Source organism: Streptomyces sp. NPDC028289 (assembly GCF_055565975.1).
In genome coordinates, this window is record NZ_JBVHTI010000006.1 from 394,768 (window position 1) to 504,978 (window position 110,211).

106 protein-coding genes, 15 pseudogenes and 1 riboswitch (2 of these 122 cut by a window edge) are annotated in these 110,211 nt (G+C 71.3%); of the genes and pseudogenes, 70 read left to right on the plus strand and 51 right to left on the minus strand.

Translation table 11 applies throughout. From position 1 onward, the window contains the following. Together ACZ4UV_RS30960 and ACZ4UV_RS30965 are read right to left on the minus strand one after the other, a co-directional pair. Window positions 1–519: the 5' portion of a maleylpyruvate isomerase family mycothiol-dependent enzyme gene (locus ACZ4UV_RS30960; RefSeq protein WP_451018232.1), read on the minus strand. Its footprint begins 306 nt before the window's first position; 519 of the gene's 825 nt are visible here — the first part of the coding sequence; its start codon is at window positions 517–519; its stop codon lies beyond the left edge, outside the window. Between the two features lie 69 nt (window positions 520–588). Then, window positions 589–1,077 (minus strand): TetR/AcrR family transcriptional regulator, encoded by a 489-nt coding sequence (locus ACZ4UV_RS30965; protein WP_467842901.1) that lies wholly within the window; start codon window positions 1,075–1,077, stop codon window positions 589–591. A 186-nt stretch (window positions 1,078–1,263) separates the two neighbouring features. Between ACZ4UV_RS30965 and ACZ4UV_RS30970 the strand changes: the two are divergent. Both ACZ4UV_RS30970 and ACZ4UV_RS30975 read left to right on the plus strand, forming a co-directional pair. Continuing rightward, window positions 1,264–1,536: pseudogene (locus tag ACZ4UV_RS30970) on the plus strand (aldehyde dehydrogenase family protein); the annotation flags it as partial. Between the two features lie 31 nt (window positions 1,537–1,567). Then, a complete protein-coding gene (locus ACZ4UV_RS30975) occupies window positions 1,568–1,756 on the plus strand; it encodes an MmyB family transcriptional regulator (protein ID WP_451018230.1) in 189 nt (62 codons plus the stop codon). Between the two features lie 56 nt (window positions 1,757–1,812). Here ACZ4UV_RS30975 and ACZ4UV_RS30980 read toward each other — a convergent pair whose 3' ends face one another. Beyond that, window positions 1,813–2,700, minus strand: coding sequence for a helix-turn-helix transcriptional regulator (locus ACZ4UV_RS30980; protein ID WP_467842295.1), 888 nt, complete (start codon window positions 2,698–2,700; stop codon window positions 1,813–1,815). 236 nt (window positions 2,701–2,936) lie between these two features. Here ACZ4UV_RS30980 and ACZ4UV_RS30985 point away from each other — a divergent pair, with 236 nt between their 5' ends. The 9 genes and pseudogenes from ACZ4UV_RS30985 to ACZ4UV_RS31025 all read left to right on the plus strand — a co-directional run bounded on the left by ACZ4UV_RS30985 (window position 2,937) and on the right by ACZ4UV_RS31025 (window position 9,241). Beyond that, complete coding sequence (locus tag ACZ4UV_RS30985) at window positions 2,937–3,953, plus strand: zinc-dependent alcohol dehydrogenase family protein (RefSeq protein WP_467842298.1); 1,017 nt, start codon at window positions 2,937–2,939, stop codon at window positions 3,951–3,953. Between the two features lie 18 nt (window positions 3,954–3,971). Then, the gene (locus ACZ4UV_RS30990; protein WP_467842301.1) at window positions 3,972–4,292 is read left to right on the plus strand and encodes a carboxymuconolactone decarboxylase family protein; all 321 of its coding nucleotides are present in this window, start codon (window positions 3,972–3,974) and stop codon (window positions 4,290–4,292) included. A gap of 47 nt (window positions 4,293–4,339) precedes the next feature. Continuing rightward, a complete protein-coding gene (locus ACZ4UV_RS30995; RefSeq protein ID WP_451023320.1) occupies window positions 4,340–4,753 on the plus strand; it encodes a (R)-mandelonitrile lyase in 414 nt (137 codons plus the stop codon). Between the two features lie 299 nt (window positions 4,754–5,052). Continuing rightward, window positions 5,053–6,036 (plus strand): helix-turn-helix transcriptional regulator, encoded by a 984-nt coding sequence (locus tag ACZ4UV_RS31000; protein WP_451023220.1) that lies wholly within the window; start codon window positions 5,053–5,055, stop codon window positions 6,034–6,036. A 175-nt stretch (window positions 6,037–6,211) separates the two neighbouring features. Then, the gene (locus ACZ4UV_RS31005; RefSeq protein WP_467842306.1) at window positions 6,212–6,709 is read left to right on the plus strand and encodes an EVE domain-containing protein; all 498 of its coding nucleotides are present in this window, start codon (window positions 6,212–6,214) and stop codon (window positions 6,707–6,709) included. 176 nt (window positions 6,710–6,885) lie between these two features. Continuing rightward, a pseudogene (locus ACZ4UV_RS31010) lies at window positions 6,886–7,431 on the plus strand (excinuclease ABC subunit UvrA); the annotation flags it as partial. A gap of 309 nt (window positions 7,432–7,740) precedes the next feature. Beyond that, window positions 7,741–7,917: pseudogene (locus ACZ4UV_RS31015) on the plus strand (sigma-70 factor domain-containing protein); the annotation flags it as partial. Beyond that, a pseudogene (locus ACZ4UV_RS31020) lies at window positions 7,918–8,103 on the plus strand (sigma factor-like helix-turn-helix DNA-binding protein); the annotation flags it as partial. A gap of 133 nt (window positions 8,104–8,236) precedes the next feature. Further along, window positions 8,237–9,241 (plus strand): 2-dehydropantoate 2-reductase, encoded by a 1,005-nt coding sequence (locus ACZ4UV_RS31025; RefSeq protein WP_451023025.1) that lies wholly within the window; start codon window positions 8,237–8,239, stop codon window positions 9,239–9,241. Between the two features lie 30 nt (window positions 9,242–9,271). On the opposite strand, the pseudogene ACZ4UV_RS31030 reads toward ACZ4UV_RS31025, so the two are convergent. Beyond that, a pseudogene (locus ACZ4UV_RS31030) lies at window positions 9,272–9,483 on the minus strand (WGR domain-containing protein); the annotation flags it as partial. A gap of 215 nt (window positions 9,484–9,698) precedes the next feature. Here ACZ4UV_RS31030 and ACZ4UV_RS31035 point away from each other — a divergent pair. The 4 genes from ACZ4UV_RS31035 to ACZ4UV_RS31050 all read left to right on the plus strand — a co-directional run bounded on the left by ACZ4UV_RS31035 (window position 9,699) and on the right by ACZ4UV_RS31050 (window position 13,859). Beyond that, window positions 9,699–10,865 (plus strand): sensor histidine kinase, encoded by a 1,167-nt coding sequence (locus tag ACZ4UV_RS31035; RefSeq protein WP_467842310.1) that lies wholly within the window; start codon window positions 9,699–9,701, stop codon window positions 10,863–10,865. Continuing rightward, window positions 10,865–11,524, plus strand: coding sequence for a response regulator (locus ACZ4UV_RS31040; protein ID WP_451023023.1), 660 nt, complete (start codon window positions 10,865–10,867; stop codon window positions 11,522–11,524). The genes ACZ4UV_RS31035 and ACZ4UV_RS31040 overlap by 1 nt, the downstream gene beginning before the upstream one ends. Before the next feature lie 123 nt (window positions 11,525–11,647). Continuing rightward, window positions 11,648–12,286: a GPP34 family phosphoprotein gene (locus ACZ4UV_RS31045; protein WP_451017258.1), complete on the plus strand. Its 639-nt coding sequence runs from the start codon at window positions 11,648–11,650 to the stop codon at window positions 12,284–12,286. Window positions 12,287–12,302: 16 nt separating this feature from the next. Further along, complete coding sequence (locus tag ACZ4UV_RS31050) at window positions 12,303–13,859, plus strand: carboxylesterase/lipase family protein (RefSeq protein WP_467842314.1); 1,557 nt, start codon at window positions 12,303–12,305, stop codon at window positions 13,857–13,859. A gap of 79 nt (window positions 13,860–13,938) precedes the next feature. Here the strand turns inward: ACZ4UV_RS31050 and ACZ4UV_RS31055 are convergent, their stop codons facing one another. The 5 genes from ACZ4UV_RS31055 to ACZ4UV_RS31075 form a co-directional block, all read right to left on the minus strand. Next, window positions 13,939–15,147, minus strand: coding sequence for an ABC transporter substrate-binding protein (locus tag ACZ4UV_RS31055; protein WP_467842317.1), 1,209 nt, complete (start codon window positions 15,145–15,147; stop codon window positions 13,939–13,941). Between the two features lie 88 nt (window positions 15,148–15,235). Further along, entirely contained in the window at window positions 15,236–17,815 is a 2,580-nt protein-coding gene (locus ACZ4UV_RS31060) for an ATP-binding cassette domain-containing protein (RefSeq protein WP_467842320.1), read from the minus strand. A 12-nt stretch (window positions 17,816–17,827) separates the two neighbouring features. Continuing rightward, window positions 17,828–18,697 (minus strand): branched-chain amino acid ABC transporter permease, encoded by an 870-nt coding sequence (locus ACZ4UV_RS31065; protein WP_351502770.1) that lies wholly within the window; start codon window positions 18,695–18,697, stop codon window positions 17,828–17,830. 165 nt (window positions 18,698–18,862) lie between these two features. After that, complete coding sequence (locus tag ACZ4UV_RS31070; RefSeq protein ID WP_451017262.1) at window positions 18,863–20,233, minus strand: FAD-dependent oxidoreductase; 1,371 nt, start codon at window positions 20,231–20,233, stop codon at window positions 18,863–18,865. 155 nt (window positions 20,234–20,388) lie between these two features. Then, entirely contained in the window at window positions 20,389–21,456 is a 1,068-nt protein-coding gene (locus tag ACZ4UV_RS31075; RefSeq protein ID WP_451017263.1) for an NAD(P)-dependent alcohol dehydrogenase, read from the minus strand. 69 nt (window positions 21,457–21,525) lie between these two features. Between ACZ4UV_RS31075 and ACZ4UV_RS31080 the strand changes: the two genes are divergently transcribed. The 17 genes from ACZ4UV_RS31080 (at window position 21,526) to ACZ4UV_RS31160 (ending at window position 36,301) form a co-directional block, all read left to right on the plus strand. Then, window positions 21,526–22,332: an SDR family NAD(P)-dependent oxidoreductase gene (locus ACZ4UV_RS31080; protein ID WP_451017264.1), complete on the plus strand. Its 807-nt coding sequence runs from the start codon at window positions 21,526–21,528 to the stop codon at window positions 22,330–22,332. Window positions 22,333–22,343: 11 nt separating this feature from the next. Further along, on the plus strand, window positions 22,344–23,477 hold the full coding sequence (locus ACZ4UV_RS31085) for an acyl-CoA dehydrogenase family protein (protein ID WP_451017265.1): 1,134 nt from the start codon (window positions 22,344–22,346) through the stop codon (window positions 23,475–23,477). Window positions 23,478–23,568: 91 nt separating this feature from the next. After that, window positions 23,569–24,357: an enoyl-CoA hydratase/isomerase family protein gene (locus tag ACZ4UV_RS31090; protein WP_451017266.1), complete on the plus strand. Its 789-nt coding sequence runs from the start codon at window positions 23,569–23,571 to the stop codon at window positions 24,355–24,357. Further along, entirely contained in the window at window positions 24,342–24,713 is a 372-nt protein-coding gene (locus ACZ4UV_RS31095) for a Zn-ribbon domain-containing OB-fold protein (protein WP_451017267.1), read from the plus strand. Before ACZ4UV_RS31090 ends, ACZ4UV_RS31095 begins: the two co-directional genes overlap by 16 nt. Then, window positions 24,710–25,858: a thiolase family protein gene (locus ACZ4UV_RS31100; protein ID WP_451017268.1), complete on the plus strand. Its 1,149-nt coding sequence runs from the start codon at window positions 24,710–24,712 to the stop codon at window positions 25,856–25,858. The genes ACZ4UV_RS31095 and ACZ4UV_RS31100 overlap by 4 nt, the downstream gene beginning before the upstream one ends. A 31-nt stretch (window positions 25,859–25,889) precedes the next feature. Continuing rightward, complete coding sequence (locus ACZ4UV_RS31105; RefSeq protein ID WP_451017269.1) at window positions 25,890–27,101, plus strand: acyl-CoA dehydrogenase family protein; 1,212 nt, start codon at window positions 25,890–25,892, stop codon at window positions 27,099–27,101. Then, window positions 27,098–28,087 (plus strand): phosphotransferase family protein, encoded by a 990-nt coding sequence (locus ACZ4UV_RS31110; protein WP_451017270.1) that lies wholly within the window; start codon window positions 27,098–27,100, stop codon window positions 28,085–28,087. The genes ACZ4UV_RS31105 and ACZ4UV_RS31110 overlap by 4 nt, the downstream gene beginning before the upstream one ends. 12 nt (window positions 28,088–28,099) lie before the next feature. Continuing rightward, window positions 28,100–29,314, plus strand: coding sequence for an acyl-CoA dehydrogenase family protein (locus tag ACZ4UV_RS31115; protein ID WP_451017271.1), 1,215 nt, complete (start codon window positions 28,100–28,102; stop codon window positions 29,312–29,314). Beyond that, complete coding sequence (locus ACZ4UV_RS31120) at window positions 29,311–30,132, plus strand: SDR family oxidoreductase (RefSeq protein WP_451017272.1); 822 nt, start codon at window positions 29,311–29,313, stop codon at window positions 30,130–30,132. Before ACZ4UV_RS31115 ends, ACZ4UV_RS31120 begins: the two co-directional genes overlap by 4 nt. After that, window positions 30,129–30,899, plus strand: a complete 771-nt coding sequence (locus tag ACZ4UV_RS31125; protein ID WP_451017273.1) for an SDR family NAD(P)-dependent oxidoreductase — start codon at window positions 30,129–30,131, stop codon at window positions 30,897–30,899. Before ACZ4UV_RS31120 ends, ACZ4UV_RS31125 begins: the two co-directional genes overlap by 4 nt. Then, the gene (locus ACZ4UV_RS31130; protein ID WP_467842335.1) at window positions 30,896–31,684 is read left to right on the plus strand and encodes an enoyl-CoA hydratase/isomerase family protein; all 789 of its coding nucleotides are present in this window, start codon (window positions 30,896–30,898) and stop codon (window positions 31,682–31,684) included. Before ACZ4UV_RS31125 ends, ACZ4UV_RS31130 begins: the two co-directional genes overlap by 4 nt. A 116-nt stretch (window positions 31,685–31,800) precedes the next feature. Continuing rightward, entirely contained in the window at window positions 31,801–32,427 is a 627-nt protein-coding gene (locus tag ACZ4UV_RS31135; RefSeq protein ID WP_351492711.1) for a TetR/AcrR family transcriptional regulator, read from the plus strand. A gap of 114 nt (window positions 32,428–32,541) precedes the next feature. Beyond that, window positions 32,542–32,892, plus strand: a complete 351-nt coding sequence (locus tag ACZ4UV_RS31140; protein ID WP_451017275.1) for a nuclear transport factor 2 family protein — start codon at window positions 32,542–32,544, stop codon at window positions 32,890–32,892. Continuing rightward, window positions 32,889–33,272 carry a hypothetical protein gene (locus ACZ4UV_RS31145; RefSeq protein WP_451017276.1) on the plus strand — a complete coding sequence of 128 codons (384 nt, stop codon included), beginning with the start codon at window positions 32,889–32,891 and terminating at the stop codon, window positions 33,270–33,272. Before ACZ4UV_RS31140 ends, ACZ4UV_RS31145 begins: the two co-directional genes overlap by 4 nt. An 18-nt stretch (window positions 33,273–33,290) precedes the next feature. Then, window positions 33,291–33,611, plus strand: a complete 321-nt coding sequence (locus tag ACZ4UV_RS31150) for an EthD family reductase (protein WP_467842340.1) — start codon at window positions 33,291–33,293, stop codon at window positions 33,609–33,611. 63 nt (window positions 33,612–33,674) lie between these two features. Then, the gene (locus ACZ4UV_RS31155; RefSeq protein WP_467842343.1) at window positions 33,675–35,225 is read left to right on the plus strand and encodes a class I adenylate-forming enzyme family protein; all 1,551 of its coding nucleotides are present in this window, start codon (window positions 33,675–33,677) and stop codon (window positions 35,223–35,225) included. Beyond that, window positions 35,222–36,301, plus strand: coding sequence for an MBL fold metallo-hydrolase (locus ACZ4UV_RS31160; RefSeq protein WP_467842346.1), 1,080 nt, complete (start codon window positions 35,222–35,224; stop codon window positions 36,299–36,301). Before ACZ4UV_RS31155 ends, ACZ4UV_RS31160 begins: the two co-directional genes overlap by 4 nt. 109 nt (window positions 36,302–36,410) lie before the next feature. Here the strand turns inward: ACZ4UV_RS31160 and ACZ4UV_RS31165 are convergent, their stop codons facing one another. From ACZ4UV_RS31165 to ACZ4UV_RS31205, 9 genes are all read right to left on the minus strand, one after another. Further along, complete coding sequence (locus ACZ4UV_RS31165; protein WP_451017280.1) at window positions 36,411–37,160, minus strand: SDR family NAD(P)-dependent oxidoreductase; 750 nt, start codon at window positions 37,158–37,160, stop codon at window positions 36,411–36,413. Between the two features lie 16 nt (window positions 37,161–37,176). Next, window positions 37,177–37,980, minus strand: a complete 804-nt coding sequence (locus ACZ4UV_RS31170; protein ID WP_451017281.1) for an SDR family NAD(P)-dependent oxidoreductase — start codon at window positions 37,978–37,980, stop codon at window positions 37,177–37,179. A gap of 113 nt (window positions 37,981–38,093) precedes the next feature. Continuing rightward, entirely contained in the window at window positions 38,094–38,873 is a 780-nt protein-coding gene (locus ACZ4UV_RS31175) for a polysaccharide deacetylase family protein (protein WP_390035755.1), read from the minus strand. Between the two features lie 30 nt (window positions 38,874–38,903). Continuing rightward, on the minus strand, window positions 38,904–40,040 hold the full coding sequence (locus ACZ4UV_RS31180; protein ID WP_451017282.1) for an acyltransferase family protein: 1,137 nt from the start codon (window positions 40,038–40,040) through the stop codon (window positions 38,904–38,906). Between the two features lie 200 nt (window positions 40,041–40,240). After that, the gene (locus ACZ4UV_RS31185) at window positions 40,241–41,197 is read right to left on the minus strand and encodes a transporter (protein ID WP_451017283.1); all 957 of its coding nucleotides are present in this window, start codon (window positions 41,195–41,197) and stop codon (window positions 40,241–40,243) included. Further along, complete coding sequence (locus tag ACZ4UV_RS31190) at window positions 41,194–42,108, minus strand: ATP-binding cassette domain-containing protein (RefSeq protein ID WP_451017284.1); 915 nt, start codon at window positions 42,106–42,108, stop codon at window positions 41,194–41,196. The genes ACZ4UV_RS31185 and ACZ4UV_RS31190 overlap by 4 nt, the downstream gene beginning before the upstream one ends. Beyond that, entirely contained in the window at window positions 42,105–42,536 is a 432-nt protein-coding gene (locus tag ACZ4UV_RS31195) for a GntR family transcriptional regulator (RefSeq protein ID WP_351492735.1), read from the minus strand. The genes ACZ4UV_RS31190 and ACZ4UV_RS31195 overlap by 4 nt, the downstream gene beginning before the upstream one ends. A 147-nt stretch (window positions 42,537–42,683) precedes the next feature. Next, complete coding sequence (locus tag ACZ4UV_RS31200; protein ID WP_451017285.1) at window positions 42,684–43,292, minus strand: flavin reductase family protein; 609 nt, start codon at window positions 43,290–43,292, stop codon at window positions 42,684–42,686. A 62-nt stretch (window positions 43,293–43,354) separates the two neighbouring features. After that, window positions 43,355–43,831 (minus strand): MarR family winged helix-turn-helix transcriptional regulator, encoded by a 477-nt coding sequence (locus ACZ4UV_RS31205; RefSeq protein ID WP_451017286.1) that lies wholly within the window; start codon window positions 43,829–43,831, stop codon window positions 43,355–43,357. 62 nt (window positions 43,832–43,893) lie between these two features. On the opposite strand from ACZ4UV_RS31205, the gene ACZ4UV_RS31210 reads away from it, so the two are divergent. The 4 genes from ACZ4UV_RS31210 to ACZ4UV_RS31225 all read left to right on the plus strand — a co-directional run bounded on the left by ACZ4UV_RS31210 (window position 43,894) and on the right by ACZ4UV_RS31225 (window position 48,300). Then, window positions 43,894–44,997, plus strand: a complete 1,104-nt coding sequence (locus ACZ4UV_RS31210; protein ID WP_451017287.1) for an ABC-2 transporter permease — start codon at window positions 43,894–43,896, stop codon at window positions 44,995–44,997. A 67-nt stretch (window positions 44,998–45,064) separates the two neighbouring features. Beyond that, the gene (locus ACZ4UV_RS31215) at window positions 45,065–46,420 is read left to right on the plus strand and encodes an NAD(P)/FAD-dependent oxidoreductase (protein WP_467842356.1); all 1,356 of its coding nucleotides are present in this window, start codon (window positions 45,065–45,067) and stop codon (window positions 46,418–46,420) included. A 14-nt stretch (window positions 46,421–46,434) separates the two neighbouring features. Further along, window positions 46,435–46,776, plus strand: a complete 342-nt coding sequence (locus tag ACZ4UV_RS31220; protein WP_351492745.1) for a hypothetical protein — start codon at window positions 46,435–46,437, stop codon at window positions 46,774–46,776. A 597-nt stretch (window positions 46,777–47,373) separates the two neighbouring features. Beyond that, window positions 47,374–48,300, plus strand: a complete 927-nt coding sequence (locus ACZ4UV_RS31225) for a sigma-70 family RNA polymerase sigma factor (RefSeq protein ID WP_467842359.1) — start codon at window positions 47,374–47,376, stop codon at window positions 48,298–48,300. 220 nt (window positions 48,301–48,520) lie between these two features. Here the strand turns inward: ACZ4UV_RS31225 and ACZ4UV_RS31230 are convergent. Further along, window positions 48,521–49,162: pseudogene (locus ACZ4UV_RS31230) on the minus strand (PP2C family protein-serine/threonine phosphatase); the annotation flags it as partial. Window positions 49,163–49,500: 338 nt separating this feature from the next. Further along, window positions 49,501–50,217, minus strand: a complete 717-nt coding sequence (locus ACZ4UV_RS31235; RefSeq protein WP_451021726.1) for a GAF domain-containing protein — start codon at window positions 50,215–50,217, stop codon at window positions 49,501–49,503. Window positions 50,218–50,519: 302 nt separating this feature from the next. Between ACZ4UV_RS31235 and ACZ4UV_RS31240 the strand changes: the two are divergent. From ACZ4UV_RS31240 to ACZ4UV_RS31270, 7 genes and pseudogenes are all read left to right on the plus strand, one after another. Continuing rightward, a pseudogene (locus ACZ4UV_RS31240) lies at window positions 50,520–51,977 on the plus strand (SpoIIE family protein phosphatase); the annotation flags it as partial. Between the two features lie 100 nt (window positions 51,978–52,077). Then, a pseudogene (locus ACZ4UV_RS31245) lies at window positions 52,078–52,281 on the plus strand (SpoIIE family protein phosphatase); the annotation flags it as partial. A gap of 162 nt (window positions 52,282–52,443) precedes the next feature. Beyond that, window positions 52,444–52,872 carry an ATP-binding protein gene (locus tag ACZ4UV_RS31250; RefSeq protein ID WP_467842363.1) on the plus strand — a complete coding sequence of 143 codons (429 nt, stop codon included), beginning with the start codon at window positions 52,444–52,446 and terminating at the stop codon, window positions 52,870–52,872. 182 nt (window positions 52,873–53,054) lie between these two features. After that, window positions 53,055–53,426: a cupin domain-containing protein gene (locus ACZ4UV_RS31255; protein ID WP_451021729.1), complete on the plus strand. Its 372-nt coding sequence runs from the start codon at window positions 53,055–53,057 to the stop codon at window positions 53,424–53,426. Between the two features lie 85 nt (window positions 53,427–53,511). After that, a pseudogene (locus ACZ4UV_RS31260) lies at window positions 53,512–54,003 on the plus strand (ATP-binding protein); the annotation flags it as partial. A gap of 313 nt (window positions 54,004–54,316) precedes the next feature. Next, on the plus strand, window positions 54,317–55,291 hold the full coding sequence (locus ACZ4UV_RS31265; RefSeq protein ID WP_467842366.1) for a hypothetical protein: 975 nt from the start codon (window positions 54,317–54,319) through the stop codon (window positions 55,289–55,291). Between the two features lie 322 nt (window positions 55,292–55,613). Continuing rightward, window positions 55,614–56,357: a helix-turn-helix transcriptional regulator gene (locus ACZ4UV_RS31270; protein ID WP_467842368.1), complete on the plus strand. Its 744-nt coding sequence runs from the start codon at window positions 55,614–55,616 to the stop codon at window positions 56,355–56,357. A 49-nt stretch (window positions 56,358–56,406) separates the two neighbouring features. On the opposite strand, the gene ACZ4UV_RS31275 is transcribed toward ACZ4UV_RS31270, so the two are convergent. The 9 genes from ACZ4UV_RS31275 to ACZ4UV_RS31315 form a co-directional block, all read right to left on the minus strand. Further along, window positions 56,407–57,612 carry an acyl-CoA dehydrogenase family protein gene (locus tag ACZ4UV_RS31275; protein WP_451020675.1) on the minus strand — a complete coding sequence of 402 codons (1,206 nt, stop codon included), beginning with the start codon at window positions 57,610–57,612 and terminating at the stop codon, window positions 56,407–56,409. 29 nt (window positions 57,613–57,641) lie between these two features. Then, on the minus strand, window positions 57,642–58,265 hold the full coding sequence (locus ACZ4UV_RS31280; RefSeq protein WP_467842372.1) for a DUF5134 domain-containing protein: 624 nt from the start codon (window positions 58,263–58,265) through the stop codon (window positions 57,642–57,644). Window positions 58,266–58,335: 70 nt separating this feature from the next. Continuing rightward, on the minus strand, window positions 58,336–58,746 hold the full coding sequence (locus ACZ4UV_RS31285) for a cupin domain-containing protein (RefSeq protein WP_390035719.1): 411 nt from the start codon (window positions 58,744–58,746) through the stop codon (window positions 58,336–58,338). 178 nt (window positions 58,747–58,924) lie between these two features. Further along, window positions 58,925–59,575 (minus strand): HAD family hydrolase, encoded by a 651-nt coding sequence (locus ACZ4UV_RS31290; protein WP_467842375.1) that lies wholly within the window; start codon window positions 59,573–59,575, stop codon window positions 58,925–58,927. Window positions 59,576–59,627: 52 nt separating this feature from the next. After that, window positions 59,628–61,253: a cytochrome bc1 complex cytochrome b subunit gene (gene qcrB / locus ACZ4UV_RS31295; RefSeq protein WP_451020678.1), complete on the minus strand. Its 1,626-nt coding sequence runs from the start codon at window positions 61,251–61,253 to the stop codon at window positions 59,628–59,630. A gap of 160 nt (window positions 61,254–61,413) precedes the next feature. Then, window positions 61,414–61,743, minus strand: coding sequence for a WhiB family transcriptional regulator (locus tag ACZ4UV_RS31300; RefSeq protein ID WP_390035713.1), 330 nt, complete (start codon window positions 61,741–61,743; stop codon window positions 61,414–61,416). Between the two features lie 77 nt (window positions 61,744–61,820). Further along, a complete protein-coding gene (locus ACZ4UV_RS31305) occupies window positions 61,821–63,524 on the minus strand; it encodes an FAD-binding oxidoreductase (protein WP_467842379.1) in 1,704 nt (567 codons plus the stop codon). Beyond that, complete coding sequence (locus tag ACZ4UV_RS31310; RefSeq protein ID WP_451020681.1) at window positions 63,521–64,258, minus strand: lysophospholipid acyltransferase family protein; 738 nt, start codon at window positions 64,256–64,258, stop codon at window positions 63,521–63,523. Before ACZ4UV_RS31310 ends, ACZ4UV_RS31305 begins: the two co-directional genes overlap by 4 nt. 39 nt (window positions 64,259–64,297) lie before the next feature. Continuing rightward, window positions 64,298–65,089, minus strand: a complete 792-nt coding sequence (locus ACZ4UV_RS31315) for an SDR family NAD(P)-dependent oxidoreductase (RefSeq protein WP_467842382.1) — start codon at window positions 65,087–65,089, stop codon at window positions 64,298–64,300. A gap of 315 nt (window positions 65,090–65,404) precedes the next feature. On the opposite strand from ACZ4UV_RS31315, the gene ACZ4UV_RS31320 reads away from it, so the two are divergent. From ACZ4UV_RS31320 to ACZ4UV_RS31330, 3 genes are read left to right on the plus strand one after another with little or no spacing between them, the layout of a single operon-like run. Then, complete coding sequence (locus ACZ4UV_RS31320) at window positions 65,405–66,232, plus strand: hypothetical protein (protein ID WP_451020683.1); 828 nt, start codon at window positions 65,405–65,407, stop codon at window positions 66,230–66,232. Continuing rightward, on the plus strand, window positions 66,229–68,544 hold the full coding sequence (locus tag ACZ4UV_RS31325; RefSeq protein WP_467842384.1) for an HAD-IB family phosphatase: 2,316 nt from the start codon (window positions 66,229–66,231) through the stop codon (window positions 68,542–68,544). The genes ACZ4UV_RS31320 and ACZ4UV_RS31325 overlap by 4 nt, the downstream gene beginning before the upstream one ends. Further along, complete coding sequence (locus ACZ4UV_RS31330; RefSeq protein WP_388908299.1) at window positions 68,544–69,338, plus strand: ferritin-like domain-containing protein; 795 nt, start codon at window positions 68,544–68,546, stop codon at window positions 69,336–69,338. The genes ACZ4UV_RS31325 and ACZ4UV_RS31330 overlap by 1 nt, the downstream gene beginning before the upstream one ends. A gap of 37 nt (window positions 69,339–69,375) precedes the next feature. Here ACZ4UV_RS31330 and ACZ4UV_RS31335 read toward each other — a convergent pair whose 3' ends face one another. From ACZ4UV_RS31335 to ACZ4UV_RS31345, 3 genes are all read right to left on the minus strand, one after another. Continuing rightward, complete coding sequence (locus ACZ4UV_RS31335; protein ID WP_450896692.1) at window positions 69,376–70,041, minus strand: nitroreductase; 666 nt, start codon at window positions 70,039–70,041, stop codon at window positions 69,376–69,378. A gap of 142 nt (window positions 70,042–70,183) precedes the next feature. Continuing rightward, a complete protein-coding gene (locus ACZ4UV_RS31340; RefSeq protein WP_388908301.1) occupies window positions 70,184–70,582 on the minus strand; it encodes a winged helix-turn-helix transcriptional regulator in 399 nt (132 codons plus the stop codon). A gap of 275 nt (window positions 70,583–70,857) precedes the next feature. Further along, complete coding sequence (locus ACZ4UV_RS31345) at window positions 70,858–72,063, minus strand: ABC transporter permease (RefSeq protein ID WP_451018103.1); 1,206 nt, start codon at window positions 72,061–72,063, stop codon at window positions 70,858–70,860. Window positions 72,064–72,184: 121 nt separating this feature from the next. On the opposite strand from ACZ4UV_RS31345, the gene ACZ4UV_RS31350 reads away from it, so the two are divergent. After that, entirely contained in the window at window positions 72,185–72,790 is a 606-nt protein-coding gene (locus ACZ4UV_RS31350) for a TetR/AcrR family transcriptional regulator (protein WP_390035695.1), read from the plus strand. Between the two features lie 120 nt (window positions 72,791–72,910). Here the strand turns inward: ACZ4UV_RS31350 and ACZ4UV_RS31355 are convergent, their stop codons facing one another. From ACZ4UV_RS31355 to ACZ4UV_RS31370, 4 genes and pseudogenes are all read right to left on the minus strand, one after another. Next, window positions 72,911–73,294, minus strand: a complete 384-nt coding sequence (locus ACZ4UV_RS31355) for an alpha/beta fold hydrolase (protein ID WP_451018102.1) — start codon at window positions 73,292–73,294, stop codon at window positions 72,911–72,913. A 229-nt stretch (window positions 73,295–73,523) separates the two neighbouring features. Continuing rightward, window positions 73,524–73,901, minus strand: a pseudogene (locus ACZ4UV_RS31360) (YceI family protein); the annotation flags it as partial. A gap of 152 nt (window positions 73,902–74,053) precedes the next feature. After that, window positions 74,054–74,800: an SDR family oxidoreductase gene (locus ACZ4UV_RS31365; protein ID WP_467842389.1), complete on the minus strand. Its 747-nt coding sequence runs from the start codon at window positions 74,798–74,800 to the stop codon at window positions 74,054–74,056. A gap of 77 nt (window positions 74,801–74,877) precedes the next feature. Beyond that, window positions 74,878–76,606: pseudogene (locus tag ACZ4UV_RS31370) on the minus strand (L-aspartate oxidase). A gap of 247 nt (window positions 76,607–76,853) precedes the next feature. Between ACZ4UV_RS31370 and ACZ4UV_RS31375 the strand changes: the two are divergent. Beyond that, window positions 76,854–77,384, plus strand: a complete 531-nt coding sequence (locus tag ACZ4UV_RS31375; protein WP_467842392.1) for a DUF1003 domain-containing protein — start codon at window positions 76,854–76,856, stop codon at window positions 77,382–77,384. 138 nt (window positions 77,385–77,522) lie between these two features. Here the strand turns inward: ACZ4UV_RS31375 and ACZ4UV_RS31380 are convergent, their stop codons facing one another. Next, complete coding sequence (locus ACZ4UV_RS31380) at window positions 77,523–78,002, minus strand: Ohr family peroxiredoxin (RefSeq protein WP_451018111.1); 480 nt, start codon at window positions 78,000–78,002, stop codon at window positions 77,523–77,525. Window positions 78,003–78,422: 420 nt separating this feature from the next. Here ACZ4UV_RS31380 and ACZ4UV_RS31385 point away from each other — a divergent pair, with 420 nt between their 5' ends. Next, window positions 78,423–79,151 (plus strand): SDR family oxidoreductase, encoded by a 729-nt coding sequence (locus ACZ4UV_RS31385; protein ID WP_390035683.1) that lies wholly within the window; start codon window positions 78,423–78,425, stop codon window positions 79,149–79,151. A 175-nt stretch (window positions 79,152–79,326) separates the two neighbouring features. Here ACZ4UV_RS31385 and ACZ4UV_RS31390 read toward each other — a convergent pair whose 3' ends face one another. After that, window positions 79,327–79,737: a cupin domain-containing protein gene (locus ACZ4UV_RS31390; RefSeq protein ID WP_390035681.1), complete on the minus strand. Its 411-nt coding sequence runs from the start codon at window positions 79,735–79,737 to the stop codon at window positions 79,327–79,329. 371 nt (window positions 79,738–80,108) lie between these two features. Continuing rightward, window positions 80,109–80,582 carry a carboxymuconolactone decarboxylase family protein gene (locus ACZ4UV_RS31395; protein ID WP_451021714.1) on the minus strand — a complete coding sequence of 158 codons (474 nt, stop codon included), beginning with the start codon at window positions 80,580–80,582 and terminating at the stop codon, window positions 80,109–80,111. A 276-nt stretch (window positions 80,583–80,858) separates the two neighbouring features. Between ACZ4UV_RS31395 and ACZ4UV_RS31400 the strand changes: the two are divergent. Together ACZ4UV_RS31400 and ACZ4UV_RS31405 are read left to right on the plus strand one after the other, a co-directional pair. Further along, window positions 80,859–81,164 (plus strand): annotated as a pseudogene (locus ACZ4UV_RS31400) (pyruvate dehydrogenase (acetyl-transferring), homodimeric type); the annotation flags it as partial. A 145-nt stretch (window positions 81,165–81,309) separates the two neighbouring features. Beyond that, a complete protein-coding gene (locus ACZ4UV_RS31405; RefSeq protein WP_390035677.1) occupies window positions 81,310–81,798 on the plus strand; it encodes a MarR family winged helix-turn-helix transcriptional regulator in 489 nt (162 codons plus the stop codon). A gap of 60 nt (window positions 81,799–81,858) precedes the next feature. Here ACZ4UV_RS31405 and ACZ4UV_RS31410 read toward each other — a convergent pair whose 3' ends face one another. Beyond that, complete coding sequence (locus tag ACZ4UV_RS31410; protein WP_451023302.1) at window positions 81,859–82,161, minus strand: DUF5133 domain-containing protein; 303 nt, start codon at window positions 82,159–82,161, stop codon at window positions 81,859–81,861. A 222-nt stretch (window positions 82,162–82,383) separates the two neighbouring features. Between ACZ4UV_RS31410 and ACZ4UV_RS31415 the strand changes: the two genes are divergently transcribed. Continuing rightward, window positions 82,384–82,641: a sigma factor gene (locus tag ACZ4UV_RS31415; RefSeq protein ID WP_467842398.1), complete on the plus strand. Its 258-nt coding sequence runs from the start codon at window positions 82,384–82,386 to the stop codon at window positions 82,639–82,641. After that, entirely contained in the window at window positions 82,625–83,320 is a 696-nt protein-coding gene (locus tag ACZ4UV_RS31420; RefSeq protein WP_467842401.1) for a sigma factor-like helix-turn-helix DNA-binding protein, read from the plus strand. Before ACZ4UV_RS31415 ends, ACZ4UV_RS31420 begins: the two co-directional genes overlap by 17 nt. A gap of 17 nt (window positions 83,321–83,337) precedes the next feature. On the opposite strand, the gene ACZ4UV_RS31425 is transcribed toward ACZ4UV_RS31420, so the two are convergent. Continuing rightward, on the minus strand, window positions 83,338–84,006 hold the full coding sequence (locus ACZ4UV_RS31425; protein ID WP_451023299.1) for a nitroreductase: 669 nt from the start codon (window positions 84,004–84,006) through the stop codon (window positions 83,338–83,340). Between the two features lie 114 nt (window positions 84,007–84,120). Then, window positions 84,121–84,618, minus strand: coding sequence for a MarR family winged helix-turn-helix transcriptional regulator (locus tag ACZ4UV_RS31430; protein WP_467842406.1), 498 nt, complete (start codon window positions 84,616–84,618; stop codon window positions 84,121–84,123). Between the two features lie 231 nt (window positions 84,619–84,849). Between ACZ4UV_RS31430 and ACZ4UV_RS31435 the strand changes: the two genes are divergently transcribed. The 3 genes and pseudogenes from ACZ4UV_RS31435 to ACZ4UV_RS31445 all read left to right on the plus strand — a co-directional run. Next, a complete protein-coding gene (locus ACZ4UV_RS31435) occupies window positions 84,850–85,344 on the plus strand; it encodes an SsgA family sporulation/cell division regulator (protein WP_451018098.1) in 495 nt (164 codons plus the stop codon). Between the two features lie 16 nt (window positions 85,345–85,360). Then, window positions 85,361–85,546 (plus strand): annotated as a pseudogene (locus ACZ4UV_RS31440) (helix-turn-helix domain-containing protein); the annotation flags it as partial. 212 nt (window positions 85,547–85,758) lie between these two features. Then, window positions 85,759–86,178, plus strand: a pseudogene (locus ACZ4UV_RS31445) (cupin domain-containing protein); the annotation flags it as partial. On the opposite strand, the gene ACZ4UV_RS31450 reads toward ACZ4UV_RS31445, so the two are convergent. The 6 genes from ACZ4UV_RS31450 to ACZ4UV_RS31475 form a co-directional block, all read right to left on the minus strand. After that, a complete protein-coding gene (locus tag ACZ4UV_RS31450) occupies window positions 86,135–87,223 on the minus strand; it encodes an LLM class flavin-dependent oxidoreductase (RefSeq protein WP_467842410.1) in 1,089 nt (362 codons plus the stop codon). The pseudogene ACZ4UV_RS31445 and the gene ACZ4UV_RS31450 sit on opposite strands and share 44 nt — an antisense overlap. Next, a complete protein-coding gene (locus ACZ4UV_RS31455) occupies window positions 87,220–88,950 on the minus strand; it encodes a dipeptide ABC transporter ATP-binding protein (RefSeq protein WP_451018095.1) in 1,731 nt (576 codons plus the stop codon). Before ACZ4UV_RS31455 ends, ACZ4UV_RS31450 begins: the two co-directional genes overlap by 4 nt. Then, window positions 88,947–89,870: an ABC transporter permease gene (locus ACZ4UV_RS31460; RefSeq protein ID WP_451018094.1), complete on the minus strand. Its 924-nt coding sequence runs from the start codon at window positions 89,868–89,870 to the stop codon at window positions 88,947–88,949. Before ACZ4UV_RS31460 ends, ACZ4UV_RS31455 begins: the two co-directional genes overlap by 4 nt. Further along, a complete protein-coding gene (locus ACZ4UV_RS31465; protein WP_451018093.1) occupies window positions 89,867–90,826 on the minus strand; it encodes an ABC transporter permease in 960 nt (319 codons plus the stop codon). The genes ACZ4UV_RS31460 and ACZ4UV_RS31465 overlap by 4 nt, the downstream gene beginning before the upstream one ends. 3 nt (window positions 90,827–90,829) lie before the next feature. Beyond that, window positions 90,830–92,449 carry an ABC transporter substrate-binding protein gene (locus ACZ4UV_RS31470; RefSeq protein ID WP_451018092.1) on the minus strand — a complete coding sequence of 540 codons (1,620 nt, stop codon included), beginning with the start codon at window positions 92,447–92,449 and terminating at the stop codon, window positions 90,830–90,832. Window positions 92,450–92,669: 220 nt separating this feature from the next. Beyond that, window positions 92,670–92,786, minus strand: coding sequence for a putative leader peptide (locus tag ACZ4UV_RS31475; protein ID WP_390035654.1), 117 nt, complete (start codon window positions 92,784–92,786; stop codon window positions 92,670–92,672). Between the two features lie 34 nt (window positions 92,787–92,820). Further along, a riboswitch (SAM riboswitch) is annotated at window positions 92,821–92,934 on the minus strand. A gap of 337 nt (window positions 92,935–93,271) precedes the next feature. Here ACZ4UV_RS31475 and ACZ4UV_RS31480 point away from each other — a divergent pair. From ACZ4UV_RS31480 to ACZ4UV_RS31525, 10 genes and pseudogenes are all read left to right on the plus strand, one after another. Then, window positions 93,272–94,285: an MFS transporter gene (locus ACZ4UV_RS31480; RefSeq protein WP_451018091.1), complete on the plus strand. Its 1,014-nt coding sequence runs from the start codon at window positions 93,272–93,274 to the stop codon at window positions 94,283–94,285. After that, window positions 94,278–94,997 (plus strand): annotated as a pseudogene (locus ACZ4UV_RS31485) (LLM class flavin-dependent oxidoreductase); the annotation flags it as partial. The gene ACZ4UV_RS31480 and the pseudogene ACZ4UV_RS31485, both read left to right, overlap by 8 nt. 285 nt (window positions 94,998–95,282) lie before the next feature. Then, window positions 95,283–96,086 (plus strand): DUF427 domain-containing protein, encoded by an 804-nt coding sequence (locus ACZ4UV_RS31490; RefSeq protein WP_451018100.1) that lies wholly within the window; start codon window positions 95,283–95,285, stop codon window positions 96,084–96,086. A gap of 647 nt (window positions 96,087–96,733) precedes the next feature. Continuing rightward, a complete protein-coding gene (locus ACZ4UV_RS31495; RefSeq protein WP_451018090.1) occupies window positions 96,734–97,630 on the plus strand; it encodes a TauD/TfdA dioxygenase family protein in 897 nt (298 codons plus the stop codon). After that, the gene (locus ACZ4UV_RS31500; RefSeq protein WP_467842417.1) at window positions 97,627–98,517 is read left to right on the plus strand and encodes an ABC transporter permease; all 891 of its coding nucleotides are present in this window, start codon (window positions 97,627–97,629) and stop codon (window positions 98,515–98,517) included. Before ACZ4UV_RS31495 ends, ACZ4UV_RS31500 begins: the two co-directional genes overlap by 4 nt. Next, window positions 98,514–99,245, plus strand: coding sequence for an ABC transporter ATP-binding protein (locus ACZ4UV_RS31505; RefSeq protein WP_451018088.1), 732 nt, complete (start codon window positions 98,514–98,516; stop codon window positions 99,243–99,245). Before ACZ4UV_RS31500 ends, ACZ4UV_RS31505 begins: the two co-directional genes overlap by 4 nt. 70 nt (window positions 99,246–99,315) lie before the next feature. Then, window positions 99,316–100,371 carry an ABC transporter substrate-binding protein gene (locus ACZ4UV_RS31510; protein ID WP_451018087.1) on the plus strand — a complete coding sequence of 352 codons (1,056 nt, stop codon included), beginning with the start codon at window positions 99,316–99,318 and terminating at the stop codon, window positions 100,369–100,371. Next, window positions 100,368–101,738, plus strand: coding sequence for an LLM class flavin-dependent oxidoreductase (locus ACZ4UV_RS31515; RefSeq protein ID WP_467842422.1), 1,371 nt, complete (start codon window positions 100,368–100,370; stop codon window positions 101,736–101,738). The genes ACZ4UV_RS31510 and ACZ4UV_RS31515 overlap by 4 nt, the downstream gene beginning before the upstream one ends. Further along, entirely contained in the window at window positions 101,731–102,477 is a 747-nt protein-coding gene (locus ACZ4UV_RS31520) for an ABC transporter ATP-binding protein (protein ID WP_451018085.1), read from the plus strand. The genes ACZ4UV_RS31515 and ACZ4UV_RS31520 overlap by 8 nt, the downstream gene beginning before the upstream one ends. Next, complete coding sequence (locus ACZ4UV_RS31525) at window positions 102,474–103,292, plus strand: ABC transporter permease (protein ID WP_467842426.1); 819 nt, start codon at window positions 102,474–102,476, stop codon at window positions 103,290–103,292. The genes ACZ4UV_RS31520 and ACZ4UV_RS31525 overlap by 4 nt, the downstream gene beginning before the upstream one ends. A 237-nt stretch (window positions 103,293–103,529) precedes the next feature. On the opposite strand, the gene ACZ4UV_RS31530 is transcribed toward ACZ4UV_RS31525, so the two are convergent. Next, window positions 103,530–103,901 (minus strand): MerR family transcriptional regulator, encoded by a 372-nt coding sequence (locus ACZ4UV_RS31530; RefSeq protein ID WP_451018083.1) that lies wholly within the window; start codon window positions 103,899–103,901, stop codon window positions 103,530–103,532. A gap of 49 nt (window positions 103,902–103,950) precedes the next feature. Next, window positions 103,951–104,985 carry an MDR family NADP-dependent oxidoreductase gene (locus ACZ4UV_RS31535; protein WP_467842430.1) on the minus strand — a complete coding sequence of 345 codons (1,035 nt, stop codon included), beginning with the start codon at window positions 104,983–104,985 and terminating at the stop codon, window positions 103,951–103,953. Between the two features lie 470 nt (window positions 104,986–105,455). Here ACZ4UV_RS31535 and ACZ4UV_RS31540 point away from each other — a divergent pair, with 470 nt between their 5' ends. Then, window positions 105,456–106,730 carry a sulfite oxidase gene (locus ACZ4UV_RS31540; protein WP_451018081.1) on the plus strand — a complete coding sequence of 425 codons (1,275 nt, stop codon included), beginning with the start codon at window positions 105,456–105,458 and terminating at the stop codon, window positions 106,728–106,730. Window positions 106,731–106,780: 50 nt separating this feature from the next. On the opposite strand, the gene ACZ4UV_RS31545 is transcribed toward ACZ4UV_RS31540, so the two are convergent. Continuing rightward, window positions 106,781–107,269 carry a beta-class carbonic anhydrase gene (locus ACZ4UV_RS31545; RefSeq protein ID WP_451018080.1) on the minus strand — a complete coding sequence of 163 codons (489 nt, stop codon included), beginning with the start codon at window positions 107,267–107,269 and terminating at the stop codon, window positions 106,781–106,783. Window positions 107,270–107,636: 367 nt separating this feature from the next. Between ACZ4UV_RS31545 and thiM the strand changes: the two genes are divergently transcribed. The 3 genes in view from thiM to ACZ4UV_RS31560 are tightly spaced (at most 49 nt apart) and all read left to right on the plus strand, a layout consistent with a single transcriptional unit that may run on beyond the window. Then, entirely contained in the window at window positions 107,637–108,416 is a 780-nt protein-coding gene (gene thiM, locus ACZ4UV_RS31550) for a hydroxyethylthiazole kinase (protein ID WP_451018079.1), read from the plus strand. A 49-nt stretch (window positions 108,417–108,465) separates the two neighbouring features. Then, window positions 108,466–109,857, plus strand: coding sequence for an LLM class flavin-dependent oxidoreductase (locus tag ACZ4UV_RS31555; protein WP_451018078.1), 1,392 nt, complete (start codon window positions 108,466–108,468; stop codon window positions 109,855–109,857). Then, window positions 109,854–110,211 carry the 5' portion of a sulfurtransferase gene (locus ACZ4UV_RS31560; RefSeq protein WP_451018077.1) on the plus strand. It continues 530 nt past the right edge of the window, so 358 of the gene's 888 nt are visible here — the first part of the coding sequence; it begins with the start codon at window positions 109,854–109,856; its stop codon lies beyond the right edge, outside the window. Before ACZ4UV_RS31555 ends, ACZ4UV_RS31560 begins: the two co-directional genes overlap by 4 nt.

Consider the following 110,211-nt stretch of genomic DNA (forward strand, 5'->3'; position numbering starts at 1 on the left):
GAACGGCACGCACCACGCGACCCGTTCGGCGTCGATCATGTGCGGCCGGCGCACCGCACGGGCGAGGTCGTAGCCGTGGCCGAGCATGTGGGTGAGCAGATAGGAGGCGAGTACGGACCGGTCCATCGGGCCGAGCGGGGTCACCGGCGCCGGACCGTCGGCCGCCGCGGCCAGCGCGTCGGCGCATCGCTCCGCCTGCTCGGTGATCATGGCCGCGAGCGGCGCCGCCCGGCGCTCCCCGAACACGGCCAGCGACTCGGAGTTGGCCGCCGCCAGGCTCTGCGCCGTGCCGTCCCCGTACGGCCGTTCCCGCCCCACGGCGAGGTCGGCCATCAGCTCGTTGGCGAGCGCGAGGTGGGCCGCCGCCTCGCCGACCGTCCACAGCGATCCCGGTACGGCGGTATCCATGTCGGCGACGCCGTCGAGGACGGCCGTGATGTCGGCGGCGGTCTGCCGTATCGCCTGCCCGAGCCCCGCGGGCAGCGCCCCATGGACGTCCTGCCGTGCCGCCTGATCCACGCCGGTCACCCCTGTTCTGTCGCGCGGTACCCAATCAGACGCACGGGCGCGCCACAACCCCCGCGGCGATCACCGTGCCCCGAGCCCTCGCAGGAAGGTGTCGACGACCGTGTCGGCGGCCTGGGCCGCGCCGAGTCCGGGCAGCTGCTGCGACGCCAGGTGCATGAGCTGCGGCAGCAGTGAACTCGCCCAGGCGGGCGGCAGGTCGTCGCGGAGCAGCCCCTCCTCGGTGGCCCGCCGCAGGAAGTCGTCCACCTCCCGGACCAGGGCGTCGCGCCGCTCCCGGATCGCGTCGTCGGCCTTCAGCCGGGTGAGCTCCACGGGCCACTTGCGATTGACGGCGATGATCTCCTCGACGTACCGGTGCAGCGCCACGGCGACCGGGGCCTCGCGCAGCCTGGCGTGCTCGACGGCCCGCTCGACCGCGTCGTACCGAGCCTCGTAGATGGCCGCCAGCAGCTCCTCGCGGGACGCGAACCGCCGGTAGACGGTGCGCCGGTCGACACCGGCCTCGGCGGCGATCGCGGCGATGCTCGCGCCCGGATCGGCGGCGAGCATACGGGCCCCGGTGGTCAGAACGGCTTCCAGATTGCGTGCTGCGTCGGCTCTCACGGGCCAGAGCATATCCGGAACTGTGGAACCTGCCCCACCTTTCGCCACTCACATGAGGCCTTAGTGACGATAAATGCTACATTGAAATGACAGATAACCGGGTAGGTTCTTCGAATCCTCCGGAGAGAGCACATGATCATTTACGACCGTCTCTACGTCGCGGGCTCGTGGACGGCGCCCAGCGACCCGGCGCTCCTCGACATCCGTTCGCCGCACGACCAAGAGGTCATCGGCCGTGCCGCCCAGGCCCGGCCCGCCGACGTCGACCGCGCTCATCCCGCGCTGCTGGCCGGCAACACCGTCGTGCTGAAGGTGTCCCCGGAGAACTCGCTGAGCATGGGGCTGCTCGCCGAACTGCTGGAGCGGGCCGGGCTGCCGGAAGGCGTGATCAGCGTCCTCCCCGCCACGCCACGACGTGAAGTTCCACCGCTCGGGTGTGAAGTACCTGCACCATCCGCTGGTCGGCGATCTCGCCCTTCCCTACGAGGCGATGGACCTGCCCTCCGACCCCGGCCTCCGCCTCAACTTCTACACGCCCGAACCGGACTCCCGGGAGCGGGAGGCACTCGCCCTCCTCGCCGGCTGGGTGGGCACCGGGACCGGCGTCCCCTCCCGGAACGACTGACCACCAAGAGGCGCCGCAGCCATCCGGGACCGCGGGTGCGCCGCGGGGGAGGGAGCTCAGTTCTCCCGCGGCCGCCCGGCGAGGGCTTCCCGTGTCGCGGCCCAGGAGGCGAGCAGGCGCAGGCCCTCTTCGGAGGGCGAGCCGGGTTCGGCGGTGTAGACGGTGACGGTGAGGCCGGGTTCGGCCGTCATCTCCATGCCCTCGTAGGCGAGGGTGATGTCTCCGACGGCCTCGTGGTGGAAGTTCTTGGTGCCGGTGCCGTGGTGGCGGACGTTGTGGGCGCCCCAGCGGGTCCGGAAGTCGTCACTGCGGGTGGAGAGCTCCCCGACGAGGTCGTGCAGCTCCTTGTCGTGGGGGTTGCGGCCGGCCTCGGTGCGCAGGATCGCGACGGTGATGTCGGCGGCGGGGCCCCAGTCGGGGTAGAAACGGCGGGCAGCGGGGTCCAGGAAGGCGAAGCGCGCGAGGTTCGCCTGGTTGTGGGGGTTCGCGTAGACGTCGCTGTAGAACGCGCGGGCGAGCGTGTTGGTGCCGAGGATGTCCATGCGGCCGTTGCGGACGAAGGCGGGGCCCGCGGTGATCGCGTCGAGTGTCCACTGCAGGCTCGGGTGCGGGGTCCACTGCCGGGCCGGGCGTCGGCGTCGGGGGCGGGTGAGCGCGTCGGAGCCGTCGGCGGCCTGGGCCAGATGGACGAGATGGGCGCGTTCGGCGTCGTCGAGGCGAAGGGCACGGGCGACGGATTCCAGGACGGTGGGGGAGACACCGGCGAGACTGCCGCGTTCGAGCTTGGCGTAGTACTCCACGCTCATGTCGGCGAGGGCCGCGACCTCGCTGCGGCGCAGCCCGGGGACGCGGCGCCGGGTCCCGGACGGCAGTCCGGCCTGCTCGGGGGTGATCTTGGCGCGCCGCGAGGTGAGGAACTCGCGGACCTCCTGTTGGTTGTCCACCCTTCGACCGTACGTGCAGCGGGCCGCAGGAGGGATGTACTGCCGGTACACCCATCGACGGTGACTGGCCGGCCGCCACCGGGGGCGGTTACCTGGAGGACGTGGCGCTGTCCCCGGCCGTCCGTCGGCGGGGACGGGGCCGCCCGCCCCCGGCGCGCGGACACCTCGCGGCCCAGGGCCGGGCCTACGCGGACCGCCCTCAGCGGTCCCCGTTCCACGTGAGCAAAGGAACCCTCATGCGCGGCGCAGTGATCCATGCCCCCGGCGACGTCCGCTTCGAGACGCTGGACGACCCGAAGATCCTCCACCCCACCGACGCGGTCATCCGCACGGCCGTCACCTGTGTGTGCGGCTCCGACCTGTGGCCCTGGCGCGGCCTGGAGCCGATCGGCGGCGCCCACCCGATGGGCCACGAGTACGTCGGCTTCGTCGAGGAGGTCGGCTCCGAGGTCACGGCCGTGAAGCCGGGCCAGTTCGTCGTCGGCTCGTTCGCCACCTCCGACAACACCTGCGCCAACTGCCGCAACGGCTTCCCGTCGAACTGCCTGCACCGCGAGTTCATGAGCACCTGCCAGGCCGACTACGTCCGTATCCCCAACGCCCAGGGCACCCTGGTCGCCACGGACGAGGTGCCGGGCGAGGAGCTCTGGCCCGGTCTGCTGGCCGTCTCCGACGTCATGGGCACCGGCTGGTGGGCCGCCGAAGCCGCCGAGGTGAAGCCCGGCTCCACCGCCGTGGTCGTGGGCGACGGCGCGGTCGGACTGTGCGCGGTGATCGCCGCCAAGGAGATGGGCGCCGAGCGGATCATCGCCATGAGCCGCCACGAGTCCCGGCAGAGACTGGCCCGCGAGTTCGGCGCCACCGACATCGTCACCGAGCGCGGCGACGAGGGCATCGCCCGGATCAAGGACCTCACCGGCGGCATCGGCGCCGACAGCGTCCTGGAGTGCGTGGGCACCGCCGAGGCCATGCAGCAGGCGCTGCGCTCCACCCGCCCCGGCGGCAACGTCGGCTTCGTCGGCGTTCCGCACGACGTCGCCGTCGACGGGCAGGAGCTCTTCTTCTCCCACGTCGGCCTGCGCGGCGGCCCCGCCCCCGTGCGCCGCTACCTGCCCGACCTCATCGAACGCGTCGTGACCGGCCGGATCGACCCGGGCAGGGTCTTCGACCTCACCCTGCCCCTCGACCAGGTCGCCGAGGGCTACCGGGCCATGGACGAGCGCCGAGCCGTCAAGGCACTCCTCAAGCCCTGACGACGAAGGAGCGACAGCATGCCCAAGCAGTCCGCACCCAAGGAGCTGGAGGCGATCGCGCCCAAGCTCGTCGAGGTCACCGACGAGGTGCTCTTCGGTGACGTATGGGAGCGCCCCGGTCTCTCACCACGCGATCGCAGCCTGGTGACCGTCAGTGTCCTCGCCGCGCTCTACCGCGGCGAACAGCTGCCCTACCACCTGGGCGTGGCACTGGAGAACGGCCTGAGCGTCGAGGAGCTCTCCGAGGCCATCACCCACCTGGCCTTCTACGCCGGCTGGCCCAACGCCATGACCGCGATCAGCAGGCTCAAGGCGCTCACCGAAGAGCGCGACGCCTGACCCTCGCACACCACTTCCCCGCAACCGCACAGCAAGGAACGCCCTCCGTGGAACTCGTCACGCAGACCCCGACCGCCAAGGCCCCGGCCGAGCGCTTCACCGGCGACGTCTACCTCAACATGATCGAGACCCCCGCCGAGCCGGCCCGGCTGGCGACCGCCCTGGTCCGCTTCACCCCCGGTGCCCGCACCCACTGGCACTCCCACGCCAACGGCCAGATCCTCTACATCACCGACGGCGTCGGCCTCGTCGGCACCCGCGACGGCGACGTCGTACGCGTCAGCGCCGGCCAGACCGTCAAGTGCCCGCCCGGTGAGGAGCACTGGCACGGCGGCACCGACACCACCCTCGTGGCGCACATCGCCATGGTGGTCGGCGAGGCCGGCGGTGACGGCACCACCTGGCTGGAACCGGTGACCGACGAGCAGTACGCCGAAGCGCTCGCCACCGTCACCCGCTGAGGGCCGCTGGCCTGATGCGGTGCCAGGAGGCGTTGCAGGCGGACGGTCATCGCGTCCCGGGCGCCGAGCCACACGGCCGTGCCGAGTTCGGCCGGTGGCCGGGCGACAGCCCGGCCGACGCCCTTGTCGGCGGTTGCCTTACTCGGTGGGGGTGTTCAGGCGGCACCAGGAGGTGGTCCGGCAATCACCAGGCTTCCGTGCGATACATGTCACGCGTCGTCATGTATTGAAGGTCACATCCGACCTGGACGGGGCTATACATGTCAGCACGTGGCAGGTATTCCGAGGATCCTGGAAGCATGAAGTCCGACCGCCTGCTGGCCTTCCTCCTGCTGCTCCAGACGCACGGCCGACTGCCGGCCCCCGATCTGGCCGGTCGCCTGGAGGTCTCGGTCCGCACCGTGTTCCGTGACGTGGAGGCCCTCTCCGCGGCCGGTGTACCCGTGTACGCGGAGCGCGGGCGCAACGGCGGCATCGCGCTCGTGCCCGGCTACCGCACCGACGTCACCGGACTCACCGCCGACGAGGCCCGCGCCCTTTTCGTCCTGCTGGCCGACCGCACCCACGCCGACCTGGGCCTGAGGCAGGCCATCGGCTCGGCTCTGCGGAAGGTCATGGCCGCCTTGCCGGAGGCGCACCGTGGCGCTGCCGAACTCGTCAGCAGGCGCATCCTGGTCGATCCCGTACGGTGGCGCACCGGCCCGGCCCCGGCGGTCGACCTCGGCGGCATGCAGGCGGCGGTCTTCGACGACCGGCGGCTGCGACTGCGGTACCGGAGTGGCGAGGACGGCCGGGTCCGGACGTACACGCTCGATCCGTACGGCCTGGTCGACAAGGCCGGCGTCTGGTACCTGGTGGCCGACCATCGGGGCGTGCCGAGGTTGTTCCGCGCCGACCGCGTCCTCTCCGCGCAGGTGACCGACGAGCCCGTCCGGCGGCGCAAGGGGGTGGAGCTGGCCGACGTCTGGGACGAACTCCGCCGTCAGATCGACGAGGCGCCCGCGGACGTGCGCGCGGTGGTGCGGGTCCGCCGCGCCGTCCTGGGCCGGTTCCTGCGCCTGCATCAGGCGGACCTGGCGGGCCTGCCGCCGGCCTTCGGTGCCGCCGAAGCCGAATCCGACGCCGGGGAGTGGACGGAACTGGAGCTGCGCTTCCGTGCGCTGGGGGCGGCCCGGCCACTGCTGGCCTTCGGCACCGACGTCGAAGTCCTCTCACCGCCGCAACTGCGCGCGGAACTCGCCCGGGTCGCCGCGGACATCGCCGGCCTCTACCGAGGCGGGTGACACAGCGGGCAGGCCTGACCGGAACACATCGCCGGCACCTGGCGCGGTGCTCGGACGCGCTGCGACGACGAGTCTGCGGGGTGTCGGGGATCCGTCCCGAATACATGACGCCGGATGACATGTATGGCACTGCAAGATGGGCATCACAGTGGTGGTCCGCGATTTCGGAGGGCTTATGAAAGGCCAGCTTTCCTTCATTTCCTCAGCGAATGAAGGAACGGAGGAAAAGCCGTCCGGCCGGCCTCGACGGGCCTGGCTCGGAGTGGTGTCGGCCGAGCATGCCCGGTACGCCGTCCGGTACGGCTGGATCCAGCTCAACCACGGCTACCGCCGCAATCTCGCCCGGCTGGGCCGCGGCGACGGGTTCGTCATCTACTCGCCCACCGAGCGCCTGGGGGAGAAGGCGAAACTCCGCGCATTCACGGCGCTGGGAGTCGTCGCCGACGACGAGCCGTACCTCGCGGACGAGGTCATGGACATGGGTGCCAGGGGCACGTTTCGGCCCTGGCGCCGGGTGGTCGACTTCGCGCCGGTGCACGCCGTCGAGCTGGGCGCCGTCGCCCCCGACCTGATCCTCACCCAGCAGCCGAACTGGGGCTACGGACTGCGCTTCGGCCTGGTGCCGCTGGCCGTCGAGGACTTCGAACTGCTCCGCGACGCGATGGCGCGCTGAGAACACGGCGCGGCGCTGTGGAGCAGCGCTGATTGTCCCGATCATTCCGGGCATTCGGCCGCGGGCCGTTCTTTGCTCACATCGCGGGAATGCCTGTCAAGCGCGAGGTTCATCACACGAGAAAAGGGCTTTCGGGCGGCCTTATCCGGCGGTTTCACGGTGGTAGCCTCGAATGAGTGAGCAATCGACTCGTCGTCAAAGGCGGCCGTCAGCACAGTCTCCGTGACGTGTCCGTGGAATTTCCGAGGGGCTCGCTCGTCGTCTTCACGGGTGTTTCCTGTTCCGGTAAGTCGAGCCTGGTGTTCGACACCATATTCGCGGAAGGGCGGCGACGTGATGTGGAATCGCTGTCCGCGTACGCGCGGCAATTCCTGGGGCAGCTGGGCAAGCCCGATGCCGACGCCGTCGAGGGACTGTCCCCCGCGATCGCCGTCGACCAGAGGACGACCGGACACAACCCGCGCTCCACGGTCGGCACCCTCACCGAGGTGTACGACCACCTGCGCCTGCTCTACGCCCGGATCGGCCGCCCGCACCGCCCCGAGTGCGGTGAGCCGGTCAGCCGCCAGACCCCGCGGCGCATCGTCGACCAGCTGCTGAGCACCTCGGAGGGCACCCGTTTCCGGCTCCTCGCCCCCGTCGTCCGTGACCGTGAAGGCGAACACGCCGAGGTGTTCCGGCAGTTGAGCTCGGACGGGTTCAGCCGCGTGCGCGTCGACGGCATCGTGTTCGCCGGCCCCTAGGGCCTGTCTGACAATTCCCGCCTGCCTCGCGACGCCATGCACGCACTCTCGCCGCGCCGGGCCCTGACCCAAGTACGTCCAGTACGTGGATCAGGGCCCGGCACACCGAGAGCACGCACCTGACGCCGCGAGGCCGCCCTCCGGGCGACGACGGGAACTGTCAGACAGGCCCTAGGGCGGCCGGCGCGGTGGACAGGCGATCGCCGAGGGCACCCCGGAGCAGATCGCGGCCCACCCCGGGTCGCACACGGGCAGGTTCCTCGGCCCATTGCTGAAGGAGGCGGTCGCATGAGTGCCGTACTGCGGAGCGCGCCGGACCTCCTGCCGTCCGACGACGAAGCCGACGGCCCCGAGCCGCTGTTGCCGGCCGCGGGCGGCAGCACCGACCCCGTGAAGGACTACCTGCGCCTCATCGCCCGCGTCCGGCTGCTCACCGCCGAACAGGAAGTGGACATCGCCAGGCGCATCGAGGCCGGCATCGTCTCCCTGCGCTACGGACTCACCGACGGCCGCCCCCGGACCCTGGAGGAGATCGGACACGTCTACGGCGTCACCCGGGAACGCACCCGCCAGATCGAGGCCAAGACCATGACCAAGCTCCGTCACCCGTCCCGCTCACAGGTACTGCTGGACTACCTCGACGGCTCCTGAGTCCGCCGGCCCCGGGGCCGGATCTGATGTGCTGTCGCCTGTGACAACATCGAGCAGGGAGCGTGTCTGACCAGCAGGACTCGGACAACCCGGCCCCCACCCCGGCCCACCGCCGATTCACCGGAGGTCACCCGTGTCGCAGCCCCGTTTCGCCGTCCTCGGCGCCGGCAGCATCGGCTGCCATCTCGGCGGCCACCTCGTCGCCGCCGGGTACGAGGTGGTGTTCATCGGCCGGCCGTCCGGCATGCGGGTACTGCGGGAACGAGGGCTCACACTCACCGGCTCAACCCGTCCGCCCGTCCACCTCACGCCCGACCGGCTGACCCTCGCCACCGGGACCGAGGCCGCTGCCGACGCCGACTACGTACTGGTCACCGTGAAGACCGCGGGAACCGGTGCCGCCGCCAGGGACCTCGCCGCCCACCTCGCCCCCGGCGCCGTCGTGGTCAGCTTCCAGAACGGACTGCACAACCCCGCCACCCTGCGCCCCGCCCTGCCGGCACACACCGTGCTCGCCGGCATGGTGCCCTACAACGTGGTCCAGTCCGAACCCGGCACCGTCCACCAGGGCATGCCGGGCACGCTCATGACCGAGCCCGACGACATCCTTCACGCGGCCCTGCGCAGCGCGAACCTGGCGGTCGAGGCTCGCAGCGACATGACCGCCGTACAGCACGCCAAACTGCTGATGAACCTGAACAACGCGATCAACGCCCTGTCCGGGCTGCCGCTGCGCGACCAACTCGGCCAACGCGCCTACCGCCGCTGCCTGGCCCTGTGCCAGCGCGAAGCCCTCGCCGCCTACCGCGCCGTCGGAATCACCCCCGCCCGTCTCGGGCCGACCTCGCCGCGCCTGACCCCGTACATACTCGAACTGCCCGACGCCGCGTTCCGCCGGGTGGCCGCGGCTTCCCTCCGGATCGACGCCCACGCGCGCTCCTCGATGTGGGAGGACCTGCAGCGCGGCCGCCCGACAGAGATCGATTCACTGCAGGGCGAGATCGTCGCCGTCGCCCGCAGCCACGGACACAGGGCCGCCGCCAACGCCCGGCTCGCGGCCCTGGTGCACGAGGCGGAGACCACCCCGCGCACATGGACCGGAGCGGAGCTGTACGCCGAGCTTCGTGCCGCGACCTGAACCCCCGCTCCCCAGGGTGTTGTCTCCGGCTCAGACGAGTCGCCGGATGTCACCGCGCACCCGGTAGAAGCCGCCGGCCCCCGTATGGAGGGAGTCCACGACAATCGCCCCGGTGGGCGCCTGCGCGACGGTGGTCACCGCACCCACGGTCGTGGCCGGCGCGTAGGCCGGCATCGCGCGGCCGGCTTGACGTCCCGCGCCACCGGCACCGAGCCCTGCTGGGCCGCCGGAGCGCGGGCTTGCCGTCGCCGGGATCACGCCGGTCTGGGCGCGGTGTTCAACTGGTCCGCCAGGTCACTGAGTGTGGTCGGCACCGTGGGCTGTCCGGGCGGAACCGGTGCCGTGATCCGGCCACGGAGCGCCCCGGACGGGCGGCCGGCACGACAGGCGTCGCAACGCTCGTGCGGGTGGCGGTCTTCGGAGTGGCTCTGTCCGCGCCCCTGGATAGGGTCGAGACGTGGACCGCAGCAGCAGGCAGCCGGACGACGTACTCGTCGGGGAAGCGGGGGACGAGCCGTCGCCCCGGGCGGCCCGGGCCCTGTGGTGGGGGTCGGCCGGTCTGGTGCTCACCGTCCTCGGCACCTCGGTGGTGGTCGCCGGCGCGGAACACGCCGGCCGGCTGTCCGCGGCCGTGGCGCTGGTCCTCGTACAGGTCGGCGCCCTGAGGTGGGTGGTGCGGGCCCCGGTCGCCGTGCTGGCCGCGACCGCGGCGGCGGGGCTCGCGGTGTGGGCGCTGTTGCCGACGGTGACCTTGACCGGGGCCCTGCTCGCGGCGCAGGTCGCCTTGTGCGTGCTGTCGGCGGTCAGGCCGCGGCGGGTGTCGGTGTCGGTACTCGTGGCGATGTGCCTGGCGACGCCGCTGGCCTTCGGCGCGGGCGGTCCCGCGGGCCTGGCGGTCCTTCTGCTGACAGTGGTCCTGGCGTGGACCGCGGGACAGTGGCGCAGGGCGCAGCGGGCCCGGACGAGGTCGGAGTCGCGCCGGGCCGTGGTGGAGGAGCGGGCGCGGATCGCGCGCGAGGTGCACGACGTCGTGGCGCACACCCTGTCGGTGATGGTCGTCCAGGCGGGTGCCGCCGACGACGTGTTCACCCGGCAGCCCGAACGGGCTCGTGAGGCGTTGCGGGCCATCGAGTCCGGCGCCCGGTCGGCGCTCGGCGAACTGCGCCTGCTGCTCCGGGCGTTCGGGACCGAAGCGGCTGAGGAGGGGACGGGGGAGCCGCGGCAGCCGGGGCCCTCGCTGGCGCGTCTGGACGAACTGGCCGACAGCGTGCGGGCGACCGGGATGACCGTGCACGTGGACCGCGACGGCACCACCGAGGGGGTGCCGGCCACGGTGGACCTGGCGGCGTACCGGATCGTGCAGGAATCCCTGACCAACACCCTGCGCCACGCGGCGGGCGCCGACGAGGTGCGCGTGCGGGTGCGGGTGGAAAGGAAGTGTGTGGAGATCACCGTGGTCGACAACGGCCGTACGGCACAAGACCGTTCGGGCATGGCGGGATCGGGGCGCGGGCTCGTGGGGATGCGGGAGCGGGCGCGGCTCCTGGGCGGCAGTCTCCGTGCGGGCCCGCTGCCCGGCGGCGGGTTCGAGGTGGCGGCGCGGCTGCCGGTGGAGCGTGTGTGATGACGTTGCGTGTGGTCCTGGCCGACGACCAGGCCCTGGTCCGTACCGGATTCCGCATGATCATCGACGCTCGGGACGACCTGCAGGTGGTCGGTGAGGCGGCCGACGGCGGCGAAGCGGTGCGGCTGACCCGGGAACTGGCGCCCGACGTGGTGCTGATGGACGTACGCATGCCCGTCGTGGACGGCATCGAGGCGACCCGGCGGATCGTGGCGGACGGCAGCCGGGCCCGGGTGCTCGTGCTGACCACCTGGGACGTGGACGCGCACGTGGTCGCCGCGCTGCGGGCCGGAGCCAGCGGTTTCCTGCTGAAGGACATCCGTGCCCCCGACCTCGTCGACGCGATCCGTGTCACCGCGCGCGGTGACGCACTGCTGGCGCCCACCGTGCTGAGCCGCGTCCTCGACCGGTTCCTGCGCACCACGCCCGACCCGGCGCCCCCGCCCTCGCTGCGGGACCTCTCCGGCCGCGAGCTGGAGGTGCTCACCCTGATCGGGCAGGCCCTGTCGAACGCGGAGATCGCCGAGCGGCTGCGACTGTCGGAGGCCACCGTCAAGAACCACGTCACCGCGGTGCTGCGCAAACTGGGCCTGCGCGACCGCGTCCAGGCCGTCGTCGCCGCCTACGACCACGGCCTCGTACGACCGCGCCGCCCCTGACGGCACCGGCACCGGGCCCTCCTCCTCAGGGAGGAGACCGGGCCGCGGTCCTCCCGTGCTCCCAGCGGCGCTCCGTCCCCGTGGCCGATCCGCGGCCCGGATGACCGGTCCTAGCGTCGACATGTGACCGATGACCTGGCCTGCCTCATGTACCTGCTCGCCCACGACGACGCGGCCGACGGCCCGTACGACCGCTCCCGGACCGAACTCCTGGTCCGTGCCGCCGCCCTCGCCGACCTCGCACTGCGCGGCCGGCTGGGGGAGGACCGCGGCACGGTCACCGTGTCCGGCACGGAACCGACCGGCGACCCCGTCCTGGACGGAGTGCTGCGCGACGCCGTCGGCGGGCACGGCTGGAAACAGCTCGTGCGCCGGCATCGCAGGCGGACCCTGACGGAGGTCGAGGACAGGCTCGCCACGGCGGGACTCCTCACCCTGCGGGCGCCCCGCCTCCGCCTCGGCACCCGCCGGTCGACCGTGACGGACCACGCACGGTCCGCGGCACTCCGCGCCAGGGTGTCCGCGGCGCTGCACGGGCACGGCCCCGTGCGGGAGGTCCCCGCCGCCGACGCCGTGCTGCTGGCACTGGCCGCGGCGGGCCGGGTCCGCGCGGTCGTGTCACGACAGGACCAGAAGATTCACCGGGCCCGTATCGACGCCTGCACAGGGCGCCTCGGCGACCTCGCGCCCGGCCTGGAGCACGCCGTACGCGCGCTGCCGACGACCATGATCGCCGCGCAGGGCGGCATGGGCGGCAGCTGACCACAAGGGGGAGACGATGACCAAGCACCGCACCTCGATCGCCCTGGCCTGCGCCCTGACCGCCCTGCTCGCGACGGCACGGTCGCCGGCGCCACCCACCGGGCCCGCCGTCGCCACCACGGTGCACACCCGCGAAGGGCTGGTGCGGGGAGCCGCACACGACGGGTACCGCACCTTCGAGGGCATCCCCTACGCGGCACCGCCGGTCGGCCCGCTGCGCTGGGCGGCGCCGCGCCGCCCGGCCGCCTGGACCGGCGTACGGGACGCGACCCGGCCCGCGAGCGCCTGCCCGCAGCCGGCCGGCGAGGTGCCCGGCGGCAGCACCGACGAGGACTGCCTCCGTCTGAACGTCACGACACCCGACGGCGCGGCACCGGCGCGCCCCCGGCCGGTGGTCGTGTGGCTGCACGGCGGCGGTTTCACCACCGGCGCGGGCAGCTCGTACGACGCCCACCGCATGGCCACCCGGGGCGACGTCGTGGTCGTCACCGTCAACTACCGCCTGGGCGCGCTCGGTTTCCTCGCGCACGCGGGGCTGCCCGGCTCGGGTACCTTCGGTCTGGCCGACCAGCAGGCGGCGCTGCGCTGGGTCCGCACCGGCATCCGTGCCTTCGGCGGCGACCCGCACAACGTGACGCTGGCCGGCGAGTCGGCGGGCGGTTACAGCGTCTGTGCCCAACTCGCGTCGCCCGCGGCCGCCGGGCTCTTCGATCGCGCGATCATCGAGAGCGGCCCCTGCACCGGCGGCCCCGACCGTCCCTTCGCACCGTCCGCCGTCCCGCTGTCCACGGCACGTGGCGCGGGCGCGGACCTCGCGGCGAAGGTCGGCTGCGGCTCCTCGCGTGACGTCCTCGCCTGTCTGCGGCGCGTGCGCGTCTCCCGGTTGCTGGCCGCCCAGGGCACGGACCGACAGCCCGCCTACGGCACCCCGTTGCTGCCCGGTGATCCCGCGGCGGCGATCACCGGCGGCCGCTTCCACCATGTCCCCGTGCTCATCGGGAACAACCACGACGAGGGCAACGGCTGGGCCGCCGGCATCATCCAGGCCGGCAACCCCGTCACCCCCGCCACCTGGCCCGACGTCGTGGCCGCCTTCTTCCCCTCCCCGGGGCAGGCGAAGGCGATCGTCGACGAGTACCCCGTGCACGGCGCCGACGGCGGCCCGGTGTTCGGCGCGGTCATCGGCGACGCGAACTTCGCCTGCCCGACGGCGCGCACCGGCGGCCTCCTCGCGGCCCGGATGCCGGTCTGGCGTTACGAGTTCGCCGACGAGCACGCGCCACCCCTCACCCCGGGCACCCCGCCGTTCCCGCTCGGCGCACCGCACGCGAGTGAACTTCCCTACCTGTTCGACTTGGGCGGCCGCCCCCGCGAGCTGACCGCGGCCCAGCACCGGCTGGCCGACACGATGATCGACTACTGGGCCCGCTTCGCCCGCACCGCCGACCCGAACGGCCTGTCGTCGCCGCGGTGGTCCCGGCGGACGGTGCTGTCCCTGGCTCCGGACCGCATCGTCCCCACGCGCACGGCGCAGTCCCGCCACCACTGCGCGTTCTGGAACGCGCTCGAGTAGCCGGGGCGAAGGCCATCGCGCGGTCCGCCCGCCCGGACGGCCGGCCCACGGCACGGGGGTGTGGGCCGGCCCTCGTCGGTCAGTCGCGTGCCGGGGGAGTGTAGAAGTCGCCCACGGACGTCCAGACGCCGTTCTTGACCTCCACCTTCTGCACGCTGCGCGTACCCAGGTGGTTGTTCGCGCCGAAGCTCATGACCGGCGACACCCCCGGGTCCACCTTGGCCGCCTTCTGGTAGGCGGCGGTGAGGGACTGGGCCGTGACGGGCCCCTTGACGGTCTTCGCGATCTCGGCGAACACCTTGGCGTTGCTCCAGCCCCACAGGGCGAGGAATCCCGCGGTCTGGCCGGGCTCGTACTTGGCCATCGCGGTCCGGAACTCCTTCACCGCGGGGTCGTCGTCCGAGGGCGCCTTGACCAGCTGGACGGCCTTGAGACCCTCGGCGGCGTCCTTGGCCAGGGCGATCGTCGACTCGGCCGCCACCGGGGCGTAGGCGTACGTGGGCAGCGAAAGGCCCTGCAGCTTGGCCTCCTTGAGGAAGGCCGCCGCCTCGGGGGAGGTGAGGATCAGGATGACCGCCTGCGGCTTCGCCGACTTCACCTTGCTGATGACCGGTGTGTAGTCGGTGGTCTGGTACTTGACCGGCAGCCGCTCGACGTCGACCGAGGGGTCCAGCTTCTTCGCGACGGGCGCCACCTGCGCGGCCACGTTCACGAACGCGGCCGGGTCGCTGTGCACGACGAGGATCTTCTTCGCGCCGTCCTGCACCGCCCACGCGGCGACCGCCGCGGCCTGGTCCTCGTAGAGGGTCTGGGTGCCGAACAGACCGGCGCGCGGCGGCTTGTACCAGTTCTCGGCGCCGCCCACCTCGTTGAGGACCGGCACCTTGGACTGGGTGAGGACGAACGGGAAGGCGGCCTCCGCCTGGGAGGTGCCGTTCGCGTTGACGATGGCCACGACCTTGTCCTGGCCGACCAGTTCACGTGCGATCTGCACGGTCTGCTGCGGATCGGCCGCGTTGTCCTTGACGGTCCACTCGACCTTGCGGCCGTTGACGCCGCCCTGGGCGTTGAGCATCTTGAAGTACGCGTCGCCGCCCGCCTTCTCGGCCACGCCGTACGTGGCGGTGGGGCCCGTGAGGGGCAGCCACGCGCCGATGTGGATCTCGGAGGAGCTGCTGCCCGCCGACGCCGAGTCCTGACCGGCGCATGCGCTTGCGGTCAGTGCCAGCACGGCGAGAACGGCGGTCGCTCCCGCCGCACGGCGGGATCTGCTGATTGTCCGGAACACGGTCCACCTCGTTCACAACGATCACAACGGTTACTACGGGCGCAGGGGGCGCAAAGGGCGCGAGGGGTGCAAGGGGTGCAACGGGACGTCACTGCACCGGGGAGGTCCGGGCGGTGGCCGCCGCGGTCGTGGCGGGCCCAGGGCCGCCGCTGAAGTACGCCGATTCCGCCAGGGCGGCGAACTCCGCCTCGCCCGGCCGTCCTCGGGCGGCGACGACGCCCTCGTGCAGGACGGCCACCTCGTGGCAGACGGACATGGCCCGGCTGAGCGACTGCTCCAGCAGCACCACCGTCAGGCCGTCGTGAGTCAGCCCGACCAGCCGGTCGTAGACCTCGTCCACCAGGGCGGGGGCCAGTCCCAGGGCCGGTTCGTCGACGATCAGGACGTCCGGCCGGGCGATCAGCGCGCGGGCGATGGCGAGCATCTGCTGCTCGCCGCCGGACAACCCGGCGGCCGGGGCGGACATCCGGTCACGCAGCCGTGCCGGCAGCCACTGGACGGTATCCGCCAGCCGCTCGCGCAGCTCCGAGCCGGTGATGCCGGAGGCGTACGCCGCGACCTCCAGGTTCTCGCGCAGCGACAGTGTCCTGAACAGCCCGCGGCCCTCGGGAGCCAGGCTCGTGCGTACGGAGCCGCCCGACTCCCGTACGCCATCGGTAGGTCGGAGCGAGCCGTGCAGGATGCCGGCGAGGGTGCTCTTGCCCGCGCCGTTGGCCCCCGCGACACCGAGCACGCTTCCTTCGCGGACGTCGAGGTCGACGTCCCGGAGGGCGGCCACACCGCCGTACGAGTGACCTGTCCCGCGCAGCCGGATCAGGCTCCGTTCTCCCACGGAGTCCGGCAGTTGGGCCCGGTTGCCGACGGTGCCCAGGTAGGACGACCGCACCTTCGGATCCTGGAGCACGGTGTCCGGGGTGCCGTCGCCGATGGTGCGGCCGAAGTCGAAGGCGAGCACCCGGTGGGCGACGGAGAAGAGGTCGTCGAGGACGTGGTCGATGACGACCACGGCGGTGCCCTCGGCGTTGAGCCGCCTGATGTGCTGGGCCAGCAAGGCCCGTTCGCCGGTGTCGAGACCGCCGAAGGGCTCGTCCAGGATCAGCAGCCGAGGCCTCTCGGCCATCGCCCGCGCCAGGTCGAGACGCTTCTGCAGGCCGAAGGGCAGCTCCGTGGGGCGACGGTCCGCCACGTCCGCGAGGCCCACGGAGTGCAGCAGTTGGGCGACGGCGTCCCGGTCGCGGGCCGTGACCCGGCGGCGGGTGCACAACACGTTCTCGGCGACGGTGAGTTCGGAGAACACCTCCGCGTGCTGGAAGGTACGGCCGATCCCCAGCCGGCGGCGCGCGGTCGCCCTGGCCGTCAGCAGCGGCCGTCCCGCGAAGTCGGCCGTGCCGCTGACGCGTCCGTTGCCGGTCAGCCCGGACAGCACGTTCAACAGGGTTGTCTTTCCGGCCCCGTTGGGTCCGATGACGGCCAGGATCTCGTCCTGCCGCACGGACAGGGAGGCGTCCTCCAGGGCCTTGAGCCCGCCGTACGCGACGGACACGTGCTCCAGGTGGAGGAGGGCGGGGGCCTCGCCGCCCGTCCCCGACGAGCGACCGGCGGGCGGGGGTGGTGCGGAGGACTCGGCGGACGGCGCCGGCCCGGTCTCCGGCCGTCCGGCGGAAGGCCCGGGGGACGGCGGTCGCCCGGTGGCCGGCCGTCGCCGTACGCGCCGCAGGACGCCTCGCGCGGGCGCGGCGAGGGACGGTACGACTCCCGCGGGCAGGAAGAGGAGGATCGCGATGAGGACGACACCCTGCACCACCGGCTGGGGCATCCCCACGGTGGACGAGAGCGAGGGGCTCCAGGTCAGATAGATGCCGCCGGCCACCGCGCCGAGGACCGAGCCGACCCCGCCGAGCACGCACGCCGCGATCAGTGAGATGCCGAAGGCGAGTGAGAACGGGTCCGGGCTGACGAACCCGGTGATCAGGCCGAGCAGCACGCCCGCGAAGCTCGTGCACGCTCCGCTCACCGCGAACGACAGCGACGACTGGGCCTCCGGCGCGATACCGACCGTATGGGCGGCCATCGGATGCGACTTGGCCGCCACCAGGCGCATCCGCAGCGCCGAGGCGCGGGCGGGCACGGCCAGGGCGAGGACCACGGCCGCCGCGCCCACCGCGAGGTACTGGGCCTGGGTGCCACCGCCCGGAAACGTGCCGAGGCCCAGGGCGCTGCGCAACTGGAGCACCGGTACGCCCTGGTCGCCCCCGGTGACGCTGCTCCACCTGTTGACCAGTTCCAGGGTCACGGTGGTGAAGGCGAGGGTCAGCAGGGCGATGTAGAGCACCGAGAACCGGGCGCCCGCGTATCCGAGAAAGGCGCCCAGGGCGGCACCGACGGCGACCGCCCCCAGCACCACCGCCTCCAGGGCCCAGCCGTGCGCGCTGCCGTACGCCGCGAAGTAGGCGCCGATGGCGAAGAACGCGGGGTGGCCGACCGACCAGATGCCGGACCAGCCGGCGAGCAGGCCGACCGACAGGACGACGATCGTGTACACGGCCGCCAGCGCCACCGAGTACATCTGGTACGCCGGGATCGCACCGGCCGCCATGAACACCATGAGCACCGCACCGGCGGCCGGTCCCAGGGCGGCCCTCGCCAGGACCGAACGGTTGAAGACCATGGATGCGACCCCTCAGACGCGCTGGAAGGTGCGGGTGCCGAACAGGCCCTGGGGGCGGATCAGCAGCACCAGCACGGTGAACGAGAACACGAACGTGTCGCGGAAGCTGGCGGAGACGTAGTTCGCCGCCAGGTTGTCCAGGACACCGATGGCCAGCCCGCCGACGACGGCGCCGTACATGCTGGTCAGGCCGCCCAGGAAGATCCCGGCGAAGGCCCGGAACAGCGGTGCGGTGAGCGCCGTGGTGGCAAGGCCCGAGCGCGGCGCGTACAGGCACGCGGCCAGCGCGGCGAGGCCGAGGCCCAGGGCCCAGGAGATGCGGGCGAGTCGCTGGGCGCCGAGGCCGACGACCCGGGCCGTCTCGGCCGACTCGGCCACGGCACGCATGGCCGAGCCGAGTGTGGTGCGGGAGAACAGAAAGCCCACCAGAGCCATCGCCACCGCGGCGACCCCGATGGTCACCAGACTCTGCACCGGCAGCGCCGCGCCCGACCAGCGCACGGTGCCGTCCACCAGGTTGGGGAAGGCCCTGGGCTGCTCGCCCCAGACCGACCCGGCCAGGTTCTCGGCGATCAGTGAGACCCCCATGGTCACGACGAGCGCGGAGAACAGCTGTCCCTGGCCCAGTGGCCGGATCACGGTCTCGCGCACCAGCAGGCCCGCCGCGACCGTGACCGCGACGGCGGCGAGGAGACCGAGCACCGTCGCCACGCCGCGGTCGTGGAGCGAGACCGCCACGTACAGGCCCAGGGTCGCGAGCGACGCCATCGCGAAGTTCACGACGTCCGTGGCCCGGTAGATGATGACCAGCCCGAGGCCCATGAGGCCGTACACGGCTCCACTCGCCACACCGCTGACCAGGACAAGCAGGAACTGACTCACAGTCCCTCCCTCGGGGAAGAGTGCGTTTCACGCCACGTGTGCGGGACGTACCGGCACCGCGGCCGTCGCCAAATCAAAGTGAACTCACTTCAGTAAGCTAGGCACTGCGGTGCCGGGCGGGCAAGACTCGTGCACGGGATTTGTGCGGGCCGCCTGGGGGCGGTCTCAGTGGTCGTCGGCCGTGGGCTGCCCGGCGAGCGCGGTACGGGCCGCCGCCAGCCCGAAGACCAGGGCGGGGGCGAGGCCGCCCGCGTAGGCACGCCGGTACAGCCCGCCCGCGTCCGCGCCGGCCGCGAGCAGCCCGGGGACCGGCCGGCATCCGTCGGCGCCCGCGCTGCCGGGCCCGGACAGGACGCGGGCCGCCGGGTCGATCGGCAGGCCGCCGAAGGTGAACGTGACCGCGGGGGCGGCCTCGATGACGTAGAAGGGGGGTTCGTCCAGGGGACGGGAGTCCAGCAGGCGCCCGGGCACCGGGGACCCGCCCGATGCCGCGGCGGCGTTGAACTCCCTGACGCGGTCGCGGATCACGGCGCCGGGATAGCCCCACTCCTCGGGCATCGACGCGAAGTCCGCCAGATCCTCCGCCACCGCGCAGCGGGCCCCCGCGCGATGGCACAGCTGGAACTTGTCGACGCCCGGGATGCCCTGGACGTACGAGGCGCTGATCCACTCCCGGTGCACGCGCGCGTCGGCGACCAGCAGGCCGCGGGCCTGCGGCCGGTCGAGCAGGGCCATGGCGGTGAGATGGTCGCCGGCCGTCTCGTCGGCGAAGCGCTCACCCGTGGTGTCGAACAGCAGGGCGTGCTCGCTGTAGTAGAGCGCGAGGTCGACGAAGCGCGCGGGGTCGGCGAGGGAGACGCCCGCCGGCATCAGATGGCCGTAGAAACCGGCGTCCTTCGCGCCGAACCCTGCTCCCGCGGCCCGGCCGAGCGCGAGTCCGTCGCCGCGGCTGTGCGGGTTGGCCCGCAGCGCGACGTCCGCGGCCTGCGGGTGGAGGTGCTGGGCGCGCAGCTCGGGGTCGCCCTGGAAGCCGCCGGTCGCGAGCAGGGTCCAGGTGGCCTCGATACGGCGTGCCGAGCCGTCCGGCAGGAGGCACTCGGCCCCCGTCACCCGGCCGTTCTCCGTCAGGAGGGCGCGGGTCCAGGTGCCGGTCAGCACCTCCTGGCCCCGGTCCCGGACGAGTCGTTCGCAGGTGTCGAGGTAGTGGTTGGTGTCGACCTGGTGCCCGCGGCCGAAGCCGAGAACGGGCACCGGCGGCCTGCATTCCACGCCGAGCGACCGCACCCAGGCCACTCCGTCGGCGAATCCGTCGACCAGGGCCGCGGCCAGCTCCGGATCGCCGTCCGGATTGACCCGGCGCAACTCCTCGACCGTCGGGGCGGTCCAGACGAAGCCGGCGAAGCGGGCGGAACCGCCCACGCGTTCCGCCTTCTCCACCAGCACCACCGAGCCGCCCCCGGCCGCCACCCGGGCGGCGGCCGAAAGCCCCGCCATGCCGCCCCCGATCACCAGCAGATCCACCGTGTCCGCGCCCATGGGCAGTCCTCCGCCTCCGTGTCACCGAGTGGGACATGACGCTAATTGAACTCACTTCTGTAGTCGATAGGTCGGTGCCGGTGCGCTGCGGCGGTGCTGTTGCGGCCGGGGTCGGTGCCGCGGCCGGGAGCTCGGCCCGGGAGTCGGCCGTCGGCTCAGTCGGGAACGACGACGGCGCGCCCCCGGACCGCGCCCGCGCGCAGCCTTTCGAACGCTTCCGGGGCGCTGGACAGCGGGTACCGCTCGACCTCCACGTGCAGGGCGCCCTCGCGGGCCAGGGCGACCACCCGTTCGAGCTCGGGCACGGTTCCCCAGAAGGGCAGCGAGATCCGCGTTCCGGGAGGGAGTGCGCCGGGCTTGCGGACCGTCAGTTCACCGCCCCCGCTGCCGACGACGACCAGCTCCCCGCCGGCCCGCAGTACGGCGACGGCGAGTTCCAGGCTGGAGCGGCTGCCGACGAAGTCGAGCACGGCAGCCGCGCCGGTCCCGCTCGTCCGGTCCCGCAGGATCCGGGCGGTGTCGGGCCGCAACAGCGTCGCGAAGTGCGCGCCGCAGGCGTCGGCCAGGGCCAGCGCCTCCTCCCGTACGTCCACGGCCAGCACCTGTGCGGTCGTCGTGGCCCGCAGGATCTGGACCGCGAGGTGGCCCAGCCCGCCGACGCCGAGAACGACCACGCTCGCGCCGTCGGTGAGGGGGTGCCCTGCGGCGGTGACGGCGTGGTACGCGGTGAGCCCGGCGTCGGTCAGCGGCGCCGCCTGGACCGCGTCCAGCTCGCCCACCGGGACCAGTAGCCGCCCGGACGGCACGAGCACCGTGTCGGCCATCCCTCCGTCGCGGCCCAGACCCGCCCCGGTGCCGGCCAGCTCCCGGTCGAGCTCCGGTCGCCGGTCGCAGTAGTTCTCCGCGCCCGTGACGCAGTTCGCGCACCGCCCGCAGCCCCACGGCCCGTACACGACGACGCGCTCGCCGACGGCCGGACCCACGGCCCGCGGGCCCCGCTCCAGTACCCGGCCGGCGACCTCGTGACCGAGGGTGAACGGAATCCGGTAGGGGAGGCCGCCCGGAGTCGCGTCGACGACATGAAGGTCCGACCGGCACAGCCCGGCCGCCTCGACCCGCACCAGCACTTCCTCGCCCGCGGGCGTCGGCCGCGCCAGTTCGGTGAGGACGGGTGGCCCGCCCCAGTGCGTCAGCCGGACCGCTCTTGTTCTGCCTGTTGACATGGCCGAGACAGTAACAAAAATGAAGTCAGTTCAGTAGGGTCGAAGAGGGTGGAGGGAGAGGTGGCCGCCATGGGTGACGAACGCGGTGACGGGAGGGCGGGCCGTTTCGGCGGACGCGTCGCTCTGGTCACCGGTGCGGGTTCCGGTATCGGAGCGGCGGTCGCCCGGCGACTCGCGCACCAGGGCGCGGAGGTCTTCGTCGCCGACCTCGACGGCGCCGCCGTCGCGGCCGTGGCCGGAGCACTGCCCGGCGCCCACGCGCTGACCATGGACGTCGCGGACTCCGCACAGGTCGACCGGGCGTTCGCGGACGCGACCGCGGCGCACGGGGGCCTGGACGTGGTGGTGCACGCGGCCGGTGTGGACGACCCCGCCGTCAAGGAGTGGATCGCCGAGGCGCTGCTCGACGACCGGCCGCCCGAGGTGACCACGCGGCTGGGCGACGACGCGTGGCGGCGCGTGCTGAGGGTCAACCTCGACGGCACCTTCCACGTGCTGCGCGCCGCACTGCGCGTCATGGTGCCCCGCAGGTCCGGTGCGGTCGTCACCGTCGGTTCCTCCTCGGCCTTCGACACCTTGGCCGGCTATCCGCACTACGCGGCGTCGAAGGCCGGCGCGCACGCGCTGAGCCAGGCCGCCGCCAAGGAGGCGATCGCGTTCGGCGTCCGCGTCAACACGGTGGCGCCGGGGCCGACGGAGACGGGCATGGCGGCGCGCACGCCCGCGGCGCTTCGGCAAGGCTTCGCCGATCCACGGGTCCGGCCCTACGCCACGCCCGAGGAGATCGCCGATATCGCCCTGTTCCTGGCGAGTGAGGACGCGGCGAATCTCGTGGGCGCGGTCCTGCTGGCCAACGGCGGACGGTTCACGGTGTGAAGGAGGTTCGGATGGTCCGGCTCGATGCCGATCCCGCGCTGCTGCTGGAGACCGAGGAGCGGCGTCAACTACGCATGGTGCTACGGGATGTGCTCACCGATTCCTGCGGACCCGGGCAGGTGCGCGAACAGGCCGCGAGCCCGCGCGGATTCGACCGGGCGCTGTGGGACAGGCTCGCCGGCGAGATCGGCGTGCACGGCCTCGCCGTTCCCGAGGCGTACGGCGGCGCCGGCTACACCCACGCCGAACTCGCCGTCGCCCTGGAGGAGACGGGGCGCGTGCTGTGCCCCGCGCCGCTGCTGCCGACCGTCGTGCTGGCCGGGGAGGCCCTGCTGGCCGGCGGGGACCCGAGGGCCTGCGAACGCTGGCTGCCGGGCATCGCCTCGGGAGCCCGCACGGCCACCGTCGCAGGAATCCTGCACCCGGCTGACGTCACGGCCGAGCGCGGCCCCGACGGCTGGGTGCTGCGGGGCGAGGCGGACTTCGTGCCCGACGGCGAGGGCGCCGATCTGCTGCTGGTCGCCGCCCGCGCCCCGGACGGGGAGCGGCTGTTCGCCTGCGCACCCGACGCCGCGACCTGCCGTCGTACGGCGCGCCGCGTCCTCGACCCCACCCGGCGCCAGGCACAGGTCCGCTTCACGGGAGCCGCGGCCGATCCGGTCGGCGAGCCGGGGCAGGTTCCGGTGATCGCCGCCGTGGTGCTGGACGCCGGACGGGTGGCACTGGCCGCCGAGCATGTGGGAGGCAGCGCCCACGCGCTGGACGCGACCCTGGACTACGTGTCCCACCGAACTCAGTTCGGTCGGGCCGTCGGATCCTTCCAGGCGGTCAAGCACCGGCTGGCCGACCTCCTCGTCGCGGTCGAGGGTGCCCGCTCGGTGTCGTCGTACGCGAGTGCCTGCCTGGCCGCGCGGCGGCCGGACCTACCCGTGGCCGCGGCTGCCGCGGCGGTCGCCTGCACCCGTGCCTATCGCCTGGCCACCACCGAATACGTCCAGCTCCACGGCGGAATCGGCTTCACCTGGGAGCATCCGGCCCACCTCTACGTGCGCCGCGCCAGAGCCGACGAGGCACTGTTCGGCACGGGTGACGACCATGGCCTGCGCCTGGCCGGGCTGCTCGGCCTCGCCGGCCGGGGCGACTGACCACTCGTCGGCCGCCGATCTTCCGGACCATTGACAGGGGCATCTGCCGCCCCCAGAATCGAACCCAATTCAGTTCAGTTTGGAGGGGCTCATGGCAGTCGAAGACGAGATCCAGTTCGAGCGGGACGGGCAGGTGGCGCGGGTCTGGCTGAACCGCCCGCACAAGAAGAACTGCGTGACCGTGCCGATCCTCAACCGCCTCGACGAGATCATCACCGAGGTCGACGCGGACCCGGAACTGCGGGTGCTGGTGCTGCGCGGGCGCGGCAACACCTTCTGCTCCGGGTTCGACCTGGACAGCCTCAAGGCCGACTTCGTCGGCAGGTCCAACGCGATCGACGTCGCCGTACTGTCGGCCAAGGTCTGCGACCGGCTGTACTCGATGAAGACCCCGTCGATCGCCGTCCTCGAAGGGCATGTCACCGCCGGCGGCTTCGAGCTGATGATCTCCTGCGACTTCGCGATCGCCGCGGACGACGCCCTGATCGGCGACTTCCACATCCGCCGCGCCCTGTTCGGCGGAGCGGGGCCGATCTACCGGGTGCCCCGCATGATCGGCGTCCGCAAGACCAAGGAGCTCATGCTCACCGGCAAGCTGCTCACCGGGGTCGAGGCCGCGGAGTTCGGTCTCATCAATTCCTCGGCGCCCGCCGACAAACTCGACGCCACCGTCGATGAGTTCGCCGACCAGCTTGTCGACAAGAGCCCGTTCACCATGTGGATCACCAAGATGACCATCGACCGGAGTCTCGACGCGGACATCCAGTCCCTGATGGTCATGGAACACCTCGCCGTCGGCGTGATGCTCAACTCCGAGGACGCGGCGGAGGGCGTGGCGGCCTTCCTGGAGAAGCGGGAACCGCAGTGGAAGGGCCGCTGAGCGCCCCGGCGGGGACCGGGAGCCGGCTGCGCGGCTCCCGGTGCGCCGACTGCGCGGTGGCCGCCTACCCGGCCCGCCCCGGGTGCCCCCACTGCGGGGGCCCCGCCGAGCCGGTGGTGCTCTCCGCCACCGGCACGCTGTGGACCTGGACCGTGCAGCGGTACGCGCCCAAGTCGCCGCCGTACGTCCCGCCCGCCGCCGGGTTCACGCCGTTCACCGTCGGATACGTCGAACTCCCGGAGGGCGTGAGGGTGCTGGCCACCCTGGACATCCGGCCCGAGGACGCGGAGATCGGCATGCCGGTCACCGTCACCGCGGGGGACGGTGTGCCGAGGGCCACGGGAGCCGTCGTATGACCGCCGAGGACGTGCTCGTCTGCGGCGCCGGGATCACCTCCTTCGCCCGGACGGAGGCGAGCGGCCGGGAACTGGCCGTGCAGGCCGTACGTGCCGCTCTCCAGGACGCCGGACTTCCGTGGTCGCGGGTGCGGGCCGCGTACGGCGGCAGCGACGCCGCCGGCAACGCCGACACGCTGGTCTCCGAACTCGGCCTGACCGGCGTGCCGTTCACCAACGTCCGCAACGGCTGCGCCACCGGCGGCAGCGCGCTGGTGTCGGCGGTCAACGCGATCCGCTCGGGGGCGGCGGACGTCGCCCTCGCGGTCGGCTTCGACAAGCACCCGCGCGGCGCCTTCGACCCACGGCCCGCCGACTGGGGGCTGGACGAGGCCTACGGCCGCGACGGGCTGATGGTCACCACGCAGTTCTTCGCGATGAAGATCCAGCGGTACATGCACGACCACGGCATCAGCCCCCGCACCCTCGCACTGGTCGCCGAGAAGGCGTACGCGAACGGCGCGCTCAACCCGCTCGCCTGGCGGCGCAAGCCGCTCGACGCCGACGAGATCCTCGCGTCCGGCATGGTCAACGACCCGCTCACCCGGTACATGTTCTGCTCGCCCGGCCAGGGCGCGGTCGCGCTGGTCCTGTGCAGCCGCGCCGTGGCCCGTGAGCTCGGCGGTACCCCGGTCACGCTGCGGGCGGCCGTCGTACGGACCCGCCGGTTCGGCTCCTTCGAGGTGTTCAGCCCCTGGGCACCGCCCGGGACCCCGACCAGCGTGAGCGCGGACGCCGCGCAACACGCCTTCGAGGAGGCCGGGCTGGGCCCCGGGGACGTCGACGTGTGCCAGCTCCAGGACACCGAGAGCGGCGCCGAGGTGATGCACCTGGCCGAGTGCGGCTTCTGCGCACACGGCGAACAGGAGTCGCTCATCCCCTTCGGGGCGACCGGGATCGGCGGCTCGCTGCCCGTCAACACCGACGGCGGCTGCATCGCCAACGGAGAACCCATAGGAGCCTCCGGGCTGCGCCAAGTACACGAGGTCGTCCAGCAGTTGCGCGGCCGGGCGGGCGAGCGTCAGGTGCCCGGTGCTCCGATGGCCGGCTTCACCCACGTGTACGGGGCGCCGGGCGTCAGCGCCTGCACCGTGCTGACCCGCTGAGCGCATCGAGAAGAAGGGAGGTCGGAGGACCATGAGCGGCATTCCCGAGCCGGCGGAGTTCCGCGCCGAGGCCCGGAACTGGCTGGCCGGCGTGGCGAAAGAGCGCGTCGCACACCAGGACTGGGGGCACGGCGACGACTCGGTGGCGGTCTTCGAGAACCGGACCGAGGCGGAAGAGCGTGCCCACACCGACCTGATACGGCGGTGGGAGCGCACCCGGTACGACCAGGGCTGGGGTGCCCTCGACTGGCCGACGGAGTACGGAGGCCGCGAACTTCCCTCGTACTACGAACAGTTGTACCGAGCCGAGGAAGCGGCGTTCGACCTGCCGCGGCGCACCGAAATCTTCCCGGTCACCCGGCAACTCGTCGCGCCTGCCATCCGTATCTGGGGCACGGACGAACAGCAGCGGCGCTGGCTGCGCCCCATGCTCCGCACCGACGAACTCGCCTGCCAGCTCTTCTCGGAGACCGAGGCCGGTTCCGACCTGGCCGGCGTCCGTACCCGGGCCGTGCGGGAGGGCGACGGCTGGGTGGTGCGCGGACACAAGGTCTGGACGTCCGGCGCCCGGGTCGCCACCTGGGGCGTCGCCGTCTGCCGCACCGACCCCGACGCCCCCAAGCACGCGGGCATCACGGTCCTCCTGGTCAGGATGGACGCGCCGGGCGTGACCGTACGGCCGATCCGGCAGATGACCGGCGGCTCCAGCTTCAACGAGGTCTACCTGGACGACGTCTTCGTGCCCGACACCGACCGGCTCGGCCCGGTCGGCGAGGGCTGGCGGGTCACCCTCACCGTGCTCGCCGCCGAACGCCTCGACTCCGGCGGCCTCGGCCTGGACAACGCCGAGCGCGCCCTGGCCCTCGCCCGGCGGCTGTCCCGCCCGCTCACCGGCGGCGAACAGCTGCAGGCGGCCGACCTCTACGTCCGCACGCTCGTCCAGCGGCTCACCGGACTGCGGGTGACGGCCGCTCTGGCCGCCGGCAGGGAACCGGGCGCCGAGGCATCGGTAGGCAAGCTGCACGCCACCGCGACCATGCGCGCCACCACCGACCTCGTCCAGCAGCTCCTCGGACCACGGCTGGCCGCCGACACGGGGGAGTGGGGCACCTTCGCCTGGACCGAGCACCTGCTCGGCGCCCCCGGCTACCGCATCGCCGGCGGCAGCGACGAGATCCAGCGCAACATCCTGGCCGAGCGCGTGCTCCGGCTGCCCAAAGAGCCGAAGGGGACCAGCAGGTGAGTACGACGACCGAAGTTGCCGAACTCGGACGGCGGGTCCGCGCAGGGCTCTCCGCCCGGCACCCGCACGAGCCGCCGGGTCACCTGCAGACCCTGCCCGGAGGGCACTCGGGCCTCACCTACTCCGTCACGGCGGGAGAGGTGTCGTACGTCGTGAAGGCGGTGCCACCGGGACAGCGCGCCGTCGGCCGCAACGACGTACTGCGGCAGGCCCGGATCCTGCGCGCGCTCGCCGGGTCGCCGGTCCCCGTCCCGGCCGTCGTGGCCGTGGACGAGACCGAACCGGCCTGGTTCGCCATGGAGTTCGTGGACGGCGAGGCCGTCGAACCGGTCCTCGACGAGCACCGCCTGGATCCCGGACTGTGCCGGACCCGCATGCTCGCCCTGGCCGGCGTGCTCAGGGACCTGCACGGGACGCCGTGTCCCGAGGTTGCCGAACCCCTCGACGCGGCAGGAGAGTTGGAGCGGTGGAGCCGCACCATGCGAGCGGTTCCGGACGGACTCCGCCCCGGCTCCGAGGAAGTCCTGGGCGCACTGGCCGCGGGCATCCCCGACAGCACGGCCCCCACCCTCACCCACGGCGACTTCCGTCTCGGCAACGTCCTGTGCCGGGGCGAACGGCCGGCGGCCGTCGTCGACTGGGAGATCTGGGGGTACGGCGATCCGCGCATCGACCTCGCGTGGTTCCTGCTCTTCACCGACCACCGCAACTTCCCCCGCCTCGGCCGCGCGGTCCCCGGTCTGCCCACCGAGGAAGAACTGCTCACCGCCTACCTCGACGGCCGTCCCGAACCACCCGCCCTCGACTGGTTCCGGGCCCTGGCCCGCACCAAGATGGCGGCGATCATGGGGCACAACCTGCGCAGGCACCGCGAGGGCAAGCATCACGACCCGGACCAGGAGCGGCTGCCCCCGACCATCGCGGCGATGATCCGCACGGCCGCCGACCTGCTCGCCGGAACCACCCGGCGAACCCGACGGCCCTGAAGGAGCCACCCCATGGATTTCGGACTCTCGCCCAGGGCCGACGAACTCCGTTCCCGCATGGCCGCGTTCATGGCGGAGTACGTCCTGCCCGCCGAACCCGTCCACGACCGTCAGCTCGCCGAGACGGACGACCCGCACCGGCTCCCGCCGATCATGCGGGAGTTGCAGGAGAAGGCGCGCGCCGAGGGGCTGTGGAACCTCTTCCTCGCCCACGGCGACTGGGGTGCGGGCCTCACCAACCTCGAATACGCCCCGCTCGCCGAACTGGCCGGACGCTCCGTCATCGGACCCGAGGTGTTCAACTGCTCGGCCCCCGACACCGGCAACATGGAACTGCTCGCTCTGTACGGCACCCCCGAACAGCAGGAACGCTGGCTGCGACCGCTGCTGGCCGCCCGGATCCGTTCCTGCTTCGCCATGACCGAGCCCGAGGTGGCCAGCTCCGACGCACGCAACATCCGCACCCGGATCACCCGGGACGGCGACGAGTACGTCGTCAACGGCCACAAGTGGTACACCTCCGGGATCCTGGACCCGGACTGCCGGCTGATCGTCCTGATGGGGGTCACCGATCCGGACGCACCCACCTACCGGCAGCAGAGCATGCTGCTGATCCCGCGCGACACCCCGGGCATCACCGTCCTGCGCGATCTGCCCATGTTCGGCTACACCGACCGCTGCGGCCACGGAGACGTGCTCTTCGAGGACGTACGGGTGCCGGTGTCCGCGCTGCTCGGCGGCGAGGGCGAGGGATTCGCGCTGGCCCAGGGGCGGCTGGGGCCCGGCCGTATGCACTACGCCATGCGGGCGGTCGGATTCGCCGAACGCGCCCTGGAGCTGATGTGCCGCCGGACCCTGACCCGTACCGCCTTCGGCGGTCCGCTCGCCGAACAGGGTGTCGTACGTGAGTGGATCGCGCGCAGCCGGATCGAGATCGAGCAACTGCGCCTGCTGGTCCTGAAGTCGGCCTGGCTGATGGACACCTCGGGCAACGCGGCCGCCCGCACCGAGGTCGCCGCGATCAAGGTGGCCGCGCTGGAGGTGGCCCACCGGGTGGTCGACCGGGCGGTCCAGGCGCACGGGGCGGCCGGGGTCAGCGACGACACCGTGCTGGCCCGGTTGTACGCCATCACGCGGGCACTGCGGATCGCGGACGGCCCGGACGAGGTGCACCTGCGCACCGTCGCACGCCGCGAACTGGCCCGCTATCCCGAGGAGTCGGCATGAACCCACAGGCACTGAAGCCACAGGCACTCAACGCACAGGCACTCAACGCGCAGGCACTGGACGGACGGGTGGCCGTGATCACCGGCGGCTCCCGGGGGATCGGGCTCGGCATCGCGAAGGCGTACCGGGAGGCGGGCGCCCATGTGGTGATCGCCGCCCGCAAGCCGGACGGACTGGCGGCCGCCCGCGAGGAGTTGCTGCGGGTCAAGGGCGACGGCGAGGTGCACGAGGTCGTCGCCCACGCGGGCCGGCCGGAGGACGCCGAGCGGTGCGTCGAGGAGACCACGGGCCGGTTCGGCCGGCTCGACATCCTGGTCAACAACGCGGCCACCAACCCCTACATGGGCCCCCTCCTCGATCTCGACCCACCGCGCGCGCAGAAGACCGTGGAGGTCAACCAGTACGGCATGGTCGTCTGGACCCGGCACGCCTGGCAGGCCTGGATGCGCGAGCACGGGGGAGCCGTCGTCAACATCGCCTCCGTCGGCGGACTGGTCGTCGATCCGCACATCGGCTGGTACAACGCCACCAAGGCGGCGATGCTCCACCTGACCCGGCAGCTCGCCTACGAACTCGGGCCGTACGCCAGGGTCAACGCGATCGCGCCCGGCCTGATCAAGACCGAACTGGCGCGGGCCGTATGGGAGCCGAGGGAGCCGATCCTCACCGCGAAGCTGCCCCTGCGCAGGCTGGGAACGGTCGAGGACGTGGCGAACGCCGCGGTGTTCCTCGCGTCCGGGGCCTCGTCCTGGATGACCGGCCAGACGCTCGTCCTGGACGGCGGGGCGACCGCACTGCCGATCGGGGTGGAAGGGTGACCGGCGCGGGCGTGGACCTGTTCTCGCTGGAAGGCCGGACGGCCGTGGTCACCGGGGCCTCGTCGGGGCTGGGCGCGCGCTTCGCCACGGTGCTGGCCGCCGCCGGGGCCACGGTGTTCGCGGCGGCCAGGCGGCCGGACCGGCTGAAGGAACTGGCCGACGGCGACCCGCGCATCCACCCGGTCGTCTGCGACGTGGCGAGCGAGGCGGACCGCGTCAGGCTGGCGGAGACCGCCTTCGAGCACGGCGGCCGGCTCGACGTCCTGGTCAACAACGCGGGCGCACCCGGCGCCGTTCGCGCCGAGGACGAGAGCCCCGGCGATTTCGCGGACGTCCTGGCCGTCAACCTCGTGGCACCGTTCCACCTCGCCCGGCTGCTCGCCGAGGCACGGAGAGATCATGACCGTACGGGATCGGTCGTCAACGTCTCCTCCGTCCTCGGGCTGGTGGCCGGTGCCCCGCTCGGCGGGGCCGCCTACGCCGCCTCCAAGGCGGGGCTCCTCGGGCTGACGCGCGAACTGGCCGGGCAGTGGGGACAGGCGGGGGTGCGGGTGAACGCCCTCGCACCCGGATGGTTCCGCTCCGAGATGACCGACGGACTCTTCGCCGACGAACGCTCCCGGCGCTGGGTCGAGCGCGGCACGATGCTCGGGCGTGGCGGCGCAGCGGGCGAGCTGGACGGAGCGCTGCTGTACCTGGCCTCGGACGCGTCCTCGTACTGCACGGGCCAGGTGCTCACCGTGGACGGCGGGTGGACGGCGCGATGAGGGTCACCGTCGAGGTCGACGACGCCGGGGTGGCGCACGTCGAGATGCGCCGGGGTTCGGGCAACGCGATCGACCTCGCGATGGCCCGGGGACTGCTGGAGGCGGCACAGGAGTGCGAGGCGGCCCGGGTGCGGGCGGTGCTGCTCACCGGGCGGGGGTCCTCTTTCTGTGTGGGCGGCGACCTGAAGGAGTTCGCCGCCGTGTCCGGGGAGGGGCTGGCCGGGCACCTCACCGACGTCACCGGCGCACTGCACGGGGCGCTGCGGATCTTCGCCGGCCTCGACGCTCCGCTGGTGGCGGCCGTGCAGGGGGCGGTCGCCGGGGCCGGTCTCGGGCTGGCCATGGCCGCCGACCTCGGGTTCGCCGCCGCGGACGCCCACTTCACGGCGGCGTACACCGCGGTCGGGTTCTCGCCGGACGCCGGGGTGAGCTGGCTGCTGCCCCGGCTCGTCGGCCCCAAGCGGGCGCTGGACCTCCTGCTGACCAACCGGAGGGTGTCCGCCGCGGAGGCCCTGGAGATCGGGCTCGTGAGCAGGGTGGTCGCGCCGGAGCGGCTCCGGCAGGAAGCCGAGGGTGCCGCGAGGACACTGGCGCGCGGGGCCACCGAGGCCTACGGCGTGACCCGGCGGCTGGTCGCCGGCGCGTTCTCGGCCGGGCTGGACGAACAGCTCGACGCGGAGGCCCGGCGGCTGGCCGCGGCCGCCGTGTCCGGGGAGGGGCGGGAGGGCATGGCCGCGTTCCTCGGCCGGCGGCGGCCGGACTTCACGCGTGCGGCAGCGCGGTGACGGGCGGGGCCGCCCGCACCCTTGCGTCCCGTCGATTCGAAGCCAACCTGAACTTGGGTCTACTCTCGGACGACCGGACGGTGATCGGAACCGGCCGTGGAGCAGAGGGAGAGACGATGGCAAGGGCGCGGATCGTGGATCCGGAGGAGGGGCCCAGGTCGAAGCGGGCGGCCATCCTGGTGGCCGCCGTGGAGCGGTTCGGGGAGGACGGCTACGAGAGCACCAAGTGGTCCGAGGTCGCCGACCGGGTCGGCATCGGGCAGACGGCGCTCTACCACTACTTCGAGTCGAAGGCCCACTGCCTGCTCACCATCATGCGCCTGGAGCTCCAGCGCTCCCACGACCAGTTCGTCGAGGCCACGAAGGACGTGACGGAGCCGGTCGAGGAGGTGCGCGCGGCGGTGCGCTCCGCCTTCGCGGTCACCGAACAGGAGATCCGCCAGATGCGCATCCTGCAGGCGAACATGTCCCTGCTGGCCAACCCGCGCAAGTCCAAGCGGGAGGAGACCGAGCGGGTCGCGGCCCGCCAGCTCGTGCAGATGGTCGAGCGGGACTGGACCAACCTGCTGATGCGGGGCATGTCCAAGGGGGCCTTCCCGCTGCGTGACGCCCACACCCTCGGCCTGGCCGTGCTCGGCATGATCGTCAGCGTCTGGCGCTGGTACCGCCCGACCGGGGCGATCCCGCTCTCCGAGATCAGCGAGCTGATCGAGGGATGCGTGGTGCGCATGGTCGCGGAATAACCTCCGGGTCCGTCCCGCCTCTTGCCGGGGCGGCCGTCCTGGGATCAAACTGAACTGAACTCAAGTTGCTGCAGGATTTCGGTAGCGAGATGTCCGTAGGGAGAGCGATCGGCAATGGTGCTTCGCGAATACATGGCCCGAATGGACGGCCAGGATCCGGAGAAGGCCCTGGAGCTGGTGGAGCCCGGATTCCGCTTCCTCATCGCCCTGCCCGGAGGTGAGCGCAGCGGAACCTCGCGCGAGGAGTTCGCCGTGTACATAGCCGGGCGCCGGGCCGTGGAACGTACCCATGAGATCAAGAGGTACTCGGTGGACGGCGACGTCGAGACCGCGTACGGCTTCGTCGTCGAGAAGGGCGTGACCACGGGGGCGTTCCTCTCCGCCGCGCAGGTCTCGCCCGCCGGGCTGATGGCGCGCTACCAGTCCTTCTTCACCACCGAGTTCGACCTGGTGGACCGGCCGTGACCGCCCCGGCCGCGCAGTCCGCCGCAGCGTTTCTGACCCGTTGGTTCGCCATCCTCGACAGTGCGGACGCGGACCGCATCCTGGATCTGATCAGCGACGACTTCTCGTTCTCCATCCTCTTCTCGACCGGTGACGGCGGCGCGACCGACTTCCACGGCGGCCGGGCCGAGCTGACCGGCTACCTCGCCCAGCGCGAGGTGGGCGTCCGCACCCATCACCTGCTCACGGCGGGCACCGTCGGCCGGGACGAGCTGTTCCTCGGCGAGGTGCGGCGCTCCGGAGTGCCGGAGGCGACCTTCGTGGCCGGCGCGCGGCTGGACGAGACCGGCCGGCTGCGGCGGCTGATGATCGGGCGCTCGCCCGAGGTGCTGTTCACCTGAGAAGCCCGAGGAGGCGCGATGTACAACCTGGTCCTGCTGGCCGCCCGGCCGCCCGAGTGGACGCACGAGCGGTTCATCGCCTGGTGGCGCGGCGAACACGCCGAACTCGCCCTTACCCTGCCGGGTCTGCGGTCCTGGCGGCACACCGACATCGACACGGCCCTCGAACCGCGCTCCGAGGGCTGGGACGGGGTATCCGTCCTGGGCTTCGACACCGCCGAGGACGCGCGCAAGGCACTGGACAGCCCCCAGTGGGCGACCGCGGTCGCCCAGGTCGGGGACATGCGGGGCCGGAGGATCGCCGTCATGGGCGGCGAAATGGAGAGGTACCCGGGCTGAGCACGCCCGTCGGAGCCGGACAGCCACCACCACCTTTCGCGCGAAGAGGCGAGGAAGCAGCGGATGCGACAGACAGTGCGGGAGTTCCAGCGACGCGCGGAGAAGGCCGACTTCACAGCCGTCGTCGACGACACGGGCCGGCACGGCGCGCACGACCTGCTGGCGCGCGCGGCCGAACTGGCCGGCGTCATGGCACCGGGCGGCTCGCCCGGCGGGACCGTCCTGCTCCAGGCGGACAACTCCTGGCGCACCGTCGCCGCCACCCTCGCCGTGGGGATGGCCGGTGGCGTCCTGGCCCTGGTCAACCGCCACACGACCCGGTCCGAGTTCGCGGCGGCCCTGGAGGACATCCGTCCCGACACCGTCGTCGCCGAGCCGTCCGCGGCCGAGGGATGGCAGGCGCGGGAGGGCATGACGGGTGCGCGGACGGCCGAGGCCCTCGACGGCTGGCAGGCCCTCGTCGGACACGGCCCGCGCGATGTCTCCCGCTGGTCCGGCGGCGCGCTCATCGGCCTCACCTCCGGCTCCACCGGACGGCCCAAGGGAGTGGTCCAGTCCGAGAGCGCCCTGCGCTACGCGTGCGCCCGCACCGCGGAGATCAACGGGCTGCGCGACGGCGACGCGGTGGCCGCCCTCGTGCCCCTCTCCTCCACCGCCGCGTACTGCTTCGGGGTGGGCATGGCGCTGATGCTCGGCGGCCCGCTGGTCCTGAGCGGCCGTTGGGACCGCGAGGAGGCACTGGCGCGGATGTCCGCGAACGACGTCCGGTGGACCATGTGCGTGCCGACCATGGCACTGCAGATGGGCTCGGCGGCCGCCGGATCGCGGGTCCTCGAAGGCGTCCGCTCCATCACCGTCGGCGGTGGCCCCATGGACCGCGGCGCCCTCGCCCGTGCCGAACGCTCGCTCGGCACCCGGATCCTGCGCGTCTTCGGCATGTCCGAATGCCTGGGGCACACCTCCCCTCGTCCCGACGACCCCGAGGAGATCCGGCTGGGCCGGGACGGACGCCCCTTCCCCGGTACCGAGTTGCGCGCGGTCGCCGCCGACGGCACCGTCCTCGGCCCGGGAACGACCGGCCGGGCCGAGGTCCGCGGCCCCTCGCTGTTCCTGGGGTACGCCCGCGACGGCAAGGTGGAGCCGCCCGCCCTCACCCCGGACGGCTTCTTCCCCACCGGGGACCTGCTGGTGACCGGTGACGACGGGACGGTCACCGTCATGGGCCGGGAGAAGGACGTCATCATCCGGGGCGGCCGCAACCTCGACATCACCGAGATCGAACGCGCCGTCGCCGCCCACCCGGGTGTCGCCCGGGCGTGCGTGGTGCCGGTGCCGGACCCGCTGCTCGGCGAACGCGCGGCCGTGCTCGTGGTCACGGAGGACGGCCATGACGACCTCGACCTCGGCGACCTCACCGCACACCTCGACCGCACCGGCCTGTCCAAGGCCAAGTGGCCCGAGTTCGCCTTCACCGTGGCGGAGTTGCCGCAGACCACGGTGGGCAAGCTCGACCGCCCCGGAGCCCGCAGGCTCGCACACGACCTGCACACCCGGCTCGTCCCCGAGCCGGCCCCGCACCCCCACCGCCCGTCGCACCGGCAAGGAGACGCATGACCTCCCCCACGACCCGCACCCCTCGCTTCGACCGCGGCCGGTGGGCGGAAGCGGGCGCCGAGACCGTACGGCCCGGCGTCCACCGCATCCCGCTGCCGCTGCCGGACGACGGGCTGCGCGCGGTCAACGTGTACGCGCTGGAAGGCCTGGCGGAGGGGCTGGTCCTGATCGACGGAGGCTGGTCGGTCCCCGAGTCCCACAAGGCGCTGGAGGACGCGCTCGCCGCCCTCGGCCACGACCTCGGCGACATCAGCCACATCCTGGTCACCCACATCCACCGCGACCACTACACCCAGGCCGTCGCGCTGCGCCGGCTGCTCGGCTCCCGGGTCTACCTGGGCGCCGGCGAACGCCCGGGCCTGGAGCTGCTCGGAGCACTCCGTACGACGCAGCCGGCCGGTTCGCTGGAGACGCTGACGCGGTCCGGTGCGGGCGAACTCGCCGAGCAGGTGGCCGCGATGGACCACGGCGACTTCGACCCGGACGTGTGGGAGGCCCCCGACCGCTGGCTGGAGGCGGAGGAGCTCCGGTTCGGCGACGCGAGGCTGCAGGTCGTCCCGACCCCGGGCCACACCCGGGGGCACGTCGTCTACCTCGACCACGCCCGCGGCCTGCTGTTCTCCGGTGACCACGTCCTGCCTCACATCACCCCCTCCATCGGCTTCGAACTCGGCCCGGCAGGGCTGCCGTTGGGGGACTACCTCGACTCGCTGCGCAGGATGACGACGCTCGCGGACGCCCGGCTGCTGCCCGCGCACGGCCCGGTGGGCGACAGCGTGCACGCCCGGGTCGGCGAGTTGCTTGCCCATCATGACGACCGGCTCGCGCAGACCCTGGCGGTCCTCGCCGACCGTACGCTCAACGCCCACGACGTGGCGGGGGAGTTGGGGTGGACGCGGCGCAAGGTCGCCTTCGCCGAGCTGAACGCCTTCAACCAGATGCTCGCGGTCAACGAGACCGCGGCCCACCTCGACGTGCTGGCGGCCCGCGGTCACGTCCGGCGCACCCGGTCCGGCGACGGCGTCGACCACTACACCGCGCCCCCTCGCATCAACGCCGAAAAACAGGCCGGGTGAAGTCAACTGCGGTTCGGCGGCGCCGCAGCGGGGCGCGGGAAACTGCGCGACCAGCCGCTACGGCGCCGCGGACGCCGGACGACCCGATGAGGCACTGCCGGCGGAGCGGCTAGCGCGCCGTCCAGCCTCCGTCGACGTACAGCTCCGAGCCGGTCATGAAGCTCGCGTCGTCGGAGGCCAGGAACGCCACGGCCGCCGCGACCTCCTCGGGCGTGCCGAGCCGGCCGAGGGGCGTGCCGTCGAGCATCGCGGCCAACCGCGATGTGCCCCGCCACAGTTCACGGGACCGCGACGTCTCGATGAAACCGGGATGCAGGGAGTTGACCCGGACGCCGCGCCGCGCCCAGTGCAGCGCGGCGTTCTTCGTCATGAGTCGTACGGCGCCCTTGGCCGCGTGGTACGAGAACTGGGAGCCGAAGCCGCCGACCGTACCGAAGATCGACGCGACGTTGACGACCGAGCCGCCGCCCGACCGTTCGATGGCCGCGCCGGCGTGCTTCATGCCCAGCCAGACACCGGTCTGGGTGACCGCGATCACCTGGTCCCAGGACTCCAGGGTCTCCGTCTCGACGGTGCGCATCGCCGCGATCCCCGCGTTGTTCACCAGCACGGACAGGGAGCCGAGCCGGCCGGTCACCCGGTCCACGACGGCCTCCCAGGCCGACTCGTCGGTCACGTCCAGCGCGAGTCCGACGGCACCGCCCCCGACCTCCTCGGCGAGCTTCTCGCAGCACTCCGCGTCGACGTCCGTCACCACCACGGTGGCGCCTTCGGCCGCGAACCGCCGTACGACGGCGTCGCCGATGCCGCCGGTCGCGCCGGTCACCAGGGCCACCCGGCCGCCCAGCCTCGTCTCCATCACGCCCGTCCCTCCCTCAGTCCTTGACACCGCGCCAGGCCAGCGCGCCGCCGTCGATCACATAGGCGGCGCCCGTGATGAACGCCGCGCTCTCCGAGGCCAGGAAGCAGGCGAGCCGGGCCACTTCCTCCGGCCGCCCCAGCCGGTCCACCAACTGCGGGGCCAGCAGCGCCCGTTCCGTCGCCTCGCGATCCCCGGCGGCGGCGAAGTGGTCCTGTGTCAGCCGTGTGTCGATGACGCCGGGACAGAGGCAGTTGCAGCGCACCGGGGCCAGATCGACCGCGGTGACCTTGGTCAGGTGGATGACACCGGCCTTGGTGACGCCGTAGGCGGGGCAGTTGGGGAAGCCGACGAGGCCCGAGACGGAGGCGGTGTTGACGATGGCCGGGCCGCGCGCGGACCGCCGCAGATGGGGTGCCGCGAACTTGGTCGTCAGCCAGACGGCCTTGAGATTGACCTCGTAGACGACGTCCCAGACCTCCTCGGGGAGCGAGGCGACACCGTGGTCCCGGCCGGTCGTGAACGCGGTGTCGATCACTCCGGCGTTGTTGACCAGCACGTCGAGGCCCCCGAAGCGCTCGGCACACCGCGCCACCATGGCCTCGATGTCGTCGCGCACCCGCAGATCGCACACGATCGTCTCGGCCTTCGCCCCCTCGCCACGCACCATCGCGGCAGTCTCGCCGGCGGCCGTCTCGTCGATGTCGGCGACGGCCACGGCCGACGCGCCCTGCCGGGCCAGCTCCACCGCGACGGCCCGGCCGATGCCCTGGCCCGCACCGGTGACGAGAGCGACCCTGTCCAAGAGGGCACCATCCATCGTCCGCTCCCTTCCGCCCGCGGCGGATCCTGGACTGAACCAACTTCAGTTCACTCCGAGTCTAGGTTCCTGCGGGGGAGAGCGACAAGGGGTGGGACCGCCGTCGAGGTGCCTCAGGGCCGGTAGACCATCCCGGGCTCGGGCTTGGCGGGGGCGAGCAGTTGCGAGACCGTGACGACGGTGTAGCCCCGCTCCTTGAGTGCGTTGAGAATCCCGGGGACGGCGGGCACGGTCCCCTTGTGCAGGTCGTGCAGCAGGATGATGCCGTCGCGGTGGGTCTGGTCGAGCACCCGCTGGGTGATCAGGGCGGAGTCGGTCGTCTCGTAGTCCTTGGCGGTGACGCTCCACAGCACCTGAGCAAGGCCCAGCTCCCGGCAGATCTTGGCCACCTTGCGGTTGGTGCGGCCCTCCGGCGGACGCATCAGGACGGGCCTGGTGCCGGTGATCTTCTCGATGGCGTCCTGGGTCCGGGTCAGCTCCGCACGGGCGTCGGCCTCGTCGAGATCCGTCAGCCTGGGGTGAGTCCAGGTGTGGTTGCCGATTTCGTCCCCCTCCTGCGCGATCCGCCGCAGGATGTCGGGGTACTTCGAGATGTGGCCCCTGCCCTGCACGAAGAACGTGGCGTGCAGATGGCGCTGCTTGAGGATGTCCAGCAGCTTGGGAGTCGTCGGGCTGGGGCCGCCGTCGAAGCTGAGGGCCACGCACTTCGCCTTGCGGCAGTCGACGTCTCCGGCCACCGATCCCGATGCCTTGGCCCGGGCGGCGCGCGGCGAGGTGTGGTCGTAGGTCGTCACCGTCAGAGCCAGGGTGACGGCGACGGCCACGACGGCGGCCGCCGCGGTCGCGACGGCGATGAGTATGCGGGACCGTCTGGTACGTGTGTTGAAGAGCATGCGAGACCTTTCTTCGGTGGAGTCGCGGGGTTATCGCGTGCGGGTGAGGGCGGGCCGCGCGGAGAGGTCCCGCGGCCGCATGTCGAGCGTCAGGCGGTGTCTCAGGCGGCGTCCGAGCCGACGCTCCACCAGCCTGTGGACCAGCAGGGAGAGCCCCAGCATGCAGACGACGGACAGCGCCGTCGCGGGCAGCGGCCCCAGCCACGGGAACGCCCGGACCAAGCCCTTGGCCAGGGGGATTCCGAGGCTCTGGTGGACGAGGTAGAAGGGGTAGGTGAGCGCCCCCGCGGTGACCGGCCAGCGCCATCGCAGTCCGGTGAGCGGGCCGATTCCGGCGAGGGCCAGCAGCCCGAGGCAGCCGGTGAGCACGACCGCGCAGACGGCCCAGGAGGGCCGGCTCTCGCCGGGAGGTACGGCGGCGTGGTCGGCCACCCTCAGTTCGAGCACGGTGAGTTGGTAGCACCAGGCGAAACCGAGCAGCAGCCAGAGCAGAAGACTCTGTCCGAATCTGTGCATGAGGTGGAGCACGATCCCGGCGACGAACAGGCCGGTGTACCGGGTCAGGACGAATTCGTCGAGCAGGGGTGAGTGGAGTTCACGGGCGATGACACCGGCCAGGAGCCAGGCTCCGCAGAAGGCCACCACCCGCCGGTAGGACAGACCGAAGACGAGGAGCGCGGCCATCAGCAGGTAGAAGCGTGCCTCCACCCAGAGGGTCCAGCTGACCCCGTCGACCGGATCGAGTCCCAGCGGCCCGGGGGCCATGGTCAGGTTCCCCAGGACCGTACGCGGGTCGATGCGCGTGGCGGCGGGCCACCGGCCCAGCCGTGAGACCAGGACGACCAGGACGACCAGGAGTACCGCGCACCAGTAGGCCGGGAAGAGCCGTGAGACGCGGGAGACGGTGAACTGCGCCGGGGTCCGTCCCCAGCAGCTCATGCAGATCACGAAGCCGCTGATGAGGAAGAAGAACTCGACGCCGAGCCAGCCGTAGGCACTGATCCCGTGCAGGAGCGGGGCGGAGTCCCGGAGCTCGGTTCTGCCCCAGAAGTGCGGGGTGGGCGTGCCCAGGAAGTGGTACGCGGCGACCATCAGCGCTGCCACCAGGCGCAGCCCGTCGATCGCGACGAGGCGCGACTGCCCGCTGTGGGGTTCGGGGGACGGCATGTCGGAACCGGGGCCGGGTCAGCAGACGGCCGGCAGCGAGCGGCTGACGCATATCTCGGACCGGCCGTGCGGGCGCGGTTTCTTCGGCGAGTCGGTGTCGGCGGGCATGACGAAGCGACCTCCGTAGGGAAGAAGGAGAAGAGCGGAATCCAGGTGAGGGGTGAAGGGTGAGGAGTGAGCGAGACGGTACGGCGACGACGTCAGACGCGGCGGCGCAGGAGCAGCACCGTGACGACCGTGAGCAGGGCGGCGAGGCCGCCGAGGACCGCGGTGTCGGTCCACTGGAAGGTCCAGTAGTCACCGGCCGGGTTGGCCTCGTAGAAGCGGGCCACGTACCCGTGTGCCGTCATGCACTCCTTGAGCTGGGTACCTGACGGGTAGGCGCAGTTGAACACGGAGTCGTGGCGACCGGAGGCCGTGATGAGGCCGTAGTTGCCGGTCGACCACTTCTCGCCCATCGGCGCCTTGGGGGTGCTGCCGGCGCTGACGTAGGTGTGCGGCGGCACCAGGAGCCGGGTCCAGTGCGTCCACTCCAGCAGGAGTGCCGTCGTCCCCGTCACCAGCAGGGTCAGGCCCATCGCTGCCAGGACCCGGCGGGCCAGCAGGCCCAGCAGGGTGCCGGCTGCCAGGCCGAACAGGGCGGCCGCGACGACACGGGGGCCCGAGCCGCTCAGGGCCGTGGTGTCGTACCAGAACAGGCCGTAGCTGCGGTCGGCGGCCGGCCGCCACCACCAGGCGAACACTCCCGCGAGCAGGCCGGAGAGGGCGGTCGTGGTCGCCGCGGCCAGGGCGAACCGGGAAGCGAACCACTGACCGCGGCTCAGCCCCTGGGAGAGGACCAGGCGATGGGTGCCCAGTTCCCGGTCGCGACCCAGCAGCGGGGCGCCCCAGAAGACGCCGATGACGACGGGCAGGACGATGTTCAGCGCCCCGAGGTACTTCAGCGGCTCGACGTCGAGCAGGAGCAGCAGGCCGGTGTCGGACCGTGTGCAGTACAGCGGCCCGGTGGCGCAGTGGTCGAACAGCCCGCTGTGCAGGGCGTCCAGCATGCCCGAGCGGTAGTACGCGGCGATCGCCGCGGTGAGCAGCAGGGCGGCCGCGCCGACGCCGGTGGCGACGCGCTGCTGGCGCCAGGCGAGCCAGAGGGAGCCTTTCACGCCGCCGCCTCCGTCCGCTCGGCCGCGGCGGGGAGGCCCGGCGCCTCCTCGGCCTGGAGATGGCCGATCAGGATGTCCTCCAGCCGGGGCCGTGCCGCGTGCCAGTCGCCGCGCAGTGGTCCGCGTTGCCGCACCAGGGCGGTCAGCTGTCTGCCGGCGGTACGGCGGTGTACGACGGTGTGCTGTGCGGCCAGGGCGTCGGCCCGGTCGGCGGGTCCGGTCAGTACGGCGTGACTCTCGCGCAGCGCCTCGGCGTCCTCGCTCAGTTCGGCGCGGCCGTCGCGCAGCATCAGCACCCAGTCGCAGGTCTCCTCCAGCTCGGGCAGCACGTGCGAGGAGAGCACGATGCTCGTGCCGCGCTCGGCGGCCTCGGCCATCAGCGCCGCCATGATCTCGCCTCGTGCCACGGGGTCGAGGTCGGCCAACGGCTCGTCGAGCAGCAGGAGTTCGGGCCGTTTGCCGAGGGCCAGGGCGAGCGCGACGCGGGTGCGCCGGCCGGGCGAGAGTTCGCCGACGCGGGCGTGGAGCGTGATGCCGCCCTCGTGGACGATCCGCTCGGCGGCCCGGCGGTCCCACGAGGAGTTCAGCTTCTGGCCCATCAGCAGGGTGTCCGCCACGGTGAAACGGGGGTAGAGCGGCTTGTCCTGGGTGAGCAGGGCGACCCGGGTGCGGGCCTCGGTGGTGCCGGGCGCGGCGCCCAGCACCCGCAGGTCCCCGGAGCCGGCTCGCAGGAGGCCGCCGGCCAGGTGCAACAGGGTGCTCTTGCCGGCGCCGTTGCGTCCGACGAGGGCGGCTATACGACCGCCGGGTACGGTGAACTCGCAGTCCCGCAGGGCCCAGTCGCCCCGCCTTCGGTACCGGAATCCGAGTCCCGTGGCGCGCAGCGCGGCCGGCGCGTCAGGCCCGGTCATGCGTCCTCCTTCCTGCGTTCCCGGTCGCCCGGGGTGTGGCTGTCGTGTTCGTTGTCGTGGGCGTCCAGGGCCGCTGTGACCATGGCGAGGACATCGGCCCGTTCCAGGCCTCCGGCCCGGGCACGTGCCACCCAGCCGGTCACCTCCCGGCGCAGCGGCGAGTCGTCCTCCGCGCCGGGCCGGGCGAGTGATCGCGTCACGAAGGTTCCGAGGCCGCGGCGCAGTTCGACCAGGCCGGCCTGCTCCAGGTCGCGGTACGCCCGGAGCACGGTGTTGGGGTTGATGGCGGTCGCCGCCACCACCTCCTTGGCCGTGGGCAGCTTGTCCCCGACCTTGAGGAAGCCCATCCGGAGCGCTCGTTCGGTCTGCTCGACGATCTGCACATAGGCCGGTACGCCGCTGCCACGGTCGATCCGGTAGTCGATCACGTCGTCTTCCTCGGTTCCACCACGCTTGTGCTAATGAATTAATGGAAGCATGGTGGATCTCCGGTCGCGCTGTCAAACGCCTGTGAGCGCGTGAGCGGGGACGGGGTGCCGCCGGGGCCCTGCCGCCCGGGTGGGACACGAGGGGAATCAGGCGGTGCCGGGTTCCTCGTACGGGATGCGGTTCAGGTGCAGCACCTCGCCGAGAGTGCCCCATTCGTCGCCGCCGAGCTTGGTCAGCGGGCGCAGCAGCTCGCTGCTGGGGCGGCCGTCGGCGAGGTAGTTCTCGTCGACCGCGGCATGGAGCACCCGTCCGAAGACCAGGGTGCAGTTCCCCATGCGCAGGGTGGTGTGGGAACGGCACTCCAGAGCCACATGGGCGGCCGCCACCCTGGGCGGACGCACGCTTCGGCTGGCCTCCCGCTCGATGCCCGCGGTGTCGAACTCGCTCACCGAGCGCGGGAAGTCGACGGCCGTGGCGTTGATGAGCTGCAGGAGCGGTTCGGACGAGAAGTTGACGACGAACTCCCCGGTCTCCTCGACGTTCCGCAGCGAGTCCTTACGGCCGATCGAGGTGAACTGGACGATCGGGGGATCGGTGCTGGCGATGCTGAAGAAGGAGTGCGGGGCCAGGTTCTCGGTCCTTCCGTCGGGTGTGATCGTGGAGACCCATGCGATCGGCCGGGGAATGACGACCGACGTCAGAAACCTGTAGAAGTCCGTGCTGCTCATCGCCTCGGGGGCGTATTCCACACGCATGGACCGAGTATCGGACCGGCACACCTGGGCCTTCCGCAGCCCGCCGGGTGTGTCGTGCCGGCTCATGCACCGTGCGTCTCGTCGGGTGGCCCGGCGGCTCCGAGCGCCCGTGGGTTGAGGGTGCCGAGCATGCGCTGGAGGTGTTCGCGCACCTGTTCCTGCTCCTCGGGCAGAAAGGCCTGGAGGGCTTCCCGCTCGCACGGTTCCAGTACGCCCTCGCCCTGCCGTGCCAGCTCCACCCCGGCGGCGGTGACGGACATCTCGACGATCTTCCCGTGGGTGGGGTGGGCCTGCCGCCGGACCAGCCCACGCTCCACCAGGTCGCGCAGCGCCGTGCCCATCGACTGGGCGGTGACGCCGCAGCGGCGGGCGAGTTCGGCGCTGGACATGGTGCCGTCCCGGGTCAGCCGCACCAGCGCGCTGTACTGCGCCTGGGTCAGCCTGAGCGGGCGAAGCGCCTGTTCGATGCGCTGCGCGTAGGCCTGCGAGAGCTGCCAGAGCAGATAGCCGATGCGCTCGCCGGGATCCCACACTGTCACTGCATACTCCACGTATCTGTTAACTTATATCAGGTACCTTACATCATGAGGATCGGGGAACCGTGCCCAGCACCACCACCACCTCCACAAGCCAAGATCATCTCCCCGGCGCGGACCCAGGGCCGGCGCGACACCGTCACCGCCCCGGTCCGCAGACCGACGCTCCCCCCGAGCGTTCGGGGCTGACCGGCCGGAAGGCGGTGCTCAAGCCCGTCATCACCGTGCTCACCATCGGTCTGGTCTTCGTCAGCGTTTTTCTCGCCGCCTTCCATACGCCCAAGGCGCACCGCCTGCCGATCGCCGTGGCCGCGTCCGACAAGACCGCGGCGCTCTTCGACGTCCGGCTCCAGCGCGTCTCGCCGGACGCCTTCCAGGTGGACCGCTACCAGGACGACGCCTCGGCCCGCTGGGCGGTCGAGCACCGCCGCGCGTACGCCGCGCTGCTGGCCGACGACGGAACGCCCAGGATCGTCTACGCCGGCGCGAACGGTCCCGCCGTGTCCGCGCTGGTGGCACCCCTCGGCACGCTGTGCGGCTCCGGCTGCCAGACGGCGGGTCACAAGATGCCCGTGACCGACATCCTCCCCCTTTCGTCCGGGGACAGCCGCGGCCTGTCGGTCTTCTACGCGTCGTTCGGCCTGGTGCTCTCGGGCTTCCTCTTCGGCCAGATGACCTATCAGGTGGCACCGCGCCTGTCCTTCGGGCAGCGCGTGTCCAGTCTGGCGCTGTTCGCGGTCCTCGGCGGGCTGGGGGCGACCCTCATCGCGAGTACGGCCTTCGGCGCCATATCCGGCCCCTTCCTGGGCATCGCGGGACTCGTGACGCTGATGGCGGGGGCCGTTGCGGCGGCCACCGTGCTCCTGATCCGCATCTTCGGTCCGGTCGGGGTTCCGCTGGCGTCGATCTTCATGCTCGTCATGGGGAACGCCACCAGCGGTGGAGTGCTGCCTCCCGAATTCCTGCCCGGCTGGCTGAAGCCGCTCGCCTCGGTCATGCCCGCGGGCGTCGGCGTCCGCGCGCTGGACGGGATCGCCTACTTCCACCACGACGGACTGACCAGCGGCATAGTGGTGCTGTCGACATGGATCGCGCTCTGCGTGGCGGGGCTTTTCCTGCTGGACCGGATCGCCGCATCGGCCGGGATCGTGTACGCCGCGAGGTCATGAGACCGCCCTGTCACACCTTCTGGCCCTGTCTTGTCTAAGGGGTGTCGAACAACAAACAGAGGGTCTGATGCGCGAAATTGTGATCGTCGGTGGCGGCTATGCAGGCTTCTACGCCGCATGGGGCCTGGAGAAGAGGCTCAGTGCGGCAGAGGCGCGGGTCACGGTTGTCGACCCCCGCCCGTACATGACGTACCAACCGTTTCTGCCGGAGGTGACGGCCGGATCGGTCGAGGCCCGGCACGCCGCCGTGTCGCTGAGGCGGCACCTGAGCCGCGCCCGGCTGATCGCGGGAACCGTGACCGCGATCCGCCACGCGGACCGGACGGTCACGGTACGACCCGCCGACGGAGCGGAGTACGAACTGCGTTACGACACCCTCGTCGTGACCGCCGGTGCCGTGACCCGCACCTTTCCCATCCCGGGGCTCGCCCAGCACGCGATCGGTCTGAAGCACGTCGAAGAGGCGGTGGCCATCCGCGACCGGCTGATGACCGCGTTCGACCAGGCGGCCTCCCTGCCTCCCGGCGCCGAGCGGCGACGGCTGTTGACCGTCACGTTCGTGGGCGGCGGGTTCTCCGGGGTCGAGGGCTTCGGGGAACTCCTGTCGCTCGCGACGGCGATGCTCAAGTCGTACCCGGAGCTGAGCGCTGACGAACTCTCCTTCCACCTGGTCGAGGCCCGGGGCCGGATCCTCCCCGAGGTGGGGGACAAGCCGGGCGCCTGGGTGGTGCGCTCCCTGGAGCGCCGTGGCGCGCACGTTCACCTCGACACACAGATCCGCTCCCTCGCCGACGGCCGTGTAGTGCTCTCCGACGGGGAGGAGTTCGATTCCGCGCTGGTCGTGTGGACCGCCGGCAACGCCTCCAATCCGGTCGTGCACAACCACTCGGATCTTCCGATCGACGAACGGGGCCTGCTCGTGGTCCGCCCCGACCTGCGCGTGGGCACCGGCAGCGAACCCGTCCCGGACGCATGGGCGGCCGGGGACGACGCGGCCGTGCCCGACCTGGCCTCCACGGTGCCGGGGGCTCACACGGTGCCGAACGCCCAGCACGCCGTACGGCAGGGCAGACGCCTCGCGAAGAACATCGTGGCCGACCTGCGCGGGAGGCGCATCAAGAACTACCGCCACAGCAGCCTGGGGGTGGTGGCCACGCTCGGGCTGGGGCGGGGCATCTTCCAGTACAAGAGGATCGTCATCAAGGGGCTTCCTGCCTGGCTGATGCACCGGGGCTACCACGTCCTGGCCGTGCCCTCATGGGAACGCAAGATCCGCGTCCTCACGGTCTGGCTCACGGCCGCGGTCTTCGGCCGGGATCTCGTCTCCCTCGCCTCCGTCCAGCATCCGCGCGACGCGTTCGTCACGAGCGGCGATCCGCAGCGCGCCGGCGAGAGCCCGACGAGCGGTCGTACGGCCGCATGACCGTGGAGCACACCATGAACACGAGCAAGGAGGCCGCGCGCGGCCTGACCGACATCGAGACCTTCCTGTACCGGCACGCCCATCTGGAAGCGGCACGGCAGCGCGTCACGGTCTTCACCACACGAGTACCGGGGCTGACCCGGGAGCAGAAGGTGGACATCGAGAGCTGGTACCTCAAGGAACAGACATACGTCGCGCGCATGGTGACGGAACACATCGCGGCACACGTCACCGAGGTGCAGCAGCGGCACCGGGTCCGCTTCACGCGCTGGCTGCGAGGAACGCTCACCGCGATGATCCTGACCAGCGTGGCCATGGCCCTGTGCTTCGCCGTGCTCCTGAAATCGTTGAGCTGAAACGCCGGCTGCGAACCGCGTCGATGCTTCCGCTGCCGTCGGCCGGCCGGGTCGAATCACTAGATCATGCGATGCGCCCCGGGAGTGCACCGAGCCACTCCGGCCGTCCGGACCTGCCCTGACGCGGGGCCGCGTGCCGGTGTGACGGCCGCTCATGGTGTGCCGGGCACCGTGTCACATTTTCCGATCCCCGCCGGTCAATGGTTGGACACGTCAGGCGGAAGGAGATGCCCGCGGGCCGCGCGGTCCACCGCCCGTCCCAGGGCCGGCCGAATCACTCGATCATGCGATGCGCCCGGACGTCGTTATGACCCAGTCTGGCATGGTTGGCGAATAATGCATGCACTACGTGAACAGAGTCCTGAGGTCAGCCGAGGGGCGGGCCGCTAGACCACGATGTCTCCGCCTGACCGCCGTTGCTCCGACAGAGGAGCGGGGCCGATCCGGATCTCTGGTTCAGCTGCGACGGGACCAGTCGTGACTTCCAGTTGCCGCTTGTCCCCTGGACCGCTTGCCGAAGCCGTCTTGCCTGTCCGCGGTAGCGATGTGATCCCGCCACGCGACTGCCGTATCCGGAGGAACGAGGACCACAGGACCATGTATCTCAAGTCGTCCCCTGCGACGAGTGACCTTGACGAGGCCGTCTCTGCCTTCGTGCAGTACCGGGCGCGCCTCTTCGGGATCGCCTACCGTGTGCTCGGCAGTGTGGCCGAGGCCGAGGACGTGGTCCAGGAGGTGTGGCTGCGCTGGCAGAAGACCGACCGCTCCGTGGTGCTGAGCCCCGTGGCCTTCCTGTCCAGCGCGACGACCCGCCTGGCCATCAACGTGGCGCAGTCGGCGCGGGTGCGCCGGGAGACCTACATCGGGCCGTGGTTGCCCGAGCCCGTCGACACCGGTTGTGATCCGGAGGTGGGCGCGCAGCGGGCGGAGGCTCTGGAGCTGGCCCTGTTGCTCGTGCTGGAGAAGCTGAGCCCCACCGAGCGGGCCGCGTACGTCCTGCGCGAGGCGTTCGACTACTCCTATCCGGAGATCGCCGAGATCCTGCAGCTCAGCGTCGTCAACGTCCGCCAGATCGTGAGCCGTTCGCGCAAACGCCTTGCGGGCGAGCCGCGCTCGAGTGTGGACGCGCTGGAGCATCGGCGCCTGCTGGACGCCTTCGTCTCAGCGGCTCGCACCGGCGATGTGGCCTCGCTGGAAGCCGTCCTCGCCCCTGACGTCGTCAGCCTGTCCGACGGCAACGGTCTGCGGGGGGCCGCCCGGGTACCTGTGGTGGGGCGTGCGCGTGTGGCCAACCTGGCCACCGCGACCCGCTGGTTCTGGCAGGGCACGGACCTGCGGCTGGTCGAGGCCAACGGCCGTACGGGCGTGATGATCTACCGCGACGGTTCCCCCACCACGATCCTGACGATCGCCGCTTCCCGGGAAGGCATCCGCAGGGTGATGTGGGTGTTCGACCCCGGCAAGATCGCCGCGTTTCTGGACTCCGGCGCCCGAGGCAACTGCGCCCGGCCTTGCGGCGGTTGACGGATGAGCCACTCCCGGCTTCCTCAACCGGGCTCGAACGCCGCGGTGCGGTACATCTCGGCCGCGGTGACGGAGGCGGGCACGCCGAGTTCGGCCGCGACCGCACGGATCGCGCTCTCGCCGACCTCGAGATCGGCTCGGCCGTCGTCGGTGAAGTACGGCTCGATGAACGTCTCGTAGTGTGCTGGAGGGCCTGCGCCGGCGTTGTTCCGGTGGCGGTGTAGGAGCGGAGGAAGGGACGGATCCGGCCCATGAGCGCGGCGGCGGTGACGTTGTGGCCCTGGACGTCGCCGATGAACGCGGCCGCGGTGGTGTCGTCCACCCGGACCAGATCGTAGAAGTCGCCGCCGATGTCCATGCCACGGGCGGCGGGCAGGTAACGGGCGGCCGCGTCCAGGCCCGGGACGTCGGGCAGCGAGTCGGGGAGCAGGGCGGCTTGCAGGGTCTGTGCGAGCTCCTTGCTGGCGTCGTACAGGCGGGCCCGTTCCAGTGCCTGGGCGACGAGTCCCGCGAGTGCGGTGAAGACGACCCGTTCCTGCTCGGAGAAGGTGTGGGGGCGGTCGAAGGCGAACACGCACGAGCCCACCGGGCGCCCGGAGGTGACCAGCGGCAGAAAGACCCAGGCGTGCAGGTCTTCCTGGCGGACGGCGGGCGGGTAGGCGCGGGACAGTTCCTCGAACGTGGCGAAGAAGGCGGGCCGACGGGTGGCGAGGACCCGAACCGGGGGTGCCTGGCAGGTCAGCGGTGCGTCGTCGAAGAGTTCCAGGAGTCCGGGGTCGTATCCACGACGGCCGATGACGCGCATTCTGCCGTCCTCTTCCGTGAGCAGGGCCACGGTCCGGGCGCCGAAGGCCGGCAGCATCTCCTCGGTGAGCAGATCGACCACGTCGCGCACGCCCACGGCCTCCGAGAGGGCGGCGGCCAGGTGGAGCACCTGGTAGACCTCGCCCAGGGGGATCTGCTCGCCCAGGAACGTCTCCGTCCGTGCGGGCCCGGCCGGTGGGGCCGGGCCAGGCCCGGTCGGCGAGATGCGGACGCTCACCCCGGATACGTCGGGGTAGAGCTCGAAGGCGAGCCAGTGGTCCGGCGGACGCAGGGCGGTGAAGCAGGCGGGGCCGCCACTGACCAGGGCGTCGCGGAAGCGGTCCTCGACGGGTGAGCCGGCGCACCAGGGCAAGGACTGCCAGGGACGTGTGCCGGTCAGCTCGGGGACGCTGCCGCCCAGCAGAGTCGCGGCGGTGGCGCTGACGTAGGTGAACGTGCCCTTGAGGTCGAGCGAGCAGTTGCCCTCCGGCAGCCGTTCGACGAGGCCCGCCGCGGCCAGCGCCTCGGCCGGGTCCCGGCTGCGGGCCGGCGGCTGCAACAGGGTGCGCGGTGCCGGTCCCGGACGTACGGCGTCGCCGGCGTCGGGGCCTCGCGCAGGAACCGCCCCAGACGGCGGCAGGCGGCGGCAACCCGGTCGGGTCCCGGACCGGCGGCCCTGGCGGTGTCGGCCCCGGGCCACAGGAGCAGCAGCGTGCCCCAGGCCGTGGTGCCGGTGACGATCGGTGCCGCGGCTGCCGCGCAGTGGTGGCGAAGTGCGATCGCCGTACGCGGATAGCGCCGGGCGAACTCCTCGGGATCGCTCAGCCAGACCAGCCGTCGCAGGCGGAGCGCCTCCGCCACCGCGACAGGGCTCGACAGCGCCACCCGGGACCAGGGCGTCAGGTACTCCGCCGGCAGCCCCGTGGTCACCTCCAGCCGCAGCGTCTGCCCGTCGGACGCCGGCAGGAAGACCGCACCCGCGAGCACCCCCGTGTCGCGCACGGCGAACTCCAGCAGCCGGTCCAGCTCCGCCCGGCGTGTCGGCCCGGAGGCGGCGGAGGACGGACGAGGCCCGTAAGGCGGTACCGCGCCGTCTTCCCACGTGGCGCACATACCAGCACCGTACGTCCGCACCGGCCGGCCCTGCGCGGGAGAGCCGCCGGGACCGCCGTCGCGGCAGTGGCCTCTGTCACAGATCAAAGCGCCGTCCGGTCAATGCCCTGAAAAGGGACAAATAGGGGCGCAATCGCGCTCATGTCCGACAGCGGAATCGAGCACGGTGACGAAGCACGGCGTGCCACAAGTGCCTGCCTCGCCGCCACCTATCCGAGGACGACGATTCGATGATCAGCACAGGCACAGCGACACCCCGCAGGCAGCCGAACATCCGCGAGCCCTCGGAGTCGGCGATCGCGATGCTCGACGAGCAGGGGACGGTGGTCGGATGGACGCGGGCCGCCGAGCGGCTGGTCGGGTACCCCGCCGGCGACGTGGTGGGCCGGTCGGCCTCGGCCGTGCTGCCGTACTCCGAAGAAGCGCCTGCGACCGCGGAGTTCGTCGACCGGTGCCGGGCCCGGCGCGGCTGGTCGGGCACGACGACGGTACGGCACCGGGACGGGCACGGGCTCGACGTGAGCCTGCGGGTCTCGATGCTGTGGGGGCACGGCGAAACGGTCCGGTGGCTCGTCTCCGTGACCGACATCGGTGAGGCCTCAGGGGAAGCGACGAACGAACTGGTGCGGGAATCGCTGCTCGCCCGCGTCCCCATGGGCGTCGTCGTGCGGGACCCGCAACTGCGGTGCACCTGGGTGAACGACACGATGGAGAGCCACGACGGCATCTCCCGCGACCGTCGGCTCGGACGGCGGTTCAGCGACGTGCGGCCGGGTGCCGAGGCCGAAACACTCGAGGCGGCGATGCGTGAGGTGATGCGGGGCGGGCCCGTGAAGGTCCACGACCACCGGACGTGGCTGCCGTCGAGCCCGCGCCGGGAGCACACGTACGCGGCTTCGGTCTTCTGCCTCCAGGACGCCGACGGTCAGGTGCTGGGGGTGTGCGTCATCAGCGTCGACCTCACCGAGAGCCGGCGGGCGCGCGATCGCCTGGCCATCCTCAGCGAGGGCAGTACCCGCCTCGGCGGCAGCCTGGACGTGATGCGGACCAGCCAGGAACTGGCCGACCTGGCCGTGCCGCTGCTCGCCGACTACGTCGCCGTGGACCTCGAACAGTCGGTCCCGTTCGGCGAAGGGCCCCCGGTCCGCATCGGGGCCACGGGCCGGCGCCTCCCCGTTTTCCGGCGCGCCGGTCTGGCATCGATCCACGACGGGGTCCCGGAGTCCCCGTGGGCGCACGGCGAGGTGGTCCCCTGGCCGCCCGCCTCACCCTTCACCGACGTCCTGCGCACCGGGATGCCCCACCTGGAGCCGGTCCTGGACGCCGCTCCGGGCACCTGGATCGACGAGGACCCGGAGCGGGCGCGGACGATCCACGAGAACGGCATCCACTCCCTGATGCTCATACCCATCCGTACGCGGCGCGTCCTGCTGGGCATGGTGCTGTTCATCCGCACCTCGGACCCGGGGCCGTTCCAGGAGGTCGACGTGCTCCTCGCCGAGGAACTCGTGGGCCGCGCCGCGCTGGCGTTGGACAACGCGCGCCAGTACGCCCGCGAGCACACCGCCGCCCTCGCCCTCCAGCGGAACCTGCTCCCGCACCGTCTGAAGGGCGGCGCGGCGGTCGACACGGCGTCGCGCTACCTGCCCGCCGACATGGATCACGGCGTCGGGGGCGACTGGTTCGACGTGATCCCGCTGTCCGGCGCGCGGGTGGCCCTCGTCGTAGGCGACGTGGTCGGACACGGGATCGACGCCGCCGCGACCATGGGCCGGCTCCGCACCGCCGTACGCACCCTCGCCGACATGGAGCTGCCCCCCCGACGAACTGCTCACCCACCTCGACGACACGGTCCAGCGGCTGGCCGAGGACGATGCCGACGCTCCGGAGCAGTACTCCCCGGCCGTCGGCGCCACCTGTCTGTACGCGGTCTACGACCCGGTCACCCGCCGGTGTGCCATGGCGCGGGCCGGGCACCCGCCGCCCGCGATCATCGACCCGCAGGGGCGGGTCGCCTTCCCCGACCTGCCCACCGGAACCCCGCTGGGCATGGGCCTGGGCGTCCCCTTCGAGGCCGCGGAGCTGGAACTGCCCGAGGGAAGTCTGCTCGGCCTGTACACCGACGACGCCACGCTGCTCCTCGTCCGCACCCGTACGCTCAGCCCCGCCCAGGTGGCTACCTGGACGCTGCCCGGCGACCAGACCGCTGCCCGCAGCGCCCGGCACATGGCGGCCCGTCAGCTGGCCGAATGGGGCCTGGACGGTGTTGCGGACGCCACGAAGCTGATCGTCAGTGAACTGGTCACCAACGCCGTCCGCCACGGCAGCGGCCGGATCACCCTGCGGCTGATCCGGCACCAGGTCCTGACCTGCGAAGTGTTCGACTCGAGCGCCTGCGCCCCACGTCTGCGCAGCGCATGCACCCATGACGAGAACGGCCGCGGCCTCTTTCTGGTCGCCCAGTTGTCCCGCAGATGGGGCTTCCGCACCGTGCCGGGCGGCAAAGTGGTCTGGGCCGAAGAGGATCTGGCCCCCGCAGCGGCAGACCCACTGGCCTCCGGGGTTCGGCCCGCGCCCGCGGAACGACCCGTCCTCGTCTCCGCGACGGCCGCGGACTCCGGTGTCGTCGCGGGACGCGGGCCCTTGCCCTGGTAGTGGGTTGGCCATGCCGCGCGCTCCTGGTTTGTGAGGGCCGCCGTCCGGATGCAGGGTGGTTCCTGGAGCAGCAGTGCCGGACCATCCGCTCCGGGCAGCCCTACGGAGGTGCAGCAGTGTCAGCAGAGGACCCGGCGGCCGGGACCGCCGGACAGGACAACGGGTCGGCGTTCGGCCCCAGGATGCTGGCGGACGTCAAGCCGCCCTTCGTTCCCGAGGGTGCTTCGGGCATGACGGTTCTCGTCGAGTGGCCGCCCGGGGACCCCGGGACTCCTCCGCACCGTCACTCGGGGCCGTGTTTCGGCTATGTCCTCGAAGGAGCGGTCCGGTGGGAGCTCGAGGGCGAGCCGGAGCACGTGATCAAGGCGGGTGAGACGTTCTGGGAGCCGGGCGGTGAGGTGATCCACTACCAGAACGGCAACGCCTCGTCGGAGGTGCCGGCCAAGTACATCGTGTTCATGATGTGCGCGCCGGGCCAGCCGATGCTCACCCTGGTCGACGACGAGGAACTGGAGAAACGGGCCCACTTGCGGGCCCCACGCCCCAGCGAGTGATCCGCCGGCTCGCAAGGAGGGCCCCGGCCGACATGGCAGGGGGACCGGCGTTGAGGGCACATATGGCCTGCCGCATGCTTGCCCCATGCGCAGCACAGACCCCACGGGCCACCTGGACCCCGGGCGCGAAGACCAGGCCGGGACCGGGCTGCGCCTCCGAGGACGGGACCGTGAGATCGCGGCCGTCCGCGGGGCTCTGGTGGCGGTGCGTGGCGGACGAGGCGCTTGCGTCGTCGTGGAAGGCGCGCCCGGCGTCGGCAAGAGCCGGCTCCTCGCGGAGCTGGACGACCGCGCGCGGCGGTGCGGGTTCGACGTGGTCTCCGTACGGGCCGACGAGTTCGATCAATATGCGGCAGGAGCCGCCCTGCAGTCCGTCCTGCAGGCCCACGACGGTTCCGCCCGAGCCGCCGCGGGCCTGGACGACCAGCGGCTCCGGTTGCTGGACAGCATCGCGGACGCGCTGGAGGACCGGGCTCAGCGCACGCCGGTACTCGTGCTCGTGGACGACGCACAATGGTCGGATCCGGCCACGCTCTTCGCGCTGCGCACGCTGCCCGGACGACTGGCCACCTCGCGGATCCTGTGGGTGCTGGCGGTACGGTCGGAGACCGAGCGCCCGACCGTGGCCAGGGTGCGGGAGGACCTCGAACGCCTCGGCGCCCGATGGCTGACCCTCGGCCCGCTGCCCCAGCGGGAACTGGAGCACATCGCGGCCGACGTGCTCGGGGCGGAACCCTCACCCGGTCTGGCCAGGATGCTGCGCGGCGTCGCGGGCAACCCGTTCCTGGCGATCGAACTGGTGCGCTCTTTCCCTGACACGGAGGCCGTCGAAGCAGGGACGGGCGCGGCAGGCCGCCTGTACCGCGACATACCCGTCGGCTTCCGGCAGGGTGTCGCCGCGCGTCTGCACCAGCTCCCGAAAGGACGCCGCACGTCTCCTCCAGATCGGCTCCGTCCTCGGCCGCGAATTCGACCTCGGCACGGCGGCCCGCATGCTCGGGAGGCAGGTCGGCAGCCTGCTGTCCGGCGTGGAAGCCGCCCTGAACAGCGACTTGCTCTCGGCGGACGGCCCGCGGCTCGCCTTCCGCCACGACCTCCTGCGCCAGGCCGTCCACGAGTACCTGCCGCCGGCCGTACGGACCGCGCTGCACCGGGAGGCCGCCGAGAGCCTGCGCGCCGACGAGGCACGGTCGGCGGAGGTGGCCCGGCATGTCGTCATGGCGGGCGGTCCGCTCGACGACGACGCCGTGACCATGCTGCACACCGCCGTACGGGAACTGTCGTCGACGGCCCCCGACGCGGCCGCGGACCTGGCCCAGCGGATCGCCGGCCTGCTGCCCCCGCGCGACCGGCGCCGCGTCGGACTGCTGACCGACGCCGCCGAGTACCTCGGCCGGACCCGCCGGGTTCACGAGGCGCTCGACCTGGTCGACGCGACCCTGTCGGACGGTCTGGAGCCGCAGCAGGAGGCGAACCCGCGCCTGGTGGCCGCCGAGATTCACCAGGCCGCGGGCGACGACGACGCGGCCATGACCCACCTGCAGCAGGCCCTGGACCTCCCCGCGCTGCCGCACGACCTGCGGGTCCTGCTGCTGAAGACCCAGGGGACGGGCCACGTGTACCTCGGGAACATCACCGCCGCCGAGCAGACGGACACCGGCCTGGTCGCGGACGCCTACCGAAGCCACGATCCAGCCGTCGTCGTCAGCGTCATGGTGTTCCAGTCGCAGACGTCCTTCTACCGTGGCCGCCTCGGCCGAGCGCTGGAGCTCGCCGAGGCCGCCACCGCCCGCGCCTACGCCGAGCCCACCGTGCCCTACCTGCGGCCCCTGGAATTCCGGCGCTGTGGCTGGCCACGGTACTGACCAGCACCGACCGGCTCGGGGACACCGAGCGGGTGCTGCGTGAGGGCCGGCGCGAAGCGGAGGCGCTGGGCCTCGGCTGGTCACTGCCGCACTGGCATGCCCGCCGTGCCTGCGCCCTGCTAGGGCGCGCTGGACGACGCGGCCGTGGAGGCCGAGGCCGGCCTGGCCGTGGCGGACGAACTCGAGATCACCCAGCCGAATCCGCAGGCCCGCGCCGTGCTGGCACTGGTGGAGACCAGGCGCGGTGACCTCGCCGGGACGAGGGACCATCTCCGCGCGGCCGAAGCCGGTTCCGGCACAACCGCGGCGGTACGCCCTGTGGGTGTCGCTCGCGCGCGCCTGCCTGGCGGACGCGGAGGGCAGGCACCAGGCAGCGGTGGCGGCACTCACGGGCAGCTTCGAGGAAAGCGAGCCGACGCGGCTGCTCACCCTGCCGCCGTCCCACTGGCCCTCGATCGTGCGTATCGCGCTGCGCGGCGCCGAGCAGTCGGTCGCGCAGGCCGTGTCCGGCGCACTGGGCACCCTGACCGCGCGGGACGACAGTCAGCGGATCGGCGCGGCCGTCCGTGCCCATGTGGACGGCCTGCTCAACAGCGACCCGCGTGCCCTCATGTCCGCCGTCGCCGGCTACCGGAGCACCGGCAGGCGACCGGCTCTGGCCGCGGCGTGCGAGGACCTCGGCGAGCTCATGGCCGCCTCGGCCGAGACGGCGCAGCCGATCGCGTACTTCGAAGAAGCGGGTGAGCTGGTGTCGGCCTCGGGTGCCCGGGGCGACGGCGAACGGCTGAGGCGGCGGCTACGGCAGCTGGGCGTGCGCGCGGGCGCGCCCCGGCTCGACACGGTCGGCTCCCCGGGGTGGGGGAGTCTGACCGAATCCGAGCGGAAACTGATCCCGCTCGTCGTGGCCGGGCTCACCAACCGGGCGATCGCCGACCGGCTCCACGTGTCCGTGCACACCGTCAACACTCACATGAGACACATCTTCACCAAGCTCGACATCAACACCCGTGTCGAACTGACCCGGCTGGCCGTCGAACGGGGCGATGTCGCCGACGGGACCGGGTGAGGGGTGCCCCGGCTCCGGAGGCGCGGGCTGCGGCGCCGAAGGCCGCACCTCAGACGAAGGCGCTCTGCCCGGTTATGGACTTGCCGACGATGAGGGTCTGCATCTGGCGGGTGCCCTCGTAGGAGTAGAGGGCCTCGGCGTCGGCGAAGAACCGTGCGACGTCGTAGTCGAGGACGATGCCGTTGCCGCCGAAGATCTCGCGGCCGGCCGCGACGACCTCGCGCATCCGGGACGTGGTGAACCCCTTGGCCAGCGCCGAGTGGTCGTCGCGGAAGATGCCCTGGTCCTGCAGCCGGGCGAGCTGCACCAGCATGCCCCAGGACGCGGTGATGTCGCCCAGGCTCTTCACCAGCAGGTCCTGCACCATCTGGAATCCGGCGATCGGACGCCCGAACTGCCGCCGCTCCTTGGCGTAGCCGAGTGCGAGCTCGTAGGCGCCGATCATGACGCCCAGAGCCTGCCAGGCGACACCGCTGCGGGTGAAGCGCAGGATTTCCGCGACGTCCCTGAAGGAGTTGATGTTCTGGAGGCGGTCGGCCTCCGGGACCCGTACGTCGGTCAGGGTGATCTCGGCGTTCTCTACGATCCGGAGCGCGATCTTGCCCTCGATCTTCACCGGCACGAACCCGGGGGTGCCCTTCTCGACGACGAAGCCCTTGACCTGGTTGTCGTCCACGTCCCGCGCCCACACCACGACGTGGTCGGCGAAGGTGGCGTTGCCGATCCACCTCTTCGCGCCGTTGAGCACCCAAGTGCCGCCCCGGCGCTCGGCGGTGGTGCGCATGCCGCCGGAGACGTCGGAGCCACCCAGCGGTTCGGTCATGGCGAAGGCGCCGATCTTCTCCATCGAGGCCATGGCGGGCAGCCATCTCTCCCGCTGCTCCTGGTCGCCACCGGTGAGGATGGAGTAGAAGCTGAGGCCGTTGTGGACACCGAAGAAGGTGGCGACCGAGGCGTCGACGCGACTCATCTCCATCGCGAGCATGCCGCCGAGCAGGTGGCTGGCGGCGGGCAGGTGGTCACCGTACCCCTCGTACGACAGGGCGGTCAGGCCGCTCCCGCGGAACCTCTCGATCAGTTCCACGGGGAACTCGCCCTTGTCCCAGTACCCGTTGACCAACGGCTTCACCTCGTCACGAAGGAAGGTGCGGGCCTTGCGCAGTATCGTGCGTTCCTCGTCCGGGAGAAGCGCCTCGTAGAGGTAGAAGTCGGCGGCGAGCAGGTCGTCCGACAGCGCAGGGGGAGTGGTGGTCATGTCGTTCTCCTGGAAGGTCTTCGTTTCGGTCAATGGGGCATCAGAAGCATGACCAGCGTTCCCATGGCCGTCGCTCCGTCCCAGAAGCGGTTGCACGCACTGCTCAGGCTGGTCGGGTCGGCCACCGTGCCGGTGGTTGCGCGCAGCGCGGGCATGTCGCGGGTCAGCGCCTGCAGAGCACAGGTGAGCAGGTACAGCGCCAACACTCCGGTGACGACGCTGCCGGCCCTCGACTCGCCCATGGAGTGGCTGACCTGCATGGCCTGGTGTGCCGTCGGAACGCCGTCGGCCATGGTCTGGTGCCCGTGCCCCGCCGCGCGGTACGACATCCAGGTCATCGCCGCCATGCCCACCGCGTAGGGCAGTCTCCGCACCGTTGCCGACAGCTGTCCCTCCTGGCCCCTCCTGACGGCGGTCAGCGGGAACCACAGTGCGGCGGCGGCGAAGAAGACCGACTGCGGCAGCGCGGGCAGGGCGCCGCCCCAGCCCCACGGCATCACTGCCATGGTCAGTGCCATGGCGGCGTGCAGCATATGGTCGACGCGGCTGCGGCAGCCACCGGTCCGGGCCACGACACTCTGCCGGAGCGCTCGGACAGCGGCCGCCGCGAACAAGGCGGTCAGCATGTAGTGGACAACGTCGGTGGCCCTCATGCCGAGTCGCACCCTCCCACGGAGCGGTCGGGATCCGTGTCGGAACTGGCGTGTGTGAGCGGGTGGGTGGTCAGCCGGTGGGGCGCGGGGCGCGCAGATGGGCCCGTTCGGCCAGTTCCTTCTCACCGACGAGTTCGAGCATCGGCCTGCCCGGCGCGCACATCATGGTCACGACGAACCGGGTCCGCGCATGCGTCAGCGCGTTGCCGTCCTGGTAATGGATCACATCACCACCCGGCTCCCAGAACGTCCCACCGGCTTCGACGACGCGCTCGGGCTCGCCCTCCAGCTCGAAACGGACCGCTCCCTCGATGACGTACCCGAAGGCCGGTCCCGAGTGGCGGTGCGGCGGCGTTCCCGGGTCGCCGGGCTCCCACTCGACCTGAATGGTCATCGCCGACGCACCCTCGGGAATGGCGAGCGGTGCGGCGTCCTGAAGCACCGTCACCGCCGTCTTCCAGCCTTCCGACTTCTCCGGCATCGTGTTGCACCTCCATGGATCCACTGCGTCCTGGGCCAGACATACCGCGCGACCGGAACATCTCCGGACAGACATGCCGCCGGCCGGCCGGGTGTTCCCACGTCCTGGTCCCACGCACGTACGGCAGTGATGACCGGACGCACGGTGGATCCGTGACACAGCAGGCTGCGCCTCGATGTCACAACACCGGCGCGAACGCCGGACGGGGCTCCGGCATGAGGGCGACGCCCAGCAGTTCCCCGAGCCGCGTCGTGGAGTGCTCTGCGCTGCGATGCAGAACAGTGGCCATTCCCAGGGCCTCGGCGGGCGGCAGGTTCTCCGCGTTGTCGTCGACGAAGACGCAGTCCCCACCGGGCACTTCGAGCATCGTGAGGAGCAGCCGATACGCAGCCGGGTCCGGTTTGCGCAGTCCGTGCTGCCCGGAGACGAACGCCGCGTCGAAGGCCCTGTCGATGTCGAAGCCCCGATACATGTTCCACGGCGCCAAGCCCATGCTGTTGGACAGCAGACCCGTCTTCAGTCCGCAGGCGCGGGCCCGGGCCAGCACCGACACCATGGAATCGTCGAGACGGGAGTCCGCGAAGATCCGGCCCAGCAGGTCGGTGCTGTCGATGCCCAGCGCCCGGCCCATGCGCCGGTTCCAGTCGGACTGAGTGGCCGTGCCGCGTTCGAGGTCGTGAGTGAGCGCGACCATCGCCGGGTTCCGGTACCAGCCGTGCTCCACCGCCCCCTCGGGCAGGCCTTCGCGGGCTTCGAAGCCGCGCACCGCATCGTCGAGCGATGTCGTGAGGACACCGCCGAAGTCCACTATGAGACATGTTCTCGGCACAGTCTTCCGAACCTCTCTCCCACACCGTCTGCCGGCACCCGGGGCCGCACTGTCACGCACGGTGCTTGTCGGTGATCTCCCGGTACTCCGGCAAGGTCGGCTTGGGGATCTGCGAGCCTTCGCCGTAGAGGGCACGGCTGACCCCGACCCGCAGGCGCCGGGCGAGGCGGGCGCCCGCGGGTCGGTCGCCCGCCTCGCCGTTCGCGCAGGGGGCGATCGGTGTGTACTGCTCATGCTGTGTCAGGAGGTGGAGCTCCGCCTGACCGAGAGGCTCGTGCACCTCGACGAACTCGCCGTGTGGCAGGCGCTTGACGATGCCCGTCTCGCGACCGTGCAGCACCTTGTCGCGATCCCTGCGTTGCAGACCGAGAGCCCACCGCTTCGCCACGGCGTAGGCCGCGACAGGCACGACGAACAGGCCGATGCGGACCGCCCACGTGACTGATTCGACCGAGAGGTGGAACCGGGTGGCGATGATGTCGTTCGCGGCGCCGATGAGCGACACCAGATAGAAGCCGATCCATGCGACACCGAGTGCCGTGCGCACGGGGCGGTTGCGCGGTCTGTCGAGAAGGTGCTGCTCACGATTGTCCCCGGTCACCCAGGACTCGATGAACGGATACGCGCCCATGGCCAGGAAGAAGCCGACGCCCGCCACCAGCGGAATAAGGTTGTCCAGAGCCAGGGTGTGGCCCCACAGGGCGATCTCCCAGCCCGGCATGACGCGCAGCAGTCCGTCCGCCACGCCCATGTACCAGTCGGGCTGCGAGCCGGCCGAGACCTGGTCGACGCGGTAGGGGCCGTACAGCCAGATGGGATTGATCTGCGCGAGGGCCGCGATCGCGAAGATGACACCGCCGACCAGGAAGAAGACACCCGCGGACTTCACCGCCCGCACCTTGAGCGGCAGGCCCACCAGGTTCCTGTTGCTCCGGCCCGGGCCCGGATACTGCGTGTGCCTGTGGTGGAGCAGCAGGATCAGATGGGCCACGAGCAGTCCCACCATGATGGCCGGGATGACCAGGACATGGATCGCGTTGAAGCGCGCTACCAGTTCACCGCCCGGGAACCCGCCTCCGAAGAGAAACATCGAAAGGTAGGTTCCGACGACCGGTATGGAGAGGATCGTCCCGTTCACGACGGCGAGCCCGGTGCCGGAAAGAAGGTCGTCCGGCAGGTCGTATCCGGTCAGTCCTCCGAACATTCCGAGGACCAGCAGCAGGAAGCCGAACAGCCACTGGAATTCACGGGGTTTGCGGAAGGCCCCGGTGAAGAACACGCGCAGCATGTGGACGAGCATGGCCCCGATGAACACCAGGGCCGCCCAGTGATGCGCCTGCCGGATCAACAGGCCGCCCCGGACGTCGAAGGAGACGTGCATGGTGGAGTTGTACGCCTCCGACACCGTCTGCCCCCGCAACGGCAGGTAACTGCCGTTGTACTGCACCTCTTTCATCGACGGATGGAAGTACAGGCTCAGATAGACCCCGGTCACGACAATGACGAGGAAACTGTAGAGACAGATCTCCCCCAACAAGAAGGACCAGTGGTCGGGGAAAGCCTTGCGTGCTTTGGCCCGCAGCAGGCTGTACGGGCCCAGGCGTCCGTCCGCCCAGCGGGCGATGCGCTCCCCGTCGCCTCCTTCGGCCACTTCTTCCTTCTGGCTCGGATCATCCATGCCCCGGCAACCATTCCTCACCCGGCCCGAAAAGGGACGCTCGCGATGCCATGAGCCCGTCTTGCTGCCCGACAGGGAACGGATACGGCAGGTCAGTCGCTTGTCGTGGGCGGAACCGAGTCAGCGGGCCGCCTGGTCCGCACTCCCTGGGCGAGCAGGCTCATGACTGCTTCCACCCATATGACCGAGCAGGACGCGTGGATGTGACACGCCTGGCCCCGAGGCGGTCGTCAGCGTCGTCGCGCCGCCTCATCAGGCGGCGCTCGCCTTCCGTCGTCCCGCCCCAGATGCCTTCCACCCGCTCGACCCGCATGGCCCAGCCGAGACACTGCTCCATGACCGGACATCGACGGCAGACGGCCTTGGCCTCGGTGATCTGAACCTGCGTCAGGCCGCCGTCGCCGATGGGGAAGAACAGATCGGGGTCGACGCGCAGGCAGGCTCCCCGTTCACGCCAGTGCGTCGCGTGGTCGCGTTGTGCTGTAGCCATGACAGAGAAAACCTCCAGTGGGTTGTCATCTGAGACGGGGCACCCGGCCGGTGTGTGACAAGGCGGCGCGCACCCGCTCAGAGCACGATCTTGCGGGGGTTGAAGTTGCCGCCCGGGTCGGCGGCGCCGAAGAGGCCCGACATGATCGCGACACCCTGGGGGGAGATGTCCTCCGCCAGCCAGGGCGCGTGCTCCAGGCCCACCCCGTGGTGGTGCGAGATCGTGCCGCCGGCGTCGATGAACGCCTGCTGGATCGCGCGCTTGACGGTGTCGTACTCACCGAGCGGGTCGTCGCCGAAGACGAAGGCGAACGTGAAGTAGAGACAGGCTCCGGAGTGGTAGGAGTGCGACATGTGCGACATGGTCCAGCCGGTGCGGCCGATCCTCTCGTAGGCGAGGTCGGCCGCCTCGTAGACCGCCGCGTGGATGCCGCGGAGCTTCGACCACGGGCCGGCGGTCTCGCTCACGTCGCCGGCGGCACCGCGGTCGAGCAGGAAGTCGCGGATGTAGGGCGTGTCGAACTTCTTCTGGTCGTAGAGCGCACCGGGTCCCGCGCCGACGCCGATGCCGTGATGCCTGCGCACGATCCGGTCGACGATCGACTTCTGCCGTTTCACGTGTGCCTTGTCGCCCTCGAAGCCGATGAAGGAGAGGCACATCTCGTCCAGGTTCCAGCCACGCCTCCTGAGGTAGGCCATGAGGCCGGCCTGCGCCGTCTTTCGAATGCCCTTCGACTCCTTGCTCGTCGCCAGGGAGAAGCCCGTCTCGTGCGCGTCCGAGACACGGGTGACCGAGGGCGACACGTCGCTCTCCGCGATCTCCTGCATCGCCGCGAGGCCGTGGTCGAGATTCCTGAAGAAGTAGGCGTGGATCGCCCGCTTCGCGGGGAGCCGGTGCACCTGCACCGTGACCTCGGTGATGACGCCGAGCCGCCCCTCGGAGCCCACCACCATCTCCCGGACGCTCGGCCCGGTCGACGCGCTCGGCACGGCACGGATCACGAGGACCCCGTCGGCCCGCACGACACGCAGCCCCTTGACGATGTCCGCGATGTCGCCGTACTTGTCCGACTGCATGCCGGACGAGCGCGTGGCGACCCACCCGCCCAGCGTCGAGTGGGTGAACGAGTCGGGGAAGTGCCCCATCGTCCAGCCCTCCTGGTTGAGCCGGGCCTCGAGATCGGGCCCCTGCGCCCCGGCCTGGACCCGTGCCAGGCCGGAGCCGGGGTCGATCTCCAGTACCCGGTCGAGGCGGCCGAGGTCGAGCGAGACGACCACCCGGTCCTCGTCCACGTGCGGCTCCAGGCTGCCCGCGATATTGCTGCCGCCCCCGAAGGGAATGATCACGGCGTCCGCTTCGACGGCCGCGTCGACGACCCTCCGCACCTCCGCCTCGTCGGCCGGGTAGACGACCACATCGGGACTGCGCCCCATCTCGCCGACCCGGATGCGGACCAGGTCACGCAGGCTCTTGCCGTAGGTGTGGACGACGCGGGACAGGTCGTCCACGACCGCGTTCCCGGCTCCGACGATGTCCGTCAGCAGCGTGACGAATCCCTCCGGCGCCGTCGAGGGCGGCACCTTCAACTGCGCGAAGTCCGGCCCTTCGGTGGTGCGTTCGGCCGCCCGGAGATCGAGGCCGATGGCCCGCTGTACGAACGGCGCGAAACCAGGCTTGTCCTCGTGTCGGAAGCCGACACCTTCCACGCCCCAGCCCCACCACTTCATGTGTTTCACATCAGCGGTGCGCGTCGCGTCGGTGCGGCCGGCAGGTTCGGTCACGAGCGGTCTCCTTCGGGAATACGACGTGAGGTCGCACTCACGCCGAGGATGCGTTCGGAGTTCTCCTCGGTGAGGGTGAGGATCGCCGAGCGGATACGTTCGGTGAACTCGCTCCTCAACTCCCCGGGAAAGGCAGTGAGCGGTTCGCCGAAGACGACCCCGACCGGCAGTCGGCCGGGCTTCGGCCAGTTCGAGCCGCGAGGATGCGCCGCATGCGCGCCGATGACCGCGACGGGTAGCACCGGCACCTCGGCCGACGAGGCGAGTGCCGCCGCCCCCGGCTTGAACGTTCCGAGCGAACCGTCGCGCGACCGGGTCCCCTCCGGAAAGATCAGGAGCGGCACTCCCCGGTTCAGCAGTGCCTTGGCGCTCACGGCGCGGGTGCTCACTCCGCGCGCGTTCGCTCCGGTGCGGTCGACCGGGAAGGCGTTGAAGAAGAGGGCCGTCAGGCCGCGCCGCCGCCACACGTCGAAGAAGTAGTCAGCGGCGGCTCCCACCGCGAGGTAGCGCGCCAGCCGGCGCGGCAGCGCGCCCATGATGAGTGGCGTGTCCAGATGCGAGGTGTGATTGGCGACGACGACATACGAGTCCTCGACGTTCGCCAACCGCTCGCGCCCGAGCACCGTGACGCTGGTCACGCTCCAGACGAGGGGCTTCAGCAGCCCCCGCTGTGCGATGAAACGCGCCGCGGCGTGTGAGCGTGAGGTGAAACGGTCGCGTACCGTCGCAGGCATCCGCTTCCTTCCCGTGCGGGTTCGCCCGCACTGATTTCTTCAGTCAGTGAGAATGTCCGTGCGGCTGGACGAGATCCGTCGCGAGATCCACCGCACCGTGTGGCGTGGCAGGTGACGTGCGCACCAGATGAGCAACCGGTACCGGAAGCTCGGCACGGAGATCACCCGTCCGCGGCGGACGTCGCGCAGAGTCGTCTCGACGACTCGCCGGGCGTCGAGCCAGAGGAAGTCCGGAATGCTCGACGAGCGGATTCCGGCCCGCGTGTGGAATTCGGTGCGGACCCAGCCCGGGCAGAGTGCCGTCACGGTGACGCCCGTTCCGTGGAGCTCGTTCGCCAGTCCCTCCGAGAGCGAGGTCACGAAGGCCTTGACCGCCGAATAACTTCCCATCGTGACGAACCCGGCCGTGCTCGACACATTGACGACCGCACCGTGCCCGCGTTCGCGCATGGCCCGCCCGGCGGTGCCGGCGAGCACCAGCACCGCACGCCCCATGACCTCGATCGCCCGGTCGTGCGGAGCGGTGTCGGCCGAGGTCATCGGTACGTGCACGCCGAAACCGGCGTTGTTCACGAGCATGTCCACCGGACGGGCGGGGTCCGCCAGCCGGGCGGCGACACGTGCGACGTCGGCATGCTCGGCCAGGTCGGCGGGCAGCACCTCGACGGCACGGCCCCGGGATTCGAGTTGGGCAGCCACCCGGCCGAGCCGCTCCCGGTCGCGCGCCACCAGGACCAGGTCCCATCCGCGGTTTGCCAGGGCGCGCGCGAACGCCGCCCCGATCCCGGAGGTGGCACCGGTGACAAGTGCGACCCGGGTACGGTTCAGCACGGTCTCACCCGCCCTCTACTCGACATCCGAGATCCCCGCTCGGCCGACGACCGGCTCCGACGAGCCGCACCGGGTGACTTGCCTCGTACAACGGCAGAGGGCTGAGTCCACGCGCCTGACACACCTTTCGTTTCCGGGGTCATCGCGTTAGACCGGGCACGCCTCCGCCTTGTGACACGAGCTTCCACACATGACCGAGGCGAGTGGTGTCACACATGTGTCGGTTGCGCGGTCTCACCTGACGGTCCCGGCGGCTTCTCGCAGGCTTCGGGACTGCCGCAGAGGTTCCCCCGCTCCCGCCCAGAAAGCCCGTGCATGAACTCGAACAACGAGACGACGACCCTGCCGCCCGAGACAGCGGGCTTCGACGTGCGTGAGTTCGCCCGCACGGCACATGGCAGCCACCGTGGAACGCTCGACCTCGGGTCGCTCGCCGAAGAGCCGCTCGACGCCGACTCCGTCCGACTCGTCCGCGCGCTGCGCGACATGGAACGTACGACGCTTCATCGCGTACGCGACCTCCTCGTCACGGCGACACACAAGGACGCCCGGGTCACCGCCTTCCTCACCACGTGGATGTTCGAGAGGTTCTGGACAGCCGACGCTCTCGACGCCGTCCTCGATGCCTCTCCCGCCGCCCGCGACCTGCCTTCGAGCGCCGGTCCCGCACGGCGGGTACCTGCGGAGCGCCGCGCACGCCGTGGCCCGATCCGTCGCTCTCTCGTCGCCGGCGTCACCGGTACGCAGATCGTCGCCGAACATGTGACGACGGGCCTCGTGGACGAATGGATCACGCAGGCGGCCTACCGGCGCCTGGCCGGCGTGTCCTCCGCCACGGCGTCGATCATCAACCCCGTGGTGGAGATCAAGAACCGTCACATCCGCTTCCTCGCCGAGGAGGCCGAGCGCCGGCTACGCGACTCCGCCCGCGCCCAGCGCATCACCTGCCGCGCTCTCCGGCACGCCGCCTGGCCGCTCGGCTCGGTCGACCGCTCCGGGCACGAACGCGCCTTCTTCGAACGCCATGTCTTCGGCGACCAGCGCGGACGGGCCGAGGCGCGCCGTATCCGCGGGATGGTCGCCGCGCTCCCCGGCATCCGTCCCGGTGTCGCATCCATCGTTGAATCGAGGCTCCTTCCGTGACACCGCACCACGCGAACACCGAACTCGGCGACGCGCACGTCCTGCTGACCGGCGCCACCGGCTTCGTCGGGCAGGCCGTGCTGGAACGGCTGCTCAGCGACCACCCCGCCACCCGTATCTCACTCCTCGTGCGCCGCAAGGGCAGTCAGACCGGGCAGGACCGGCTCCGACAGCTGCTGCGCAAACCCGTCTTCCGGCGCTGGCGGGACACCGTGGGCGCCGAAGAGGCCGAGCGCATCGTCCGGGCACGGATCACCGTGCTCGACGGCAGCATGACCAGCGTCCCCGAGCTGCCCGCCGACCTCGACGTCGTCATCCACTCGGCGTCGACCGTCTCGTTCGACCCGCCCATCCACGAGGCGTTCGACACGAACGTCAGCGGCGCCGTGGGCCTCTACGAGGCCCTGCTCGCCTCCGGATCCGACCCGCACGTCGTCCACGTGTCGACCTGTTACGTCGGAGGGCTCCGCCGTGGTGTGGTGCCCGAGGCCAGGCTCGAACACGATGTCCTCTGGCACACCGAGTGGACCCTGGCGACCCGGACCCACGAGCAGACCGAACTCACCTCGCGGGAACCGGCGATGCTCGAGCGGTTCATGTCCCGCGCCCGCGGCGACCACGGGAAGGAGGGCCCGATCGCGGCGGCCCGCGCGAGCGAGAACGCGCGGCGCGAGTGGGTGCGTTCCCAGCTCGTCGCCGCCGGCCGGCGGCGCGCCCAGAGCCTGGGGTGGACCGACGTCTACACGCTGACGAAGGCACTCGCCGAACGTGCCGCGGAAGACCTCTGGGGGGAGGCCGGACACCGGCTTTCGGTGGTTCGGCCCGCGATCATCGAGAGCGCGCTCCGGCACCCGTTCCCCGGCTGGATCGACGGCTTCAAGGTCGCCGATCCGCTGATCTTCGCCTACGGCCGCGGCCAGCTGCCCGACTTCCCCGGGCTGCCCGACTCGATCCTCGACGTCATCCCCGTCGACCTCGTCGTCAACGCCATCCTGGCCGTGGCGGCCAACCCGGTCCCCGTCGACGAGCCGCGGTACTTCCACATCGCCTCGGGCGCGTCGAATCCGCTGCCCTTCCACCGCATGTACGAGAACGTACGCGACTACTACACGCAGCACCCGCTTCCGAAGGACGGCGGATTCGTCGAAGTGCCGGACTGGAAGTTCTCGGGCGAGCGCAGGTTCAACCGCGCACTCCGGCTGGCGGGGACGAAGGCCGACCTGTGGGACGCCGCCCTGCGACTGATGCCGAACAACGAGCGCAAGCGCGCTCTCGCGACCGGGAACGCCAAGTTGCGCGCCGGTATCGCCACCCTCGGAAACTTCGTCGACCTCTACCGCGCCTATGCGCAGACCGAGATCGTCTTCGACGACCGCAACGCCCGCGCGCTGAACAACGCCCTTCCGGCCGGGGTGCGCGAGGACCGTGGCTTCGGTGTGGAGCGGATCGACTGGGAGGAGTACCTGCAGAAGGTGCACCTCCCCGCCATCACCGAACTGACGGCGGCCCACCGTCGTCGGAGAGCCGCGGCCGTCCGGCCGTCGGGCGCCCGTCCGAGACGCGAACTGCCGCGGCGTACCGACGTACTCGCCGTCTTCGACCTCGAACGGACCGTCGTCGACTCCAACATCGTCGAGCAGTACCTCTGGGTGCGCACCGCGGGCTTCCGCAAGGCGGCCTGGCCGAAGGAGGTGGCGGACCTGCTCGTCTCCCTGCCCGGCTACCTCCGCGCCGAGCGACGTGACCGCGGTGAGTTCATCCGCGCCTTCCTGCGCCGCTACCGCGGCATGCCCGTCGCCCGCCTGGAAGAGGTGGTGCGGCGCGGCTACGCCGACACGATGCTGCGGCACACGAGCGCGGACGCCCTGGCGCGTATCCGCGAGCACCGCGCGGCAGGTCACCGCACCGTCCTGGTCACCGGCTCGGCCGGCCTTCTCGCCGCTCCGCTCGCCGACCTGTTCGACGAGGTCGTCGGGAGCTCCATGCACGTGAGGGACGGGGTGCTCACCGGCTACCTGGCGAAGCCGCCGCTGGTGGACGAGGCGCGGGCCGCGTGGCTTCTGCGGTACGCCGAGGAGGGCGGCTACGACCTCGCCGCCTCCTACGGCTACGGCGACAGCCACTCCGACCTGCCGTGGCTGTCCCTGCTGGGCAAGCCCTCGGCGATCAACCCCGACGCGGAACTGGCGCGCGAGTCGCACCGGAGGAACTGGGACATCCACCGCTGGAAGAGCGGCGGTTCGGGTGTGCGCCGCGAGGTCGTCGCGGCCCGGGCGACGAATCCGACGCGCACCGACGGGAAGAGCGACTGATGGCCTTCGACATGGACAAGTACACGAAGAACTCCAGCGGCGTGCAGTGGGCCGACCTCGACTTCGACGAGTTCGAGCGCAACCCGCTGCCCGAGGAGACGCTGCGCACACTGCGCTACATGTGTGACATCGAGTACCACACGGTGTGCTATCTGCGTGATCTGCTGACGACCCCGTCTCACGACGAGCCGGCGGTGGGCGCTTTCATGACGATGTGGAACCGCGAGGAGTTCTGGCACGGCGAAGCCCTCGCGGCCGTGCTGGAGCGCCACGGCCTCCGAGTCGACTTCGACGAGCTCAAGGCGACCCGCCTGAAGCTCGGCTGGCGGGACCGCCTGGGGACGGTGAAGCAGACGGTGATAGGTCGGCTGGTCGGAAACGACTTCGTCGCCGTGCACATGGCGTGGGGAGCGGCGAACGAGTGGTCGGCGACCGCGGCGTACCACCGACTGGCCGCGCTGGAGAGCCACCCCGTGCTGCTGCCGCTGCTCAAGCGGATCGCACAGCAGGAGACGAAGCATGTCGCGTTCTACGCGTCGCAGGCGCGCGACCGGCTCGCGGCGAGCAAGAAGGCCCGCGTGGTCGCGCGCCTGGCGCTCGAAAGGGCCTGGGGGCCGGTCGGCTCGGGCGTCATGCCCGAGACCGAGGTCACGCATGTCATGACCCACCTCTTCGGGGGCTCCGAGGGCCGCAAACTCATCCGCGACATCGACGCGCACATCGCGAAGCTGCCGGGCCTGGACGGGCTGCGCATAGTCGAGGACGCCATGGACAGCCGCGGCATCGCTGCCTGACACTGCCACGCCCGAGGGTCACCTTCTCGTACGGGACCTATGCGTCGACGAAGGTGACCGTCTGTTCGAGCGGTGCCCGGCCTGTACGGGTGTAGGGCACTGCGGTGTCCTCGAATCCGATCGACATACCGCAGAACAGGATGAGGTCCTCGGGGGGCGAGAGGACCTCCGCGACGGTCTTGCGGTAGACCGACCACGCCATCTGCGGGCAGGTGTGCAGGCCTTCGGCGCGGAGCAGCAGCATCACCGTCTGCAGGTACATGCCCAGGTCGGACCACTGGGGCCGGCCCAGACCGCGGTCGATGTAGCAGAACAGGGCGGCCGGTGCGCCGAAACACTCCCAGTTCGCGGAAGCGGCCCTCTGGCGCGCCTCCCAGTCCTCGCGCCCGATGCCCAGTGAGCTGTAGCGCTCCGCACCGAAGGCGGATCGGCGCTCGCGGTAGGGGGACCTCAGTGTCTGCGGGTACATCTCGTATTCGCGCTCGTCCCAGGGATCGCGCGCGGTCACACGCCCGCCGGCGAGCTCCTTGAGTTCGTCCAGCGGCCGACCGGTCAGCACGTAGACATGCCAGGGCTGGAGGTTCGACCCGGAGGGCGCCCAGGCCGCGGCGGAGAGCACCCGCTCGAGCACCTCCCTCGGGACGGGCCGGTCGATGAATCCACGTACGGCCCGTCGGCTCGTCACCGCCTCGTAGACGTCCAAGATCACCAGGCTCCTCGTCTGCCCTACATGCCACCCTTGCCGGTCGGCAGACTATGAAATGTAACAATATGCATGAAATACCATGGATCGTAGCCCCGCCGACTCGCGCCTTCCATGGCGGTCGCGTCTGGACGGGAAGTTGTCAGGGGCCAGTCGTGGCCGGTCGGTCGGCCGGTGAGCTGTTCGCAGGAAGGTGATCTTCCGCCCACAGGAACAGAACGGCCAGGGGGACGAGGAACGCGTTGCCGTGCGGAGAGAGTGCGTAACGGGGCCGCGACGACAGCCCGGGCCGGACATCCCGGGTGACCAGGTCGATCGCGGTCAGCTCCTGGAGCCGCTGGGTGAGCATGCGGCTGCTGATGCCGGGGACGCGCTCGCGAATCTGCGCGGAATCGGCCGGCCCTTTGGCCAAGGCCATGAGGATCAGGCCGTTCCAGTCGTTGCTGAGCAGGGCGAAGGCCCGGGCGATGGCCGGAGAGGTGTCGGCGGACCGCGGATGCTCGGTTCGGTCTGCCGGGTGAGGGTCTTGTGGGGTGGGCATGGTGCGTGTCCGTTCCGGTACGGCGCGAGCCGTCGCGGTGCGACAACTCGCGCTGTATTCGGTGGTCGTGGGTGTGGTCGTAGCCGTAGCTGTGTCGGGAGTCGGCCGGGCGGCTTCCCCGGTTGGTGGTGCGTCCCCGCCAACGGGGTTGTCGGCTCCTGCGGGCGGCCGTGCGCTCGGGGAGTGGCCGGCGCGCGTCAGCGCCTCATCGGTCTTCGGTATCGGCCTTAAGTTCCCGGCGGCCAAGTCGTGAGCGCGCACATGAAGCGCTCGTATCAGTCCTCCCCGTCATGGCGACGGGCGTGCGCGTGCGCGTGGCGCCGCACCGTCAGGGCGGTGCCGGACCCGGGCGGTGCCGGGAGCAGCTCTCCGGAAGCCGGCGCACCGCTCTTCGTGCCGCGGCCTTCCCTGATGACCCAGTGGCCGCACATGACCGCCGTGAGCCCGCAGACGGTCCACAGGACGAGGACGGCAAGGTGACCGGCGTCGGCGTTGCCGTCGAAGTACGTGATGTCGCGCAGCAGGCCGGCACCGGCGCCTGGGGGCAGCCACTGTCCGACGTAGTCCACGCCCTTGGGAAGCATCTCCGGAGCGGAGGTGGCGCCGGAGAAGGCGTTTCCGACGAAGACCATGAGCGCGGCGCTGAGCCCGAGGCCTGCCGGCCCCAGGAGCCGGATCACACCGGCGGCGGTGGCGCTGACGGAGAGCAGGTCGAGGGTCAGGATCGCCCACGTGGCCACGTGGTTGTGGGGCAGCGCCCCGAGGAAACCCTGGGCCACGACATAGACGCCGAGGGCCGCGACGGCGCATGCGACGAGAAGCGTCAGCACCCGGTGCCGCGGGCGTGCCAGGCCGCGAGCCATCGTGACGAACGCCCCGATCAGGATGCCGCAGATCGTGAGCGGGAAGACCGATGAGCTGAACACCACACCCCGAGGGTCGTCCGCGGCGACGGGCACCACGTCGACCGACTTCGCGAGGATCCTCACCGGGGCATCAGCGCCGGCGGCTCCCTGCTGGGCGGCTGCCTGCTTGTGGGCCTTCGCCGGCGAACGCGCGCCGCCGGCCTTCTGCTCGGCAGCCTTCTGCCGGGCGGTCGCCTGCTCGGAGGCCTTGTCCGCCAGCTGCTGTCCGACATCGGTCAGGAGCTGGGCCACGGAGGGGCTTGCGGCGGTGGCCGTCAGTACGGTGATGCCGTGGCCGGAGATGGCGAAGGCTCCGTAGACATCCCGGTTCCTGATCGCCGACCGCGCCGCGCGCTGGTCGGGGTAGAGGCGGAAGTCGAAGGCGCCGGGCTTCTGCTGAGTCAGTTTCTCCACCGCGTGCTGACTGGCCGGCCCCGTGCCCACGATCCCGACCGGGACGTCGCGCGGCGAGATCCGCCCCGCCGGCCAGGCGAACGTCATCACCGCCAGAGTGATCACTATGGGCAGCACCACGGCGGCAATGGCTACTTCCCGCCATGTCTGGTGTCCTGACAAGGGGTTCCTCACGGCCCGCCCTCTCATAAAAAGGAATGATCGTTTTTCTTGAGGGTTCAGTCTGGCCTGTGGGGTCGGCAACGTCAACACGAACGTTCGTTTTCTTTGGTATTCTTGTCTCATGCCCAAGGTCACTCAGCAGCACATGGACGCCCGCCGCAAGCAGATCCTGGACGCGGCTCGCCGTTGCTTCCTGCGTGACGGGTTCCACTCCACGTCCATGCAGGACCTGTTCGCGGAGTCGGGGCTGTCCGCGGGCGCGGTGTATCGGCACTTCACCAGCAAGGACGAGATGATCCTCGCGATCGCCGAGGAGAACATGCGCGATGTCCTGGACATCACGGTCGCCGTCGCGGCGAACCGGCGGGGCCAGTCCATGGGGGCGGTCATGGCGGAACTGCTCGACGTGATTCGGGTCAAGTCCGCCGAGGAGGACGTGGCCGGCCTCGCGGTTCTGGTCTGGGGAGAAGCCATGCGCAACCGCTCGCTGGCGCGCAAGCTCGACGACCTCATGGGCGGCATGCGCGCCAATCTCGTCACTCTGGTCCGCGACCACCAGGAGCGGGGCGGTTTGCCGACGAACGCGACCGCAGAGGGGATCGCTTCGACGATGCTCTCCGTCCTGCCCGGCTACATCCTGCAAGTGGCTCTGCTCGATCCGGCCGTGGTGGCCGAGGTGCCTGACGCGGTGCGGGCGCTGTGGCCGGGACCGGCCGGTGAGCGCTGAGCGGTCTCCGGAACATCGGGCAGCCGCCCTCGACGGTGTCGTCGAGGGCGGTGCTTCTTCCCTTCGACGGGTCCCGAGAGCTCTGTCCCGGAACCCTTGATCGCGAGGGCCGCGTACGGATCAGCTGGCGCGGGCCGCCGTGGTGATGAGCCTGGCCACGGCGCCGGGGTGGGAGACCAGGGAGAGGTGCGAGGAGTCGATCTCCTGGACCTTGGTGTGCGCGACCTTCGCCGCCGTCTCTTGCGCGGCCGCCGGAATGATCTTGTCCTGGCGTCCGATCAGCGCCCACGAGGGGATCGTCTTCCATGCCGGCTCACCCGACGGCTCGGTGACCGCGGAAGCTGCCAGCGGGCGCTGGGCCGCAACGATCCGGTTCTGCTGTGCGGCGGGCAGGTCCTGCGCGAACGAGGAGCGCACGACCTGCGGTTTCAGGTAGAGGTCGGCGTCGCCGTCCGATGCGCCCGGGAAGGGGACGAGGTTGAACACCGTCGTCGGATCCGACATCCGTGTTGCCGAGGGCGGCGTTCGTGATGACCATGCCGCCGTACCAGTGGCCTACCAGGACGCACTTGACCGTCTTGAGGTAGCCGGCCAGGCAAGCGGCATCGGCATGGGTGGTTCGGGCGCGGCCGGTGCGCCCTGTCACTGGTCCAGTCGCACGGCACGGATGTCTACTCAGCCGCACCTTGTCGCTGATGAGAACTCCGCCCGTGGCCAGGGCCCTGTTGCCGCCGAGCCCCCAGTCGGAACGCTGCAACGTGGCCCTGCCCGTGAAACCGACACCGTTGTGACGGCCGGTGTCCCGGCGCCCCGCGGAGAACCCGAGGTCGACGTGAACGGGCAGTTCGATGCCCTTGATCAGGAGGTGTCCCGACATGCGGAACCGGTCGTCACCGGCATGGCGGACTCCGTACGAGCGGAAGCTCATCAGCGGGAAGGTCGCTGCATCGAGGAAATCCGGGCCGGTGACATGCACATCGCGCTCCGGATATCCCGTGTCGACACTGCAGGCTTGGACACTGAGGTAGGCCTCGGACCGAGTGGGGCATCCCCCGTCGAGCTTGAGAATCCCCTCGAAGGCGGTGAATGTTCCACGCACGTTCGTGACCATGCCGTACCGCACGGAGAATGCGACTGTGCTGTGGACCGGGGTTATGGCGTACACGCCGGTCAGCCCTGCGAGGGGGTGGCGCGAAAGGCGGTGGGTTTCACGCGGTCGGGTCCGGCCTGCCCCTGACTGCCGCCAGGGGCCGCTCGCAGGACTTATCGCTGCTGCCCGAGCCAGTCGGTGAACCGGGTCTCGGCGATGTGCGCGTCAGGACCCGGCACGAGCGTGGTCTCCTCCGGCTCGGCACCGGAGTACGGGGCGCTCGGGTCCGTGACGACCGTGCGTGTGTCGTCCTTGTCGGCGAGCAGCTGACGGATGAGTTCGTCGCGCTGGAAGACGTCCGGGCCGGCGACCTCCACCACGCCGTTGACCGGGGCGCCGACCGCGGTGCGGCCGACGGCCGCGGCCACGTCGTCGGAGTGGACGGGCTGGAACTTGACGGGGGCCAGGCGCACGGTGTCGCCCTCCGTCGAGATGTCCGCGATCCCGTTCACGAACTCGAAGAACTGAGTGGCGTGGACGATGGAGTACGGGATGCCGGAGGCCTTGATCAGCTCTTCCTGCGCCTGCTTGGCACGGAAGTAGCCGCTCTCCTGGAGGCGGTCCGTACCGACCACGGACAACGCGACGTGGTGTGTCGCACCGGCGTCCGCCTCGGCACGCAGAAGGTCGGCGGTCGAGGTGCGGAAGAAGTTCATGACGTCTTCGTCGACCCACGAGGGGGAGTTCGACACATCGACCACGACCGACGCGCCCCGCAGTGCCTCGGGCAGCCCTTCGCCGGTCACGGTGTTGACGTGGGTGTTGGGCGAGGCCGCGACCGCCTCGTGCCCGTACTCGCCGAGCCTGCCCACCAGCTTCGAGCCGATGAGCCCGGTTCCACCGATCACTACGACCTTCATAGCGGTGTCCTTTCGTAGGTATTCTTCGTGGGTATTCATTGCAAGAATCGAGAAAGTTCCCGGACCGGACCCCGGCGTTATTCGGCGAGCTTTCCGTCGGCCGAGACCTCTGCCATCAGGGAGGAAATCTCGTCGGGGATGGCAGGAATGCTCTCCCGGGTGATACCGGTCGTGGGCGACCACACGAGGTTGACCTGCTGAGCGGGGTCCAGGTGGGGGTAGTCGCTGCGGTTGTGGCAGCCGCGGGTCTCCCGGCGCTCAAGTGCCGCTTCGAGGGTGGCCCGGGCCGCCAGCGCCGCGGACTTGAGATCAAAGGCGTGTGCGAGGTCCTGGAAGCCGGCGATGTCCGGGTGGACGCCGACGTCCTCCATCCGCTTCTCGATCGCCTCGAGCTCCGTGAGCCCGGCGCGCAGGCCTTCTTCGTCGCGTACGACTCCGGCGTGCTCGGTCATGGTGTTGCGGATGGCGCGCTGCAGGGCGCGGACGTTCTCCGGTCCGTCGGCCACCAGCAGCTCGTCGATCTCCGCGCGGGCCTGTGCGACAGCCGACGCCGACCGCGGCCGGGCGGTCAGGGACCGAGAGTAGGCGGCGGCCGCCTGGCCCGTGATACGGCCGAACACCAGCAGTTCGATGAGACTGTTCCCACCGAGGCGGTTGGCACCGTGCAGGCCGCTCGACGCCTCACCGATGGCGTACAGGCCGCGCACGTCGGTGCTGTGGTCCTCGGGGCGTACCCACACCCCGCCCAACGAGTAGTGCGCGGTGGGCGCGATCTCGATCGGATCGCGGGCGATGTCCAGCATCTGCAGATCGAGCAGGGTCTGGTAGACACGGGGGAGACGCGTCATGATCGTCTGCCGCGGCAGATGGGAGACGTCGATCCACACTCCGCCCCTGGGCGTGCCCCGCCCTTCCTTGATCTCCGTGTAGGAGGCCAGGGCCACGCGGTCGCGGGTCGACAGCTCCATGCGGGCGGGGTCGTAGCGGTTCATGAACCGCTCGCCGAGCGCGTTGCGCAGGATGCCGCCCTCACCGCGCGCGGCCTCGCTGACGAGGGTGCCGGCCGCGTTCTCGGGCTCGATGATCCCGGAAGGATGGAACTGCACCAGCTCGGGGTCGCGAAGCCGGGCGCCGGCCTCCACGGCCAGGCGGAACGAGTCGCCTGTGTTCTCGTCGCGCCGGGAGGACGTCCGCCGCCAGATCCGGGTGTGACCACCCGCGGCGAGGATGACCGCGTCGGCGTGGATCAGGTACCGCGTGCCATGGGTGAGATCGAAGCCGTAGGCACCGAAGACGGCGCCGTCGTGGACCAGCAGCCGGGTGATGTAGACACCGTCGAGCACCGGAATGTTCAGCTGCTCCGCGCGCCGGATGAGCGTGCGCTGGATCTCCAGACCGGTGTAGTCGCCGGCGAACGCGGTCCGCCGGAACGTGTGAGCGCCGAAGAAGCGCTGGGAGATCCGTCCGTCCTCCTCACGGGCGAAGGCCATGCCGTAGCGCTCCAGGTCGCCGATGCCCCGGGCGGCACCCTGGGTGACGATCTCCACGGTGCGGGGATTGGCGAGCAGGTAGCTCTCCTTGAGCGTGTCGGCCGCGTGCTGCTGCCAGCTGTCCTCGGGATCCATGGTGCCGAGCGCGGCATTGATTCCTCCGGCGGCAAGCGCCGTGTGCGCGTCCTCCTTGGGGCGCTTGCCGACCGCAAGGACGTCGACACCGGCCTCGGCCAGTTCGATCGCCGCGCAGCCCGGCACCTCCGGTTCCGATCACCAGCACCGTGGCGGAAATACGTTGTTCGGTGAGAGTCACGACCTACTCCGATCGCCGTGGGATTGTCACCCACTACTAGGACCGCGCCGTCCCGGAACCTGTGACAGCGCCCGGATCAGGCGTCGGCCGTCACAATCTCGTGGGCTCCACGGTCATACCTCCGGTCGTACTCCCAGCTGTCCTCCGGGCATGGGGGCGTTCCGGGCGTCCCCACCTGGTCGTGCCGGGGCCATGGGCGGCCGGTGGCGATGGCGTCCTCGGCGAGGGAATGAGGGTGTAGGTACGAATGACCGTTCGATCCGAAGGCCGGCCCTCCCGGCCGCGCTCCGCTTCCGGCGGCACTGACCGCCTCGACCTCCGTGCGCGCCACGAGCGGCTGGTGTTCGCCAGGGTGCGCACGTCGCAGGACCGGTTCGCGGACGCGATCACGGCCTTCGCGGGCACGATGGGCTTCGTCTACCTGCATGCCGTCTGGTTCGCGGTGTGGATCGCCCTCAACCTCAGACTGTTCGGCGCCGCAGCGGTCTTCGACCCCTACCCGTTCGGGCTGCTCACCATGATCGTGAGCCTTGAGGCCATCTTCCTGTCCACCTTCGTCATGGTGAGCCAGAACCGGCAAGCCGCACGGGAGAACGTCCGGGCCGATCTGGATTTCGAGACCAATCTTCGTGCCGAGATCTGGGCGGTGCACACAGGCAAGGCGCTCGGCCTGAATCCGCAGGAGATCGAGCTGCACGTCCAGGAGATCATCAAGCAGAGCAGGAACGCGCTGGAATCGGGCTCCCACGTTCCGCCCGTGGCCCCGGATGCGCTGTGAACGTGGCCTTCCGGCGGCCGGTATCGCTGGTGGGGAGCGGTGGGCGGCACTCTCTTCCGACGGCTGTCGTGCGCAAGCGCGAGACACACGACAGCCGTCGAAGCGACATACGGCCGGGCAAGCAGCCGACGCCGTCGGCTATGGGGCCAGCCTGATGCTTGTCGGTGTTCCCCGCAGGGCCATCTTCGTGTAGGGGCAGAGCGAATCGGCCTTCTCCACGAGCGGGGCGGCGACGGCAAGGTCGATGTCCGGCCACTTGACCTCGAGGTCGACGTGCAACAGGTAGCCGCCGTCTTCCGGGTCCCGCCCAAAAGCCACGGTCGCTTCCACGGAGATCGCTGCGGGGTCCAGTGCGGCCTGCCGCGCGACCAGACTCAGCGCCCCGTGGAAACAGGCGGCAATGCCGGCGGCGAACAACTGCTCGGGATTCGTCCCCTGGCCGTCTCCGCCCAGTTCCGCGGGCATGCGCAGGTCGAGATCCAGGACGCCGTCGCCCGAGCGGGCCCTTCCCGAGGCCCGCCCGTGATGCGCCATCCCCCCGTTCACCGTCACGGTGGTGGTGTAGATCGGCGCGAAGGCCTCTCCGTCGAAGTCCTTGTCGGTGGACAGATCGGGCAACCGGGTCGGCTCGTTCACGGCATGTCTCCGTCGGCGTCGCAGTACACAGCCGGGCGCTGAGCCGAAAACGACGCGGTAGGGCTCACGTTCGTCGGCCTGTGTGCACCCCGCGGCCTGTTTGTACCGAGCCGCCGTGCGCTGCGGGATTCCGGGCGGCCATGGGCAGAACCCGACGGACCGGTGATGTCGAATGCCATAGGGGGGCACCTTCGCGTATGGAGGGTTTCCAGATGCGGACAGTCAGTTGACCGACAGATCCCCGCCGTTGTGACAGTCGCCGTCGAGGCCGGTGCGGCTGGGTCGCCTCGCGGCTGACGGAGGCTGCTGCGCACCCTGACATGTGTCCAAGCCGAACCCTTGGTGCCCACATATAGTGACTTACGTAATATTCCGGACACGCTACCGGCGGAAGGGCATGTCATGAAGTTCGCGGTCATCGGCGGTACGGGACTGATCGGGTCGCAGGTCGTCAAGGAGTTGAACGCCGCCGGGCACGAGGCGGTGCCGCACTCGCAGTCCACAGGAGTCGACATCCTCAGCGGTCAGGGCCTGGACGAGGCGGTCATGGGAGCCGACGTCGTCATCAACCTGACGAACTCCCCGACCTTCGACGACGCCTCCCTCGCGTTCTTCCAGACCTCGATGGACAACCTCCTGGCGGCGGCCGACAAGGGCGGCGTCGGCCACTTCGTCATCCTCTCGATCGTCGGCACGGACCAGGTGCCCGAGCTGGACTACTACCGCGCCAAGGCGCTTCAGGAGAAGATCCTCGCGGACGGGCCGATCCCCTATTCGATCGTCCGGGCCACGCAGTTCATGGACTTCATGGATGCGGTGCTGTCCTGGACCGCCGACGCGGACACCGTCCGGCTTCCCGCCACGCCCATTCAGCCCATCGCCTCCCAGGACGTGGCGCACGCGGTGGCCGAGGTGGCCGCCGGCGCCCCGCTGAACGGGATCCGCAACATCGCCGGCCCCGAGATCTTCCCCCTGGACGAACTGGGCCGGATCACTCTGTCCCACAAGGGCGACCCCCGTACCGTCGTCACCGACCCCACCGCCGGTATGTTCGCCGTGGTCAAGGGCGACGTCCTCACCGACAAGAACGCGCACCTCGCGCCCACCCGCTACACCGACTGGCTTTCCTGACCAAGGCGCGGTCGGGGCGTCCGGGGGCGCCGTGCGTCCGTCCGGGGCCGCCCGCCGTTCATACGACGGCACCGCCATGGCGAGATCCATGGCGGTGCGCAGGGGAGGGGCTGCTCGCTGTCGTCGGCCAAGGTCCCGTGACTCCGTCGGGAACCGGCCTGTGCGCAGGCGGAGCTCAGTCGGTGGGGCGGGGGGCCCGCAGGTGGGCCCGCTTCTCCAGCTCCTCGTCGTCGACCAGGGTGAGCATCGGCTGGTTCGGCGCGCACATCATGAACACGATGTACTTGGCCGGCACCTCCGAGGAGGCGTTGCCGTTCTGGTAGTGGATCACCTCACCGCCCGGCTCCCAGAACGTCTCACCCGCCTTGATCACGTGCTCCGGCTCGCCCTCGAGCTCCCACCGGACCGCTCCTTCGATGACGTAGCCGAAACACGGCCCCGAGTGACGGTGCGGGGGAGTCCCGGGGTCACCGGGAGCCCACTCGACGAGGACGGTCATTCCGGAAGCGCCCTCGGGAATGAAAGGCGGCTTGACGTCCGCCAGCATCTTCGGTCCGAATCCGTCCTCTGAGTGCATTTCGTGCATGGTGCTACCTCCGTGTACCGGCCCGGAACGGACGAGCTCGCGTCAGCGGTTCCAGGCTCACAACGACTTGATCTACAGCGAAGACAGAACGCGGCCCACTGCTGTGACACGCCGCGGGTCTCCCGCGTCACGCGCGGCGGGCCGGTGTTCGCCCGCCACCGTTCGGCCGGCTGCGGTACCGGGAGCGGCGACGTCGGCGCAGCGGTGCCGGGCTCCGAAGAAACGGGCTCGGCCGACCACCTGCTCGAGCGCAGTCGGCCGGCGCCTGAACGTCGTTCTCCGCGTCGAAGGCATCGATGACGGGACAAGGGTTGTCCCTGCCCGGCTGCCTCCCGGCATCCGGCATCCGGCATCCGGCCCCGGCTTCCAGCTCAGCCGAACATGCCGACCTGGTAGCCGCCGGCCGGCTGCTGGGTGATGATGTTGATGCGGTTGTAGGCGTTGATGACGGCAATGAGGCTGGTCAGCGCCGCGAGTTGGTCCTCGTCGAAGTGCTTCGCGGCGTTCGCCCAGGCCTCGTCGGTGACACCACCGGCCGCGTCCGCGACGCGGGTGCCCTGCTCGGCCAGCTCCAGCGCGGCGCGCTCGGCCTCGGTGAAGACCGTCGCCTCCCGCCAGGCGGCGATCAGGTTGAGCCGCACCGAGGTCTCCCCGGCGTGGGTGGCCTCCTTGGTGTGCATGTCGGTGCAGAAGCCGCAGCCGTTGATCTGGCTGGCGCGGACCTCCACCAGATGCTGGACGGTGGCCGGCAGCGTCGAGTCCGACAGCGCCTTGCTGGCCGAGACGAGGTGCTTGAGCACCTTGCCCGCGAGCGGATTGCCGTAGTAGTTGAGACGCGCGTCCATGGGTCCTCCTTGCGGAATTGCTGGTACCCACTACTGACCGGGCAGCCCGCCGAGGTGTGACACCGAAGCCTGATGTGACCCGGGTCTCAGTCGTCATGTCGTCACCGCGCCCGGTTCGAGGGTTCGCGAGTTGTGCGCCCACCTTGATCGCGAGATGCCGATCACCGCACGGGGCCGGCGGACACGTCGTCCATGTGCCGAAGACGGTCCCAAGAACGGCACGACTGCGGTCCCAGGTGTCGTGACCGGCTGGCCTCCCCCGCGGCAGGAGCCGGTCCCTCACCCACCCGCGCTGTGACAGAAAGGCGCGCCCCGGGGCCCGTACTGGCGGTCAGCGACTGGATGCGGCAGGTGCCCGACCAGATCAGCCAGTGGGTCGAGCAGGACTACACGTCGCCGGGCACGGACGGCTTGGGGCTGTCGGACACCCGTGATGCCGTACGCCGCCATTTTCACGTCGACGCCGAGTGGATCGTCATCGCCGCCCTGGACCGGTTGGCGCGCCAGGACGCGATCGCCCCGGAGACGGTTGTCGAGGCTCGTGATCGCTACGACCGCCCGGGGCGCCCCGCCATCGCGTGAGCAGTGATCGGGAGCGCGGCCGCACGCGCGTGGCGAGCGGCCCGGAACCGGGAGCTGGTGCCCAGGTGCACCGAAGGCGGGACCGCTCTCCTTTCGTGTCATTCGCTACCGTATCGGGTGAGTGGACAGCTGATAGCGTGGAGCTGTGACAGCCGACACTCCGCACCCCTCGGCCGCCTCGCGTGCCACCGACCGCCCCGGGGACGCCTCGCCTTTCGCTCTCGGCCTGTTGTTGCGGCGGGCGCACTGGCGGGTGGCGGGGGTGATGACGGAGGCGCTGCGCCCGCTGGGTATCGAGTTGCGGCACTTCGCGGTGCTGCTGGTACTGGTCGACCGGGGGCCGACGGTGCAGCGGGACCTGGGTCCGGCGACGGGGTCGGACAAGGCGGGTGTCATGAGGGTCGTGGACGATCTGGAGCGGATGGGACTGGCCGTCCGCAAGGCGGTTCCGGGGGACCGGCGGGTGCGGGCGGTGGAGATCACGCCGCGGGGGGTCGAGCTGTTCGATGCGGCGCATGTGGCGGCGGAGCCGCTGGCCGAGCGCCTGGTGGCCGGTCTGGAGCCGGGCGAACGCGAACAGCTGACAGGACTGCTGACCCGGTTCGCCCACCCCACCGAGCACGGCAAGGCATGAACACGCCCGGACGGGGACCGGTTCGCACACGGCCGTATGGAAACGGGTGAGGACGGTTTTCTACGGAGCGACGGAGGGGATGCCACCGGGCGCTGAGCAGTCGGACGGGGTCGTCGGCAGACCGTCCTCGCCGTCCGGCTCCTGGACATCGCCCCGCCCGGCGGCCTGGGCCACCAGCAGCGTGTCCGCGGCCGCTATGGCCTCGTCGACGGTCCGGGCTCCCATCGTGATGCACAGCGTGTAACTCACGTCCTCGAGCTCGCGTGCCCTCTCCCGTCCCTCGTGCTCGGCGAGCGCGATCCGCAGGCACGCGTACCGGGTCAGCAGTCCTCTGACGACCTTCGGATCCGGAACAACGAGCACAGCCAGGCCCTCCCCTTCGACGTTCGAGTCACACCGGCGTGAGGGAAGACCGGTTGTCCCCGGCTTGTGTGACGAGATGGGCTCCGGCCCGATGCATTGCTGAGATGCGCGGCCGCGGGAGACAGCCGGTGTCACACGACGCGTGCATGCCCGGTCAGAGGATTGAGCCGAGGAACGTACATGTCTGTGCTGCGCTGTGCCTGGTGCGGGGGAGAAAGCCATATGGACGACGCTGACGCGGTGCCGGTCGCGGAGTTGCTCGACGAGCGGCGGCACCTGCTGGAAGTCACCTACTGGATGCTGGGCGACTCCCGCGAGGCGGAGAACGTGGTCGGTGAGAGCTACCGTCGGTGGTACGGCCTGTCCGACGCGGAGCGTGGCCGGATCACGGCTCCCTGGTACTGGCTCACGAAGACCGCGCGCGGGGTCTGCCTGGGCCTGCTCGCCCGCCCCCCGTCGTGGCGTGACCGGTCGGCGTGACCGGACATCGGAGCACTCCACGGAACCACCAGACGTCGGCGCTCAGGCGGTCCTGGCGGAGGAGGTCAGCCGGGTTCTGCTGAACGCCCTGGACTCCCTGTCGCCGGCCGAGCGGGCGGCGTTCGTGCTCAACGACGTCTTCGGGATGGCCTCCGACACGGTGGCCGACATCGTGGGACGTCCGGAGCCCGAGTGCGCCGAGCTCGCCGACCGTGCCCGCCGCAGCCTTCGGATGCAGCGCTCGCGCTCCACCCCTCCTGATGAACAGGATCTCCTCGCCCGCACCGTCCGCCAGGCCTGCGTGGACGAGGATGCCGAACTGCTCGAGTCGCTGCTGTGTCCGGACGCCACGGCGTTCTTCGACGGCGGCGGCAAGGTCTGCGCACTGGGCAGGCCGGTGCACGGCAGCCGTCAGGTCGCCCACAGCCTGCTGACGCTCCTGGCCCGCCACCCTCGCACCACCCTGACCACCCACTCCGTCAACGGGCGTACCGGCCTCGTCGTCCGTTACGACCGCCAGGTCGCCGCCGTCATCAGCCTCGACATCGCTGAACACCATGTCGCGCAGGTGTGGGTTGTCCTCAATCCCGACAAGCTGCGGTCCTGGAACCAGCCCCCCACCATCCCGGACTCCGGCTCGCACGGGGGCCCGTCACGGCAGGGCGACGGCTCGCTCTGATCGCCGGTGCCGCCGGGTCAGCAGCCGCCGACGAACGTGACTGTCTCCTCGAGCGGCGCCCGGCCGATACGAGGTTGGCTTGCCGTGACGTCCTCGTGCCCGATCGACATGCCGCAGAAGAGAAGGAGTTCATCCGGCGGCGACAGGACCTCCGCGACGGTCTTGTGGTACTTCGCCCAGGCCATCTGCGTGCAGCTGTGCAGCCCTTCGACGCGGAGCAGCAGCATCACGGACTGCAGATACATGCCCAGGTCCGACCACTGGGGCCGGCCCATGCAGCGGTCGACGTAGCAGAACAGGGCGGCGGGTGCCCCGAAGCAGTCCCAGTTCGCGGCAGCGGCCCTCTGCCGAGCCTCCAGGTCCTCGCGCGGAATGCCGAGCGCGCCGTAGCGCTGCTCGCCGAAGGCGGATCGGCGCTCCTGGTAAGGGCTCTTGAGGGCTGGGGGGTACTGCTCGTACTCGGGCTCGTCCCAGGGGTCGCTTGCGGCTATGCGTTCGCCGGCACGCTTCTTGAGCTCAGCCAGCGGTCGGCCGGTCAGTACGTAGACGTGCCACGGCTGGAGGTTCGATGCGGATGGTGCCCAGGCCGCGGCGGACAGCACGCGCTCCAGCACCTCCCGCGGTACCTGCTGGTCGGTGAATCCCCGCACGGCTCGCCGACTCGCGACAGCCTCGTAGACATTCATGATCGCCTGCACCCCTTTCTGCTTGACACCTCCACAATCGTATCACTCGAAATAGTATCGGTCAATACCATCTCGGACGAGCGTGACGGTGGGGGGGAGAGGGAGTGGGCGTGTTCATGCCTTGCCGTGCTCGGTGGGGTGGGCGAACCGGGTCAGCAGTCCTGTCAGCTGTTCGCGTTCGCCCGGCTCCAGACCGGCCACCAGGCGCTCGGCCAGCGGCTCCGCCGCCACATGCGCCGCATCGAACAGCTCGACCCCCCGCGGCGTGATCTCCACCGCCCGCACCCGCCGGTCCCCCGGAACCGCCTTGCGGACGGCCAGTCCCATCCGCTCCAGATCGTCCACGACCCTCATGACACCCGCCTTGTCCGACCCCGTCGCCGGACCCAGGTCCCGCTGCACCGTCGGCCCCCGGTCGACCAGCACCAGCAGCACCGCGAAATGCCGCAACTCGATACCCAGCGGGCGCAGCGCCTCCGTCATCACCCCCGCCACCCGCCAGTGCGCCCGCCGCAACAGCAGGGCGAGAGCGAAGGGTGAGGCGTCTCCGGGGCGGTCGGTGGCGCGTGAGGCGGCCGACGGGGCGGCTTCGTGAGGTGCATGGGTGGTCACGAGGTCACATTACAGCCATAGGTGCATTCGAGACGGTTTCACATGAGCCGGTCGCGGATGGACTGAGGAGCCGTGATCCGGCCTGAGCCGTGCTCTCGTAGTCACTTGACTGATGCATCGGGTTCTCAGCCCGTTCCAGGCTCGTGGTAGCGAGTCGGCCCATGCCCTGGGCGCGGCTCCGTGGACGCCGATCCACAGCCGTCGCGACGGGAAGACGAGAGAGGACGAATCATGAGCGGCAAGGTCTTCGACACCGATGACGAGCCGGGGTGTGCTCGCAAAGCCGGGTCGGACGGCCACGCGAGGTGGGGTGTCGAGCCGGAGCCGGTGACATGTCGAACGGTCGTGGCTCTTCTCGAAGAGGGGACGCCGCTGCCGGTCATGACAGATCTCCGCTACGACAGCGCGGAGCCATACTCCGTGACCATGGCGTTCAAGGCGGGCAGTGATCCGGTCATCGAGTGGGAGTTCGGCCGCGAGCTCCTGGCCTCCGGCAGGCGGCGGCTCGACGGTTTCGGTGATGTGCAGGTCTGGCCCGACGAAATCCGTGGCCATGGGTTGGTGTACCTGTCGTTCCGGTCGGGTCGGGAAACGTTCGTCGTAGCCGCGTCCGCGGTAGTGATCGATGAATTCCTGACCTCCACCTTCGAAGTTGTGCCCCTCGGGGAGGAGAGGAGCTTTCTGGGGCTGGAGGGTTTTGCCAGTCAGTTGTCGGACGAGACGTGATGTCAGAGAGTCGTTCGAGATAGCCGTGCTGGCGTCGCGGGGGCTGAGCAACCGGGAGATCGGCCAGCGCCTGTTCATCTCGCACCGCACCGTCGGAGCGCACCTCTACCGCATCTACCCGCGCCTGGGCATCACCGGCCGCGGCAGGCTGGCGGCCGCCCTCGCCGCGCTGCAGGACGAACAGTCCACGTCCGGCGTCTGACGGCCTGGGCGCCGGGCCGTGCGAGGGGGCGTGGCCAGGGACCAGGTGCTGCACGATCGCTGCAGGCCGTGACTGCGGACCCGAGCCCCGCACCGCCGCGTGGTCCGGGCCCCTGGAACGGCGTTGCCCTTCTCGCCGGTGCGGGTCAACGACACTTACGCCAGGGCAAGTTCACGGAACTGGGCGCCGCTGTCGGAGACCACCGGGTCCCAGTGCGCGGGGACGCAGGAGGAGGCCCACTTCAGGGTGGCGTTCCCGCCGGGCGCGCCGGACGACCCGCCCGCGCGGGCGCTGGACGGACCGTCGGCTCCGAGAAGCCCTGAATGGGCCAGACCCACGTAGCCCCGGCGACCACGGGCTCGGACCACCACCACGGTGAGTCCGGGACCGCGATCCACATCGTGGGCGGGCACCCCGAGTTCGTCTTCCTGGACGACACGGGCGAGCAGCCCGAGGAGGTACGGTTGCGCACCTCGCCGGGCGACTACATCTTCGTCCCCCCGTTCGTACCGCACCGCGAGGAGAACCCGAACCCCGCCGAGGGGGCCGTGCTCGTCATCGCCCGCAGCACCCAGGAGGCGATCGTGGTCAACCTGCCCGGCCTGTACGCACCTCCGGCCCCCGACGCGTGACCTCCGGGGCTCGCCCTGTTCCTGCCTGAGCAGCCTCGGGGTGCCGGCCCAGCTCGGGCGCGACGAGGTGCCGGACGTCGTGCAGGATCTGCTCGTACTCCTCCCGGTGGAACTCGTACGGCAGCTCCAGGCGCAGCTCGGACACTTCGGCGAGCACCGGATCGGTCGTGAGTGCTTCCAGGATCTGCTCCGCGGTCCCGACGACGTCCGGGGCGAACAGGATGCGCTTCGGGCCCTGCGGCGCGAGGGTCCGCTCGTGGCGGCTCGCCGCGTAGGCCCGGTAGCGGGCGCGGGTGGCGGCGTCGGCGCTGTCGAGGGGGACGATCACCCGGCCCACGGCAACGCGCGGCGTTCGGTCCGGCGGCAGCGCGCGCCGGTACTCCGACAACAGGTTCAGCTGGGCCGTGGTGAAGTCGTCGGTGTCCTCGCCGGTGACGATGTTCCCGGACAGCAGACCGAGGCCCTGCCCGGCGGCCCAGCGGACCGAGCGCAGGCTTCCGCCGCCGTACCAGATACGGCGCGCCAGGCCGGGGTTGTGCGGTTGCAGCCGGGGGCGCTGGACGTTGCCCGGTGAGTGGATGACGGTGTCCGGGCCGCCGAGGTAGTCGCCGCGCAGGTTCTCCACGACCCGGGCGATCCTGCCGTACGACAGGTCGAAGCCGCGCCAGTCCCCGTCGTACACGAGGTCGCCGAGCAGGTCGGCGTGGGGCATGCCGGTGCTGAAACCGATCTGGAGCCGGCCCCGGGACAGGACGTCGGCCAGCGCCAGGTCCTCGGCGAGCCGGAACGGGCTCTCGTAGCCGATCGGGATGACGGCGGTGCCCAGTTCGATGCGCTCGGTGCGCTGCCCGGCCGCCGCGAGGAAGACGGCCGCCGAGCCGACGCCGTGTTCGAGGTGGCGCTGCCGGATCCAGGCGCCGTCGTAGCCGAGCCGCTCGCCGTACTCGAACAGCCGGAGGGTCTCCTCCAGGCCGGGGTAGGGGTCGTCGTCCACGAAGTTGCCGGGTGTCAGGAAGGACAGGGAGGTGAGGGTGGGAGTGCTCATGCTGGTCCTTGACCGGTGCTGGTTGCCGAGGCGGGGGAGGGGACACGGCTGCCGGGGATCGCCGCCAGCAGCTCGCGGGTGTACGCGTGGCGGGGCGCGGAGAACAGGTCCTCGGGCGGGCCCGTCTCGACGATCCGGCCGGCCCGCATGACGGCGACCCGGTGCGCGATCTGCCGTACGACGGCCAGGTCGTGGGAGATGAACAGGTACGCCACGCCGGTGTTCGCCTGCAACTCGGCCAGCAGGTCCAGGACCTGGGCCTGCACGGACACGTCGAGCGCGGAGACGGGTTCGTCGCACACCACCAGGTCGGGGGAGAGCGCGAGGGCACGCGCGATGGCCACCCGCTGGCGCTGTCCGCCGGACAGTTCGGCCGGGCGGCGCTCCAGCGTCGCGGCGGGCAGCGCGACCCGGTCGAGCAGTTCGCGGGCGCGGTCGAGCCGGGTGGCGCGGTCGCCGACCTTGAACGCCCGCAGCGGCTCGGTGATCACCTCGCCGATGGAGAAGCGCGGGTCGAGCGAGGCGTACGGGTTCTGGTAGACCAGCTGGGCACGCCGGCGCAGCTCCCTGACCCCGGCGCCCTTGGCGGTGGTGACGTCGGTGCCGTCGAGCAGCACCTGTCCGGAGGTCGCCTCGGCCAGGCGCAGCACCAGCCGGGCGGTGGTGGACTTGCCCGAGCCCGACTCCCCGACCAGGGCGAGGGTCTGCCCGCGCCGCAGGGTGAGGCTGACGTCGTCGACCGCGCGCAGGGTCCGGGCCTCGCCGCCGGCCCGCGGCAGCCTGAACTCCTTGACCAGGTTGCGTGCCTCGACCAGGGGAGGCGCCGTTTCGGGCGGGGCGGTGGAGACCGCGGTACGGGGGCGGGCCGTGGTCAGGCTCGGGGCGGCGGCCAGCAGCCGTCGGGTGTACTCGTGCTGCGGGTCGGCGAGGACGGCCCGGGTCTCGCCCGCCTCGACGACCTTGCCCTGCTCCATGACCACCAGGCGCTGGGCCCGGTCCGCGGCCACTCCGAGGTCGTGGGTGACCAGCAGGATCGCGGTGCCCGACTCCTCGGTGAGGTGCTGGAGATGGTCGAGGATGACCCGCTGCACGGTGACGTCCAGCGCGCTGGTCGGCTCGTCGGCGATGATCAGCCTGGGCTTCGCCGCGATCGCGACCGCGATCAGGGCCCGTTGCCGCATGCCGCCGGACAGCTCGTGCGGGTACTGCCGGGCCCGGACGGCCGCGTCGGGCAGTCCCGCCCGGTCGAGGACGGCGACCGCCTCGGCCGCCGCCGCACGCCGGGTCGCCAGGCCGTGGATGCGCAGCACCTCGGCGACCTGCTCGCCGATCCGCTTCACCGGGTTGAGCGAGACCGTCGGATCCTGCGGGACCAGCCCGATCTGCGCGCCGCGCACGGTACGCAGCTCCGCCTCGGAGAGGGTGGCCAGGTCGTGCCGGCCGAAGCGGACCGTGCCCGCGTCGATGGTGCCGTTCGCCGCCAGCAGCCGGGTGACGGCGTGTGCGGTGGTGCTCTTGCCGGAGCCGGACTCGCCGACCACGGCGGTCACCTGCCCTGGCCATACGTCGAGGTCCACGCCCCGTACGGCCGACACCGTGCCGCCCCGGGTGCGGTACGACACGGACAGGCCGCGGATCTCCAGGACTGGTGTGGTCACGTCCTCACCGTTCTCGCGTGCGTCGCCGTTCTTGTGTGCGTCATCGTTCTCGTGTGCGTCGTCGGTCATCGCTGCCGAGCCCATTCGCCGTCCAGGGCCCTCGCGACGCGGTTGGCGGCCAGCACGGTCGCGGCGATCGCCAGACCGGGCAGCGCGGTCAGCCACCAGGCGTTGGCCAGGTAGTTGCGGCCGTCGGAGATCAACGTCCCCCACTCCGGGGCGGGCGGCGGCGCGCCGTAGCCGAGGAAGCTCAGCGCCGAGACGGCCAGGATCGAGGAACCGAAGTCCAGGGTGGCCAGCACGATCACCGGCCCTGCGGCGTTGGGCAGCACGTGCCGGCCGAGCACCGAGTACCAGCGGGCGCCGCAGGACCGGGACGCCTCGACGAACACCGCCTGCCGCACCCGCAGCACCTCCGCCCGCGCCACCCGGGCGAAGGAGGCGACACTGGCGATACCGACCGCGACGGCCACCTTCACCGTCCCGTACCCGAGCGCGGTGACCAGCGCCAGCGACAGGAACAGTGCGGGGATGGCGAGGAGGACGTCCACGAAGCGCATCAGCACGTCGTCCACCCAGCGGCCCACGAACCCCGCGACCACCCCGAGCAGACCGCCGACCACGAACGCGACCAGGACCGCGATCAGGGTGGCCTTGAGGGAGAGCTGGGCGCCGTGGACCACCCGGGAGAAGACGTCGCGGCCGAGTTCGTCGGTGCCGAACCAGTGACTGCCGCTCGGGCCGCGGAAGTTCTGGGACGGCACCCCCTTCAGCGGGTCCTGCGAGGTGAACAGGTCCGGCCAGAAGGCGGCCAGCACCACCAGCACGAGGACGACGACGGACAACAGCAGACCGGGGCGGCGCAGCAGGAAACGGAGCACCCGGCGGATCCCGGCGGGGCGGCCGGGTTCCGCGGGGGTTCCGTCCCCGACCGGCCGGGCGAGGCCGAGGGCGGCCCCGGCCCGGTCGTCGACAAGGCTCTGACTCATGCGAAGCTCGCCCTTCTGTCCGAGGCCACCACGATCCGCGGGTCCAGCAGCGGATAGACGAGGTCCACGAGCAGGTTCGTCGCCACGAAGATCAGCGCGCCGAACACCACCACCCCCTGGACCAGCGGGATGTCCTGGGTGGTGACCGCCCCTGCGGTCACCCGGCCCAGACCGTCGCGGGAGAACACCGTCTCGACCACCACCGAACCGGCGATCAGCTGCCCGACCAGCAGGCCCACGACCGTCAGCGCCGGCAGTGACGCGTTGCGCAGCGCGTGCCGCAGATGCACCCGCCACCTGCCCGCGCCCTTGGCCCGCGCGGTCTCCACATAGGCCTGGTCCAGCGCGGTCAGCAGGCTCTTCGCCAGCACCTGGGCGACCTGTGCGCCGGTCGGGACCGCCAGCGTGAGCGCCGGCAGCACCAGCCCCTTCAGCCCGTCGTTGCCGAAGGCCGGGAACCAGTGGAGCTTGAAGGAGAACGCCTCGACGAGCAGCAGCCCCACCCAGAACGTCGGGACCGACACCCCCAGCGGGGGCAGCGACAGCAGCAGTTGCCGCAGCCACCGCCGCGAGGTGTACGTCGCCACCACCGCGAGGCCGCCGCCGAGGACCACCGCCAGCAGCAGCGCGGCACCGGTCAGCTGGAGTGTCTGCGGCAGCGCGTCGGCGAGCGTGGAGGTCACCGGGCGGCCGGTGGAGACCGCGTCGCCGAAGTCCCCGCGCACCGCCCGGCCCAGATACTCCGCGTACTGCACCAGCACCGGCTTGTCGAAGCCGTACTCGTGCCGCAGCCTGGCGAGTTGGGCCGGGTCGACCTGCCCCGTGTCCATCCCGGCCCCGGCCATCGCCGAGACCGGGTCACCGGGCAGGAAGTCCAGTACCAGGAACGACACCGTGTAGGCCGCCCACAGCACCCCGACCGCCTGCGCCAGCCGTTTGATCACATAGCGGCGCATCCGCTACCCGATCCAGGTGTCGTGCAGCTGGACGCGGCTGCCGGAGTCGAATTCGAGATCGTGCACCTTCTTCGAGACGCCGAGCTGGGTCTGGAGCTCCACCACCGGCACGTTGTACGCGTTCTGCACGATCAGCTGCTGCGCCTCCGCCACCAGCTGCTCGCGCTTCGCGGTGTCCGTGGTCGCGGCCTGCGCGGACAGTGCCGTGTCCAGCGAACTGGCGGGCAGGTGGTAGAAGTTGCCCAGCTGGGAGGAGAAGGAGCTGCGCAGGATGTCCGGGTCGGCGCGGGTCACGTTCCCCCACACCACGTCGAAGTCACCCGACTGGAGCGTGGTGGCGAACTGGGTGACCGGGAGCTGCTTGAGCACCACGTCGATCCCGACGGCCTTGAGCTGCTGCTGGACGAGTTCCAGCGCGGGCTGGTTGGTGGCCGCGTTGGGGAACCAGCTGACGGTCAGGGTCAGCCTCTTGCCGTCCTTGGTGCGGATGCCGTCGCTGCCCGCCTTCCAACCGGCCGCATCCAGCAGCGACTTCGCCTTGGCCGTGTCGAGCGCGAGGTCCGAGGAGAGATCGGTGTAGTCGGGCGTGGTGTGCGCCAGGACGCTGGTCGCCGGCCGGGTGCCGGTCGGGAAGACCGTGTCGGCGATCTGCTTCCGGTCGATGGCGGCCGAGATCGCCTGACGGACCTTCGCGTCCTTCAGCAGGGGCCGGGAGTTGTTCAGCCCGAGACCGAACACCACACCGGGGTTGGCCCGGCTCTGGAGGGTGACCTGGCCGCCCTTGAGGGCCGCCTCGTTGGCCTTGCCGACGCTGCTGATCGCGTCCACCTGCCCGGACTGGAGACTGCCGGCCCGCACCCCTGCCTCGGGCACGACCTTGAACACCAGCTTGTCCAGGTAGGCCTCGCCCTTCTTCGACCACAGCGAGGAACCCCAGTCGTACCCGGTGCGCCTGCCCAGGGTGATCGACTGGTTCTGCACGTACTGCTTGAGCACGAACGGCCCGGACCCGACCACCCCGTCGCTGCACTTCTGCTGCGGGCTCCTCTTGACGCTCGCCGAGGACTCGATCCCCAGCGAGTGGGTCGAAGTCGCCTGGAGGAACTGGGCGTTGGGCTGCTTGAAGGACACCTTGACGGTGAGCGGGTCGACCACCGTGGTGCTCTTGACGCCGCTGAGATAGCCCTCGGCGAGGGTGCCCAGGGCGCCGAGGTTCGGCACCGCGTCGAAGTTGTCCTTGACCACCTGCGCGGTCAGCTTCGAGCCGTCGCTGAAGGTGACGCCCGACCGCAGGTGGAACGTGAACGTCGTCGCGTCGGCGCTGATGTCCCAGCTCTTGGCGAGCCACGGCACGATCTTGCCGGTCTTCGGGTCCTGGTCGGTGAGGGAGTCCACGATCTGGCGCACCGAGTAGATGGTGTCGTTGCTGCCGACCTGCTGCGGGTCCACGCAGCCGGCGTCGGATCCCACCGCGAAGGTCAGGGTGCCGCCGGACTTCGCCTGGCCGCTTCCGCCGCCGGTGCCGTCGTCGCCCGAACCGCACGCGGTCAGCAGGACGCTGGTGGTCAGGAGCGCGGCCAGGGGCGCCCATCGGGAAGGTCTGAATTCCGGAAGTGCAGTCACGGAGGGCTTTCTCCTACTCGTGTCACCGGGGCACGACCGCGCACGGATGTGCGCAGGCATGACGGTGTGTGCGGCCCGGGCGGATCGACTCCGGCCGGGGATGCGCTGTGCAGACAGGGAGGTGGCATGCGGACGACACCGGGAACCGGTGGCGAGCGGGAAGGGCGGCGCGCAGGGGCCGGGGCCGGTGACGGATGTCAGCCGGCGGCGGCCGGGCCGGTCAGGCCCGACAGAGGCAGCTGGTCGAGCGCTTCAGATCGATGTGGCGCCGGCGCGAGAGCCGGGAGTACGCCGTGGCGTCGGTGAGGGAGGCAGCAGAGTCGTCGCTGTGCCGCATGCCGAACCTCCCCGTCTCCGGCCCCGGTCACGGGGCCACGCGCTTGCGGGAGTCATCGGTGACCCCGCCGGGCTTTCACCTGGAGCACCCCACCGCGCGGGAGGGTTGCCGGTCAGCGAGCCAGGGCTTGACGCTGACACTCAATGCCGTTGGTGATGCTACGGATCGATTTTGTCGTACGTCAATGCCGCAATGTGACGCCCTGTTCGGGAGAACGGGGTCGTCTCAGGTGCCGGGACGGATGGTGGACACACCTTGTTCCGTGTGCTTTGATCCGGCCATGGAGACCGCAGGTCAGGCACGCACGCCGCTGCTCGACCCGTTCTGGTCGGGCCTCCGCGCCGACCAGTTCGACCAGACCTGTCGCTGACCACTCGCTCCCCGTCGCATCCGCCTCCGCCGCGCCCTCACCTGGCTCCGGACCGGCGTCGCAGGCATCCCCCGACGCGCCCGCGTCCAGCCCCCGCCCGCTCGGAAAGAGCCGCATGGTCGTCAACAGCACTGCCCCGAACGGAGTGTTCGCCGCCCTACGGGTCCGTGACCACCGGATCTACTGGAGCACGGGCCTGGTGTCCAGCATCGGCAGCGCGATGCAGGGTGTCGCGCTGGACTGGTTCGTCCTGACGCTCACCCGGCCGCGGGCGCGGAAGACGCGCCCCGTCTCCCGGCCGCCGTGGACCGGGGCGGGCGCGGAGGGGCTGCGCTACGTGGCGGCCCGGCCCGAACTCGTCGGTGTGTTCACCGTCTTCGGCCTGAGCGCCACCTTCGCGGTCGACTTCCCCACCACGCTGGCCCTGTTCGCGGGGCGCGTCTTCGACGTCGGCTCCCGGGGACTCGGCCTCATGAACACCGCGCTGGCCGTCGGCACCGTCGCCGGGACGGTCGCCGCCACGCGCGGGGTCTCGCCCCGGGTACGGACGGTCGTCGTCGGCGCGCTGCTGTTCGGCGGTTTCGAGGCACGGGCGGGGGTCATGCCCACGTACGCCGCCTTCCTCGCCCTGCTGCTGCCCGCCGGCTTCACGTTGATGACGCTGAACACGGCGGTGAGCGCCTTCGTCCGGTCGGAGGTGAGCGACGCCATGCGCGGCCGGGTGATGGCGGTCTGCACGGTGATCTCCATGGGCGGCAGCCCGGTCGGCGCCCCCGTCATCGGCTGGATCTCCCAGCACGCGGGGGTGCGCTGGGGGCCGGGCGCTGGCGCGGCCACCGCCGTGCTGGCCGCGCTCGGCGTGGCGCTGTGGCTGACGCGGAGGTCACGCTCGGCACCGGCCCTCGTGGTGTCCGTCGTGTCGTCCGTGGCGGCCGCGTCGTCCGCACCGCCCGCGTCGGCCCCGCCGCCCCCGCCGCCCCTGCCGTCTGTGTCGTCCGTGTCGTCCGTACCGGCCACACCGCCCGCCCCGCCCGGCTTCCGGTCCGCGGCGGCGCCGGCCGGCCGCTCGCCCGCCACCGATCACCAGCCGTCACGCGAACAGTCCACCGGAGGCAAGCCCGATGACTGACCGTCACACCGGACTGCCCGGACTCCACCTCGCTCTGGAGACCGACGGTGGCGGCGCCCACCCCGCCGCTTCCTCGGCCCCTGCTCCTGCCCCGCCCGGCGCTCCGCAGGCGGTGCGGGAGACGGCCGTCGCCGCCGAGCGGGCCGGGTTCGCGCTCGTCACCTTCGCCGACGAGCCGCTACCGCCCGGCACGGTCGGCGGACTCGTCGGCCGGGTCGAGGCCGGCACCCGGGCCGCGTACGTGTCCGGCCTCACCGCCCGCATCGGACTCGCACCCACCCTGCACATCACGACCACCGAGCCGTTCCACCTCGCCACCCAGCTGGCGAGCCTGGACCACGCCTCGCACGGCCGGGCCGCCTGGCTGGTGGGAGCGGCGGCGGGCGCGGACGACCTCGCCACCGTCGGACGAACCCCGCTCTCCGGCGCCGCCCTGCACCGGGAGATCACGGACGTCGTCGACACCGCCCGCGCGCTGTGGGACTCCTGGGAGGACGACGCGGTCGTCAAGGACGTCGCCACCGGCCGCTTCCTGGACCCGGTCCGCGTGCACCACATCGATTTCGAGGGCGCCGGCTTCTCGGTGAAGGGCCCCCTGATCACCCCCCGCCCACCGCAGGGACAGCTCGTCGTCCTCGCTCCGGACGCGCTGGACATCGACGAGCGCGCCGACGTGGTCCTGGTGGCCCGCCCCACGCCCGCCGACATCGCCGCCCGCGCCCCGGACGGCACCGCGTGGTGGCCGGCGGCACGGCGACGCGCTGTTCCTCCGCGGTGTTCGTCCACCCGAGCCTGGACACGGTCGTGGCACCCCCGTCGGCCTTCGCCGACCCGGACGGCTCCGACTTCGAACCCGTCTCGGTGTGGGAGCGTGCCCGTGGCAACGTCTAGGAGTTCCTGCGGGTCTTCGGCCGCCCCGAGCAGCTCGCGGCCTGGCGGGAGAGTCGCCCCTACGTCGCCGAAGTCACCGCGTGAACCAGCCGAAGGAGAGCCGCCCATGACCACGTTCCCCACCGCACAGGCCGTGCGGACCACCCCCGAGGGGCTCCTGTGGGAGCCGAGCGAGCGCTGGGTGCGCGGCCGCAAGGGTGACGTCACGGTGGTCGACAGCCGCCACCCCGTCCTCGTCTGGGAGCCGGGTGTTCCCGTACCGCTGTACGCGTTCCCGCGCACGGAGGTACGCGAGGAGCTCCTCCGGCCCGCCAAGAACCCGCCGACGGGTACGCACACCGGCTCGAGGATCTTCTACGACGTCGAGGTCGACGGCGAGCTGCTGGAGAACGCGGCCTGGACCTTCCCGGCCGCCGACCTGGCCGACCACATCGCCTTCGAGTGGTTCCGGCGCGTCGGGCGGGGCCTGGACCACTGGTACGAGGAGGAGGAAGAGATCTTCGTCCACCCCCGTGACCCGCACAAGCGGGTGGACGCCATCCCCAGCAGCCGTCACCTCGTGGTCGAGATCGACGGCACGGTCGTCGCCGACACCCGCCGGCCGGTCCTGCTCTTCGAGACCGGCCTGCCCACCCGCTACTACATCCCGCGCGAGGACGTCCGCCTCGACCTGCTCGAAGCCACCGACCACCACACGGGCTGCCCGTACAAGGGCACCGCCGAGTACTGGTCGTGGCGCGCAGAGGCCGCCGTCCCGCCCAACGTCGTCTGGAGCTACCCGGACCCGCTGCCCGCGGTGGGCGCCGTCCAGGGACTCCTCGCCTTCTACAACGAGGCCGTCGACATCACCCTTGACGGGGAGCGGGTGGCGCGCCCCGTCACCCACTTCACCAAGGCGCTCTCGGAGTAGCGGCACACCTGACGAGCAACGACCGCCGCGTCCGGCCCGACGGACCGCGCCGGTCCGCGGTCGGGCACACCGCGACGGGGCCTGGCGTGTCGCCCGACAGCCAGGCCCCGTCGGCCGTTGCGCGACGACCTCTCCGGAGCGGCCGATGTTTCCGCAATGTGAGGGCTGTCCGGAACATATTGACCGACGGCGCGGACCTCTGCTCAACTCACCTTCCATGACCCCGCGCGTGGATTTGACCCGGAGGCGCCACATCGACCTGGCGCACGTCTCCAGCGCGTTCTGTTGTCGTTGATCCGGAAGGCGAGTCGCTGATCCGCTGAGCGGATCCCGGCATCGGCCGGTGTGCGCCCCTGGCGTACGTCCGGAAGGGGCGGTGCGCGGCGTCCGCCTCGGCGGTGCCCTGCTCACGGGAGCGCGGCGACCACCGCGCGCCCGCTTCTCCCTTCCGGCTCCCCGGCTCCCTCGGGGGCAGTGCGCAGAGTCCGAGCCCGGCCTCCCTCCGGCATCGCTCGCGAGGTCGCAGGGCTCTCTCGCCGCGACCGGACCAAGCACCCGCCTCGGCGCCGTCCACCGTCGCTCGTCACCCCTTCACTCCGACTCCCAGCATCCGGCCCTGCGCCCCATTCCTGGAGAGGGACCCCCTCATGCCTCCGACCATCCGCAAGCTGACGGGCCGTATCGGCGCGCTCGTCGACGGCGTCGACCTCGCCGCGCCCACCGATCCCTCGACCGTCACGGCGCTCCGTCATGCGCTCAACGAGCACAAGGCGATCGTCTTCGCCGACGTGAACCTGGACAACGCCGGTCAGGAGCGGGTGGCCGGCTGGTTCGGCGACCTGACGACCGCCCACCCGAACGTGCCGGCCGCCGACGGGACCACGAACGTGCTCGCCGTCGACAGCGAGACGTCGAAGGCGAACGAATGGCACACGGACGTCACCTTCGTGCTCAACCCGCCGCAGCTCACGACGCTCCGGTCCGTCGTGACCACGCCCTACGGCGGCGAGACGCTCATCGCGAACGCCGCCGCGGCCTACCGCGACCTGCCCGAACCGCTGCGGGCCCTCGCCGACACGCTGCGGGTCGTGCACACCAACCAGTACGACTACGCGCGCCCCGCCGCCGCTACGCCCGAACGGCAGGAGTACGACCGGGTCTTCGTCTCGACGCCGTACGAGACGGAGCATCCCCTCGTACGGGTACATCCGCTGACGGGCGAACGCGGGCTGTTCATCGGCGGGTTCGCCAAGCGCATCGCCGGCCTGTCGAACAGCGACTCGGCCGATCTGCTGCGCGTCTTCCAGTCGTACGTGACCCGCCCCGAGAACATCCTGCGCTGGTCCTGGGCCCCCGGCCAGCTGCTGATCTTCGACAACAGGATCACCCAGCACTACGGGGTCGACAACTACGACGACCACCCGCGCCGCCTCAACCGTGTGACGGTCGCCGGCGACGTGCCGGTCGGCGTCGACGGCCGGCGCAGCGAGCAACTCGTCGGCGACGCCTCGCACTACAGCAAGGTGCTGGAGGTGGCGGCATGACCGAGGTCGGTCTCAAGGCACCGGCGGTCGTCCCGGCGGCCGCCGAGTCGCCGAGCGCGTCCGGACGCGAGGTGTTCCTGCCGCTCGACGCCCGCCGCCGGACCCCGCTGCACACGCTCCGCGAGCGGCTGCGCTGGCCGCTGGGCATCTACACCACGCCGGTCGTCGTTCTCGTCGCCTGGGAGATCCTCGCCAGGGCCGGAGTACTGCAGAAGACCTACGCTCCGGCGCCGACCTCCATCGTCCAGTCCGCCGTCGACCTGTGGCAACAGGGCGTCCTCGGACCCGACCTGGCCATCTCGCTGCAACGCGCCGGCATCGGCCTGGCCGTCGGACTGACGGTGGGCATCGTCAGCGGGGTACTGGGCGGGCTGCTGCGCAGCGGCGAGTACCTGTTCAACGGGGTCGTGCAGATCCTGAACACGATCCCGCTGCTGGCGGTGCTGCCGCTGATGATCGTGTGGTTCGGCATCGACGAGCTCACCAAGGTGCTGCTGATCTCCTTCGGAGCCGGCGTCCCCATGTACGTCAACCTCTTCGCCGCGATCCGCGGTGTCGACCAGCGCCTCATCGAGATGGCCCGGACGACGGGGGCGGGCACCTGGCGGCTGGTGACGCGGGTGCTGGTGCCCGGGGCGCTGCCGGGATTCCTGGTGGGCCTGCGGTTCTCGCTCGCCTACAGCGTCCTGGGCCTCGTCGCGGCCGAGACGGTCAACGCCGACAAGGGCCTCGGCTTCCTCATCACGCAAGGGCAGACGTACCTGCAGACCGACCAGGTCTTCGTGGGGCTGGTGATCTACTCGCTCCTCGGTCTGCTCGCCGACCAGTTCGTCCGGGTTCTCGAGCGGGTGCTGCTGCGGTGGCGTCCCAGTTATGAGGCGTCATGAGCACCACCGTCGAGACACAGCTCCGGCAGCAGACCGGCGCCGTCGTGGAGAAGGTCGTCCGGCGGTTCGGCGACCGGGTCGTCCTGGACCGGCTGGACCTCACCATCGCCGACGAGGAACTGGTGGTCCTGCTGGGCCCCTCCGGCTGCGGCAAGAGCACCCTCCTGCGCCTGCTCGCCGGTCTCGACCGGCCCGACGGCGGACGGGTGGAGGTCCCGGCCAGCCGCGCGATCGTCTTCCAGGCCGACCGGCTGCTGCCGTGGCAGCGGGTGCTGCGCAACGTCACCCTCGGCCTGCACGGACCGGACGCCGACCAACGGGCCCTCGACGTACTCGCCGAGGTCGGGCTCGCGGGCCGTGAGAAGGCCTGGCCCAAGGAGCTCTCCGGCGGCGAGGCCCAACGGGTCTCCCTGGCACGGGCGTTGGTCTCGGAGCCCGAACTCGTGCTGCTCGACGAGCCGTTCGCGGCACTCGACGCGATCACCCGGCTGCGCATGCACGACCTGGTGCGAGCGCTGCGCAGCAGACACCACGCGGCCATGCTGCTCGTCACCCACGACGTCGACGAGGCGATCGCGCTGGCCGACCGCGTCGTCGTCATGAGCAACGGACGCATCGGCACCTCCCACCGCGTCGAGCTGTCGGCCCCGGACCGCGAGGCGAGCGTCGCCCGTGAGGAACTCCGCTCCGCACTCCTCGAAGACCTCGGTCTCGCCAACCAGCACTGAATCCAGCCGGCTCCACACGAGTCATCTCCCCGCTTCCTCCCGTCCCCTGCACAGAAAGCACGTGAGAACCATGCCCACAAGAACCTCCCGGATCGTCGGCGCCCTCGGCCTGCTCGCCCTCGCGGGCCCCCTCGCCGCCTGCGGATCGGAGTCGGAGGCGGCGGCACCGCTGAGCAACGTGAGCGGATCGAGCGGCGACAGCCACCCCGAGTGGAAGAACTACACGTTCACCATCGGTGACAACGGCGGCGACGGCAGCCAGGAGCTGGCGAAGATCACCGGCGTCTTCGACAACGCGCCGTACAAGGTGAAGTTCGCCCGCTTCACCTACGGCCCGCCGCTCGTCCAGGCCGCCGCGTCGGGCGACATCGACCTGGGCAGCGTCGGCGACGTGCCGCCGATCACCGGCGCCGCGAAGGAGTACGGCTTCAAGGTCGTCGCCGTGAACCGTTCCCTGAGGCCCGACCAGGCCAACGAGAACATCATCGTGCCGAAGGGCTCGACGCTGAAGACGCTCGCGGACCTCAAGGGCAGGAAACTCGCCGTCCCGCAGGGCAGTTCGGCCCACGGTCTGGCCCTGAACGCGCTCAAGAGCGCCGGTCTCGGTCCCAAGGACGTGAAGCTCGTCTTCCTCGACCCGGCGGCCGGTGCCACCGCGTTCAACACCGGCAAGGTGGACGCCTGGTCCATCTGGAACCCGCAGTCGGCCATCGCGGTGAAGAACGGTGCGCGGATCCTGGCGAAGGGCCTCCCGCCCATCGACCAGACGAGCAGCTACTACGTCGCGAGCGAGAAGTCGCTGAACGACAAGACGAAGCGGGCGGCCCTCACGGACGTCCTCAAGCGGCTGGCCCACGAGTTCGCCTGGGCCATCAAGCACGAGGACAAGTACGCGGAGGCGATATCCAAGGAGGAGGGCATCCCCCTGGCCGACGCGAAGGCCTCCCTCGAAACCTTCGAGACCCGCGTGACCCCCGTGGAGAAGTCGGACATCGCGGCCGAGCAGAAGCTCGCCGACGCCTTCCTGGAGGCGGGCCAGATCACCAAGACGGTCGACGTCGCGTCGATCACCGACAACCTCCTCCCGGCCGGTTACGACAGCTCGAAGCTGGAGGTCGGTTCATGAGCCCGGTCAGCCGCGGAGAAGAGCGACCTCGCCGGCTCCACCTCAACGCCTTCCTCATGGAGGCCGGCCACCACGAGGCCGCCTGGCGGCTTCCGCACAGCGACCCACGGGCGGACTTCGACCTGCGGCACTGGATCGAGCTGGCCCGGCTGGCCGAGAGCGCCAGGTTCGACTCGCTGTTCCTCGCGGACGGCCCGGCCCTGAACGGCACCGGCGAGTTCCGGCCGCCGGGCCAGCTCGAACCGCTGACGCTGCTGACCGTCCTGTCCCAGGCGACCAGCAGGATCGGCCTCATCGCGACCGTGTCGTCCACGTACAACGAGCCCTACAACCTCGCCCGCCGCCTCGCCTCGGTCGACCACGTCAGCGGCGGCCGCGCGGGCTGGAACATCGTCACCTCGGCGGGCGCCGACGAGGCGGCCAACTTCGGCCTCGTCGACCGTCCCGACCACGCCCTGCGCTACGCCAGGGCCGACGAGTTCCTCCAGGTCGCCAAGGCGCTCTGGGACAGCTGGGAGTCCGAGGCCGTGGTGGCGGACAAGGCCACGGGGCGCTACGCGGACCCGGCCCGGCTCCACCGGCTCGACCACCGGGGCGCCCACTTCTCGGTGGCTGGCCCGCTCAACGTCGAGCGTCCGCCGCAGGGTTACCCGCTGCTCGTCCAGGCCGGCTCCTCCGAGGACGGCAAGGACTTCGCGGCCCGGCACGCCGAGGCGATCTTCACCGCTCACCGGACGTACGAGCGCGCGGCCGCCTTCTACGCCGACATCAAGGCCAGGACCCGCGCCGCCGGACGTGACCCGGACGGCGTGATCGTGCTGCCGGGGATCGTCCCCTACATCGGGTCGACCGAGGACGAAGCGCGGGCGCTGGCGAAGGAGTTCGACGACCTGCGGGTACCGGAGTACGGGCTGCGCCAGCTGGCTTCGATCTTCGAGACCGAGCCGTCGGTGTTCGAACTCGACGCCCCGCTGCCGGACTTCGTCCTCGCCCGGCCGAAACTGGAGGGCTCGCAGAGCCGCTCCGACCTCATCATCGAGCTCGCCGTACGCGAGAAGCTGACGGTCCGCCAGATCATCTCGCGGCTCGGGGGCGGCCGCGGCCACTTCGAGTTCGTCGGCACGCCCGAGCAGGTGGCGGACACGATCATCGCCTGGTTCGAGGGCGGTGCCGCCGACGGCTTCAACATCATGGCACCGGCCCTGCCGTCCGGCCTGGCGGCCTTCGTCGAACACGTGCTGCCGATCCTGCGCGCCAAGGGCCTGTTCCGGGAGGAGTACGAGGGCACGACACTGCGCGAGCACTACGGGCTGCCGGTGCCGCCCAACCAGTTCCATCGGGCGCGGACGCGTGGGTCCGGTGGCTGACACCGGACCGCCGGCCCTGCGCGTCCAGGGGCTCAGCAAGACGTACGAGGACGGTTACACCGCGGTGGCCGGGCTGGACCTGGAGATCCCCGACGGGGCCTTCTTCGGTCTGCTCGGCCCGAACGGCGCCGGCAAGACCACGCTGATCGGCTCGGTGTGCAACATCGTCCGTCCCAGCACCGGCACGCTCACCGTCTTCGGCCACGACCACCGGACGCGCGAGGCCCGGCGGCTCCTGGGCCTCGCCGAGCAGGAGATCAACGTCGACCGGTTCCTGTCGATCCGTCAGATGCTGATCTACCACGCCGGATACCACGGTATCGGGAGGAGAGCGGCGGTCCGGCGTGCGGACGAACTGCTCGGGGTGTTCCGCCTCGACGGCAAGGCCGACGCCCGCGCCTACGAACTGTCCGGGGGCATGCAGCGCCGGCTGGTCATCGCCCGGGCGCTCATGCACCGCCCCCGCCTGCTCATCCTCGACGAGCCGACGGCCGGTGTCGACGTGGAGCTGCGATCGGAGATCTGGCGGCTGGTCAAGGGGCTCAACGCGGCCGGCACCACCGTCCTGCTCACCACCCACTACCTGGAGGAGGCCGAGACGTTGTGCGACGAGATCGCGCTGCTGCGGGCCGGCCGGATCGTCGACCGCGGCTCCGCGGCCTCCCTGCGCAGCCGGTACGCGGCGCGGGACATCTCGGAGGTCTACGACCGGGTGATCACGGGAGAGGGGGCGGCGTGACGAGCACCCCGGCGGACGCGGCTGCGCTCCCGTCGTACGACGAGCCCTTCGAGCCCGAACGCTCCCCGTTCATCTGGCTGTTGGAGCGGGAGGTCCTCCGCTTCCTGACCATCTGGCGCTACAGCGTCGTCGGCCCGGTGCTGTCGACCGTGCTGTTCGTCGTCGTCTTCGGCTCCGCCCTCGGCGGGCACGTCGACACGATCGACGGTGTCTCCTACGGCCGTTTCATCGTGCCCGGCCTCTTCGCGCAGGCGATCGTCAACGTCGGCTACTTCAACGGGACGACCAGCCTTTTCGAGGCCCGGCGCGACCGGTACATCCACGACGTGTTCGCCAGCCCGCTGCGCTGGTGGGAGATCAACGCGGCACTGGTGAGCGGGGGCATCGCCCGAGGCGCGGTCGTGGGCGGCGGAGTCCTGGCGGTGGCTCTGCCCCTGACCGGAAGCAGCAGCGTGGCCCGGCCCCTCGTGCTGCTGCCCGGCACCCTCGGCGTCCTCCTGGTGGCCGCGCAGGTGGGCGTGATCGCGGGCAGCCTCGCCAAGTCACTCGACCACGTCTACTCCATGGAGTCGATCATCCTGCTGCCGCTGGGCTTCCTCGGCGGCGTCTTCTACTCGGTCCGCCGGCTCCCGCCCGTCTGGGACGTCCTGAGCCACCTCGACCCGGTCTTCTGGCTGGTCCAGGTCGAGCGGATCGGCTTCCTCGGCCGGGGCGACGTCGGCGCGGGCTGGGCGCTGCTCGTGGTCTGGGCCCTCGCCGCCGCGCTCTCGGCATGGTCCGCCGCCATGTTCGCCACGGGCCGCCTCAAGCCCTGAACCCCGCCGTCCTCGCGCAGGGAAGGAAGGAGGACCCGGCCCCGCACCACCGGCTGCGCGGCCGCTCCCGCTTCGCGTTTCCGTGATGTGCGGGAGCTGGAGGAGTCCGGACTGCTCGGTGGGTATCGCCGCGAACTCGGCTGCGGCAAGGGCAGAGCACTACGGTGCGCGTACGGCCGTAGGGCCCCTGCACCCCGACTGAGAACCGGCGCCGGCCCCGCCACCGACGACGTGTCGTCACGCCTGACCGAAGGTGCGCAGGGCCAGTCCTTGGCGCAGCCGGGTCAGCCGGTCGATCTCGGCGTCGAGGGCCGCGAGCCTGCGGGCGATCACCCCGGAGCCGGGTCGGTCGCTGTCGGGGTGCCCGCATCGCCCCGGAGGGAGCTCGCCGAGCAGGGCGAGCCGGTCGGCGAGACTGCGCAGGTCCTCGACGGTGAGACCGAGCGCCAGCAGCTCACGGATGACCCGGACCCTGGCCACCTCGTCCGGTCCGTACTCACGCTGCCCGGCGGCCGTGCGCCGCGGTGGCGGCAGCAGTCCCCGTTCCTCGTAGAACCGCAGTGCCCGCGGGGTGGTCCCCGCCGCTGCCGCCGCGTCCCCGATCCGCATGTCCACCCCCGAGCCTCAGCCTCCGTCGCCGCGACCGCGCGCCGACGTGTCACCGCGGCGGCAACTCCACGACGACGGTTCCGAAGTGCCGCCCCTCGAACAGTTCCTGCAACGCCCGTGGGGCCCTGTCCATGCCCGGGATCCGTGCCTGAGGGAAGGTGATCTCGCCGGAGCGCAGCCAGTCCCCGAAGCGCTTGGTCCACTCCGCCCCGACGTCGGGATGGTCCTGTCCGCTGTAGCCGTGCAGCGAGATGCCCTGGCCGACGAGGCGGAAGGTGTCGATCTCCGTGGGTGAACTGCCCCCGCCGCGGCTCGGCGACAGCTGTCCCGACAGCGCCCCCACCAGGGCGAAGCGGGCGCCCCGGCGCGCGATGCGCACGGCCGCGGTGAGCTGCTCACCGCCGACGTTGTCCAGGAGCACGTCGATGCCGTCCGGTGCCGCCGAGGCCAGTTGCTCGTCGAGGGGCCGGGTCCCGGGCACCACGACCGCGTCGTAGCCCAGTTCGGTCCGCAGCCGCTCGGCCTTGGCCGGCGACCGGGTGCTCCCGATGGTCCTCCCGGCGCCCAGCAGCCGGGCGATCTGGCCCGCCAGCGTTCCCACGGCTCCGGCCGCTCCCGTGACGAACACCGTGTCGCCGGGGCGGACTTCGGCGAGCCGGGTCAACGCCCCGTAGGCGGCCGACCCGGACGAGAGGTGGGCCACCGGGTCGGGCAGGAGGTCACCGAGCGGAGTGCAGTCCGTCGTCGCGACGAGCGCGTACTCGCGCCACCCGAGCAGATGCGTGACCGTGTCCCCCGGACGCAACGGACCGCCGGGCCCGGCCGCGACGACCTCACCCACCGCGGGACCGTACAGCGTGTCGCCGGGGTGGATGCGGGGGAGCGGCATGCCGTCGGCCTCGTCCCCGATCAGTGTGCGCAGCCCGGGAAAGACGAGGAAGTACTGGTTCCTGACGAGGACTTGCCCCGGCCCGGGGTGGGGGACCGACCTCGGCGTGATCGTGAGGTGTGCGGGCCCAGGCAGCCCGCCGGGTGTGTCGGACAGCAGGATCTCGCGGGATGTGGAGGGCAGGTCGGCGGCCATGTCGGGGCTCCTGAACGGGTTCGGGGGTGGGGGTGCGAGGACTGCGGCAACCGGTCCGGTCGGGCTGCCGGAGCGCAGAACCTAACCCCTGACGCGTACGTCAAGGGCAAGTCGGTCCTGCTGCCTCTCTACGGCGCCACGGAGCAACTCCGCTACGACAGAGGTACGTTCGGTGAGTCAGGCCCTCGGTCGTGCCGACTCGGACGCTCCGTTGACACCCTGCGCCCCACGTGCTTCCATCCCGCCATGCCGTCGCCGGAGCCTCTGACTCGCCGCCGCGCCGTGGACCTCGTCCGGGTCGCCGCCGCGCTGTGTCGGACGAGCGGCTGACCGCGCCCTCCCCTCGCTGACAGCTCGTTCAACCGCCAGTCGGGCACGCCCAGTTGTGTCAGCTGCCGCCGGATGCCCGGGCCCCCGGCCCGCGCCGCCCCCTGCCGTGCTCCTTCGCCCCCTCATGACGAGGACCCGCCATGTCTGCTGCCAACCCCTCCGATCACCGCCACGAAACCGACTACGACCGCCGGAGGCTGCGCCAGTGGCTCGCCGGTGAGGCCAGGGCCGACGGGGTCACCCGCCGCCGGCTGCTCACCCTGCTCGCCGCCACCGCCGCCGGGACCGCACTCGGGAGCCCCCGCTCCGCCCGCGCCGCCGTCGCCGGAATCGTCAAGCCGCTGCCGCCCGAGTGGTTCATCGAGCGCGGCACCAACGCCGAGACCCGCTGGGAGGCACTGCGCGGGACCGGCCACCACACCCCCAACGAGCTGTTCTTCGTGCGCAACCACACCGCCACCCCCGTCCTGGAGGCCGACGACTGGCGGCTGAGACTGTGGGGGAGCGGACTGCGCGGCGGCCCGGGCGAGGACCGGCCGGTGGAGTTCGGGTACGACGACCTGCGCGCCCTGCCGGCCGTCACCCGGACCGCCTTCGTCGAGTGCGCCGGCAACGGCCGCTCCTACTACACGACACAGCAGGGCGAGACCGTCACCGGCACCGCGTGGACCCTCGGCGCGATCGGGGTCGCACGCTGGCGCGGGGTGCGCCTCGCCGACGTGCTGCGCAGGGCCGGGCTCTCCCATGACGCCGTGGACGTGCAGCCGCGCGGCCTGGACGCCGAGTACGTCAGCGGCGGCGAGAGCCTCGGCCGGGTACGCCGTCCGCTGCCGTTGGCCAAGGCACTGGACGACGTACTGCTCGCGTACGAGATGAACGGTGAGCGGCTCCCGTACGATCACGGGTATCCCGTGCGGGTGCTGGTGCCCTCCTGGGTGGGGATCGCGTCGATCAAGTGGGTCGGTGACATCGAGGTGTCCGCCGAGCCGCTCTACTCGCCCTGGAACACCACCTTCTACCGCCTGTTCGGCCCCGCCTACCCGGAGGGCGGCAGCGCACCGCTCACCCGGCAGGCGACGAAGAGCGCCTTCGAGCTCGCCGACGGTGCCACGTTCACGGCGGGGCACCGGCACGTGCTGCACGGACGGTCGTGGTCGGGTGCGGGCGCCGTCGCCCGGGTCGACATCAGCACCGACGGCGGGACGAGCTGGCGCCGTGCCCACCTACGCGACCGGCCCCGCGCCGGTACCTGGACCCGCTGGACCCTCGACTGGCAGCCGGAGGAACCCGGCGCCACCCACCTGCTGGCCCGGGCCACCGACACCGCCGGCCGCACTCAGCCGGACGTCGCCGTGCCCAACACACAGGGCTACCTGTTCGACGCGGTGGTACGGCATCCGGTGAGCGTGGTGTGACGGTTCGCCGACCCACCTTCTGATCCGGCGACGTCCTCGGACCGCGACGCTCAGCGGACTTCGGAGAGCCTGCCCGTGGCCACGTCGAAGACGAAACCGCGGACGCGGTCCTTGTGCACGACGAAGGGGTCCGCCTTGATGCGCGCGATGGACTGCCGCACGTCCGTGTCCAGGTCGGCGAAGGCCTCCGCCGCCCAGGGCGGACGGATTCCGGTGTCCTTCTGGATCGTGTCCTTGAACCCGTCGTCGGTGAAGGTCAGCATGCCGCAGTCGGTGTGATGGATGAGGATGATCTCCTCGGTGCCGAGCAGCCGCTGGCTGATGGCGAGCGAGCGGATCTCGTCCTGGGTGACCACACCGCCCGCGTTGCGGATGACGTGGGCCTCGCCGTCGTTCAGGCCGAGGAGCGCGTAGACGTTCAGCCGGGCGTCCATGCAGGCCACGACGGCGAGCTGCCGGGAGGGCGGCAGGGGAAGCGGGCCGGAGAAGGACTCCGCGTAGCGGGCGTTGTTGGCCAGCAGTTCATCGGTCACGGACATGGGGGCCTCGGCTCTCTGGTGCGACGGGTGACGGGCGACACGGGGTGGGCGATGGCACGGTGCGGCCCCGGACCTCCCGGGCCGCGGAGCACTGTCACGCGGCCCGGCTACAGAACCCGTCGAAGAGATGGACGCGACGCGAGGGCCAGAAGCCCGTCAGCGTGGCGGCGAAGGTCGCCATTTCTCCAGTGAACCGGCGGACGCACCCGTCGGCAAGAGAATGGATGTTCGGTCACCTCCTGACGGCCGCGAGTATTGCGGCTCCGTGAAATGAAGATGTGCGGGCGGCGGAATCGCCCCCTGTGCTGCATACAGTTGCATGCACTTGACCGCCGACCGCGTCCGAGAGCCACGGAGACACCCCGCCATGGAAGAACTCACCTGGGAGAGCCCCGAGATCGCCGACGGCATCGCCGCCATCCGGTCGGCGTCGCCCTTCGTCTACGGCCTGACCAACTACGTCGCCGCCAACCTGAGCGCGAACGTGCTCCTGGCCGTCGGCGCCGGACCCGCCATCGGTGCCGCGGCCGACTTCCCGACCGTCTTCCCGGCCGGTGCCGGCGGGGTGTGGATCAACACCGCGGCGCTGATCAGCAACCCGGCCGAGCCCCTGGTCGACGCGGCCCGCACCGCACACGCGGCCGGCACGCCCTGGGTGCTGGACCCGGTCGCGGCCGGCGCGGGCGCCACCGAGTACGACGCCTTCGTGAAGGCCCTGCTCGACCACCGGCCCACGGTGATCCGCGGCAACGCCAGCGAACTCGTCGCGCTCGCCGGCGGCGACAGCACCGGCAAGGGCGTCGAGACCACCCTCTCCTCGGCGGACGCGATAGGCGCCGTCGAGGAACTCGCCCGGCAGACCGGCGCCGTCGTCGCGGTCAGCGGCCCCACGGACTATCTGACCGACGGCACCCGAACGGTCGCCGTCCCCGGCGGCGACGTCCGGCTGACTCAGGTCACCGGCGCCGGATGCAGCCTCGGCGCGCTGATCGCCGGCGCCCTGGCCGTCGTACCCGACCCGCTCACCGCCGCCGCGGTCGCCCATGTCGCCTTCGCCACCGCGGCCGAACGCGCGGGCGCCCGTACCACCGGCACCGGGTCCTTCGCGGTCGCGCTCCTGGACGAACTGTCCCTGCTGGGCACGTGACGGCGACGCCCCGCACGGCAGTACCACCGCACGACACCTGGAGCACCCCTTGAGCACCACCCACGATCCGGCCGCCCCGCGCCTGCACCTGGCCGCCTTCCTCAACGCCGGCCCGCAGGGCACCGCCGGCTGGCGCCACCCCGACGCGGGCGACGGTTTCCTCACCGCCGCCCACTACACGCACATCGCCCGAGTCCTGGAGGACGCCGGATTCGACCTCGCCTTCGTGCCGGACTCCCTCGCGGTACCCAGAAGCCTCGGCGGCTCCTACGCCCCGGCGGTCACCTGGGGCACCGGCACCCCACGCCTCGACCCGGTCCCGGTCATCACCCTGATGGCCGCCGCAACCCGGCACCTCGGCGTCGCCGCCACCGTCTCGACCGGCTACCAGGAGCCCTTCCACGTCGCCCGCGGCATGGCCACGCTCGACCACCTCCTCGACGGACGCGCCGGCTGGAACGTGGTCACCAGCTTCCAGGACGCCGAGGCCCAGAACTTCGGCCAGGACCGGTTGCCCGAACGGCAGGCGCGCTACGCCCGCGCCGAGGAGTTCCTCGAAGTCACCGCCCGGCTCTGGGACAGCTGGGGCGACGAGGCGATCGTCGGCGCCAAGGAGAGCGGGGTCTTCGGCCGCCCCGAGGCCGTGGAAGCGCTGGACCACCGTGGCGAACACTTCGCCGTACGCGGGCCGTTGAGCGTGCCGCGCCCGCCCCAGGGCTATCCCGTGATCATCCAGGCCGGCGCCTCCCCGGCCGGCCGCGACTTCGCCGCCCGCTGGGCCGACGTCGTCTTCTGCAGCCACGAGTCACTGGAGTCGGCCGTCGCCTTCTACGCCGACGTCAAGGCCCGCGCCGCCGCCCGGGGCCGCGACCCGGACCAGCTCAAGATCCTGCCGGCCGCGACCACCGTGGTGGGCACCGATCTGCGCGACGCCCTCGCCAAGCACGAGGCGTTCACCGAACTCGTCCACCCCGAGGCGGGGTTGTCCCGGCTCGCGTACCACGTCGACGTCGATCTCACCCGCTACGACCTCGACGGCCCCCTGCCCGCCCTCGATGAGGTCGGCGTCGAGGGCCACTACCGCGAGGTCGTCGAGTTCGCCGAGCGGGAGAAGCTGAACGTGCGCGAGATCGGCCGCTGGTACGGGGCCCGTACCGAGGGCAACATGATCGGCTCCGCGTCGGACATCGCCGACACGATGGAGCTGTGGCTGGACAGCGGCGCGGCGGACGGCTTCATGATCCAGGCCACCCATGTGCCCACCGCCTTCGAGGAGTTCGCCGCCCATGTGGTACCCGAACTGCGTCGGCGCGGCCTCGTGCGCACCGACTACGCGGGCGCCACCCTGCGCGAGAACCTGGGCCTCGCCCGGCCGGAACGCGGCGAGTGGCGCAACCGCGCCGCGTCGACAGCGACGCCGCCGGCGGGGGAGCGGCCATGACATCCGGCACGAGCGCCCTCGTTGACGCCGCCTGGCTGCGCGACCGGCTCGGCGAGATGGTCCTCCTCGACGCCACCGTGGACCGGCACACCGGCCCCGACGGCGGCAAGATCTTCGTCAGCGGGCTCGGCCTCCACACCGAACGCCGCATCCCCGGCGCCCACTTCGCCGACCTGATCGCGGGCTTCTCCGACCCTGAGGCCCCCTTCAACTTCACCTGCCCGTCCCCGTCCCGGATCGCCTCCCACGCCCGCGACCTCGGCATCCGCGAGGACTCCACCGTGGTCGTCTACGACCGGCTCACCGGTGCCTGGGCGGCCCGTGTGTGGTGGGTGCTGCGCACCGCCGGGATCA

Excerpts from the sequence above, each read along its gene's own strand:
- ACZ4UV_RS30965 (WP_467842901.1), bottom strand. The coding sequence starts at position 1,077 with ATGCTCGCCGCCGATCCGGGCGCGAGCATCGCCGCGATCGCCGCCGAG.
- ACZ4UV_RS30985 (WP_467842298.1), top strand. The coding sequence starts at position 2,937 with ATGCGCGGCGCAGTGATCCATGCCCCCGGCGACGTCCGCTTCGAGACG.
- ACZ4UV_RS30990 (WP_467842301.1), top strand. The coding sequence starts at position 3,972 with ATGCCCAAGCAGTCCGCACCCAAGGAGCTGGAGGCGATCGCGCCCAAG.
- ACZ4UV_RS31000 (WP_451023220.1), top strand. The coding sequence starts at position 5,053 with ATGAAGTCCGACCGCCTGCTGGCCTTCCTCCTGCTGCTCCAGACGCAC.
- ACZ4UV_RS31005 (WP_467842306.1), top strand. The coding sequence starts at position 6,212 with ATGAAAGGCCAGCTTTCCTTCATTTCCTCAGCGAATGAAGGAACGGAG.
- ACZ4UV_RS31040 (WP_451023023.1), top strand. The coding sequence starts at position 10,865 with ATGACGTTGCGTGTGGTCCTGGCCGACGACCAGGCCCTGGTCCGTACC.
- ACZ4UV_RS31050 (WP_467842314.1), top strand. The coding sequence starts at position 12,303 with ATGACCAAGCACCGCACCTCGATCGCCCTGGCCTGCGCCCTGACCGCC.
- ACZ4UV_RS31060 (WP_467842320.1), bottom strand. The coding sequence starts at position 17,815 with ATGGTCTTCAACCGTTCGGTCCTGGCGAGGGCCGCCCTGGGACCGGCC.
- ACZ4UV_RS31070 (WP_451017262.1), bottom strand. The coding sequence starts at position 20,233 with ATGGGCGCGGACACGGTGGATCTGCTGGTGATCGGGGGCGGCATGGCG.
- ACZ4UV_RS31075 (WP_451017263.1), bottom strand. The coding sequence starts at position 21,456 with ATGTCAACAGGCAGAACAAGAGCGGTCCGGCTGACGCACTGGGGCGGG.
- ACZ4UV_RS31080 (WP_451017264.1), top strand. The coding sequence starts at position 21,526 with ATGGGTGACGAACGCGGTGACGGGAGGGCGGGCCGTTTCGGCGGACGC.
- ACZ4UV_RS31085 (WP_451017265.1), top strand. The coding sequence starts at position 22,344 with ATGGTCCGGCTCGATGCCGATCCCGCGCTGCTGCTGGAGACCGAGGAG.
- ACZ4UV_RS31090 (WP_451017266.1), top strand. The coding sequence starts at position 23,569 with ATGGCAGTCGAAGACGAGATCCAGTTCGAGCGGGACGGGCAGGTGGCG.
- ACZ4UV_RS31100 (WP_451017268.1), top strand. The coding sequence starts at position 24,710 with ATGACCGCCGAGGACGTGCTCGTCTGCGGCGCCGGGATCACCTCCTTC.
- ACZ4UV_RS31105 (WP_451017269.1), top strand. The coding sequence starts at position 25,890 with ATGAGCGGCATTCCCGAGCCGGCGGAGTTCCGCGCCGAGGCCCGGAAC.
- ACZ4UV_RS31115 (WP_451017271.1), top strand. The coding sequence starts at position 28,100 with ATGGATTTCGGACTCTCGCCCAGGGCCGACGAACTCCGTTCCCGCATG.
- ACZ4UV_RS31120 (WP_451017272.1), top strand. The coding sequence starts at position 29,311 with ATGAACCCACAGGCACTGAAGCCACAGGCACTCAACGCACAGGCACTC.
- ACZ4UV_RS31130 (WP_467842335.1), top strand. The coding sequence starts at position 30,896 with ATGAGGGTCACCGTCGAGGTCGACGACGCCGGGGTGGCGCACGTCGAG.
- ACZ4UV_RS31135 (WP_351492711.1), top strand. The coding sequence starts at position 31,801 with ATGGCAAGGGCGCGGATCGTGGATCCGGAGGAGGGGCCCAGGTCGAAG.
- ACZ4UV_RS31140 (WP_451017275.1), top strand. The coding sequence starts at position 32,542 with ATGGTGCTTCGCGAATACATGGCCCGAATGGACGGCCAGGATCCGGAG.
- ACZ4UV_RS31150 (WP_467842340.1), top strand. The coding sequence starts at position 33,291 with ATGTACAACCTGGTCCTGCTGGCCGCCCGGCCGCCCGAGTGGACGCAC.
- ACZ4UV_RS31155 (WP_467842343.1), top strand. The coding sequence starts at position 33,675 with ATGCGACAGACAGTGCGGGAGTTCCAGCGACGCGCGGAGAAGGCCGAC.
- ACZ4UV_RS31160 (WP_467842346.1), top strand. The coding sequence starts at position 35,222 with ATGACCTCCCCCACGACCCGCACCCCTCGCTTCGACCGCGGCCGGTGG.
- ACZ4UV_RS31165 (WP_451017280.1), bottom strand. The coding sequence starts at position 37,160 with ATGGAGACGAGGCTGGGCGGCCGGGTGGCCCTGGTGACCGGCGCGACC.
- ACZ4UV_RS31170 (WP_451017281.1), bottom strand. The coding sequence starts at position 37,980 with ATGGATGGTGCCCTCTTGGACAGGGTCGCTCTCGTCACCGGTGCGGGC.
- ACZ4UV_RS31175 (WP_390035755.1), bottom strand. The coding sequence starts at position 38,873 with ATGCTCTTCAACACACGTACCAGACGGTCCCGCATACTCATCGCCGTC.
- ACZ4UV_RS31180 (WP_451017282.1), bottom strand. The coding sequence starts at position 40,040 with ATGCCGTCCCCCGAACCCCACAGCGGGCAGTCGCGCCTCGTCGCGATC.
- ACZ4UV_RS31190 (WP_451017284.1), bottom strand. The coding sequence starts at position 42,108 with ATGACCGGGCCTGACGCGCCGGCCGCGCTGCGCGCCACGGGACTCGGA.
- ACZ4UV_RS31200 (WP_451017285.1), bottom strand. The coding sequence starts at position 43,292 with ATGCGTGTGGAATACGCCCCCGAGGCGATGAGCAGCACGGACTTCTAC.
- ACZ4UV_RS31215 (WP_467842356.1), top strand. The coding sequence starts at position 45,065 with ATGCGCGAAATTGTGATCGTCGGTGGCGGCTATGCAGGCTTCTACGCC.
- ACZ4UV_RS31220 (WP_351492745.1), top strand. The coding sequence starts at position 46,435 with ATGAACACGAGCAAGGAGGCCGCGCGCGGCCTGACCGACATCGAGACC.
- ACZ4UV_RS31225 (WP_467842359.1), top strand. The coding sequence starts at position 47,374 with ATGTATCTCAAGTCGTCCCCTGCGACGAGTGACCTTGACGAGGCCGTC.
- ACZ4UV_RS31235 (WP_451021726.1), bottom strand. The coding sequence starts at position 50,217 with ATGTGCGCCACGTGGGAAGACGGCGCGGTACCGCCTTACGGGCCTCGT.
- ACZ4UV_RS31250 (WP_467842363.1), top strand. The coding sequence starts at position 52,444 with ATGGCGGCCCGTCAGCTGGCCGAATGGGGCCTGGACGGTGTTGCGGAC.
- ACZ4UV_RS31255 (WP_451021729.1), top strand. The coding sequence starts at position 53,055 with ATGCTGGCGGACGTCAAGCCGCCCTTCGTTCCCGAGGGTGCTTCGGGC.
- ACZ4UV_RS31275 (WP_451020675.1), bottom strand. The coding sequence starts at position 57,612 with ATGACCACCACTCCCCCTGCGCTGTCGGACGACCTGCTCGCCGCCGAC.
- ACZ4UV_RS31280 (WP_467842372.1), bottom strand. The coding sequence starts at position 58,265 with ATGAGGGCCACCGACGTTGTCCACTACATGCTGACCGCCTTGTTCGCG.
- ACZ4UV_RS31285 (WP_390035719.1), bottom strand. The coding sequence starts at position 58,746 with ATGCCGGAGAAGTCGGAAGGCTGGAAGACGGCGGTGACGGTGCTTCAG.
- qcrB (WP_451020678.1), bottom strand. The coding sequence starts at position 61,253 with ATGGATGATCCGAGCCAGAAGGAAGAAGTGGCCGAAGGAGGCGACGGG.
- ACZ4UV_RS31300 (WP_390035713.1), bottom strand. The coding sequence starts at position 61,743 with ATGGCTACAGCACAACGCGACCACGCGACGCACTGGCGTGAACGGGGA.
- ACZ4UV_RS31310 (WP_451020681.1), bottom strand. The coding sequence starts at position 64,258 with ATGCCTGCGACGGTACGCGACCGTTTCACCTCACGCTCACACGCCGCG.
- ACZ4UV_RS31320 (WP_451020683.1), top strand. The coding sequence starts at position 65,405 with ATGAACTCGAACAACGAGACGACGACCCTGCCGCCCGAGACAGCGGGC.
- ACZ4UV_RS31330 (WP_388908299.1), top strand. The coding sequence starts at position 68,544 with ATGGCCTTCGACATGGACAAGTACACGAAGAACTCCAGCGGCGTGCAG.
- ACZ4UV_RS31340 (WP_388908301.1), bottom strand. The coding sequence starts at position 70,582 with ATGCCCACCCCACAAGACCCTCACCCGGCAGACCGAACCGAGCATCCG.
- ACZ4UV_RS31350 (WP_390035695.1), top strand. The coding sequence starts at position 72,185 with ATGCCCAAGGTCACTCAGCAGCACATGGACGCCCGCCGCAAGCAGATC.
- ACZ4UV_RS31355 (WP_451018102.1), bottom strand. The coding sequence starts at position 73,294 with ATGTCGGATCCGACGACGGTGTTCAACCTCGTCCCCTTCCCGGGCGCA.
- ACZ4UV_RS31365 (WP_467842389.1), bottom strand. The coding sequence starts at position 74,800 with ATGAAGGTCGTAGTGATCGGTGGAACCGGGCTCATCGGCTCGAAGCTG.
- ACZ4UV_RS31375 (WP_467842392.1), top strand. The coding sequence starts at position 76,854 with ATGACCGTTCGATCCGAAGGCCGGCCCTCCCGGCCGCGCTCCGCTTCC.
- ACZ4UV_RS31385 (WP_390035683.1), top strand. The coding sequence starts at position 78,423 with ATGAAGTTCGCGGTCATCGGCGGTACGGGACTGATCGGGTCGCAGGTC.
- ACZ4UV_RS31390 (WP_390035681.1), bottom strand. The coding sequence starts at position 79,737 with ATGCACGAAATGCACTCAGAGGACGGATTCGGACCGAAGATGCTGGCG.
- ACZ4UV_RS31395 (WP_451021714.1), bottom strand. The coding sequence starts at position 80,582 with ATGGACGCGCGTCTCAACTACTACGGCAATCCGCTCGCGGGCAAGGTG.
- ACZ4UV_RS31415 (WP_467842398.1), top strand. The coding sequence starts at position 82,384 with ATGGACGACGCTGACGCGGTGCCGGTCGCGGAGTTGCTCGACGAGCGG.
- ACZ4UV_RS31425 (WP_451023299.1), bottom strand. The coding sequence starts at position 84,006 with ATGAATGTCTACGAGGCTGTCGCGAGTCGGCGAGCCGTGCGGGGATTC.
- ACZ4UV_RS31435 (WP_451018098.1), top strand. The coding sequence starts at position 84,850 with ATGAGCGGCAAGGTCTTCGACACCGATGACGAGCCGGGGTGTGCTCGC.
- ACZ4UV_RS31450 (WP_467842410.1), bottom strand. The coding sequence starts at position 87,223 with ATGAGCACTCCCACCCTCACCTCCCTGTCCTTCCTGACACCCGGCAAC.
- ACZ4UV_RS31455 (WP_451018095.1), bottom strand. The coding sequence starts at position 88,950 with ATGACCGACGACGCACACGAGAACGATGACGCACACAAGAACGGCGAC.
- ACZ4UV_RS31460 (WP_451018094.1), bottom strand. The coding sequence starts at position 89,870 with ATGAGTCAGAGCCTTGTCGACGACCGGGCCGGGGCCGCCCTCGGCCTC.
- ACZ4UV_RS31465 (WP_451018093.1), bottom strand. The coding sequence starts at position 90,826 with ATGCGCCGCTATGTGATCAAACGGCTGGCGCAGGCGGTCGGGGTGCTG.
- ACZ4UV_RS31475 (WP_390035654.1), bottom strand. The coding sequence starts at position 92,786 with ATGCGGCACAGCGACGACTCTGCTGCCTCCCTCACCGACGCCACGGCG.
- ACZ4UV_RS31480 (WP_451018091.1), top strand. The coding sequence starts at position 93,272 with ATGGTCGTCAACAGCACTGCCCCGAACGGAGTGTTCGCCGCCCTACGG.
- ACZ4UV_RS31490 (WP_451018100.1), top strand. The coding sequence starts at position 95,283 with ATGACCACGTTCCCCACCGCACAGGCCGTGCGGACCACCCCCGAGGGG.
- ACZ4UV_RS31495 (WP_451018090.1), top strand. The coding sequence starts at position 96,734 with ATGCCTCCGACCATCCGCAAGCTGACGGGCCGTATCGGCGCGCTCGTC.
- ACZ4UV_RS31500 (WP_467842417.1), top strand. The coding sequence starts at position 97,627 with ATGACCGAGGTCGGTCTCAAGGCACCGGCGGTCGTCCCGGCGGCCGCC.
- ACZ4UV_RS31505 (WP_451018088.1), top strand. The coding sequence starts at position 98,514 with ATGAGCACCACCGTCGAGACACAGCTCCGGCAGCAGACCGGCGCCGTC.
- ACZ4UV_RS31510 (WP_451018087.1), top strand. The coding sequence starts at position 99,316 with ATGCCCACAAGAACCTCCCGGATCGTCGGCGCCCTCGGCCTGCTCGCC.
- ACZ4UV_RS31515 (WP_467842422.1), top strand. The coding sequence starts at position 100,368 with ATGAGCCCGGTCAGCCGCGGAGAAGAGCGACCTCGCCGGCTCCACCTC.
- ACZ4UV_RS31530 (WP_451018083.1), bottom strand. The coding sequence starts at position 103,901 with ATGCGGATCGGGGACGCGGCGGCAGCGGCGGGGACCACCCCGCGGGCA.
- ACZ4UV_RS31535 (WP_467842430.1), bottom strand. The coding sequence starts at position 104,985 with ATGGCCGCCGACCTGCCCTCCACATCCCGCGAGATCCTGCTGTCCGAC.
- ACZ4UV_RS31540 (WP_451018081.1), top strand. The coding sequence starts at position 105,456 with ATGTCTGCTGCCAACCCCTCCGATCACCGCCACGAAACCGACTACGAC.
- ACZ4UV_RS31545 (WP_451018080.1), bottom strand. The coding sequence starts at position 107,269 with ATGTCCGTGACCGATGAACTGCTGGCCAACAACGCCCGCTACGCGGAG.
- thiM (WP_451018079.1), top strand. The coding sequence starts at position 107,637 with ATGGAAGAACTCACCTGGGAGAGCCCCGAGATCGCCGACGGCATCGCC.